The organism is Azospirillum sp. A1-3, assembly GCF_023806445.1.
Taxonomy (GTDB): domain Bacteria; phylum Pseudomonadota; class Alphaproteobacteria; order Azospirillales; family Azospirillaceae; genus Azospirillum.
In genome coordinates this window covers 1,403,411-1,518,221 of the sequence record NZ_JAMSLU010000001.1, presented here as the reverse complement: position 1 = coordinate 1,518,221, position 114,811 = coordinate 1,403,411, and the positions used below count along the sequence as shown (strand labels likewise).

Sequence of the window (114,811 nt, the reverse complement as noted above, 5' to 3'; positions counted from 1 at the left end):
CGCCCTGCGCGAAAGCGAACTGCGCTACCGCCAGCTGGTGGAACTGGCGCCCTACGGCATCGTCATCTGGGATCGCGCCGCCATCCGCTTCGCCAATGGCGCCGCCGCCGCGATCCTGGGCATGGCAGCCGAGGCGCTGGAAGGCCAGCCGCTCGCCGGCTTCCTGGAGGATGGCGACGCGCTGGCGGCGATGCTCTCCGGTGCCGCCGACGGTGAGGAACAGCGGCTGGAATGCGACGCCCTGCGCCCCGACGGCGAGCGCCGCCGGCTGGAGGTCGCGGCCAGCCAGGCCGTCTATGCCGGCGGGCCGGCGGTACTGCTGGTGTTGAACGACATCACCGACCGCCGCCGGGTCGAGGGCGAGCTGCAGCGAGCCCAGAAGATGGAGGCGGTGGGCCGGATGGCCGGCGGCATCGCCCATGAGTTCAACAACATGCTGACCGCCATCGGCGGCTTCGCCCGGCTGGCGGAACGCAACCCCGCCGATCCCGACCGCGTGCTGACCTGCGTGCAGGAGATCGCCAAGGCATCCGAGCGGGCGGCGGCGCTGACCGGCCAGCTTCTGGACTTCTCCCACCGCCGCGTCACCGACGAACGCGAGGTGGTGGCCGTCGCGCCGCTGGTGCGCGACCTGCGCGTCTTCCTGAAGCCGCTGCTCAGCGCCGGCATCGACGTGGCGATCCTGGCGGAGGATGAAGGCGCGCATGTGCTGGTCAATCCGGTCACGCTGAATCAGGCGCTGCTGAACCTCGCGCTGAACGGGCGCGACGCCATGCCCCACGGCGGCACCCTGACCATCGCCCTGACGATGGAGGTGCCGGACGATGCCTTCTTCGCCCGCCATCGCAGCCTGAAGCCCGGCCGTTACGTGGTGATCCGCGTGACCGACCAGGGCACCGGCATTCCGGCGGAGATCCGCGACCGCATCTGGGAGCCCTTCTTCACCACCAAGGAGCCGGGGAAGGGCACCGGGCTCGGCCTGTGGATGGTCTACGGCACGGCGCAGCAGTCGGGCGGTGCCGTTGAGCTGGAGGACATGGCAGGGGAGGCGGGGCACGGCGCCACCTTCGCCCTCTACCTGCCGGCCGTCGATACGCCCGCCGAACCGGCCGGGCTCGACCCGCTGCACGTCGCCGAGGGAGAAGGGGCGGTCATCCTGCTAGTCGATGACGAGGACTCGGTCCGCCGCTATCTGCGCCTCGTGCTCGAGGAGGCCGGCTGCACGGTGGTGGAGGCGTCCGACGGCCAGGAGGCGCTGACCCGCTATGACGAGGCCGGCGGCCTGTTCGACGCGGTGGTCAGCGACGTGTCGATGCCGCGGATGAACGGCCTGGAGCTGGCCCGCGCGCTGGAGACCCGCAACCAGCTTCTGCCCATCCTGTTCCTGACCGGCTATGCCTCACGCGAGACGGCGGCCGGGCTGACGGCGCAGGAGGGGCGGCAGATCGTGATGAAGCCGGTGACGCCGGAACGGCTGCTGGCCGCGCTCCGCGATCTTTTGGCCTTGTGAGGGCGGGGATGGAGGCGTCCCGTCACGACTCTTCGGCAAAGGGACCGGCAGCGGAGCCGGCGCCGGACGAGGCGGAGGGGACGGCCCCGGCCGCCTGTCGGGAGCCTGCCGACTTCTACACGCCGGCCGGCCGCGACGGCGTCGGCCGCTTCTGCCGCCGCTTCCTGGACGAGAACGCGCTGACCGCGACGGAACTGCTGCACCACCCGCGCCACCAGACGGCGCTGTCCAACACCGCCACCTTCGTCGCCATCCTGACCCAGGCCGAGCGGGCGATGGACCGGAAAGGCGGGATGACCCCGCTGGTCAACGAGATCGCCCGGCTGTCGCGCGAGCGGCTGAAGGAAAACCCGCCGCCCGACTTCCTGCCCGACGCCTATCCCGGCACGGCGGCGGAACTGCTGTCGGTCGGCGGCTTCCTCGGCCGCTTCCTGCTCGACGCCGCCGTCACCCAGCACATCGCCACCTGCCGCAGCTTCGCCGAGAAGGCAGAATCGCTGCTCGATCTGGCGGAAACCACCGAGCATCCCGACGCGCTGGCGCCGCTGGAGCGGCTGCTGGGCGAAATCCTGTTGAGCGACGCCGGCACCGCGTCCTGCGCGCGCGATGCGCCCTTCGTCACGCTGATCGACCTGATCGTGACGCTGATCGCCGCCGACCGGCCGATGCCGGACGAGGCCCCGCCGGTGTTCCGGCGGCTCGACCTGCTGATGCGCCGGGTGCCGATGTTGGGCTTGCGCGACGCGCTGGCCGCCGCCTTCCGCCGCGAGATGGCCAAGCCCGCCTGCTTCACCATCGCCAGCGCCGGCGACATGTTCGGCATCGAGGCGGTGCAGCGCGAGATCCTGGCGCTGAGCGACCTGTCCGCCCGCCTGCGCGACCGCGAGGGCGCCTATGTCGGCGGCGCCCGCACCGAGGCGGCACTGCAGCGCCGCACCGCCCTGCTGGTCAACGAGGATACGGTCCCAGAGATCACCCGCGGCCGCAACTTCATGCAGAAGCTGCGCATCCTGTTCGTGCTTCAGAAGATGCCGCTGTCGCCCTCCGCGGCCAAGGCGGTGACCGATTACCTGAAGAGCTTCTTCGACAGCCGCGACTTCGCCGGCCGCCTGCTCGACTGCTGGAAGGACCGGAACGAGAAGCTGAAGGGGCTGGCGGAGGTGCAGCGCATGGTGCTGTCCAGCGCCTTCCCGGAGGAGGAGCGGGAGTATCTCGGCAGCCAGCTCGACGACATCCAGAACGCCTTTCTGCGCACCCAGCGCGTGCTGGCCCCGCTGATCCAGGCCAAGGACGATCCGCCGGTGGACAGTGTGCTCGACATCGTCCGGCTGGCGGGGGAGGGGGCGATCTGCAGCGGCAAGAGCCGGCTGGCGGTGGCCCGCGTGCTCTACCGCCACTGCCACCGCCCGCGCTTCGTCCGCCATGTGCTGCTGAACGCGCCGGGGGCGAAGGAACGGGCGGCGCGGGCGAACTGGCTTCGGCAATCGCTGGCGATGGTGGGCGTGCCCTTCATCGACCTCGCCGCGCAGCGCGTTCTGGTGGTGGATGACGAGGCCGGGCCGCGCGCCCTGGTCGCCTCCGTCCTGCAGGACCTCGGCATCGGCCATGTCGACAGCGCCGCCGACGGGCAGGAGGCGCTGGAGCGTTTCCAGACCGATGGTACAACCTACGACCTGATCATCTGCGATTGGATGATGCCGCGTCTGAGCGGTCTCGACCTGCTGAAGCAGGTCCGCGAGTCCCGCAGCGACCTGCCGTTTCTGATGGTCACCGCGTTGGCGACGCTGGAGGCGGTGAAGAAGGCGCTCGCCCATCAGGTCAGCGGCTACATCGCCAAGCCCTTCACGCCCGACCAACTGGAGGAGAAGGTCTTCCTGGTGCTGGCGCAGAAGGGGATCGGCGACTAGGGGACTTCCGTCGCGCCGGGCTGTTGTGGTGTGCGAGACCTGATCGAAGGAGCCATGCCATGGCAGACCAGAAACCCGCCAGCAGCAACGTGCTGTCCAACGAACCCGACCGCGACATCGCCGATCCGCTCGACGCGGCCAAGGCGGTGTCGGATACCGGCAAACCGATCACCCCCGATACCGAATCGGCCAAACATATCGACCGCCCGGCGGAAAAGGGCAAAGCCGGAAAGACTGCCGGAAAGACGAAATGAAGGGGAAGCTCTCTCCCGGGGCGGGAGAGAGACATTGGGCTCAGCGCAACTCCAAGCCGGCCTGTTTGAAAGCACGGGCGAGGGCATCGACGATGGCCGGGTCGACCTCGCCCGTTCCGTAATCGAGATTCATCACGGCGTACCACGGAACGCCGGCCTTGTTCGCCAGCATCCGTGTCGACCAGCCAAGACGCAGGCGTGCCTCTTGGCACTGCGACCCGGTCATGATGCGTCGACTCCACACGTTAGCGTTTGCCTTCCATGGCATTGCCCCGAGCCCGCCGCGAGAGGCCCGAATGGCCGATCCCGCCCGCAACCTGGGGCTATCCCCAATAGTGCAAGAATTTCCCCGGCTTGTCATGTGTCGGGTTGTTGCAGAGCGAAACGCTCTGCTTTGCTGGATTGTCATGGAAGGCAATTTGCCGACATTCGATGAAAACCGCGAGAAGTCCGCAAGCCCATCAATATGACCTTATCGATGATGGGGACTTGTCCGGACCATCGGCTTTTGGATCGAACCGTAAAGTCGACAAGGCATGGATGACGATTTTTTGAAGTGAGTTTTGCAGAGTGCGCTGCCGCTTCCGGTTGCGTCTTTCCGCAAGCCTTCAGCCCCGCGGCCCTCAGCCGATGCTCTTTGACAGCAGGATCAGGTTCCGGTCGCCCTCGCGCCGGTAGCTGGCGTGGTCCATCGTCTTCTGGACCAGGAACACGCCAAGGCCGCCGACGCGGCGGTCGCCGACGTCGCTGGTCAGGTCGGGGGGTGGGGCTTCGGCGAAGGGGTCGAAGGCGTCGGCGTCGTCCTCCACCTCCGCCCTCAGCTCGGTGCCGTCCGCTTCCATCCGCACCAGAATCTCGTGCGGGCCGGCATCGCCATAGCCGTAGGATACGGTGTTGGTGATGAGTTCGTCGAAGCAGAGGTTGAACTTGAAGGCGAGGGCGGGGGGCAGGTCGTTGCGCTCGATGAACTCGTCCACCGCGGCGGCCAGCCGTTCCAATTCGGACAGGTCGTTGCGCAGCACCATCTCCAGGCGGTTCGTCAGGGTATCGTCCATCCGCTCCTCTGCCTCCATTCCGCCCGTTATGCCGCCACGCCGGCCACTGCCCAGCGGCGCAGGGCCGTCAGGGCGATCCGCTCCACCTCGCTCCAGCCGAGCCCGCTCGCCATCTCCGCCAGCGCCACCAGACGGCTGCGGGCGCCGGTGTCGCCGACCGGCGCATTGCCCAGATCGGCGGTCAGCCCGGCGACCAGGCCATACAGCATGGTCGACAGGCTGTGCATCAGCGCCGCGCAATCGGGCGCCGTCAGCCGGGTGGCGAACAGATAGAGTTGGCCGACGCCGCGCAGCCGGGCGGCGAAGCTCTCCGCCGTGCCGGCTCCAGTCGCGACCTCGCCGCGCAGCTCCTCCACCGACAGGCTGGCGAAGCGGCCGGCGGCGGCAATGAACTCCGCCACCGCGTCCTGGGGCAGACCGCCGGTGGCTTGGCCGCCGGTCTCGAACAGGCGCTGCGCCATGACGATCAACTCCTCGATGTTGGCGAGGATGATGGCGACGCCGAAGCGGGCCAGCCCGTCGTTGCCGTCGGTGCAGGCGCGCAGGATCTGTGTCACCTTGCGGATGACCTGCACGGCGAACATCAGCATGGCGCTGCGGCTCTGCGCCAGCTCGGCCTCGGCGCCCAGTTCCTCCAGCGCGTGCTGCAGGATCTCCAGCCGCAGGAAGTCGAGCGACAGCATCTGGATGTCCGGGTTGTCGCCGTCCATCAGCACGCGGTTGAGTTCGCCGGAATAGAGGAAGAAGCGGCCCGACAGGTCGAAGGCGATGCGGGCCGCCGACATCTTCGCCCGATCCGCAGAAGGCGTGCCGGCCAGCGCGCAGGTCATTGCCGCGAACAGCCGGACCATCGGCATCCAGTCGCGCCGCTGGTTGGCCGGCGCGGCGCGCGGCGCCGGGGTGGAGGCGACGATCAATTCCGTTAGCGGCTCGATCCCGGCGCCGAGCAGCACCGTCTGCCAGCGCTGGGCGTCGCCGCCGCCGCCCGCCTGCCAATCGGCCAGCATGTCCAGCAACTCGGTCAGCTTGCGGGCGTCCAGCGGCTGGCCGGGGATGGCGCGCAGGGCCGCTTCCAGGGCGGCCGCCAGCGCATCGCGGTCGCGCAAGGGGGCGACGGTCGGAACCTCGGCATTGAACAGGGTCTGTTCGGCGGTGGGCACAGCCACCCGCATGGTGCCGGCAACCGCCAGCGCGTGGCGCAACGCCTCGGCGAACTCCGCGGCGCTGGCGTAGCGATCGGCCGGCGCCTTGGCCAGCGCCTTCAGGATCACCGTGTCGAAGGGCGGCGGCAGTTCCGGATTGCCGTGCGACGGCGGCGGCGGCTCGACGAACAGGATCTGCTGCATCACGGTGGCGACGGAGCCGGAGAAGGGCCGCCGCTGCGCCAGCAGGTAATAGAGCACCACCCCGGCGGAGAACAGGTCGCTGCGCGGGTCGGCCTTCTCCCCGCGTAGAACCTCCGGCGCCATGTAGGCGGGGGTGCCCAGCAGGTCGCCGGCCTGGGTCAGGTCGGAGGAGGAGATTTGCGCGATGCCGAAATCGGCCAGCTTCGGCGTCAGGTCGTCCTGCACCACGATGTTGGCCGGCTTGATGTCGCGGTGGATGACGTTGCGGGCATGCGCGAAAGCCAGCGCGTCCAGCACCGCCGCCATCAGCGCGCCGCCCTGCTGCACCGACAGCGGCGTGTCGGCCTCCAGATACTGCTTCAGCTCCTTGCCCTGGATCAGCTCCATGGCGAGGTAGGGCGCGTCGCCCTGAGCGGCGTCCAAGGTGCCGTAATCATGGACCCGAACGATGTTGGGGTGGTCCAGCTTCAGCCCGATCTGCGCCTCCCGCCCGAAGCGGGCGAGCACGGCGTTGCGTTCCGCCGCCGCCAGCAACTCGGCACGCAGAAGTTTCAGCGCGACCGGCTGTCCGGACCGCCCGTCGGTGGCGCGATAGACCACGCTCATCGCACCCTGGCCCAGCACCCCCTCGACCCGATAGGGGCCGATGGGGCCGGGAAGCACGCCGCCTACAGCGCCGTCGGGCATCGGAAACTCTCCAGCAGGTTCTTGCCGAAGGGGTTGTTCACGCTGTCGGCCCGCAGGGCGAAGACCGCCTTGCGGGTGCCCACCGTCACCGAGAAGGTGAAGCGGTCGGGCTGCGGCGTGGACTCCAGCTTGCCGTCGGCGAGGAAATGGAACAAGGCCCAGGGACCCTGGCGCGAGATGCCGGCCGGTTCGCCCGGCAGCGGCGGGCCGAAGCCGAGGCGCACGCTGCTGGTGCCCTCCGCCCCCGGCCATTTCATCACTTGCGGGCGCGGCGGACCGTGCTGGTAGATCAGCGTCTGGCCGTCGATGTCCATCGCCACCTGGGTCGCCTTGGCGTCCAGCTCCACCGGCGTGATCTCGAACACCACCTTGGCGGCGGTTGCCCCGGCCGGGAACAGGCTGTCGCGGATGCGCGCCGCCCGCTCGAACTGGTCCAGCACGGCGGGCGGAACGCCCAGATCGACCTGATCCACCTTTTGCCAGGCCCAGGGGCTGACCGTCATGTCGACGAAGGGACGCAGGTTGGTGTTGAAGAACTGGTCGATCATGCCGCCCGGTGCGAACAGCTTGGCGAAATCGGCCGAGGTCACGTCGACCGGGCTGTTCGGCACCATGGGGAAGCGGTTGTCGAGAGCCGCCCGGCAGAAGGGCAGGACGGTGGACTGCCACGCCTTGTTGATCTGCGCCCGCGCGCCGCCGGCGCTGACCGTCGCCGCGCTCTGCGCCACGGTGGCGACCATGCCGCCGACCGGGTCGGGCAGGTCACGGGCGAGAGTGCGCAGCTGCGCCGCCACCGCACCCTTGTCGCCACTGCCGGCCAGTCCGGCCAGCAGCGCGCCGTTCTGGTCGGGCGCGTTGGCGGCCCGCGCGATCTGCTGGTACAGCTCGCCCAGCAGCTTCAGCGAGTCGTCCAGCTTCGGCGGAGCACCGCCTTCGCCCTGCACCAGTTCGCGCAGAGCCTTGAAATGGTCGTTGATCGGTTGGCCCGGCGGCGGACCCTCCGGCTGCAGCGAGAAGCCGGCCAGCCGCGCCAGATAGGCGGCGTTGGTGCCGGTGGAGTCCACCGCCTTCTCCGCCACCTGCGCCTGCTGCGCCACCCCGGCCAGCGGCCCGCCGGCCACCGGCCCCTTGCCGTCTGCCGGCTTGTCATTCGGGCCGGGCGCCAACGTGGTCTGCCGCACCATGGCGGTCAGCCACAGCTTCAACGGCGATTGCGGGCCGGACAGCGTGTTCAGCACGTCGGCGGCCTGATTGAGGCTGCGCAGCGGCACGATCACCACGTCGCCCAGCATCTCGTCCCACTGGCGAGCGTAGCGGTCGAGATAGACGGCGAGGATGCCCTGTTCCAGCCGCTGCGCGCTGGCGACCGCCTGCGGTCCGCTGCTCGGCTGGCCCAGCACCCAATTCTCGGCCACCAGCGCCTTGGCGACCTTGGGCAGCGCCGGCAGCACCGCCTTGTGGAAGCCGTCATAGGTGTAGAGGCCGGGGACACCGTCCGACAGCGGCTTGCCCGACGGGCGGATCAGCACCCGACCGGCCAGCGGCCCGGCATTGTCGACCAGCCGCCAGTCGGCCAGCGCCTGGATCTCCGGACGGTCGCGCAGGATGGCGAAGCCGCGTTCGGCCAGCGGATAGCCGGTCAGGCTCTGCCGCGCCTCCTCGACCAGCGCCTCGTCTGCCGGCATGGCGGGCAACGACGCGGCCAGCATGGCGTCCAGATGGGTGCGCAGGTCGCGCCGAATGCCGTCATAGGCGGGGCCGGGCAGCGACGCCATCCAGTCCAGCGCCATCCATTCCGACACCAGCGCCTTGTCCATCGGCCCCTTGCCGGCCAGCATCAGATAGACCTTCAGCGCCTGGAACAGATATTCGGGCCGGCCGCGCTCGTGGCGCAGCTGCCCTTCGACCCGCAGGAAGACGCGCGGCAGCAGCACGGCGTTCAGCGCCCGGCCATAGACCGTGCCGCTCTGCCGGCCCAGCCGGTCGCCCTGATAGAGGCCGCCGGTCATCTCCAGCGGCGGCGGCTCGGTCCAGCCGGCGGGGATGGCGCGCAAGGTGTTCAGCGGCGGCACGATGGTGATGAAATCGGTGTCGTCCACCTTGGTCAGCGACCGCGGCGCGACTGCGAGCGGCTCCAGCTCCGCCTGCGCCTTGGCGGCGGCGGCATCGACCCCGGCGACCAGCGCGGCGTTGCCGGTGAAGCTGTTGGCCCAGAAGGCGGCGACCGCCAGTCCGGCCAGCAGCATCGCCGCCATCGCCCCGCTGCGCAGCAGGCGCCGCCGCCGCTCCAGCCCGCTGTCGGCGCCGACCAGCCCGGCCTCGGCGAACACCACCTCGCGCAGGGTGCGCGTCAGGAAAAAGCTGCGCCCGCCGCTTGCCGCCGGCAGCACCGGCCGTTCCAGCCCGAAAGACCCCGCCACCATCTCCGACAGCCGGTCCACCGGCGCTCCGTCCTGGGTGCCGCTGGTCAGATAGACGCCGCGCAGCAGTGCCCGCTCCTCGTAGCGGTTGGGCTCGAAGATCACCATAAGCAGGTCGGCGATGGCCGGCTTCAGCGCGGCGATCTGCGCCGGGAACAGGGTGTCGAGCGACCGGCGCTGGATGTCCGATTCGCCATGGACGCGGTCCAGCACGCGGCGGGCGATCCGCCCGGTCAGCGCGTCGAACTCCTCGCCGAAGCGATAGACCGGGGCGTCGTCGCCCTTCCTGCCGTCGTCCAGCGGGAAGGTGACGCCCCAGACCTGTTCGCGCTCCTCGCGGCTGAGGTCGTCGAAGAACTCGGCGAAGCCGGCGATCAGGTCGGCCTTGGTCAGCAGCACATAGACCGGGACGCGCGATCCGACCTGTCCGCGCAGTTCCTTCAGCCGCAGCTTCAGCTGTTCGGCATGGCCCTTGCGCTCCGGCTCGCTCCAGGCGGCAAGCTCGGCGAGGCTGACGGCCAGCAGAATGCCGTTGACCGGCTGGCGCGGACGGTGGCGCTTCAGCAGGGCGATGAAGTTCTTCCACACCTTGCCGTCGATGGCGGGCTGGCTGTCCTGGGTGATGTAGCGGCCGGCGGTGTCGATCAGCACCGCCTCGTCGGTGAACCACCAGTCGCAGTTGCGGGTGCCGCCGACATCACGCAGCGCCGCCCGCCCCATCTCCGCCGCCAGCGGGAAGCGCAGGCCGGAGTTGGCCAGCGCCGTCGTCTTGCCCGCTCCCGGCGCGCCGATCAGCAGATACCAGGGCAGTTGGTAGAGGTAGCGCTGCCCCCATTTGCCGCCGAAGCGCGCTTTGCGCAGCTGGTCCAGCGCCTCGCGCAGCCGGCCGCGCAGCAGGTCGGTCTCCTGGCCGACGGCCTCGGAATCGGGATCGCCCTTGGCGGCCGGCGTCGCCTTGGTCAGCGCCTGCACCATGCGGTCGTTGGCACTGCGGTGGCGGTACAGCGACCATTGCATCGCCAGCGCCCACACCAGCAGGATGCCGAACACCACCGCCAGCCGGATGGTCGCATCCTCCAGCGGGAAGGCGCCGGACACGGCGACCAGCGGCCCGAGGAACCAGACGATGGCGCCCAGGCACAGCGCCGCGACCAGCGTCAGGAACCAGCGGGAGGTCAGGGCGGAGAGGATGGATTTCAGCATCGGTGTTTCGCCATCGGTCAGGGCGCCAGCACGATGTCGACGCGCCGGTTGGCCTGACGGCCCTCCGCCGTCGTGTTGGGGGCGATCGGGTCGGTGTCGCCGCGCCCTTCGGCGCTAAGGCGGCTTCCACCATCCTTTGCGGCGTCGGCGCCCAGAATCTCGGTCATCAGCCGCTGCACCTTGTCGGCCCGCGCCTCCGACAATTCCTGGTTGGACGGGAAGCGCAGCGAACGGATGGCGACGCTGTCGGTGTTGCCGATCACGGCGATCCGGCCCTTTTCGGAGCGCAGCGCCTCGGCAACATGCTTGAACAGCTCGACATAGCGCGGTTCGATGCGGTCGCTGCCCGACGCGAAGACGTTCAGGCGGGTACGGACCAGCACGCGACCATCGGTGCCGCCGCTGACCTCGACCAGCCCTGCCTTGATGTCGGCGGCCAACGCCGCGGCGACGCGGTCGGCGACGGTCCGGCTGGGTGGCGGGGCGGGCAGGGTGGCCGGCGCCTCGATCCGCAAGACCTGCACCGGTTTGTCCGGGATCAGCCCGGCCAAGCGGCGATAGGCGGCATCGGACTGGTCGGCCAGCGCAAAGACGAACCAGGCATAGAGCGCCGCCAGCAGAGCCACGATCATCACCGCGGGAACCCACAGCGGGATGGTGGCCGCCAATGGACGGAAGCCGTCGGCCTGCCCGCGCCAGTGGGGCGACAGGTCGCGCTCCGCCTCGCCGCGCTGCTTGCGGATGACGCGGTACAGCCGGTCGCGCAGCTTCGCCAGATCGCTATAGCCGCGCGGCAGGACGCGGTACTTGCCCTCGAACCCCAGCGAAACGCAGAGGTAGTAAAGTTCAAGCTCCATCAGGTGACGGTCGGGCGCCTCGGCCATCTGGTCGAGCAGGTCGAAGAAGCGCTCGCCGCCCCAGGTCTCCTTCTGGATGGTGGAGACCATGCTCTTGTGCGCCCACAGGCTCTGGTTGCCCCAGGAGGTCGCCAGAACCACGTCGTCCACCGTCGCGCACAGCGCATAACCGGCGCTGCGGATCTGGGCGGCGGGCAGACCGGCGCGCACCGTCGCCGCCTCGAACCGCTGCATCTCGGCGATCACCCGCTCGCGCAGGGACTCCACGTCGCGGTGCTGGGGCAGGTCGCGCAGCCGCACCACGGTCGCCAGGATGGGGGCGGCGGCGGTGACCAGCGGGTTGTCGCTGACCGCGGTCAGCGCCGCCAGCGTCGCGTCGTCGAGCGGCCGGAAACCGGGAGAGAATGGAGCAAGACCGGAGGCCGCAGGGGCCGGAGCCGCCGGAGCGGACGGCTTGGCCGACGCGAAGGCGGGCTGCGAGAAGGCTGCCGGCGAGGGGGAGGGGGCGTAGGATGCGGCGCCCTGGCCGAAGGCGGGCGGCACCAGCCCAGCCGCCGGAGCGGCAGCTGCGGCACCCCCGGCCGGCGCGGACGGGCGCTGGAACGCCATCGGCTGCATCACCGTGGCATCGATGTCGTCCGGTTCGTCGAACGGGTTCTTGTCGGGCGGCGGCCGGACGCTCATGACGGCCCCTTCACGATCAGGTTGTGCTTGGCAACGGGCGGCTGGTCGGTGGAGAGTTTCGGCGCGGGTTCGGCCTTCTCGGCCTTTGGCGCATCGGCCTTAGCCTTGTCGGCATCGGGCTTCGTGTCTTCAGGCTTGTCCGCAGCGGGCTTATCCCCTTCGGTCTCACCGTCGGCGGTGGCCGCATCACCGTCCTCGCCGTCCTGCTTGACCAGCGTGATGGTGCTGCCCTTGGCGGTCAGGACGAAATTGTTCGCCTTGTTCGGTTCCACCGGCTGCAGGGCGCGCCAGCCGGCTTCCTCATAGGCGCGGAAGGCGGCGGCAATGGCCAGCGTCTTGACGTCCGGCTTGGGCTGGATCGTCACGGTCTGTCGGCCGTCGGGCTGCACCGCCAGCTCCTGCCGGTCGAGCAGGGTGGGGCCGAGCGTCGCCTTGTCCTGGTCCATGACCTGGAAGAAATCGGCATTGGCGAAAGCGTCGCTGGGGCCGAGCTGGTAGAGCCGCAGCATCACCGGCGACGGCCGGCCGCTGGGATCGGGGTTCAGCGCCTTCGCCCCCACCACCGTCAGCCGGATGGTGGTCGGCGGCGGCGGCTTCGGGGCGGAGGAGCAGGCGGCCAGCGCCAGCGCTGCGGCCAGGGCGGCAGCGGACCATGTCGTCTTCCGGATCCGCATCCAGCCGGCAATCCTCTGCATCACCACACCTTTCCCCTTATACGTTCGGGTATAGCAGGGCACGAACGGATGGTCATCCCTAACCAAAGGCGCCGGCGTGACAATTCCTCGACCGCCGGCTGGAGAGGTTGAACCGGGACCGCCAGCGGGACAGACTCGGGGCGACGGGACGGTCCACAACGAAGCGGCGAATGGAATAAAGCCGGTTCGCGCGCTGTTCGTGTTGCGGACCCCCGGGGGACAATTGACGAAGGTAACGGCGCCATGTCCACGCTTGCCATGCCCACGCTTTGGACCCGGATGAGAGCCGAACTGGGCGACAGCGACGCGCAGTACCGGCTGGCGGAGATGCTGCGGACGTCCGATGTCGTCGCTTCCGTGCCCTGGTACCGGCGCGCGGCCCGTCAGGGCCATGTCGCGGCGCAGACCATGCTGGCCTTCCTGCTCGCCAACGGCATCGGCGTGCCGCCCGACCCACGCCGGGCGGTTTCCTGGTACCGCCGCGCCGCCGCCAAGGGCGATGTCGGGGCGCAGAACAACCTGGGCTTCATGCATGAACATGGCGCCGGCGTGCCGTGCGACCCGGCCAAGGCGGCGTTGTGGTACCGGCTGGCCGCGCTGCAGCATTCGGCCCCCGCCCAGGTGAACCTCGCCCTTCTCCTGCTCGACGGCCGCGGCGTCGACCGTGACGAGGTCGAGGCGGTGCGCTGGCTGCGCGCCGCCGCCGAGCAGGGCCACCCCGCCGCCCAGTACCGCCTTGGCCTCTGCCTGCGCGAGGGCGTCGGCTTGGAGAGCGATGCCGCCGAAGCCGCGCTCTGGCTGCAGGCGGCCGCCGCGGCCGGCGACCGCGAAGCGCTGGTCGCGTTGGCCGAACTGCGCCAGACCGTCGTCCCGGCCTGGGCCGGTGGCGCGGAGGAGCGCGGCACGGAGGATGAGGACGAGGCGATCGACTGGCGGCATCAGGCGGAACAGCGTCCCATGCAGGACGCCCGTGCCGGAGCGATGCCGCCGGGCTGACGCCCGTCCCGCCCGACCTCAATCATCCGATCACGCCCAGCTTGCGCCAGACCGGCAGGCTGTTGCGCAGGCACCAGTCCATGCTGTCGGCGATCGCCTTGCGGCTGGCGTCATCGGCATTCTCCGGGGCGGCCAGACGGCGCATCGCGTGGCCGACCAGCGCGTCCAGCGTTTCCGGCACGCCTTCGCACAGGCCGTCATAGAGCAGCGCCTCCATCGTGCTGACATGCAGGCCGGCCCCGCCGATCGAAGCGGCGAAGGCGCTGCTCTTGCGCCCCTCGCTGGTGGCGAGTTCGTTGGCGGCGGCGCGGTTGTGGGCCAGCACGCCAGGCAGCGGCGTCACCCGCTCCGGCGGGTTCGGCACCGGGATCGCCTGGTTGGAGCCGGTCAGCATGCCGGCGATCTCCACCGCCGACAGGTTGCCGCCGGCCCGCCGCACCTCCGGCAGCTCCATCAACTCGCCGATGCGGCGCGGCCCGTCGGCCAGCGCGTCGAAGATCGGCTCGTAATGCTTGGCCTCCAGCGTCGCCTCGCCCAGCGGGACCTTGATGGTGGTGTGGGCGTCGGCCCGCGGGATGGTCAGCGCCATCGCCATGTCCATCAGCATCGCGTCGCGCTTGGCCACGCTGATCCGCCGGGCACCGCGCACGAAGACGTCGCGGCGGAAGGGACGGCCGACGCAATAATCCTTGAAGGTCTCGCGCAGGCTGGGCACGCCGATGCTGTCGATCGCCTTGCGCTGATCGGGCGTCAGGGCCAGGTCCGGGTAGTTCTCGAACAGGGTGGCGGAGCCGGCATAGGTCAGCTTCGCCTCGCCCAATTCACGCGCGACATCGACATGGTAGAGCGGCTGCCAGCTGCCGTTCAGATACTCGTGTGCCAGATAGACCGACTGGTCGGTGGCGCTCTGCGTCTTGGTCTCGCCGCGCAGCTTGCCAAACATCGCCTCGTCGCCCAGGATCTTGGCGCCGGCCTTGTAGAGCTGTTCGGCGAAGTCGAGGCCGGCCTTGACCTGCCGGTCGCTGCGCTCGTGGACCAGCCCGGAATATTCGTAGAGCAAGCGCTGCAGCGGCATCATCGGCGCCCAGCCCGGCATGGCGTTGTAGCTGACATAGACCAGCCCGCCCGGCTTCAGCTTCTTCGCCAGGAAGCGCGCGATGGCGCCCCGGTTCATCGGGCTGACCCAGCTGTAGACGCCGTGCAGCGTGACGAAGTCGAACTCCGGCAGCTCCGGTCCCTCGCCGTCGGCCATCTCGGCGAAGCTCGCCTCGTGGAAACTGATGTTGGTCAGGCCGGCCGCCTCGGCGGCGTCGCGGGCGCGGGCGATGTGGGCGGGGTGGAAGTCCACTGCGTGGAACCGCCCCTGCGGGTTGGCCGCCGCGAACAGCGCCACCGTCGTGCCGTGGCCGCAGCCGAGTTCGCAGTAATCGAACCCGTTGGCCGTGGACGGCGGGGCGATGCCGTTGATCAGGCAGCTCAGCGTCAGATGCGCCGGTCCCTGTTCACGGTAGAAGCCCGGCAGATATTCGATGTCCGACACATAGCCGGCGCTCCAGTCGCTCATTGGGTCCTCGTTGGTCTACGGAGTGCGGAGTGTGTGGTGCCCCCTCCCTCCCGCTCTTGCGAGCGGGTCCCTCCCTCCCCGCTTCGCGGGAGAGGGTGGACTTGCCCCTCTCCCGCGAAGCGGGGGAGGGTTGGGGAGGGGGCCCCGCACCTGCACGCCTCACAAATCCTGCATCGGAAACACCGCGTCCTTGCGCTCGACCGGGCTCGGCGCGTGCAGCACCCAGCCGTTCCAGCCCAGCCGCGTCGCGTCGCGGTCGTCCTCCCCGGCGGCCAGCCGGGCGCCCGGCACTTCCGGCGCCTGCAACGTCACCTGAAGCTCGAAATCCAGCTCCGGCCCGACATACATCCGAACCAGATCCTGCAGCTTCCGGAACTCGCGGCCTTCCGGCATGAAGTCGCGGAACTGGTCGTGGTTCAGCGGGCCGATGCGCAGGCGGAACTTGCCCTGGACGTCCCAGGCGCGGTCGCCGGCTAGCGCGTCGATGCCCAGCCGGCAATGCCGGCCCTCGGGTTCGGCCAGCGTCGGCAGACGCGTCTGGCCGTCGGCGGCGATCGGCAGCCAGCCGCCGACGAAACTCTCCACCGTCACCGGCCGGCCGAGGAAATCCGACAGCATCTCCTGCAGATCGACGGCCGAGCGGGTCCCGCGCGACAGCAGTCCGGAATAATGCAGGAGGGTCTCGTCCTCCACCACCAGCCGCTTGGTCAGCGATGGCTGGCCGATGCCGACGAAGCTGGACAGCGTGGTGCTGACCGGATCGGGCTCGCGCGAGCCTTGCCCACGCTCGAAGGACACCGGCAGCCGGTATTTGGCCCAGGCGCGGTAGAACAGCGAAAAGCTGCGGTGATGGAAGACGTCGAAGAAGTCGCGCAGCGACCGGTTCCGCTCGCGCAAGGAGCGGATCATGATCTCGGTGTAGTGCTGCGGCAGCACGCCCAGCGGCCCGACCAGCCCCATGAAGGCGCCGATCACCGTCGGTGGTCGGCCGTCCTGGCCCGGCTCCGCCCCCGCCACCTGATTGCCGGGGAAGGTCAGCGAGGTTTCGGCGCGCAGGCGCACGACCTCCTCGCGCGGGTCATGGTCATGGCCCACGGCGTGGCGGCGGGCGTTGCGCGGGTCGCGCGCATCGCGCCGGGCCTGCCATTCCAGCACCCGCACCGCCTGGAAGAAGTCGAAGCGGTGGGGGGTGCGGAACAGCCGGTCGATCACAGAAGCGGGCGGTTGCCGGCGCGGGCGGGCCATGTGCGGAGCACTCCGGTGCGGCCCTTGACCGTAGCGGTCAGCCGCGTGAAGGAATTGATCGAGCAGTACAGCCCCAGGAAATGGTCGAGGATCATCGCCAGCAGGAACATGCCGCTGCCGCTGAAGCGCTGCGGGTCGAATTCGATGCCGACATCGATGCCGCGGCAGATGGCGTCGCCCCAGGCGACGTCGCCCGGCCGCGACGGAGCCCGCGCGGTGCCGCGCTTGGTCGTCACCTTGACAAGGCCGTCGGCGATGCCGCGCGTCTCGGCCGAATCGCGGAAGTCGTAGAGCCGCAGGATCTCGCGCAGAGCCTCCGTCCCCTCCGCTCCACCGGAGATCGACAGGTGGTTGAGCAGCAGGTGGGAGACGAGGCGCCAGCGATGCCCCTTGCGCTCGGCGATGCGCAGGGTCGGCGTCGGCGGCGTCAGGCAGGCGACACCGGACACCGCCGCCATCCCCTCCATCAGCTTCAGGTGCGGGTGGCCGCCGCCATAGGGCAGTTGCGAGGGCAGGTCGCGGTTCAGGCAGGTCGTCTCGACCGACAGCACGGACTCCGCCGGGCTGGACGGGTCGAAATCGAGATCGACCAACGCCAGATGCACCTCCGTCCCCGGATCGCGCCCGCCGGCCGGGCGGCGGCTGGCGGTGAAATAGGTGCGGCTGACCGCCTCCACCCCGCCATGGCGCAGGCCATAGAAGGGCAGGAAGCGCCGCTGCTTGCCGTCGGGGTCGGTGGCCAGCACGCTGTCGACCGAATAGACCTCCAGCGCGCCGGGACGGCGGGCGTCGGGGACCACCCGGTGCTCGTGCTGGGTCTGGGTCAGGGCAACCGGCTCCGCCCGCTGGCGGAACAGATTGACCACCGGGGTGCAGCCCAGGGCGAAGTTATCCTTCGACACCGCGCGTTCCAGGTCGCCGTCGGTGCTGTTCAGATAGATGAAGATCTCCAGCGTGTTGCCGGCGCGGCGCAACACCTTCGGCGAAATGTTCAGGTCGAAGAACAGGAACTTCTCGGGGAAGGCGAAATATTCGGTCAGCAGCCGGTAGCCGCCGTGGGAGCGGGCGGGGTAGGGCAGCATGCCCTCGTCGTCGCCGAAACCGACCGGGCGGATGGCGTCGGGGCCGAGGATCACCGCGTTCGGGTCGTGCGGATCGTCGGCCAGCGCCACCGAGACGGCGTTGTTGAAGATCAGCTCGTGCAGCGCATAGACCTGCTGCGGCTGGCCGCGCAGGAAGAAGCGCAGGGTTTCCGGACCCAACTCGGTGAAGGTCATCTCCGGCACGCGGCAGCGCAGGGTCAGCCGCAGCGCCGCCACCGCGTCGCCCGCCCGCAGGTTGGGCGGCGCCACCAGCGGTCGGCCGCTCAGCACCGCCTGATCCAGATCGACCGGCCACAGCGTCGCCGGGTAGACGGTGCGGAAGCGGCAGGTCTCGCCCCGCAGCGCCTCGGTCTCCAGCTCCGTCCCCTTCGGCACGGTATGGGCGCCGGTCAGGTCCGCGCTGCTCCGCATCTGCACCACCGCCATCGACGGGATCGGCGCCAGATAATGCGGATAGAGCACGTCCAGCAGCGTGTCGACCAGCTCCGGATATTCATCGTCCAGCTTGCGGCTGATGCGGGCGTTGAGGAAAGCGACGCCTTCCAGCAGCCGGGCGACATGCGGGTCCTCCACCGCGTCGGCGCTGAGCCGCAGCCGGCCGGCGATCTTCGGATGCGCCTCCGAGAACTCCGCCGCCATGCGGCGCAGATAGGTCAGCTCGCGGTTGTAATATGGGAGGAGTTCGTCAGCCACGGGCCTTGCTCGTCACGGTGACCATGTTGGATGTGGGATCAACCACCGAATCGAACACCATCGGCTCGGGCGCCGGATCGGCGTGGATCAGCGCCTCGATCCGGAAGCGCAGCGTGCGGTCGGCCGGGTCGCTGTTTTCGACCATGCTCACCGCCAGATGGGCAAAGCGTGGCTCCCACCGCCGGATCGCCGCCTCGATCTGCGCCACCACCTCGCGCCGGCGGGATTCGGTGCCGACATTCTCGACCAGCAGGTCGTGGCAGCCATAGCCGAGGATCGAGTCCGCCAGCTCCGTCAGGTCGTCCGGCCAGCCGAGCACCCGCCGCCGGGTGTTCAGCAGGTTCTCCAGGTCGCGCCGGATCGCCGCCCGCAGATCCGCCACGGTGTGCGGTCGCGGCGCCATGTGCTCCGGCGTGTCGTCGAGCAGACGGTCCAGGACGGACAGGGTGATGGATTGGTTGCGATCCATGGTGACCTTCGCAGGTGCTTAGGCAGGTGCCCCCACCCCATCCCTCCCCCGCTTCGCGGGAGAGGGGGTAGGAACTTTGCGAGGTGCGACGGCAGTTCCCTCTCCCGCAAAGCTCTCGCACAAAGCTTTGCTTTGTGCTGACGCGACAGGCGGACCATAGGTCCGCTGAGAGCGGGGGAGGGTTAGGGAGGGGGCACGGGCAAGAGCTTCCTCACACCGCCCCGGAGAACTCCAGCGTGCCCAGCTGCATCATCGGCACCGCCTCTTCGCCCACCAGGAAGCAGCGCTGGCCCTGGCCGCGCACCGGCGCGTCCTCCGACCATTCCGTCACCCGGCCGAGCTTCACCGCGGCGTCGGCATCGGCGGGGGCTCCGCCATACAGCGCCGGCAGGTAGACCTCGCCGTCCGGGCCGCCGCGCACCGTCATGTGGGCCGGGCGCCACAGCAGGTCGCGCGGCCGTTCGGGCGCGCGGAACTCGACCAGCTCCACCGTCTCGGTGGCGATCCAGAAATACTTGCCGGTGCTGGTGAAGACCTCGAAGAAGCCGCCGGTCAGGTCGTCCAGGTCGCGGAAATCCTCGAACGGCGTGCCGTCATGGCTGCCGGACACCGGCGGGCGCATCTCCTCTGCCTGGGCCAGCTTCGCCACCGCATCGGCGGTGTCGCCGGCGCGGAGCGCCACCAGCGCCTCCAGATGCAGGCGCAGATGGTCGGCGGGCTGGTCGATGAACTCGGGCACCCGGCCGTCGGCGAACAGCTGGCCCCGCGCCTGTTCGGCGCGCACCAGCTGGCGGAACAGCGCCATGGTTACGGCGACCTGCGGTTCCTGCGTGCCGATGGTGTCGAGCTGCAGGTCGGCGCGCTCCAGATTGCCGGCGAAGCTCAGCAGCTCGGCCAGGAAGACGCGGCGGTCGAGGTCGGTCGGCTTCTTCTTGATCTCGCCGTTCAGCGCGGTGATCGCCTCGTCGAGGCGGCCCGCCTGGAACAGCTGGGCTGCGGTTTCGCTCATGCTCGGTTTCTCCCCTGGATGGCGCGCCTGATGCGGATCAGGCTGCCCCGCCGGTTTGGGCCAGCTCCGTCACCAGCTTGAAGGTCGAGAAGACCTGATCGAGCTGGAAGTGCGGCCGTAGATGGATGACGCATTGATAGTTGCCGGGCTTCCCCGGAATGGCGCGGACCTGGATGCTGCCTTCGCGCAAGGGATAGCGCGCCTTCTGGTCCAGGCTGGCGTCGTCGTTGCCCAGGCAATAGCCGTGCAGCCAGCTCTGCAGGTCGCGCTCGCATTCCTCCGGCGTGACGAAGGCGCCGACGCGGTCACGCACCATCACCTTCAGGAAATGGGCGAAGCGCGCCACGCAGAACATGTAGCGCATCATGGCCGACAGCCGGGCGTTGGCGGTCGCCGTCATGTTGGTGTACTGCCCGACGCGCTGAACCGACTGGTTGCCGTAGAAGACCAGATAGGGCGTGTCCTTGCAGCGGCTGATCGGGATGAAGCCGAGATCGTCCAGGTCCCGTTCCAATTGGTCGGAGATCGAAACCTCGACCGAGAATTTCTGGGCCACCTTCGTGGCGTCGGTGGCAAAGTCCGGCACCACCAGTTCGGTCACCAGCCCGCCGCCGACCACGTCGCGTTGTGCGCCGCGGATATCGGCGAACCAGCCGTGATGCAGGAAGGAGCGGATCAGCACGGTGCCGAAGGCGTAGACCGCGTTGCCCCAGCAATGATCCTCCAGCCGCATGCCGCCTTCGCCGCCGAGGGACTCCTCGCGGTAGCGGAAGCCGTGGCGGGCCTGCGGATCGTCGCCATAGGGCTCGCGCATCAGCACGCGCGGCAACGCCACGCCGATGAAGCGCGAATCCTCGGTCTCCTGGAAGCGGTGCCAGCGCTGGTATTCCGTCTGCCGCAGCACCGATTTCAGGTCCAGCGGCAGGCCAAGCTCGTGGAAGGTCTCCAGCCCGAACAGCTCCGGCGCGGCACCCACGATGGCCGGAGCGAACGCAGCCGCGGCGACCTGGGCCAGCCCCTTCAGGCCGGACACGTCGTCGGTCGGCCGCTCCTTGGTCGGGCGGTGCTGCACCGCATAGTCGCACAGCAGCACGCCGAACGGACGGCCGCCGGGCATGCCGAATTCGTCGCTGTAGACCTTGTTGAACAGCTGGCTCTGGTCGAACTCGATGGCGCGTTCCTGGTCGCGGCACAGTTCGGCCCACGTCAGGTTCAGCAGCCGCAGAACCACCGTCTCGGCGGTCTGCGCCTGCTTCACCAGCGTGCGTACCCCGCGCCACGACGCCTCCAGCGATTGGAAGCGCTTGTGGTGCAGGATGGCGTTGACTTGCTCGGACAGCAGCGCGTCGATGGCCGCGATGTCGCGGTCGAGCGCGGCGCGCAGCATGTCCAGGCTGTCGTAAACGGGAAGGGTAATCCCGAACCACAGGCGAAGGGCGTCGCCCGGCCCTTTCGCCGCCAGAAAGGCGTCGAGCAGACCGGGGTCGTCGCGGCCGATCGCCATGTCGACCGCCCGCAGACGCAACGGCCGTTCAAGGACCGTCGCCTCCGCGTCATCGGCATGAAAGTCGGCCGCTGACTCGCTCATGCCGCTATCAGCCGGCCTGCGGGATGCGGGCGACCATGCGCATGGAGGTGGTCAGTTCCTCCATCTGCAGCCACGGGCGCATCCAGGCGACGGCGTTGTAGGAGCCGGGCTTGCCCGGGATCTCCTTCACCTGCACCTTGGCCTCGGCCAGCGGGTACTTCGCCTTCATCTCCTGGCCCGCGGCTTCGTTGCCGTTGACGTAGTTCAGGATCCAGCGGTTCAGCCACGCCTCGCAGTCGCTCGCCTCCATGAAGGAGCCGATCTTGTCGCGCGCCATGATCTTCAGGTAATGGGCGAAACGCGAGGTCGCCATGATGTAGGGCAGGCGGGCGGAGATCGCGGCGTTCGCGGTCGCCTCCGGCCGGTCGTACTTCTTGGGCTTCTGCGTGGTCTGGGCGCCGAAGAAGACGGCGTAGTCCTGGTTCTTGTAGTGGCAGAGCGGCAGGAAGCCCAGCTTCGACAGCTCGGCCTCGCGACGGTCGGTGATGCCGATCTCGGTCGGGCACTTGGCGTCGCTGTCGCCGTCGTCGGAGGTGAAGGTGTGGAAGGGCAGGTTCTCGACCTTGCCGCCGCCCTCGGCGCCGCGGATGGCCGTGCACCAGCCATACTGCGAGAAGGCGTTGGTCAGGCGCTGGCCCATCGCGTAGGACGCGTTCATCCAGCAATAGTCGTTGTGCGCCATCGGCCGGGCGATGCCGCCCTCGTACGGGGCCTCCTCGTACTCGAACTCCTCGACCGGCTTGGTGTTGGCGCCGTAGGGCATGCGGGCTAGCACGCGCGGCATGGTCAGCGTGACGAAGCGGCTGTCGTCGCTCTCACGGAAGCTGCGCCACTTGGTGTACTCGACGCTGTCGAAGATCTTCTCGAGGTCGCGCGGCTTCGACAGCTCGGTCATGTCCTCGAAACCGAACAGCTTGGGGCTGGCGGCCGAGATGAAGGGCGCGAAGGCGGCCGCCGCGACGTTGGAGACGCCGGTCAGCAGCTCCATGTCGTCGGGGTGGTTGGTGAACTCGTAATCGCCGATCAGGGCGCCGTAGGGTTCGCCGCCGGCGATGCCGAACTCGTTCTCGTAGATCTTCTTGAACAGGTTGCTCTGGTCGAATTCGACCGCCTTCGAGATGTCCTTGTACAGGTCCTTCTTCGGGCAGTTCATGACGCGGATCTTGAGCGTGGAGCCCGTCTCCGAGTTCATGACCAGATAGTTCAGGCCGCGCCACGAGCCTTCCAGCTTCTGGAACTTCTCGTGGTGCATGATGGCGTTGAGCTGCTTGCTGATCTTGGCGTCGATCGCAGCGATCGCCTTGTTGATCGTCTGGCCCAGGTTCTTGTTGAAGGTGACCGTACCGGCCAGCGCTTCCTGGGTCAGGGTGCGCAGCAGCTCCTGCGCACGGTCCGGCTCGGTCTGCTTGGTGGCGGCGATGGCCTGGTCGAGGATCGAGAGGCCGGTACCTTCGGCGACCGCGCCGGCGGCGGCAGCGCCCTGGGTCTGAGCGTCGCTCATAGGATCAGCCCTCCTTCGTCTCGGTGCCGAGCTCGCCGCTCAGCGCCTTCAGCTCGTCGGTGTTCTGCAGCACGCGCTCCAGCAGACCTTCCAGCTCCTCCGAGCGGTCGGCCTTGCTCAGCAGGTCGCGCAGCTGGTTGCGGGTCTCCAGCAGCTTGCGCAGCGGCTCGACCTGCTGGACGACGCGGCCCGGCTCGAAATCCTCCATCGACTTGAAGGCGAGATCGACCGACAGCTGGGTGCCGTCGTCGGCCAGGGTGTTGTCGACCTTCATCTTCAGGCCGGGCGTCATGCGGGCCATGACGTCGTTGAAGTTGTCGCGGTCGATCTGAATGAACTTGCGGTCCTTCAGCGGCTTCAGCGGCTCGGTCGGATCGCCCGAGAAGTCGCCGAGGACGCCCACGACGAAGGGCAGCTCCTTGACGACGGTCGCGCCTTCGGTCTCGACGTCGTAGGTGATGTGGACGCGGGGCTTGCGCACGCGATCCAGCTTCTGGTGGATACTCGCCATGTGATCGGACCTCCCTGCTCACGCCGTAGGATAGGCGATGATCGTCAATACCCGGATTGTTCTGCCGGCGGCGGCGCCTTGGCGCCGGACGCGATGAAGAACTGCCGCCGCGTTTCCTCGTCGGTGATGAGCTCCAGCAGGAGCTCCTGCAACGACATGCGGCCGCGGCGGACCACCTCCTCCAGCGTGTAGGAGATGGGGGAATGGGGTTCCGTCTTGCGGAAGAAATCGGCGACCTGCAAGAGGACCTTGAAGGCCTCCTCGCGCGTTGCAACGGCCCCGCTGGCCTGGACCTTCGCCGTCGCGGCCACGGCACCGCCGCCGGCCGCCACCAGCTCGGTCGATCCCGAGGGGCTGTCGGCCGCCGCCGGCTCGTCGCCGGACAGGGTCGCCAAACGGTCGCGCGCGGCGTAATTCACCGCGTCCAGCGCCGCCGCCAGCACGTTGCGGATGTTGCCGGCGGGCGGCGAGTCGTAGCCGGCCTTGTCGTAGAGGATCTTGCCCAGCGCCTCGAACTCGTCGATGGCGCCCTGGATGTCCTCGACGAGCGTCTTGAATTCCGACGCCGGCGTCTCGCGCACGCTCTGCTCGAACTGTTCCCAGGTGACGGCGCCGTTGTCGATTCGCGCCTGCCGGCGCGCCTCGTCGGTGATCTTCGCCAGCTCCACCGCCTGCTCGTACTGCCAGAGCGAATAGGGGATGTCCCCCATCGTCAGCGGCACCTTGCGGATCGGCTGGATCAGCGTGCCGTCGGCCGATTCGCCATTCAGTCCGGTCAGCGGACCGACGCGGGTGGCGATGCCGTCCTCGTCCGGGGCGGGATACAGCCCGTCCCAGAACCGCTCCACCAGGCCGCGGGCCAACGCGAAGCCATCACGCAGGCCGGCATAGCCCTCCGCCCGCAGCAGCGCCTCGATGAACCAGGCGGTGACCTCCAGGTCCTTGGCCTGGGTGCGCAGGATTCTGGGGCTGACCTCCAGGATGGTGCGCCATTCCGGCAGCAGCCCGCCGGCATCGTCCTCCACATCCATGGAGCGTTCCGCGGCGCGGGCGGCGCTGCGCGCATCCTTTACCGTGTAGTAGTCGGCCGAGGCATTCTCGCGCAGGTCGATTCCGGACTCGGATTCACCTTCGATCGGCTGCAGAAGCTCTTCAATGTCGAAAATTTGCGGTGACGCCATGTTAAGGAGAACACCCTTTCCGCATTCATATGAAAGAAGCAATAGCCGACCGCCGGCGCTCCCGCCAGTTTGGGAGTAAGCGTTCAAGCCGCAAAATTGATAGCGTTACTTACAACGGTTCGACAAGGCTATTCGTCATGGCGGCCCTGGACGAACGAAATATTGCAATTGCGTAACAAATTAGCCGCTGGGCTAGCCCGACAAGCTTGACGAAACGCAATTGCGGATGAATGCTGCCGGTCTGACGTCGGAACGAAGCCCCTCGGGATGCCTTTTGCGATGACTCCTGGCGCCAACCCGTACAACCCGCAAGGCATCGCCATCGGCCTGCCGGCCGACGTGGCCGTGCCCGAGGAGACCGGCATGCCTGTGCTGGTGGAAAAGCGCGACCCCTCCGGCCGGCTGCTGGCGCGGGTCGGCATCGCCGCGGGGGTGCTGGAGGGACCGTGCCTCTTCTTCGCGGAGGATGGCGAGACGGTGGTGTCGCGGATGATGTTCCGCGCCGGCCGCCCGCTTCTGCCGCAATCGCCGGGCGTCCCGTCGCCCTTCCTGTCCGGCTGCCCGGTGGCTGCCGGCGAATCGCCGTTCTGACCGGCCGGAGTCACCAGGATGCCGCCCGCTGCCCGCCTCGGCGACCTGATCAAGCAGGACACGCCGCACTGCCACGCACCGATCCACCCGCCGGCCCCGGTGCCGGCGCCGGCACCCCATCCGGGCCTGCCGCTGGCGATCATCCTGGGCAGTCCGACGGTGCTGATCGGCAAGATGCCGGCGGCGCGGCTGACCGACATCTCCGCCCCCTGCGTGCTGCCCGGCTGCATTCCCGCCGGTCCCGGCATGATTTCGCAAGGGTCGGGCACCGTTCTCATCAACAGCCTGCCGGCTGCCCGGATCAACGACATGACCGCACACACCAGCTGCGTCGCCCCGATCCCCGCACCGGTCGGCAAGGTGCTGCCGCCCGGCTGCCCCACCGTCATCATCGGCGGCTGACCGCATGCGCCTCGGCCATTTCGAGAGTCTGCGCCCGGTCTGCCCGCGCTGCCTCGCCACCCGCGGAGCCGCGGTGCCGTTGGCGCTGGGCATGGTGGAGCAGGCGACGTCGGAGGATGTGCGCTGGGGCACGCTGGTGTGCGGCGACGACGCCTGCGCCATGGAATATCCCATCGTCGACGGCGTTCCGATCCTGGTTCCCGACCTGCGCGGCTGGATGGCGGCCAACGGCCATCTGCTGACCACGCGCACCGACCTGCCAGCGGCGATGGAGGGTGTGCTGGGCGATGGCTTCGGCCCCGACAGCGCCTTCAATGCCACGCGCCAGCACCTGTCCAGCTATGGCTGGGACCATTACGGCGACCTCGACCCCGCGACGCCGCCGGGCGAGGCGGGGTCGGTGGTGCGCTGTCTTGACGCCGGGCTGGAGCGCCTGGGCGCGCTGCCGGCCGGGCCGGTGCTGGATCTCGGCTGCGGCGCCGGACGGACCAGCTTCGAACTGGCGGGCCGGACCGGTGGCCTCGTGGTCGGGCTCGACCTGCACTGGCCGCTGCTGATGCTGGCGCGGCGGGTGATGGAGCGGGGGGAGGCGGTCTTTCCGCTGCGCCGCTCCGGCATCGCCTATGACCGCCGACGGATTGAAGCCCGGTTCGCCGCGGCAGAGCGGGTCGATTTCTGGATCGGCGATGCGCTGTTCCCGCCTTTCGCCCCGCGCGGTTTTGCGCTGGTCGCGGCGATGAACGTGCTTGATTGCGTGGCTTCGCCGCCGGCGCTTCTGCACGCCATCGACGGGGCGGTTGCGGACGGAGGCGGCGCGATTCTGGCGACACCCTTCGACTGGTCAACCCAGGCGACGCCGGTGGAGGCCTGGCTCGGCGGCCATTCCCAGCGCGGCGACGATGCCGGCCGCTGCGAAGCGGTGCTGGCACGGCTTCTGACGCCGGGGGGCCATCCGCAATCGGTCGCGAGGCTGCACGCTCAAGGAGAGCCGGTCGATGTTCCTTGGACAGTGCGTATGCATGACCGCGCATTCATGCAATATATGACGAATTTGACCATGTTACGCGCATGTCCCGAGAAAGATGCTGGAAAGTTTCATTCGGCTTGAGAAGCATTGCTGTGGATTTTTCGAAATAGCTTGGCCAGAGTTCGCGGTACAGCCACAGGACGAACCGGCCGGCCGGTTGAGATGGAGCGGACGCCAAGGGCGCTCTGCCCGCATGGGTTGAAGATACGAAAGCACGAGAAGGGGGTGGAGCCATGGTGGCGGTCGATCTGCAGAGCATGATTTCCCGGCTGAATCCTCTGTGCCGGCGGGCGCTGGAGGCGGCGGCCGGACAGACGCTGTCGCGCACGCATTACAATTGCGAGATCGAGCACTGGCTTCTCCAGCTGATCGGTGCCGCGGACGGCGACATCTCCGCCATCCTGCGCGTCTACGAGATCGACGCCGGCCGGCTGTCGGCCGACCTGACGCGGGTGCTGGACAAGCTGAAGACCGGCAACAGCCGCGCCCCTGCGCTGTCGCCCAACCTCGTCCAGCTGATGCGCGAGGCGTGGGTGCTGGCCTCCCTGCAATATGGCGAGGGGGCGGTGCGCTCCGGCCATCTGCTGACGGCCCTGCTGTCCGACGAATCGCTGTCGGCCCAGGCGCGCGACATGTCCGGCCAGTTCGCGAAGATCACCGCCGAGGCTCTGCGCCGCGACTTGGCCCGCATCGTCGCCGACACGGCGGAGGCGCGGACCAGCGCCCCGGTCGCGGCTGCCGGTGGCGGTGCCGCCGCGGCGTCGGCCGGTGGTGCGCCGAAGGCGGGCGGGGCGACCCCCAACCTCGACCAGTACACCATCGACCTGACCGACCGCGCCAAGAACGGCAAGATCGATCCGGTTCTGGGCCGCGACGCCGAGATCCGCCAGATCATCGACGTGCTGACCCGCCGCCGCCAGAACAACCCGATCCTGACCGGCGAGGCCGGCGTGGGCAAGACGGCGGTGGTGGAGGGCTTCGCGCTGCGCATCGCCGCCGGCGACGTGCCGCCCGACCTGCGCAACGTCCGACTGCTGTCGCTCGACCTCGGCCTGCTGCAGGCCGGCGCCGGCATGAAGGGCGAGTTCGAGAATCGGCTGAAGGGCGTCATCGACGAGGTGAAGGGTTCCAGCCAGCCCATCATCATGTTCATCGACGAGGCGCACACCCTGATCGGCGCCGGCGGGCAGGCCGGCCAGAACGATGCCGCCAACCTGCTGAAGCCCGCCCTGGCGCGCGGCGAGATGCGCACCATCGCTGCCACCACCTGGGCCGAATACAAGAAGTATTTCGAAAAGGACCCGGCGCTGACCCGCCGCTTCCAGGTGGTGAAGGTGGAGGAACCGGCGGAGCCGGTCGCCGTCGACATGATGCGCGGCCTGACCGCCACGCTTGAGAAGCACCACAAGGTCCGCATCGTCACCGAGGGGCTGATCGAATCGGTTCGCCTGTCCAGCCGCTACATCCCGGCGCGCCAGCTGCCCGACAAGGCGGTCAGCCTGCTCGACACCGCCTGCGCCCGCGTGGCGATGAGCCAGACCGCGACGCCGCCGGCCATCGAGGACCGCCGCCGCACCATCCAGCTGACCGAGACCGAGGTCGCGATCCTGGAGCGCGAGGAGGCCATCGGCATCGACCATGCCGAACTGCTCGCCGCGCTGAAGGACAAGATTGCCGCCACCCAGGCCGACCTTGAGGCGCTGGAGACGCGCTGGACCAAGGAACTGGAACTGGTCAAGGCGATCAACGAGACGCGTGACCAGCTGGTCGCCGCGCACGAGCAGGCCAAGGCCCCGGCCGCCGAGGGCGCAGCTCCTGCCGAGCCGCTCGACGCCGAGGCGCTGAACGCCAAGTTGAGCGCGCTGACCGCCGAGCTGACCGCGCTGCAGGGCGAGGATCCGCTGGTCAAGGTCGCGGTGGACGGGCAGGCGGTGGCCGAGGTGGTCGCCAACTGGACCGGCGTGCCGGTCGGCCGCATGGTCTCCAACGAAATCAAGACCATCCTGTCGCTCGCCGACCGCATGAAGGAGCGGATCATCGGTCAGGACCACGCGCTGGACGCCATCGCCCAGGCGATGTGGACCAGCCGGGCCAAGCTGACCGACCCGCGCAAGCCGATCGGCGTCTTCCTGATGGTCGGCACCTCGGGCGTCGGCAAGACCGAGACGGCGCTGACCCTGGCCGACCTGATCTATGGCGGCGAGCAGAACGTCACCACCATCAACATGACCGAGTACAAGGAGGAGCATAAGGTCTCCCTGCTGCTCGGTTCGCCTCCCGGCTATGTCGGCTTCGGCGAGGGTGGCGTCCTGACCGAGGCGGTGCGCCGCCGGCCTTACAGCGTCGTGCTGCTGGACGAGCTGGAGAAGGCACACCCCGGCGTGCAGGACATCTTCTTCCAGGTGTTCGACAAGGGCACGATCAAGGACGGCGAAGGCCGCGACATCGACTTCAAGAACACCGTCATCATCATGACGTCGAATGCCGGCACCGACCTGATCCACAAGCTGTGCGCCGATCCGGAGACCGCGCCGGACGCCGACGGGCTGCTGGAGGCGCTGCATCCGGAACTGCAGAAGAGCTTCAAGCCGGCCTTCCTCGGCCGCTGCACGGTCATCCCCTACTTCCAGTTGTCCGACGAGAATCTGGCGAAGATTGTGGTCCTGCAGTTGAACCGCATCGCCAAGCGGGTGGTGCAGAACTACAAGGCCGCCTTCTCCTACTCCGACGATCTGGTGCAGAGCATCGTCAGCCGCTGCCAGGAGGTGTCGAGCGGTGCCCGCAACATCGAGACCATCCTGAGCCGCACGCTGCTGCCGGAGATCTCGTCCCGCATCCTCGCCCGCATGGGCGACGGCGAACCGATCACCCGCGTCCACGTCTCGGTCGATGGCGAAGACCGCTTCGTCTACGACATCGCCTGACACATCCGGAAGCGGGAGAGCCGGGGCGGGCGCGAGAAAAAACAGGCGGGCGGTGACGCCCGTCACAGCACCCGCCTCAATTCTTTCGTAACCATACTGCACAGATCAAGCTTACCCGTTAAGACCGACCTTCAAGAGAGAGCGAGGAGACCAACATGGCGATCTACATCAAGTACGAAGGCATCGACGGCGAGGCCACGCACGAGACCCACAAGAAGTGGCTGGACGTCGGTTCGCTGCAGTGGGGCGTCGGCCGCGCCATCAGCACCCCGTCGGGCTCGACCGCCAACCGCGAGGCGTCGGAGCCGTCGGTGTCGGAAGTGACCATCACCAAGCTGATGGACAGCTCCTCGCCGAAGTTCTTCGTCGAATCCTGCACCGGCGCCATCGGCAAGAAGGTGCAGATCCACCTCGTCACCACTGGCAGCCCGGGCAACACCTATGCCGAGTACACCCTGACCAACGCCCTGGTCTCGGCCTACTCGATGTCGTCGGGCGGCGACCGTCCGTCGGAGTCGATCTCCATCAGCTTCACCAAGATGGAGTACAAGTTCATCCCGTACGACGACAAGAACAAGGCCGGCACGCCGATCTCGGTCTCCTACGACCTGTCGACGACCAAGAGCGCCTAAAGCTCAGCGCGGGTCTTGCCCCCACCCTAACCCTCCCCCGCTGGGCGGGGGAGGGGATAACTCCCTCCCCTGCGAAGCGGGGGAGGGTAGGGGTGGGGGCAATGCCTTTTCAGATCAATATCTTCCCAACAAATAGGACCAAGCCCGCATGTCGGATGCGCCCACCATCTCGCAGACCGGCCGGCTTCTGTCGTTGACCTCGCCGTTGGGCGCGGACGTGCTGATCCCGGTGGCCGTCGAGGGGGAGGAAGGGCTGTCGCGCCTGTTCCGCTACACCATCACGATGATCTCTCCGCGGATGACGATCGCGCCGGCCGACATCCTGGGAAAGTCGCTGACCCTGTCCATCGCGCGCAAGGGCGGCGATCCCCGCATCGTCAACGGCATCGTCAGCAGCTTTTCCGCCGGGCCGCTGGCCCTGCGCGGCTATCGCCAATACACCGCCGAGATCGTGCCGACCCTGTGGCTGGCCACGCTGCGCTCCGACTGCCAGGTCTTCCAGGAGAAGAGCGTCGTCCAGATCGTCGACGCCATGCTGTCCGACTGCGGCGTGACCGAGGTGAAGAAGCAGGGCCTGTCCGGCACCCACAACGCCCGGCCGGTCTGCGTCCAGTACCGCGAGACCCATTTCGACTTCATCGCCCGCCTGCTGCAGGACGAGGGCATCTATTTCTATTTCCAGCACGAGGCCGGCAAGCACACCCTGGTGCTGAGCGACAGCGCGTCCGGCTACACCGACTGCCTGGACAAGGATGTCATCCACGCCACCTCGGTGCAGGGCAACACGCTGGCCATCGACGGCTGGGCGCATTCGCAATCCTACGTGTCCGGAAAATGGACGCTGAAGGACTATAATTTCGAGACGCCCAGCACCGACCTGACCGCCACCACCACCACGGTGCTCAGCGTTCCCGCCTTCAAGTCGCACGAGATGTTCGGCTATCCCGGCGGCCATATGGTGAAGGCCGACGGCACCACCCTGTCGCGCCTGCGCATGGAGGAGACGGAGACCGGATACGAGCGGGTGGAGGGCAGCGCCACCTACCGCGGCCTGTTCGCCGGCGGCAAGATCTCGATGACCGGCCATGCGGTGACGGCCGAGGTCGGCAAGGGCTATGTCCTCACAGAACTGGCGTTGAGCGCCCAGGACCAGAGCCATCTGGGCAACGGTGGCGTTCCGCCGTCCTTCTCCTGCCGCTTCGCCGCGATCCCCGACGCCACCGTGTTCCGCCCGCCGCCGGTGCCGCGCCCGCGCACCCATGGGCCGGACACCGCGACCGTGGTCGGCCCCAGCGGCGAGGAGATCTATTGCGATAAGTACGGCCGGGTGCGGGTGCAGTTCCATTGGGACCGCAAGGGCACCAACGACGAGAAGAGCTTCGTCTGGCTGCGCGTCGCCCAGACCATGGCCGGCAAGAACTGGGGCACCATCTTCACCCCGCGCGTCGGCATGGAGGTGCTGGTCGATTACATCGGCGGCGATCCCGACCGGCCCCTGATCGTCGGCTGCGTCTACAACGCGGAAAACATGCCGCCCTACACGCTGCCCGACAACAAGACGCAGAGCGGCATCAAGACGCGCTCCAGCAAGGGCGGCGATACGGCCACCTTCAACGAGCTGCGTTTCGAGGACAAGAAGGACGCGGAGGAGATCTACTTCCACGCCCAGAAGGACTTCACCCGGATGGTGGAGAACGACGACACGCTGACCGTCGATCACGACCAGACCATCACCATCAAGAACAACCGCACCGAAACGGTGTCGGAAGGGAACGAGTCGGTCACCATCGCCAAGGGCAACCGCAGCGTCACCGTGTCGGAAGGCAACGACAGCCACGAGGTGTCGACCGGCAACCAGTCCCTGACGGTGGGGGAGGGCAACCGGACCGTCACCGTCAGCAAGGGCAACGACACCCACACGGTCAGCCAGGGCAACCGGACGGTGGAGGTCGGGCAGGGCAACGACAGCCTCACCGTCGGCCAGGGCAACATGGCGATCGACGTGAAGCAGGGCGACTATGCGCTGAAGCTAGGGCTGGGCGATGTGTCGGTGAAGGCCAGCACCGGCAAGATCACCATGGAGGCGACGACCTCCATCGAACTGAAGGTCGGCGGCAACAGCGTCAAGATCGACCAGACTGGCGTCACCGTCAAAGGCCTGATGGTCAAGGTCACCGGCGACAGCCAGGTGCAGATCAAGGGTGCGATGACGCAGCTGAACGGCGACGCGATGGTCCAGGTCAAGGGCGGCGTGGTAACCATCAATTGACGAAACACCGTCCAGAGTGGGGCGGTCTTCACAAGCGGGGTTTGGGACGGTGGACATCGGGTTGTTGCCGAAGTTGCGCTTCGCCCGCGCGGCCGAAGCGGTCGCGGGGCTGGACCTGTCGGCGGAGGCGAAGGCGCTGTTCGCGCCGAACGCCCCGACATCCGCCTACCTGAAGGCGCTGATCGACGCCGAGCTGTATGCGGACGCCATCCGTCTGCTGGGCATGGCGCTGCCGCGGCGCGAGGCGGTGTGGTGGGGCTGTCTGGCCGCTCGTGGCGCGCTTCCTCCTGAACCGGCGCCTGCCGACGGGGCCGCGCTGGAGGCGGCGGAGGCCTGGGTCTTCCGCCCGACGGAGGAGAACCGCCGCGCCTGTTTCGCCCCCGCAGAAGCGATGAATTTCGAGACGGCCTGCGCCAATGCCGCCATGGCCGCCTTCTGGTCCGGCGGCAGCCTCGCTCCGCCCGATGCGGCGGTGGTGGTGCCGCCGGGTGACGGGCTGACCGGCACCGCCGCCGCCGCCGCGGTGCTGCTCGCCGCCGCCGCGGTGCCGAAGGAGATCAAGGCTCGACATCGCGCGTCGCTGGCCCAGGCGCTGGACATCGCCAATGGCGGCAGCGGCAAGGTGGGGGCGTGATCCGATGAAGCTTCGCCTGACCCTGATCCAATGTCCGCCATCGCAGGGCGCCGATATCGCACGAGATCTCGGCACCGGCCGGCTGGTGATCGGCCGCGGCCCCGATTGCGACTGGATACTGAACGACCCGGAACGGACGCTGTCCAAGATCCACTGCATGGTGGAGTTCAAGGGCGGCGTCTACATCGTCATCGACAGCTCGACCAACGGCGTCTTCCTCAACGACGCGCCGGCCCCGATCGGCCGCGGCAATTCCGCCGTGGTGGGGGAGGGCGACCGGCTGCGACTGGGCGGCTTCGTCATGCGCGCCGGCTTCGCCGCGGAAGAGGCGCCGGCCGCCAACGATCCCTTCCTGGCGGTGCTGCGCGGCTCCGACACCCCGACGCAGACGGCGCAGGCGGCGGAGGACGACCCCTTCGCCGTGCCGGCCTTCAACAGCGGCGCGGTGCCGGTGATGCCGATCCCGGAAGACGAGGATCTGTTCGGCGACCTGCCGCGTGCCGACGACCGATGGAGCGACAAGCCGTCCGGCGGTTGGCAGCCGACGGCTGCTGCGGCGCAGCCCGACGCCTACGGCCGCGATGCCGACTGGGCCGGCGCGGCCCAGCGCGATTTCTCGCCGGACAGCCTCGGCACCATCCGCGTGGCACCCGAACCGCCGGCCTTCGACCAGGGAAGCGGCGGCGGAACCGGTGGACCGTCGATCCCGGACGACTGGCTGGACGATCCGGTCGATCTGCCGCCGGCCCAGCCCTCCCCGACGGCAATGCCGGCCTTGCCCTCCGCATCGCCACCGCAGCCCCAAGCGGACAGCCTTCCGCCGGAGGATTGGGCGGACGATCCGCTGGTGCCGCCCGCCTTCGGCGCGCGGCCGGCGCCCTCCGCGCTGCCGGCCGCTGACACCGGCTTTGAATCCGGCTTCGCGTCCGGCCCCGGTTCCGATCCCCTGGCCCGCGCACTGGCCGACGTCGTGCTGTCGCTGGTTCGGCGGCAGGCGGCGCTGGAATCGCTGCTCGGCCTCGATCCGGAGGACACGCTGGCGCAGGGGAATTCGCCCCTGCTCCGTGCGGCGGACGCCGACGATGCGCTGGCCCGGCTGCGTGCCCTGCCGCCCGCCGAGGCGGAGGCGCTGCTGCAGTCGGCCGCGGCCGACGGCGCCGCCCACCAGTCGGCCCTGCTGGCGGCGGTGCGCGAGCTGACCGGCGAGACCGCTGACGGCGGCGCCCGGCTGGCGGCGCTTTACCGTCGGCTCCTGCCCATCCACCGTCACGCGCTCGGCGGCTGACGGCGGAGGACGACCCATGACGACGACCACCAGCCTGCAAGAGGGAAAGCGCCCATGAGTTGGGACGACAAGGTCATCTGGTCCGAAGGCATGTTCCTGCGGGCGCAGCATTTCCAGCAGCAGGACCGCTATGTGGAACGGCTGGTGCGCGGCCGGGTGGCGGGCTTGCGTCCCTTCGCCTGGGGCATCAGCGAACTGACGATCAACCGCGAGCTTCTGGCCGTAGGCAAGTTTGCCGTGCTGCGCTGCAAGGGCATCCTGGAGGATGGGACGCCGATCAACATCCCCGACGACGACGATCCGCCGCCGCCGCTCGACCTGCCGGAAACGCTGGCGAACAGCATCGTCTATCTGGCCCTGCCGGTGCGCCAGCGCGGCGGCGTCGAGTTCGAGGTGGGCGAGAGTGCCGATGCGGCCACCCGCTATGTCGGCGAGGAGACGGAGACCGTCGACGCCATCGCCGGCTCGGCCAGCGTGTCGCGCATCCGCACCGGGCGGCTGCGCCTGCGCTACCGGCTGGAACGGCAGGAGCGGGCCGGCTACCATTGCCTCGGCCTCGCCCGCATCCAGGAGGTGCGGTCGGACCGCCGGGCCACGCTGGACGACCGCTACATCCCGCCGACCCTGAACGTCCAGGCGCTGGCCCCGCTGGCCGGCTACGTCACCGAAATCCAGGGCCTGCTGAACAGCCGGTCGGAGGCGCTGGCCGCCCGCGTCGCCGGGTCCAACGGGCGCGGCGCCGGCGAGATGGCCGATTTCCTGATGCTTCAGGTCGCCAACCGCTCCGAACCGCTGTTCGCCAACATCGCCCGCATGCCCGACATCCATCCGGAACGGCTGCACGGCATGATGCTGTCGCTGGCCGGCGAACTGGCCACCTTCACCGCGGTCAACAAGCGGCCGCCTGGGTTCCCGCCCTATCGGCACGACGACCTGCAGGCTACGATGGAGCCGGTGATGGCGGAGATCCGCCGCTCGCTCAGCGCGGTGCTGGAACAGACCGCCATCCCCATCGACCTGCTGGAACGCAAATACGGCATCCGCGTCGGCACCATCGCCGACCGCTCGCTCATCACCACCGCCACCTTCGTGCTGGCGGTGCGGGCGGACATGCCGGGCGAGGCGCTGCGCCGCAACTTCCCGGCGCTGGTCAAGATCGGTCCGGTCGAACAAATCCGCGAGCTGGTCAATGTCCAGTTGCCCGGCATCCGAGTAAGACCGCTGCCCGTCGCACCCCGGCAACTGCCCTATCATGCCGGGGCCGTGTATTTCGAACTCGAACGCGGTAGCCCGATTTGGAAACAGCTTGCAACATCGGGCGGAATCGCGGTTCATCTAGCGGGTGACTTCCCCCAAGTGGCGATGGAGCTTTGGGCGATCCGTGGCTGATGTATCACCAATTCATCGTGTAGGGTTGCGATGAGGCTCGGCGGCGTGCTGGCCTTGCGCACGGGCGCCGTCATCGCCGCGACGGTGGCGACGGCCGTTCTGCTATCCGTCGCCCTGTCCGGGCTGAAATTCGAGCAGAAGCTGCGCGAGGTCACGACGTCCCGCCTGACGGTGGTGGCGGACGAGATGAGGCGCCGGGTCGAATACGGGCTGACGCTGGGGCTCGATCTGTCCGAACTGGTCGATCTGCAGGCGCAAGCCGAACGCGCCGCCTCCGGCGAGGAGATCCTCGGGGTGGAGGTGGTGGACGATCGTGGCATCGTGCTGTTCGCGTCCGACCGCAACAGCGTCGGCGGTCCCAGCCCGGTCCATTGGAGTGAGGATCCCGGAAGCACGCTGCGCCAGCGCGTCGACGGCGACGTGCTGGTGATCGGCACCGGCGTGCGCAACAGCTTCGGCCAGACGGTGGGCGAGGTGATCCTGCGCTCGTCCCTCACCGGCCTGAAGGCGCGGGTCGCCGCGGTCGAAGGCGGGCTGCGCTTCGGAACCCTGGTCCTGGTGCTGATCGCTGCGCTTGCGACCTTCGCCGCCGTCTTCGTCGTCGTCCGCCAGGGCGGCGGTCGCCGTGGACTGGCCGCCGGCGCGGCACCCCTGGGTGTGGTGCGCGACCGTCTGAACCATGGCATCGCCGACGCCGACCGCGCCATCGAGGACCTGGAGCGGGAGCTGGATGCGATGGCTCCCCTCGGCACTTCATCGGTGAACATGGCATCGCCGATGCCGAAAGGGGCCGTGCCATGACCGGAAAAGGACAATCCAGCGCCGCGAAGGCCGCGCCGGCCCGGCAGCGCGACCCGATCAGTGCGCTGGTGCTGCGGCTGACCATCGTTACGGTGGCGGTCTTGCTCGTGGCGGCGGGGGCGGCGTCCTGGCTGTCGCTGCGCAGCTTCGACCCGCTGTTCCAGCCTGAACTCGCGCGCAAGGCGCAGACAGTCGGCGGCCTGCTGGCGGCGCAGATCGACCGCGGCCTCGGCGTCCGCATTCCGCTGGACCGCATGGCCGGCCTCGACGCCCTGCTGGCGGCCGAGGTCGATCGCCACGACGACATCGCCTACATCGCGGTCACCGATCCTGCCGGACGCATCGTGGCGACGGCGGGCAAGCCGCTCGCCGGGCTGTCGTCCGTGCCGGCCGGCCAGCTGTCCGGCCCCGCCGACGGACGGCTGGTGAGCGGCTTCGTCGATGTCGAGAACCCGCTGGGCGGGACCGGCGCTGCGGCCGGCGCGCTGCATGTCGGCATCGACAGCGCCTTCCTGGCGAAGGCCTCCACCGATCTGGCGCTCGACGTGCTGTCGGTGGTCATCGTCTCCGTCCTGCTGATCTTCGAAGTGCTGCAGCTGGTGGTGAATCTCGCCATGCGGCGGGTGCTGACCCTGCGGCTGCTGGCCGACCGGGCGGAAGAGGGCGATTTCCGCGCCACCCTGCCGGTGATCGCCGAACCTGCCGGAACGCAGGCCGCCGGCGCCAATGACGACCGCGCGCTGGAAGGCGGCGTTCGTGCGGCGCTCGACAGCGTCAACGCCCGCCATGCCGGCCTCGCCGCGCGGGTGGCGGAACTGCGGCACCGGCTGGGCAATGACGATCCGCGGGTCGACCGGGCCGAGGCCGGACTGGCCGCGCTCGCCGGCCGATTCCGCTTCCGCGATCCGCAGTCCGCGACCCCGCCGCCGACACCGCTGAACCTCGTGTTCCTGCGTCTGCCGGTCTTCCTGTTCTGCCTGTCGGAAGAGCTGTCGCGCCCCTTCCTGCCGGCCTATGCCAAATCCTTCGCCGGCGAGGTGCCGTGGCTGACGCCGGACATGGTGGTCAGCCTGCCGATCACGCTGTTCATGCTGATCTGGGCGCTGTCGCAGCCGGGCGGGGCACGCTTTTCCGAACGCTGGGGCCGGGCGCGCTCCTTCACCATCGGGGCGCTGCTGGGCTCCGTCAGCCTGGCGCTGACCGCCTATGCCGGCTCGCTGTTCGAGCTGATGCTGTGGCGCTGCCTGACCGCGCTCGGCTATGGGCTGGTGCTCATCACTGCGCAGGGCATCGTGGTGGACCACACCACACCGCGCAACCGGGCGGCGGGCATGGCGATGTTCATCGGCGCCCTGCTGGCGGCCGGCGTCTGCGGCCCGGTCGGCGGCGGCATCATCGCCGATCAGGCGGGCTTCCGCGCCACCTTCCTGCTGGGCGCGGTCCTGGCGCTGGGCTCCGGCCTGTCGGTCAGCCTGCTGCTCCTGCGTGGCCGCTCGGCGGCGCGTCCGGCCGGCGCGGCCCCGCGTCCGGCGATGGGCAGCGCGCTGCCGCTGTTCCGCGATTTCCGCTTCTCCGCCCTGATGGTGCTGAGCGCGATCCCGACCAAGATCGCCTCCACCGCCTTCCTCTTCTGCCTCGTGCCGCTTCTGCTGACCGCCGACGGCGCCACCAAGGCGGAGATCGGCCGGGTGCAGATGATGTATTTCGTCGCCTTCATCCTGGTGTCGCCGCTGGCCGCCAGCCTGTCCGACCGCTGGCAGGCGCGGCGCGGCTTCATCGCCGCCGGCGGCATCGGCACGCTGGCCAGTTGCCTGCCCATCGTCGCCACCCAGGCGTTGTGGGGGCCGCCGCTGGCCATCGCCCTGTTCGGGCTGTCCCAGGCGCTGGTCGGCGCGCCACAGCTGACGTTGGTCTCGCAGATCGCCCGCGAGGGCGGCCTGCAGGAGACCGCGGCCATCGGCTGGTACCGTCTGATCGAGCGGCTCGGCGGCGCGCTCGGCCCCGTCACCGCGATGGCGGTGGCGGTCGCCACCTCCTACCGGGAGGCGATGCTTGGCATCGGCCTTCTGTGCGGGGCGAGCGCCCTGCTGTTCTGGATTCTCTTCCGCACCGGCCGGCCGGCCACCCCAGCGACCCGGCCGCAGGAGGCTTGACCGCGATGAGCGCGAACTTCTTCGACGAGGACGACCTCCTCCGCATCCGCCGCCGTTCGCTGCTGCGTCTGGCCGCCGCCGGCGGGCTGGCGCTGCCGGGCCTGCCGCTGGCCGGCAACGCGCTGATCGGGTCGGCGCTCGCCGCCACGGTGCCGGACAAGACCTTCCGAATCACCATGGTGCTGGGCCGCGGCGAGAGCGACAACGAATACGGCTTCAAGGACTATCTGGCGCGCCGCGGCCTGAAGGTCGACTACACCATCCGCAACACCGGCGGCGACACCGCCAAGCTGCCGGGCATCATCGAAGAGATAAAGGACACCCGCCCCGATCTGATCTACAGCTGGGGCACGCCGCAGACCCGTGGCCTCATCGGTCCCTTCGACCAGCCCGATCCGCGCAAATACGTCACCGACATCCCGGTCGTCTTCACCTTCGTCGCCGCCCCGGTGGACGCGAAGATCGTGCCCGACCTCGCCCGTTCGGGGCGCAACGTCACCGGCACCATCCACATCGCCCCCATCGCGGTCCAGCTGAACACCATCCAGGCCTATCGCCCGATCAAGCGGCTGGGCGTCGTCTACAACCCGCAGGAGCGCAACTCCGTCCTCACCATCGAGGGGTTGCGGGCGGAGACGGCCCTGCGCGGGCTTGAGCTGATCGAGGAGGCGGTGCCCCTGAACGACCGGGGCGAGCCGATCTCCGCCGCGGTTCCCGACGCCATCGCCCGTGCGGCGCAGCGCGGAGCGGAGATGCTGTATATCGGCCCCGACACCTTCATCGCGTTCCACAACCGCAGCGTCGTGGCGGCGGAGGCGTTGCGCCTGCATCTGCCGACCTTCTCCGTCACCGAACTGATCGTGCGCACCGACAAGGCGATGCTGGCGCTGGCGAGCAGCGCCTACGGCATCGGCCGCTTCACCGCCTTCAAGGCGGCGCAAATCCTGCTGGACGGCGTCAAGCCGGCCGAAATCCCGGTGGAAACGCTGAAGCGCTTCTCCGTCATCATCAACATGGCCACGGTGCGGGCACTGGAATATTACCCGCCCATCGGCCTCCTGAACTTCGCGGAAATCATCGAATCGTGAGTGGCGAATTATGAGCGTCCTGCCCCCCGTCCCCCTGCCGTTCGGCGCGATCCCCCTGCGCGGCGACGCCGCGCGCGCGGTCGCCGCCGTCCGCCTGCGGGCGCTGGCCGCCGACCTGCCGGACGGGCTGACCGTCCGCATGATGGACCTGGACGATTCCAACCTGCTCGCCGACTTCCGCGTCCGCGTGGTGGCGACGCTGGAGGACCCCGACCATTACCGCATGGCGGGCGAGGTCGGGAACTTCGTCACCGACCATCTCGGCGACCGCGGCCTGACCGCCGGCATCTTCCGCAAGGGCGCTCTGGTCGCCTACGGCGCGCTGGGCCTGCCGTCGGCCGCCGATCCCAACCGGGGCCGCGACCTCGACCTGCCGGAAGCGGAGCTGCCCTGGGTCGCGCACATGTCATCGGCGATGGTCGATCCGTCGGAGCGCGGGCGCGGCCTGCATCACCGCCTGATCGACTGGCGGATCGAGGTGGCGGAGGCGCTCGGCCGCCGGCATCTCGTCACAACCGTCAGCACGCGCAATCACCGCAGCTGGGGTCATCTGGCGCGGCACGGCATCTATCCGAAGCGGCTGGTCCGCGTCGGCGGCGATCTGGTGCGGCTGCTGGTCCACCGCGACTTCACCGCCGACCCGATTTTCGACACCGCCAGCGCCGAACTGGTCGCGGTGGAGGAACTGGCCTCCCGCTGGGACGTGTTCGACCGCGGCCATGTCTGGGGCCGCGTCGCGGCGGGCGAGGGTGCGTCGCAACGCTGGTACGCACTGTGCGGCCGGGAACGCGATTCGCGCTGATTGGGCCGCGCTGATCGAGCGCTGATCGGCAGACGGCCGGAGGGAGAAAACCGGGATGGGATCGGGCAGTTTCGGGGCGCGGCTGGCGGCGTTCGTGGCGGTGGCGGTGTTCGTCGCCGGCCTGTCGGCCGTCGTGCTGTGGACGCGCGAACAGGCGCGCCGCCTGGACGAGGCCGTGTCCTCCCAGGTCGGCTTCGTGCTGAGCGAGGCGAAGACGTCGCTTGAAACCCAGCTGAATCTCGGCCTGGCGTTGGGCGACCTGCCGCAGGTCGATGTGCTGCTGGCCCGCGCCCGCGCCGCCCTTCCCGGCATCCAGTCCGTTGCCGTTCTCGACGAGGCCGGCACCATTCTCTTCTCCACCAACGCGGTGGAGGTGGGGGAGGCGCTGCCGCCCCGCCCGGCATCGGCCTCTGACAGCCCCGGCGGCCCCAATCGCCCCGACGGCGACGTCAGCGGCTTCTGGTCGGAGGTGCGCGGGGCCGAGCGGGTCTATGGCGTCGGTCTTGCCACCAGCTTCGACACCGCAGCCGGCAGCGTCCTGGTGCGCATGCCGTCCGGCGCGATGGCCGAGCCGATGCGCCACTATGCCCTGACCCTGTCCATCGGCGCGGTTCTGATCGTGCTGCCGCTGGCCCTGGTCGGCTGGCTGGCCGGGCTGGGGATCGCCGCCGGGCCGCGCCGGTCTCTGGCGGATCTCGCCGCCGCACTGGAAGGATTGGGGGAGGGCGCGACGGCTCTTCCCGCCCCTTCCGCCACCCGTTCCACCGCCCAGGCACTCGGCCTGCCGGCACCCGCCTTCACCGAAGCGGTACGGCGGCGCCTGACCATCCTCGACGAGGCGGAGCGCGAAGTCGCCCGCCTGGACGAACTCGCATGACATCCCGCAGCCATCGCTCCTTCATGCTCGGCATTCCGGCCGTCATCCTGCTGGCGGCGGCGCTGGCGATGGCCGGGGTCGGGCTTCTCGGCACCTGGCTGGCGCAGGACCAGCTGGGCGAGGCCCGCGCCGCCAAGGCCGCCGCGGTGGCGGAGGCGGTTCAGCACGATCTGGAGCGCGCCATCGGCTACGGCATTCCGCTTCCGCGGATCGAGGGGGTTGGCGCCTTTCTCCAGGGCATCGCCGACCGCAACCCGGACATCGGCTTCCTGGCGCTGACCGGCGCCGACGGTGCGCTTCTCCAGTCGGCGGCCACCGGCGGCTCTCTTCCCGACCGCAAGCAGATGGAGACGCTGGCCGCCTCGCTGCGCAGCCTGCCGACGCCCGAGACCCGCGCCGCGACCCTCCAGCCGATCGAGCGCGACGGCTTCCTGATCCTGCGCCTGCCGGTGCGCATCGGCCGCCTGTCCTCGGAAGGCGGCGGCGGTGGGGTGGGGCAGCCGCCCGCCGGCCATGTGCTGGTTGGCGTGCAGCCCGGTCAGGTGCGCGGCCAGATCGCCGGCGAGCTGGCGACCGTGGCGCTGGGCGGTCTGGCGATCCTGCTGCTGCTGGCCGAACTGGCCGGCGTGCTGGCCCGCGCCAGCTTCCGCGCGCCGCTGCGCCGGCTGGCCCGCGCGATGGAGGAGGCCGCGGCCGGCCGTTTCGCCACGCTGCTCGGCCGCCGTCCGCGCGATCAGGTCGGCCGTCTGCTCTTCTCCTTCAACGCCGTGGTCTTTGGCCTTCACGAGCGCCGCCAACGCTTCGCCGCCCATGCAGAAGAGGTTCGCGCCGCCGTCTTCGACCCGGAGGTCGCCGAGGCCGTCGACCGCACCCGCCGCTCCGCACTGGAGGCGCTCGGCTCCGGCCTGGAAGCCGCTCCCCGGCGCGAGGTCGATTCCCGCGCCGACGACATCCATTCCTTCGCCCTGCTGGCGGCGTCCGCCGCAGCGATGTTGGCGATGGGCTCCGGGGCGGGCGCCGAGGCGGGCGCCGGGGACCCGTCCGGCGGTATGCTCGCCGCTCTGCCGGCGGTGGCGCTGGCCGGTCTGGTCGCTGGTTACGCGGTCCCCACCCGGCTGCGCCGGATCGCCGCTCTGCTGACCGCGCTGCTTCTGCTGGCGGCGGCCGTCGTGGCGATTGCCGCACTTTCGACGTCAGCTCTGGCCTCCGGCTTGCTCGGTGCGGGGTCGGGAGGCTTCGCCGCCGGGTTGGCGCTGTCCTATGTACGGCGGCAGACCGGGGACGGTGGTCTTCCATCGATCCTGCGGGCGCTGGCGGTCGGCGTCCTGGCCGCGCTGCTGTGGGCGGTGGCGGTCGATTGGGACGGCGGCTTGCTTGCCGCGTCGGCCCTGCTTCCCGCCGGGTTGGCCCTGCTGCTGGCGCGGCCCATCGTTGTTCCGCGGAGCTGAGAGGCCCCCATGCTGCTCCAGACCCGCATCATCCTGTTCGTGCTCGCCACCGTCACCATCGTGGCCGGCCTGCTTCTCGGTTTCGCCGCCCTGCGCGAGGACGCCGCCGACGAGCGCGCGCGCGAGCTGGAACTGGCACGGCTCGAAACCTCCTGGCAGCTCGCCGTTTCGGGTGCTGTCGGCCGCATCGACCAGGGCCTCGGCCGGCTGGCCGGCGACGCCGAGATCGCCCGTGCGGTCGAGGTGGAGGAGCGCGGCGCGCTCGACCGCCGGGTCGCCGCGCTCGGGATTCTCGCCGCCCCCGCCACCGGCGGCATCACCGACATCAACCTGCTGTCGAAGTCGGGCGACCTGCTCTACAGCAGCGATCCGGCCTTCGATCCGGCGCCTCTGCTCAATCGCGGCGCGCTCGACGCCATCCTGTCCGGGCAGAAGCTGGCGCGCGGCGTCCGTCTGGTCGATGGCGAGCGTCTGGTGGTGGTGGCCGGCGTGCCGATCTATGCCGGAACCGGAGCCGGCGGCGGTGCGGGCAGCGGGGCCGGCGTCACCGGTGCGGCGGTGGCCGGCCTGGACTTCGTCGCTGCGCTCGACGTGCTGCGGCGGACCACCGGCGGGCGCGTCTTCGCCGTCAGCCGCAGCGGTGTGGCGCTGGATGGCGAGACCGATCCGCTGTGGCCGGCGATCAAGCCGCTGGTCCGCCCGGCGGAGCGCAGCATCACCCATGTCGCCGACGGCGGGCGCCGCTACGCGCTGGCCAGCCTGCCGGTGGCCGATCTCGCCGGCGGCCGCGTCGCCACCGTGCTGATCGCCACCGACGTCACCCAGGCGGTGGAGGAGCAGGCGCTGTGGTCAGTCGCTTATGTCGCGGCGGTCGGGCTGGTGCTGCTGGGCGCGCTGGGGTTGCTCTACGGCTTCCTGCGGCGGAACTTCTCCACGCTCGACGGGGCGGTGAAGGCGCTGCAGGACCTCTCGCACGGCCGGTCCATGGGCTATGTCGAGCTGCCGGCCGGCAATGACGAAATCGGCCGCATCGCCGGCGCGGTGGAGGTCTTCCGCGGCGTGATGCGCGAGATCGAACGCAGCGCCGGCCAGCGCGAGCGCCGCCTGCGCCGCCAGCAGCGCTTCATCCGCCGCCAGATGGAGGCGCTGGCCGTCACGCTGGAGGAGGATGCCCGCCAGACCCTGCTGGAGGAGCTTCGCCAGATCGAGGCCGAGACCCACGATGCCCAGTCCTCGCAATCGAAGGGGGTGGGCGACGAGCTTGGCCTGCTGGCGCTGGGCTTCTCCCGTCTGGCGACGCGGGTCAGCACCCAGCAGGTGCAGCTGACCCAGATGGTGCGCGACCTGCGCGAGGCCCTGGAGGACAAGCGCCGCCTCATCAGCCTGCAGCAGGAGCTGGAAATCGCCCGCACCATGCAGCTGACCATCCTGCCCCAGGTCTTCCCCGATCTGGCCGAGCTGGACATCGCGGCGCGCATGATCCCGGCCAAGGAGGTCGGCGGCGATTTCTACGACTTCTTCCCGATTTCCGAGCATAAGGTGGCGCTGGTCATCGCCGACGTGTCGGGCAAGGGCATCCCGGCCGCCTTCTTCATGCTGATCACCCGCACGATGCTGCGCGCCATCGCCGAATCGGGCGTCGGCCCGGCGGAGACGATGCGGCGGGTCAACAACCTGCTGGCGGCGGAGAACGAACAGATGATGTTCGTCACCGTCTTCTATGGCGAGCTGGACCTGCGCACCGGCGTGCTGGCCTATTCCAACGGCGGCCACAACCCGCCGCTGCGCATGACCGCGTCCGGCGCGGTGAAGGAGCTGGAGCGCACCCCCGGCATCGCGCTCGCCGCCATGCCTGACATGCCCTTCGGCGAGAAGAGCGTCATGCTCGACACCGGCGACATGGTCTTCCTGTTCACCGACGGCGTCACCGAGGCCTTCAACGGCGAGGAGGTGATGTACGGTGACCCCCGCCTTGCCGCCGCGGTCGCCGGCCAGTCCAGCGCGTCCGCCCGCGATGGGCTGGACGGGGTGCTGACCGATGTGGCCCGCTTCACCGCCGGCGCGCCGCAGTCCGACGACATCACCTGTCTCGTCCTGCGCTGGCGCGGGGCGGCGGACGCTCCGGTGTCCGCCCTGGCGGCGCTGTCCGATCCGGTTGCCTGACGGCGGCGTTCGGGAGGAATCGTCCGCCGCACCGCGAATGCGTCGTCGGGCGTCCACCGACATGGTATAAGCACCAACGTGGTAAGACGAGGCGAGGGCAGGGTATGAACATCACCGAACAGTCGGTCAACGGCGTCACCGTTCTGCGGGCGGAGGGGCGGATCGACAGCGGCAATGCCGGCGAATTCGAATCGGCTCTGCTGTCGGCCATCGGCGCCGAAGGCACGCGGCTTGTTGTCGATATGGCCCAGCTTTCCTACATCAGTTCTGCCGGGCTTCGTTGCCTGCTGGTCGCCGCCAAGGCGGCACGGACGAAGCGCGGCTCGATCGCCCTTTCAGCCATGGCGCCGCACATCCGCGAGGTGTTCGACGTCAGCGGCTTCTCGTCCCTGTTCGAGATCCACGCCGACGCGGCTGCGGCGGTTGCGGCTCTCGGCGGGTGAGGGGATAAGGGGCGGGCTTCCGCCGGTCGTTGCCGGCTTTTCGATAAGGCGGTTCCCAAAAGGAACCGGGTGTATGATGGGAAGTGCCATTCGGCCCAACATCCTGGTCGTGGAGGATTCTCCGGCCGTCCGCCTATCCGTCGCCGGCTATCTGGAAGGGCGCGGTTTCGAGGTGACCGAGGCGGAGAACGGACGCGCGGCCATCCGCGCGCTCGACCGTCGCAGCTTCGACCTGATCGTCACCGATGTGCTGATGCCGGAGGTCGACGGGATCGAACTCATCAAGGCTGCCCGCAGTGCTCAGCCCGACGTGAAGATCCTGGCCATGTCCGGCGGTGCGCCCAACATGCCGGCCGGCTATCTGCTGAAGATGACGCGCATGTTCAATGCGGACGAGATCATCTACAAGCCCTTCCTCAATGAAGAGTTGGGGGCCGCGGTTGCCCGTCTGCTCGACCAGCCGCTGAGAAATTAAGCAGATCGACACGTCTGCCCAATAATGGGGCGCAAAAGAAAACGGCTTCGGTGCATGAAGCGCCGAAGCCGCAAGTGATGCGTGGAACCAACCGCTCTGCACCACGCAAGCGCCGTGCCAGAACTCTCGGGATCGCCGGGGGCCGGCCGCTGAAAATCCGGAACGCCGTTTGACCGCTCCTGTTGTTCGGGGAAGGACGGGCGCGCCCACGCCTTTCGTGGCGCGACGCCCGCACTCCAAGAATCCGGAAAAGAGGGAGCCGACCACGATGGCGCAGTACGAGAATCGGTGGCGGGGCGAAGGCCGCGACTGGCGTGACGACGACCGGGAGCCGAACCGGCATCGCGACTGGGGCGAGGGACCGCAGCGCACCGGCGTCTATGGCCAGGACGACGACCGCCGTCACGAAAGCATGTATCGCACGCAGGCCCACCGCCACCAGGACGACCAGGGCCACAGCTACCGCGACGCCGGCTATGGCGGGCGCGTCGGCAACGAATCCGGCGGCTACGGCCGCGAGTCATATTCCGACAGCGACGACCGCCGCGGCGATACCTCCCGCGAGATGGAGCGGGTCTATGACCGCAGCTTCGGCGGTGGACGTGACATGAGCCGCGGCGGCTACGGCGCCGGCTATGGCGGGCGGTCCGGGTCAAGCGGTTATGGCGGCTATGCCGGCGCCGGCAATGCTGGGACCGAGGGCAATTACACCAACCGCGACGTCGGCAACGCCGATTACCGCGACCGCGATTACGGCGTGCGCCCCTATGGCGAGGGCGACCGTGGCGTGCGTGGCCGCGGCTCGCTCGGCTATGGCGGCCGGGAGTATGGCGAACGTGACCGCGATTACGGCTCACGCGGCTATGGTTCCCAGAGCAGCGGCTATGGCGGCGGCTACGAAGCCGGCCGCGACCGTGGCGATTGGGAGCGTGGCGACTGGAGCCGGCGCGATTTCGGCGGCAGTTCCTCCACCAGCTATGGCGGCGGCCAAGGCGGCGGCTACGAGCGTGACGACCGCAACCGTTCCTGGGGCGAGGACCGCGGCAGCATGTTCCGTGGCGGGCAAAGCCGTAGCGACTATGGCGGCGGCTACGCCGACGACCGGTACGAGCGCCGGGGCGACGACCGTGGCCGGAACCGTGATCGCGGCTTCTGGGAACAGGCCGGCGACGAAATCGCCTCCTGGTTCGGTGACGACGATGCCGAGCGGCGCCGCCGCGAGGACGAACGCCGTGCTTCCCAGCATCGCGGCCGTGGCCCTCGCGGCTACAGCCGTTCCGACGAGCGCGTGCGCGAGGATGTCAGCGACCGCCTGACCGACGACGCCTATGTCGACGCCTCCGACATCGAGGTGACGGTCAGCGGTGGTGAGGTGACGCTGACCGGCATGGTGCCCGACCGCCACACCAAGCGCCGGGCCGAGGATGTGGCCGAATCGGTGTCCGGCGTGTCGCACGTGCAGAACAACCTGCGCGTCCGCAGCCAAACCGGAAACCAGAGCGCCACCGGCTGGGGCAGTTCCACCGGCGCCGGCGCCTCCGCCATGGCGACCGCGGGCGGCGGCACCACCTCCACGTCGATGTCCGGGACCACCGGCGGCCATCAGGGCTCCGACACCACCAGGGCCGGCACCGCCGGCGGGCTCGGCGTGGGCACCGGCGCCAACACCGGCTCGGCCTCGCCGACCAGCACGGGGACCGGCGCCGGCACCAGTGGCGGTCCGGCCGGAGCCTCGGCGGGCACCGGGTCGATGGCCGGTTCGACCACCGGCGTGACCGGCTCCACCGGCACCGGCCGTTCCCCCGCCACCCGGAGCTGACCGGAAGGCATCGCCTTCCTATACAAGGGCGCGAAGCCCGGCCTCCCAGGCATCTCCGCCTGGGCGGGTCGGGCTTCGCGCCTTTTTCGCGAGGGAACTGCACCTGCCGTCGTCACGCCGTCATTCCCTTGCCGGGCAAGGGTTTTCCGCAGATGACGCGGAATTCATTTTTCTTGGAGACTGGTTCCTTGACACTCTAAGGATCTCGACTATCGTCAGTTTTGAAACCCGTGAGTTCCATTCATGCCTCTTGATGCGGAAGAGATACCTGACTGGCGCGCTCGGCGGCGCGAGGTGATCCTCAACGCCGCGGCGGAGCTGTTTGCCGGCCGCGATTACGCCTCCGTCCAGGTGGAGGAGGTGGCGAAGCGGGCTGGCGTGGGCAAGGCCACGCTCTACCGCTACTTCCCCTCCAAGGAAGAGCTGTATCTGGAATCGCTCGAACGGGCGCTGGGCGGGCTGGAGCACAAGCTGAACGCCGAACTGGCGCCGCAGCAGGTTCCCGCCTCCGTCCGCCTGTCGGCGATGGTCTCCGCCCTGGTCGGCACGCTGAGCGAGCAGTTGCAGACGTTGAAGCTGTTGGGCGGCGACCAGTCCGATCTGGCCGACCGCAGCCGCCGCATCCTGCGACGCCGCAGCCAGCGCAGCGCGACGGCCCTGCAGCAGGTCCTGGCGGAGGGCATGCAGTCGGGCGAATTCCGCAAGATCGACCTGGAAATCGTGCCTCTGCTGATCATCGGCATGGTCCGTGGCGGGATCATGCAGGTGGGCGACCGCCCGCGCGAGGCGCTGGAGCGCTCCGTCATCGATCTTCTGATGTCCGGCATCACCAACCTGCCCCCCTTCATATAAGCGCTGCCGGACCCCGGCTCCGGCGTCTGGAGTCCTCGCCTATGAGACGGTTTTTCCTGGTCCTGCTTGTTGCCGCACTGATCGGCGGCGGCGGGTACTATTGGTATGCCTCCCACACTGGCGGGGCGGGCAGCGGGACCACGGCGGGTGGGGCGGCGAACGGGGCGAAGACCCAGGCTCAGGCATCCGCCCGCACCGTGCCGGTGGTGACCCAGAAGGTGGCGGTGCAGGCGGTGCCGGAGCAGATCGTCACCATCGGCAGCGTCCAGCCCATCGCCGCCATCGCCATCAAGGCCCGCGTCGACAGCGTCGTGGAAACCGTTGCCTTTACCGAGGGGCAGGAGGTGAAGGCCGGCGACACGCTGTTCACGCTCGACAGCCGCTCGCTCGACGCCCAGCTGCGTCAGGCGCAGGCCAATCTGGAACGCGACCGCGCCAATCTGGACAAGGCCAAGGGCGACGTGAAGCGCTATGGGGAGCTGGTGCGCACCAGCGCCATTTCCCGCACCACCTATGACGCCGCCGTCGCCACCGCCGATGCGCTGGAGGGGACGGTGAAGGCCGACCTCGCGGCGATCGAGGCGGCGAAGGTGTCGCTCAGCTTCACCCGCATCACCGCGCCGATGGACGGCCGCACCGGCACCATCACCGCCAAGGTCGGCACCATGGTGCGCGCCGCCGACTCCAATCCGCTGGTCACCCTGACCCAGCTTCGTCCGATCAACGTCGCCTTCAACGTTCCGGAAAAGCACCTCCCGGCGATCCGCACCGCGATGGCCGCCGGCTCGCTTGCCGTGACTGCCAGCATCGCCGGCAGTCATGGCGAGACGGCGCAGGGCAAGCTGTCCTTCGTCGACAGCCAGGTCGACCAGCAGACAGGCACCATCCTGGTGAAGGGCGAGTTTCCGAACGCCGATACCCGGCTGTGGCCGGGCCAGTTCGTCGACACCGTCCTGACCCTGCGGGTCGAGCAGAACGCGCTGACCATCCCCGATCTGGCGGTGCAGACCGGTCAGAAGGGCCGCTTCGTCTATGTCGTCAAGCCCGACGAGACGGTGGAGGTTCGCCCGGTCACCGTCGAGCGCAGCCACGGCGGCCTCAGCGTCGTCGCCTCCGGCCTGCAGGCCGGGGAGCGGGTGGTGGTCGACGGCCAGTCTCGCCTGTTCCCCGGCGCCAAGATCAGCGAACGGGCCGGCAAGCCGGCCGCCCCCCCGCCCGGCGAGACGGTGGAAGGCGGCCGGCGGCAGGGCTCCGCCGTTGAGGAGACCGCCGGCACCCGGACGCAGACCACCGGGGGTGCGACGTGAACCTCTCCGAACTCTGCATCCGCCGTCCGGTGATGACCATTCTCCTGACGGCGGCGCTGGTGCTGAGCGGTCTGGCGGCCTACCGCCAGTTGCCCACCGCGGCGCTGCCGCGGGTGGATTTCCCGGTCATCAGCGTCAGCGCCAGCCTGCCCGGTGCCTCGCCGGAGACGATGGCGGCGTCGATCGCCAGCCCGCTGGAGCGCGAGTTCTCCACCATCGCCGGCATCGACACCATCACGTCGAACAGCACGCTCGGCAACACCAGCATCACCATCCAATTCGTGCTGGAACGCGACATCGACGCGGCGGCGGCCGACGTGCAGGCGGCCCTCGCCCGCACCCAGCGCCGGCTGCCGGCGGAGATGACGACGCCGCCCAGCTACCGCAAGGTCAACCCGGCCGACCAGCCCATCCTGTTCCTGTCGCTGAACTCGCCGACCCTGCCGCTGGCACGCCTGAACGACATCGCCGAGACGCTGATCCAGCCAAAGGTCGCGACCCTGCCGGGCGTGGCCCAGGTGCAGATCTACGGCTCGCAGAAATACGCCGTTCGGATTCAGGTCAACCCCAACGCGCTGGCTTTGCGCGGCATCGGTATCGACGAACTGCAGAAGGCGCTGGCCGCCGCCAACGCCAACACCCCCGTCGGCACCCTGACCGGCCAGCAGCAGCAGCTGGTGATCGCCGCCAACCCGCAGCTTCCCGACGCCGACGCCTTCCGCCAGCTGATCGTCGCCTATCGCAACAACGCCCCCGTGCGGCTGGGCGACGTGGCGAAGGTGCTGGACAGCGTGGAGAACGACCGCACCGCCAGCTGGCTGAACGGCACCCGCAGCATCATGCTGGCGGTCCAGCGCCAGCCCGACGCCAACACGGTCGACGTGGTGGACCGTGTGCGCGAGTTGGTGCCGGTCTTCCAGACCCAGCTTCCGGCCGCCGCCGCCATCCAGGTGGTCAACGATCGCTCGCAGTCGATCCGTCAGGCTGTGGAGGACGTGCAGTTCACCCTCGGCCTGACCATCGTGCTGGTCGTTCTGGTGATCTTCCTGTTCCTGCGCCGGCTGTCGGCGACGTTGATCCCGGCGCTGGCCGTGCCGATCTCGCTGATCGCGACGGCGGGCGGCATGCATCTGCTGGGATTTTCCGTCGACAACATCTCGCTGATGGCGCTGACCCTGGCGGTCGGCCTCGTGGTGGACGACGCCATCGTGATGATGGAGAACATCGTTCGCTATGTCGAAGAGGGGATGAAGCCGTTCGAGGCCGCGATCAAGGGCTCGCGCGAGATCGGCTTCACCATCCTGTCGATCACCCTGTCGCTGGTGGCGGTCTTCATCCCGATCCTGCTGATGGGCGGCGTCGTCGGGCGCCTGTTCCACGAATTCGCCCTGGTCGTCACCATGTCGATCGCCGCGTCGGCCTTCGTGTCGCTGACGCTGACGCCGATGATGTGCTCGCGCTTCCTCACCCACGCCCATGACCAGAAGGAAGGGTGGTTCGGCCGCACGCTGGAGGCGGGCTTCTCCGCCCTGCTGAACGGCTATGGGCGGACCCTGCGCTGGACCCTGCGCCACCGGCCGCTGATGGGGCTGGTGATGATCGGCACCATCATCGGCACCGTCCTGCTCTATCAGGCGATCCCCAAGGGCTTCTTCCCGACCGAGGACATCGGCCAGATCTTCGTGACGACGGAGGCGCGGGCCGACATCGCCTTCCCGTCGATGGCGGAACGGCAGCAGCAGGTCGCCGCCATCGTCAAGGCCAACCCGGCGGTGGTCGACGTCATCTCCTCCGTCGGGACCGGCGGCAACACCGGCAACCAGGGCCGCATGTTCATCACCTTGAAGCCGCGCGACGAGCGTCCGTCGGCGACCGAGGTGATCCAGCAGCTTCGCCGTCAGGTCGCCGGCATCCCCGGCATGGCGGTTTACATGCAGCCGGTGCAGAACCTGCGCATCGGCGGCCGCGCGTCCAAGAGCCTCTATCAGTACACCATCCAGGGCCTGGACCTGGACGAACTGTACCAATGGTCCGGCCGCCTGGAGCAGGCGCTGCGCGGTATCCCCATCCTGCAGGACGTCACCAGCGACCTTCAGCTCAACAACCCCCAGGCCTACGTCCACATCGACCGCGAGAAGGCGGCGACGCTGGGCATCGGCGTCGATCAGGTGCGCTCGACCCTCTACAGCGCCTTCGGCCAGCGGCAGGTCTCGACCATCTACACCCCCAGCAACGACTATCAGGTGTTGATCGAACTGGAGCCGAAATACCAGGGCGACGACAGTTCGCTGTCACGCATCTATGTCCGGTCCACCACCAGCGGCAAGCTGGTGCCGCTCGACGCCTTCGCGCGGGTGGAGCGCACGGCCGGCCCGCTGGCGGTGGCCCACCAGGGGCAGCTTCCCGCCGTCACCCTGTCCTTCAACCTGGCGCCCGGCGCCTCACTGGGGCAGGCGGTCGACCTGATCCGTGGGGCGGAGCGCGAGATGGGGCTGCCCGCCACCATCACCACCGGCTTCGCCGGCACCGCGCAGGTATTCCAGGACGCCCAGTCGGGGCAGGCCCTGCTGCTGGCGGCGGCGGTGCTGGTGATCTACATCGTGCTGGGCGTGCTGTACGAGAGCTTCATCCACCCGCTGACCATCCTGTCCGGCCTGCCCTCGGCGGCCATCGGGGCGCTGGCGACGCTGATTATGTTCGACACCGAACTCAGCGTCATCGCCATCATCGGCATCCTGATGCTGATCGGCATCGTGAAGAAGAACGCGATCATGATGATCGACTTCGCGGTGGAGGCCCGGCGCAATGGCATGGCGGCGCGCGACGCCATCGAGCAGGCCTGCCTGCTGCGCTTCCGCCCGATCATGATGACCACCATGGCGGCGATCATGGGCACCCTGCCCATCGCCATCGCCCATGGCGCCGCCGCCGAACTGCGCCAGCCGCTCGGTCTCGCCGTGGTCGGCGGGTTGTGCGTGTCGCAGGTGCTGACGCTCTACATCACGCCGTCGCTCTACCTCTACATGGAAGATTTCGGCCACTTCGTCGGCAACCTGTTCCGCAGCCGAAAGGCGGACGTGCCCCACGGCCCGATGCCGGCCAGCGGCGACGATTGAGGGGCGTTATGCCCCCTCCCTAACCCTCCCCCACCTTCGGTGGGAGAGGGGACTGCCGCCGCTTTGCAAACAACTCCCTCTACCGCCGAAGGCGGGGGAGGGAAGGGGCCTATGCGCAGCATGGGAAGGGAGGGGGCAACAGGTTGAAGGGCGGGGGTACCCGTCCGGAACCTTACACCGCGATCTGCGTGACCATCGGCGTGTTCACCCCGGCATCGGCGCGGCGGTAGGCGTCGATGGCTTCCGACCAGGGTTCGATGGTCAGGCCGCTGCCCATGGCTTCCTGATGGATGCTTTGCGCGACATAGCCGGCGTTCGGCAGGGCGTTCAGCGGCACAGGCCCGCCATTGACCGGGCCGGAGTCTTCCGTCGCACCGCCGATGGTGAAGCCACCGGCCGAGCCGGCCGATGATTTCGCCCGCGTCGCCGTCGATTCGGCATCGGCGCGCCCGCTGCCCTGCAGGGCGTCGCCGGTCGCCTCGGTGCCGTCCTTGCCGCGCTTGCGTTCCTCTTCGCCTGGGATACGGCGGATTGGTTGCACCGCCGCGGCGTCGCTCGCCAGCATCTGACGCAGCTTCGCGAGGCCCGCGTTGGGCGACGCGCCGGTCGGTGCGGGAAGGGCGGCCAGTCCGGACAAGGGGCGGTTACCTCAAAACAGCCAGTGGAACACGGGGGAAGCGCAGCAGCGCTCAAGCAGTATCGCTCATCCGGCGATCTTGCACAAACCACCTGCGATTCGAAACAGGGTAGTGAGGGAAAGGTTCCGAAATACTTAAAATGCCCCACAAATGTCTCCGTATTGCGACTCCATGGCGCAGAGGAGAACTCGGCAGGAGGGAATGGGGCTGTTACAGTAGCCCGTTCGATAGCGGACCAGCGAAACGACGGATGGCACCCAGACCTTGCCGGCCCAGATTCCCGACCTTCCCCAGAGTCCTGAATATCTGGCGCCCCGTCCTCTTCCGGGTGACGGACCTGGGCCGGAACCCGCAACCGGCGACGATCTCGCCGTGTTGGCTTTGGAGCAGATGGACCAGGGCGTGATGCTGGTCGATGCCGACCTGACGGTGCGCGTGATCAACGGCCGGCTTTACGAGATGTTCGAGGTGCCGCGCGGCTACATGCCCGGCGCCGACTACGCCCGCATCGTCCATTATCTCGCCCACCGCGGCGAATACGGTCCCGGCGACCCCGAGGCCATCGCCTCCCACAATCTGGATCGTGCGCGCCGCGCCGACCCGCCCCTGTACGAGCACCGCCGCCCCAATGGCCGGGTGCTGGAGGTGCGGACCCGCCCCACCTCCGGCGGCGGATTCCTCCGCACCTATTCCGACGTGACCGAGCGGCGACGCGCGGAGGACGAGCTTGCCACCCAGCGCCATCTGCTGCGCCTGACCCTGGAGAATATGGGGCAGGGCATCGTTCTGCTCGACCGCGACCTGCATTACATCGCCTGGAACAGCAATGCGCTGGACATACTGGGCGTGTCGGAGGAGGTGATGCGCGCCAATCCGGCGCTGCCCGACGTGGTGCGGCACCAGATCGCCAACGGCATCGTTGGACTGCCGTCCGGCGCCCCCGATTTCGGCGACGACCTCGACGCCAAGACCGTCTATCTGATGGACCGCATCGGTCGGCCGGAGCGGGAGTTCATCTATGCCCGGCCCCAGGGCGACGGTCGGTTCATCGAGGTGCGGGTGGTGCCGCTGCCGGACGGCGGGCAGGTGCGGACCTTCACCGACATCACCGACCGCCTGATCGCCGACGAGGCGCTGCGCCAGAGCCGCGAGATCCTGACGGGGGTGATCGATGCCATCCCGGCCTTGATCGACGTGAAGGACCGCGACGGCACGGTGCGCCTGACCAATCGTTACTACCGCGAGACCTACGGCCCCGCCGCCGCTCCGCCGCCCGGCCCCTCCACCGACCGTGCCACCGCTCTCGACCGGCTGGTGGTTGACAGCGGCCAGGGCGTTCCCTTTCACGAGGACCGCGCCCCCGACGGCGACGGTGCGATGCGCGACTGGCTGACCACCAAGATGCCGCTGACCGACGATGACGGCGAGGTCACCCACATCGTCACCGTGGCCCTGGACATCACCGCGAGAAAGCGGGCGGAGGCCGAACTTCGCGACGCCCAGGCCAGCCTGATCCAGGCGGAGAAGCTGTCGTCGCTGGCCCAACTGGTCGCCGGCGTTGCGCATGAGGTGAACACCCCCATCGGCGTCACCCTGACCGCCATCTCCCATCTGGCGGAGGAGGTCGGCCGCATCCGCACCTTGTTCGAGGAAAACCGCATCCGCCGCAGCGATTTCCGGGATTTCCTGGAAGTCGCCTGGGAATCGACGCGGATGATCCTGTCGAACGTGGAGCGCGCCACCGGCCTGATCCAGAGTTTCAAGCAGGTCGCCTCCGACCAAGCCAGCGGCGAGCGCCGTGCCTTCGACCTCGCCGCCTATGTCGACGAAGTGCTGCTGAGCCTGCGCCCCCGCCTGCGCCGCACCCGCGTGACGGTGGAACTGGACATTCCCGCCGGCCTGATCGTCGACGGCTATCCCGGTTCCTTTGCGCAAGTGCTGTCGAACCTGATCATCAACGCCCTGGTCCACGCCTTTGACGAGGGCGAGCCCGGCCGCATCCTGCTGTCCGCCCGCGAGCAGCCGACCGGCTGGATCGAGATGCATTACGCCGACGACGGCAAGGGCATCCCCGCCGACATCCGCTCCCGCATCTTCGACCCCTTCTTCACGACCAAGCGCGGCCTGGGCGCCAGCGGCCTGGGCCTGAGCATCTGCGCCAACATCATGACCGGTACCATGCGCGGCAGCATCGCGCTGGAAGATGGCGAGGGGAAAGGCACGCGCTTCGTGCTGCGGTTTCCGGTGGGGTAGGTGCCACCGTGCTCAGGGTGAATCGATCCAGGGAATCGACGAGGGTTGGCCATTCCCTTGCGAATTCGCAATGCCACCCACTCACCATCTCATTAGTCTGCTCTCATATTCTCAGCCAAAGCCGCGCATCGCGGCACCGGAATGGAGCACATGCCATGGCGACCCACACCGACCTGAACGCCCCGATCTATGAGCACTTCAATCCGGGCATCTTCCTGCTCGGACTGCTGGCTGCGGCGTTGATGCTGCTGATCCTGCCAATCGGCTTCATCTTCCACCCGAGCATCATCCTCTATGCGGCCCTTCTCGGCACCGCGCTGTTCTTCGTCGCCATTTGGAAGATGACCGCCGGCTCCAAACGGACCTGATCCACGCGGACTGGACGGGGTCAAACTCCAAGGAAGCGAGAGGTACTCAGCGCGTGAAGATTTCTTCCCGGTCGGTGTAGCGGGTCGGGCGGTTGTGAGTTGCGGAACCCGGCCGGATGCGGCGGCCGGTGCAATTGGTGATTGCCAGACGCGCACTACCTCCGGTCCTGTGATCGTCGGACATTGGCCATGCTTCAGCAACCCACAAGGAAGGCATGGTCATGGGAGGGGTATCTGCAAGAGAAATTCGTTTCCCCACGTCCGGACGGAATCTGACGGGAGGAAGCGGCCGCGACGTGCTGTTCGGCGGTGCAGGTGACGACACAATCACCGGCAACGGTGGAAACGACTACATGGAGGGCGGAGCGGGCCGTGACCGCTTCGTCCTCAGTCCCGGCGACGGTTGGGACTGCATCGGTGATTTCCGGGCCGGACGCGGCGGCGACGTGCTGGACCTCGGCAACTGGAAGGTGACCGGCGGCCTTTCCAAGCTCCTTGCCTCGTCCCACCAGGACAGCGACGGCCTCGTCATCGAGTTCAGCGCGACTGATTCGGTCAAGCTGATGGGCGTGACCGCCGGCATGCTGACCGCTGACAATGTGCTGTTTGCCGCCGCCGGCGGGCGGCAGATCGCGGGCGGTGCCGCGCGCGACCTGCTGTTCGGCGGTGCGGGTGACGACACCATCACCGGCAATGGCGGCAACGACTATATGGAAGGCGGCGCTGGCCGTGATCGCTTCGTCCTCAATCCCGGCGACGGTTGGGACTGCATTGGTGATTTCCAGGCCGGACGCGGCGGCGACGTGCTGGACCTGCGCGGCCGGCAGGGCATTGGCCGCTTTGAGAAGCTGCTGGCCGGATCGCATCAGGATGCCGACGGGCTGGTGCTGACCTTCGGGCCGACCGACAGCGTCAAGCTGATGGGCGTTACCCGCAACATGCTGACCGCCGACAACGTCCTGCTCGGCAACGACGGACCGGCGCGCGCGACCGCGGTGTTCGTAGCCACCGATGCGCAGCATGGCAGTGAGCTTTGGGGAAGCGACGGCACCGACGCTTCCCTGCTGCGCGACATTGCCTCCGGCACCGCCGACTCTGGCATCATTGGGCCGGTGAGCGCCGGCGGGCGGGCCTTCTTCACCGCCGATGACGGAGTCCATGGCCGTGAACTGTGGGTCAGCGACGGGACGGCGGCCGGCACCCGCATGGTGTCCGACATCGTGCCGGGCAGTGGCGGATCCAACCCGCTGGCGCTGACCGCCTTCGGCGACCGCCTGCTGTTCCAGGCCAATGATGGCGTGCACGGCACCGAACTCTGGGTGAGCGACGGTACGGCGGCCGGAACCCGTCTGCTGAAGGACATCGACGCTGGCGCCGCATCCTCCAACCCCGTCTCCTTCACCCAAGTCGGCGACGACGTCTATCTCTCCGCCCGCGATGCGGAGCATGATGCCGCCCTGTGGAAGACCGACGGGACGACGGCCGGCACGATGATGGTCAAGGACTTCCTGCCCGGGAACCAGGACCCGCCGGTGATGGCGATCATCCAACCGTCGCACCTGACCGCGGCGGAGGATCGACTGTACCTGACCGCCTGGGACGGCACTGGCGGCTTCACTCAGTTGTGGGTGACGGACGGGACCGAGGCGGGAACGACCAAGCTGCGCGACGACCTGACCGATCTGCCGCAATTCGGCATCGACCTCCACATGGGCGCCGTCGGCACGCAGCTTTACTTCAACAACACCGTCGATCTCTGGACCAGCGACGGCACGGTGGAAGGGACCCGGCGGGTCCGGCAGAATTTCCCCGACACCTACGCCGCGCCCCAGGGTTTCGCTGCCGCCGGCGACACGCTGTACTACGTCAATTACGACCGCCATTCCGGCTACGAGCTGATGGCGACCGACGACAGCGGCGCGAGCGGGACCTTCCTCGGCGACCTCAACCCCGGGACGGCCAGCAGCAGGCCCCATGATTTGACGGCCATCGGCGATACGATGTACTTCGCCGCGGATGACGGCACCACCACCACCCTGTGGCAGAGCGGCGGCCACAGCTGGGATACCCGCAAGGTCGTCGATGCTGGTGGCAACGACAGCTGGTCCTCCGTCATCAACCTCAGTGCGGTGGGCGGCGACCTCTATTTCAGCGCCAAGGACCAGTCCCAGGCTGACGCCATGTTCCGCCTCGACACCGGCAGCGGCGAAGTAACCCGGCTCGCCGGCTCCTACGGGCTGCCCCTGGGCGGGTCGGCCGTGGTGGCGGTGTAGAAGTCTCCTGAGCCGTACCGAAAAAGAAGGCGCCCTCCCCAGCATCACCGGGGAGGGCGCCTTTGCTTCAAATCACCTCACTGAACCACCTGAACCGCCTCACTCCGCCGCCAGCGGCTGCGGGGCGGCGACCGGAGCGCGGAAGTCGGCCAGCAGCTTGGCTTCCTTCGCCTTCGCCGCAGCCACGTTGCGGGCCTTCACCGGGCCGTAGCCGCGCATCTCCATCGGCAGCGACGCGATCTCCACCGCCAGAGCCAGCTTCTCGCGGGTCAGGCCGTTCAGCAACTCGCCCACCACCGCCTCGTAATCGGCGATCAGCTGGCGTTCCTGGCGGCGCTCGGCGGTGCGGCCGAACGGGTCCAGCCGGGTGCCGCGCAGGCGCTTGCCCTTGGCCAGCAGGCGCAGGGCGTGCAGCATCCATGGGCCGAAGGTCTTCTTCTTCGGCTCGCCGCCGTCCTCGGCGGTCTCGCCCATCACCGGCGGGGCCATGTGGAAGGTCAGCTTCCAGTCGCCTTCGAACATGCGCTGCACATTCTCGACGAAGCCGCTGTCGGTGTAGAGGCGGGCCACCTCATACTCGTCCTTGTAGGCCATCAGCTTGAAGTGGGCGCGGACGACCGCCTCGGTCAGCGCGGTGGAGCCGGGGACCTTCTGCTGCTCCGTCCGGCGGGTCCAGTCGACCAGCGCATGGAAGCGGGCGGCATAGGCGGCGTCCTGGTAATCGACCAGGAAGCGGTGGCGGCGCTCGATCACCTCCTCCAGGCTGCCGGACTGGCGGCGCTGGTCGAGCAGCAGCGATTGCGTGGCCTGCACCACCTCCTGTGGCTTGGCGGCGGCCTCGACCGACGCCAGATCGACGGCGGCGCGGCGGCCCCACTGGAAGGCGTCGAGGTTCAGCTTCACCGACACGCCGTTCAGTTCGATCGCCTTCAGGATCGATTCCTCGGTCAGCGGGATCAGCCCCTTCTGCCACGCATAGCCCATCAGGAACGGGTTGGCGTAGATGCTGTCGCCCAGCAGCGCGGTGGCCAGCTTCGTCGCGTCGAAGGCATCGACATTGGCGTCGCCGCCGCAGGCCTTGCGGATGTCGCCGACCAGATCGCGCACCGGGATCACCATGTCCGGCTTCTTGATGAAGTCGGCGGTGATGCTGTCATGGGTGTTGATGACGGCGCGGGTGCGGCCGGCGGTCATCTTCGACAGGCCGTCGCCGGCCGCCGCGACGATCAGGTCGCAGCCCAGCACCGCGTCGGCCCCGCCGGCGGCGATGCGGACGGAGTGGATGTCCTCCGGCGTGTTGGCGATGCGGATGTGGCTGGTCACCGCGCCGCCCTTCTGCGCCAGCCCGGTCATGTCGAGCACGCCGACGCCCTTGCCCTCGATATGGGCGGCCATGCCCAGCAGCGCGCCGATGGTGACGACGCCGGTGCCGCCGACGCCGGTGACATACAGGCTCCAGGTCTTGTCGAAGGCCGGGATGGCGGGGGCGGGCAGGGCGGTGGCGTCGGCCGACTTCGCGGCAGCCGGCTTCGGCTTGCGCAAAGACCCGCCTTCCACCGTCACGAAGCTGGGGCAGAAGCCCTTGGTGCAGGAATAGTCCTTGTTGCAACTGGACTGGTCGATCTGGCGTTTGCGGCCGAACTCGGTCTCCTGCGGGATCACCGACACGCAGGACGACTTGGCGGAGCAGTCGCCGCAGCCTTCGCAGACCAGTTCGTTGATGACGACGCGCTTGGCCGGGTCGACCATCTTGCCGCGCTTGCGGCGGCGGCGCTTCTCGGTGGCGCAGGTCTGGTCATAGATCAGGACGCTGACACCGGGGACCTCGCGCATCTCCTTCTGCACACGGTCGAGGTCGTCGCGGTGCTCGACATTGGCGTACTGCGGCAGGCCGCTGTTGATGCCGTACTTCTCCGGCTCGTCGGAGACAACTGTGATGCGCTGGACGCCTTCTGCCCGCAGGACGTTGGCGATCGACTGCACGGTCAGCGTGCCGTCGAAGGGCTGGCCGCCGGTCATGGCGACCGCGTCGTTGAACAGGATCTTGTAGGTGATGTTCACCTTGGCGGCGATGGCCTGACGGATCGCCAGGATGCCGGAGTGGAAATAGGTGCCGTCGCCGAGGTTGGCGAAGATGTGCTTTTCCTCGGTGAAAGCGGCTTGACCGACCCACGGCACGCCTTCGCCGCCCATCTGGGTGAAGGTGTCGGTCGAGCGGTCGAGCCACGTCGCCATGTAATGGCAGCCGATGCCGCCCAGCGCGCGGCTGCCCTCCGGCACGACGGTGGAGGTGTTGTGCGGGCAGCCGGAGCAGAACGTCGGCTTGCGCACCACGCGGGCGACATGGGCCTTCTGCTTCTCCTGCGCGTCGAGGAAGGCGATGCGGCGGACGAGATTCTCGTTGTCGATGAAGCGCTGCAGGCGGCGGCCGATCACCACGGCGATCTGGGCCGGAGTCAGCTCGCCGGCGCTGGGCAGGATCCACTCGCCCTGTTCGTCGAACTTGCCGACCACCTTCGGGCGGACGTCGGGGTTCCAGTTGTAGAGCTGTTCCTTCAGCTGGTTCTCGATGACCGCGCGCTTCTCCTCGACCACGACGATCTCTTCCAAACCCTCGGCGAAGTGGCGGACGCCATCACGCTCCAGCGGCCAGGGCATGCCGACCTTGTAGACGGTGATGCCCCAATCGGCCGCCATCTCCTCGGTGATGCCCAGCTCGTCGAAGGCTTGGCGGACATCGAGATAGCTCTTGCCGGTGGTGACAATGCCGAAGCGCGGACGCGGGCTTTCCATCACCACCCGGTCCAGCTTGTTGGCACGCGCGAACGCCAGGGCGGCGTACAGCTTGTGCTTCATCAGCCGGTGTTCCTGCTCCAGCGGCGGGTCGGGCCAGCGGATGTTCAGCCCGCCCGGCGGAAGCGCGAAGTCGGTGGGGATGACGGGGGACACGCGGTGCGGGTCGATGTAGACCGACGCCGAGGTATCCACCGTCTCCGCGATCGTCTTCATCGCGATCCAGCAGCCGGAATAGCGGCTCATCTGCCAGCCGATCAGGCCGTAATCCAGGATCTCCTGCACCCCCGACGGGTTCAGCACCGGGATCATGGCGTGCATATAGGCGTGTTCGGACTGGTGCGGGAAGGTGGAGGATTTGCAGTTGTGGTCGTCGCCGGTCAGCACCAGCACGCCGCCGTTCTTCGAGGTGCCGGCCGCGTTGGCATGCTTGAACACGTCGCCGGAGCGGTCGACGCCGGGGCCCTTGCCGTACCACATGGCGAAGACGCCATCATACTTGGCGCCCTTGAACATGCCGACCTGCTGGCTGCCCCAGACGGCGGTGGCGCCCAGCTCCTCGTTCACGCCGGGTTGGAACTGGATGTGGTTCTTTTCCAGGAACTTGCGGGCGTTCCACAGATTCTGGTCGAAGCCGCCCAGCGGCGACCCGCGATAGCCGGAAATGAAGCAGCCGGTGTTCAGCCCGGCGGCGAGGTCGCGCTGGCGCTGCATCATCGGCAGGCGCACCAGCGCCTGGGTGCCGGTGAGATACACGCGCCCCTCTTCGAGCGCGTACTTGTCTTCGAGCGAGACAGTTGCGAGCGCCATTCTTCATTTCCTCCCATCGGTCGGCAGCCTGGCAAACTCCGGTGCGGAGTGCTGGGACGCCGATTTGTTCGCTGGGCAAAAAGGTAATGAAGGCTGTCTTATATCGCAACGCCTGCGGCCGGCCGGATCGCAAAAAGCAAGGATCGGCCGGCAACCGGCGGTCTTCCGTAACGGAGCGTATGGAATGCCCTGCCTTGCGGAAATTCCCGCTCCGCTTCCTTCTCGCCCGGAGCCTGTCCAAGCGATATGGGGATGGACTCAGCGGCCGGTGAGGGGGGATTTGCCCGGAGGGGTCGGGCTGCCGCCCTCGGGCCAGTTGCCGAAGTCGGAGTGGTCGCGCGCGGCCAAGGTGCGGACGCTGGCGCGCAGCGTGCGGATCAGGCACAGCGCCACCGCCATCGACTGGGTGCTGCCGTCCGACCCCACCAGCCAGCGCAAGGCTGCGGCATGGGCCTGCAGGGCGTCGATATAGCCCTCGACATCCGGCTCCACCCAGGTGACGCAGGTGGACAGCGACGCGACGATGGAGGACGCGGCGGAATCGCCGGCGGTGGCGATCTGCAGATCGGACAGCGAATGGCGCAGCCGGCTGCCGATCGGGTCCGGCCGGTCGATGGCCGCCTCCAACTTGTCGAGCGCCAGCAGCAGCCGCACCCGCTTCGGATCGTCGCTGCGCATGGTGGCGGCGCTGCGGTCCGGCGGCGTCACCGACGCAGGGACGGCTGACGGCGGCATGGGAGGCGGCAATTGTGCTGCGCCGCTGATGACCGGGCGCGGCGCCGTCGGCCGGGGGGAGGGCAGGCCGGCGGGGGAGATGCCGCCCTGGTCGGCCGGGCGTGCGGAGTCCGGGCGGCTTTCGCTGCGGGTCGCGGTTCCATCGCTGGCCCCCCCGGTGGCCGTACGCGGCGTGCCGTCGCGACGGTTCAGCACCGCGTCGATGCGCCGGGCCAGCGTGGCGGCCGGCACCGGCTTAGCCAGCACGCTGTCGGCGCCGGCATCCCAGGCGCTGCGCACGGTGGCGAGATCGGCGTTGGCGGTCAGCACGATGATCGGCATGTTGGGCCGCAGGCTGCCCGGCGATTGGCGAATCCACTGGATCAGCTGCGCGCCGCCCACCGGTTCCATCACCCAGTCGGTCACCATCAGGTCGAACACCTCGCGCCGCAGCGCGTCCTTGGCCTCCTGCCCGTTGGCGACCGCGGTGATCTGGCCGACACCCCAAAGCCCCAGCATGTCCTTCAACGCCCGCTGCAGCAGCGGATTGTCGTCGACAATCAGGATCTTGACGGGGGAGGCGGGTCGCTTCGTCATGGAGTGGTTCCGATGATGCGGCTGTGACAGTCCCCATATCCGCCTCGCCCCGCTCCTTTTCATGGGAAGGGGACGGGTAAGCGACCAATGAGACGCCCGATGCACCGTTGGGTGGGCCGGGTTATCCCCTCCGCCGTTCGAAAGGGTAACCGGCCTGCGACACCACCCCTTTCGATGCGCAGCCATGGACGCGGCGCATATCAGAAGACCCTGATGGTGGTGGACGCGCCGCCCTCGCACTCCTATGATTCCCACCATTCTCCTATGGGAAAGGGCGATGTGATGGACGGCGGATGCGGTGGCGGATCCTGTGGCGGCGGTTCCTGCGGCGGTGGGTCTTCCCGTCCGTCCAGCGGACCGGACGATCTGAAGCACACGATGCGGATGGCGATGGTGGTGAACGGGCTGCTCGGCGCCTTGCTGCTCACCGCTGCCAACGCGACGCAGGCGGTGTCGCTGTGGGCGGCGGCGCTGCTGGTGCTGAACCACGCCGCCAGCCATGCGGTGACCCTGGTCGGCACGGGGCGGCGGCCCGACCTGTGCGCCCGGCTGTCGATGCTGCAAGGTGTGGCGCTGGCGGTTGCCGCCGTGGCTCTGGTGGTGACTGCCGGGCGCAGCATCGCCGGCATGACCATTCCCGACGTGCCGCTCGCCAGCCTTGCCCTGCTGCTGGCCATCGGCGTGACGGTGGCGACCGCGACCCTGCTGTTCGCCAACCGGCGCGGCACGCTGACCCTGCGGGCGATCTGGCTCTGCTCGCGCAGGGACGTGCTGCCGCTTGCCGCCGGGCTGGTTGGTCTGGCGGCGAGCTGGCTTCTGCTCGACGGCGCGCCGGATGCGCTGGCTGGCGCCGGGGTGGCGGCGGTTCTGCTGGCGGGCGCCTGGGGGCTGCTGCGCGGCGGAATGGTGGGTGAGGAGAGCAGATACTCATAGCGGACGCCCCCGCTCTAGATCGGCATGGAGCTTACGGCTACGAACCCGAGCGTACCGACTGGTTCCGTCGTGGCAACAAATGCGCTGTTTGACTGCCTGTGGCACGAAAAGCCGGCAACCAGCCTCATGGCCATGCGTGAGGCTCGCCTGCATTGGCCGATACCAGCGTGGTCTCGGATCGTCGGGCCGGATCCGGATGCGCGGATGACGAGGCTGCGTTCGCTACATCATTGTTAACCCTCTCGCCCGCTTCTCCCCCTTCCGTTGCGGTGCGGCGTTTTCCTATTACCAGATAGAGAAAATGCCTCAGCGGTTTACGCGTAAATTTGCCTGTGCTATTGGGAAAATCTTCCGGCGCAGTGTTGTGGCCGTGGACTTCATGAAAGCGGTGGGGATCAAACAATGGCAGGTAATCTCGGCCCGACACTGGATGCGTACGCGGTCTTCGCCGGCGGCGGCGTAAAAGGGGCAGCGTTCGCCGGCTGCCTTGTCGAGGCTGAGGAATGCCGAATCAATTTCGTTGGATACGGTGGCACATCAGCTGGAAGTCTCGTGGCTTTGCTTGCTGCGGTTGGATATTCACCCGCTGAAATCAAGCATATTATGATCGAGGAGGTTGATTACCAGAGAATTCTAGGTGATTCTGGATGGGATCTTCTTACCAAGGGGAAAGATTTACGTGAAGAGCTGATGGGGCACTTTCGAGATCCAGGAATTGGTCTTTTTGGTATCGGTTGGGATTTGTGGAGGAAAAATCCAAAATTTGAGCCGGCCCGGAAAATATTGGACGATCTCGGTCTTTGCGATGGTCAGTATCTCCGCACCTTGGTCAAGGATTTCGTGGTGCGTCGTGGCGGACGCTACGCCGATCTCAAGATGGAAAGCGATATCACTTTCCAACATTTGCGGGATTGTGGCGCCAAGCCCTTGAAGGTTGTGGCTTCGGACCTGCGCAGTCGCAAGGCCGCGGTGTTTTCAGCCATCGAAACCCACTATGGCCAGTCGGTAGCGAAGGCCATCGGTGCGTCGACTTGCTACCCCTTCGTGTTCAAGCCGGTCACAGACGGCGACAATCGGTTGGTTGACGGCGGACTTTCCAGCAACCTGCCGGTTTTCCTTTTCGATGAGGAGCGTCGCAGAGATCTTCGACCTATGATTGCGTTCGATTTGATCGAGCAACCCAGGGAGCATGAGGGTCCTTATCGCTTCGGGGACTTTCTTGGAGATTTGATCGCCACGGCGCTGAGCGCCGGTGATTCTCTGCTGCGCGCTTCAACGTCCGACATCATCCATGTGCCGATACCGGTTCCCGCCGGCATTGACACGCTGAAATTCGATCTGAGTAAGGCCGAAAAAGAGCAGCTCTTCTTTTCGGGCAATCACCATGCCGCGAAACGCCTGCGCAAGCACTTCGAGCAAGCCCGCGAAGCCACCACCGACGCTGCTTCCATCCAAGCGGCGCTTGTGGAACCTCTTTTGGTCGAGGCGGTTCTCAAAGCGACCATCGACGAAGTCGAGCGTTTCACCAAGGGCCTGGGAGGGGAGGCATGCCGGCACGTTCGGGCATATGTCATGCTTCCGGCAGACCAAGAGCAGCAGATGGTTGTGTACAACTGGAACATGCGGGACGTTTCCGGAGCGGACTCTGATATTTCATGGAAAATCCCATTGAGCAAAGGGCCTTCGGGGTTCGTGCGTGAACAGAACCAATCTCGTGTCTTTCTGCCTCAGGAGGTGCGGCGCAAACCTGAGTCGTTCGGTCTGACCGAGGCAGAGGCGGCAGCAATTCCAAAGGGGGTGGAAAACGCACCGCAAACGGCACTCTGCGTGCCGATCCACAGGTATGTGCGGGGAGTTCGTTCTGCAGGAGATAACTCTTCGGTTGTGGGCACACTCACTATTGACACGCGGAGCACGCTGGAAAAATGTCGATGGATGGACGATAATGGTGACGTAGACCGAGAGCTTATCGCCCTCGTGAGGGTCTGGTGCGACGTGATCGCCAAGCTGCTGGCTTAGGAGAGAAGGCAATGATGAGCGGGTTCAAAACGTTGCACAGTCAGACCGTCAAAGTCGGCGATGGCGACTTTGTGGTGAAGGAAACCTACGAGCCTAAGTATCAGTATTTTCGCAGCTACAGCGAGTTCGTAAAGCCGCGTGCGGACACAGCGGTTACTGCAATGATTACCGAGACGAAGAACTCCTCCGGTAGCTGATAATTGGTGATGTAGCTCGCTCGCCCCGCCTCGCCCAGCGTCAGCATGGTGCTTCGCACCGTGCTGACGTGGTAGACAGACCGGGGATTCGCCTGAAGGCGGCGGAGCGTAGGCTGGGGGCTGTCGGCGCCACCTCAGCCCCTTTCTCACGACGCCCCTTTCTCATGACCGCTGCCGCAACCGCTCCAGCAGCCCCTTGGTGGCGAACCCGTCCGGAATTTCCCCGATGGACGCCTGGAACCGCCGCACCGCGTTGCGCGTGTTCGCCCCGACGATCCCGTCCGCTGCGCCTGGCTCCATGCCCAGCGCCGCCAGACGCTGCTGCAGGTCGATGCGCTCGTCGCGGCTCAGCGCCTGTTCTTCGCGCGGCCAGCTGCCGCGGACACCGGGCTTGCCGGTCATGCGGTCGGCCAGCAGGGCGACGGCCAGCGAATAGCTGGTCGACGGGTTGTAGCGCATGATCGCGCGGAAATTGTCGCGCACCAGGAAGGCCGGCCCGCGATGCCCGGCCAGCACCAGGATCGCCGCGGACCCGTCGCCGTCAAGCTCGCTGCCGTCCAGCGGACGCACGCCCAGCCGGCGCCATTCCGACAGCGGCTTGGTGATGCTCAGTTCGGCCTGATCGTAGGCGAAGCCGTCGGGCAGCCGCACCTCCTGCCCCCACGGTTCGCCGGGACGCCAACCGTTGGCGAGCACGAACTTGGCGGTGGAGGCCAGGACGTCGGGCATGCTGCCCCAGATGTCGCGATGTCCGTCGCCGTCCTCGTCCACCGCGTTGCGCAGGAAGACGGTCGGCATGAACTGGGTCTGGCCCATGGCCCCGGCCCAGGAGCCGCTCATCCGTTCCGGCGGGATGTCGCCGGACTCGAGGATGCGCAGGGCGGCCAGCAGTTCCGAGCGGAAATAGGCGGCGCGGCGGCCCTCGAAGGCCAGCGTCGTCAGCGCGTCAATGACCGAGAAGTTGCCGGTGGACTTGCCGAAATCGGATTCCACCCCCCAGAAGGCGACCAGGACCTCTCCCGGTACGCCGGTGCGGCGGGTGATGCGGGAAAGCAACGCCGCATGCTCCTGCAGCTTCTGCCGGCCGTCCTGGACGCGCTTTTCATTCACGGCGCTGTCCAAATACTGCCACACTTGCCGGGTGAACTCGGGCTGGGCCGAGTCCAGCTCCACCACACGGTCGGACAGCTTCACCCGCTGGAAGGCGCGGTCGAAGGTCTGCGGGCGGATGCCCTGGCTCAGCGCCTCGGTACGCAACGCCGCCAGCCATTCGGCGAAGGAGACGGACTGCTGCGCTGCCGCCGCCGGGGCTGGAATGGCGGCAGCCGTCGGGGTGCCGGAGACAACCGGGGCGGTGGCGCCGGTGCTCTGGCAGCCGGCCATCAGCAGGGTGGCGAGAAGGAGGCGGGCGGGATGACGGAACGGGACTCGCATGCGCTCGACCGTGATCGGAGGGGGAACCGGGGCGTGACCCTAAGGCTCCCGGCCGCAAGGCTCAACCGACAAATGGATGCTTCCGGGGTGGAACCCCCGATTGCGGGGGCGACACGCTTGCAGGGCCGGCGGACCGGTCCATATCAAAATCCAGCGCATCGCTTTCGCAATTCCCGTCCGGCGGGTCTCCGACTTTCGGTGCCGATCCCGGAAAGACCGGTTCCCGACAAGGATGACGGGACGGGAGCGAAATCCGGAACACCGCCTTCCTCTATTGCGTTGATCTGGAGGCACATCGATCCGGAACGCGCAACGATCGGGTGCCGCTTCGACGAAGAGGCCGCCTTCTGTCACGGAATGCCAAGGGTGCCGTCGCCATGAAAATCGTGATCTTCGGCTTGACCAACGGGTATCGCCATGATGGCGGGCACAGATCGCGCTGGCGTGCGCTGATCCAGGCGCTGGCGATCCGCGGCCATCGCGTCGTCGCGGTCGAACGCAGCGGCCCCGATGCGCCGACGCCCTGGACGATCCCCGGCGGCGACGTGCTGTCCTACGGCGCCTGGGACGAGGTCGTCGTGGAGGCGGCGGCGCAGGCCGACGATGCCGGGGTGGCGCTGGTGGTGGCACAGGGGCCGGACGCCCGCCTTGCCGCCGACCTCGTCCGCCAGTCCAAGGCACCGCGCCGTGTGCTCTACGATCCCGAAGCGGCGGTCAGCCTGACCGCGCTGGAGGCCGGGGAGAGCGTGGCCCATCTGCCGGCCGACGGGCTGGGCGGCTTCGACATGGTGCTCGCCTCCTGCGGCGGGCCGGCGCTGGACCGCTACCGCGCCAAGGCAGGGGCGGAGTCGGTGCTCCCGCTCTATCCCTGGATCGTGCCGGAGGTGGACAAGCCCGGCGACTTCAAGCGGGAGTATCTGGGCGACCTCTGCTGCATCGTCGGCGGGCCGGACGGCATCCGCGAGGGGCTGGACAACTTCTTCGTCAACCCCGCCCAACGGCTGACCCGCCGTCGCTTCGTGCTGGTCGGCGCCGATCTGCCGGACGGCGTGCCGCGCGCCTCCAACATCCTGACCTTCCCCGATCTCGACCCGGCGCAGCATGCCGACGTGCTGGCTTCGGCCAGTCTCGCGCTGACGCTGGCCCGCGACGACGAGCGCAAGATCGGCTGGTGCCCGTCCGACCGGCTGTTCCTCGCCGCCGCCTGCGGCTCCGCCATCGTCGCCGACCAGTGGGAGGGGCTGGACAGTTTCTTCGAGCCCGGGCGCGAAATCCTGGTGGCCGCCCAGACCGACGACGTCACCACCGCGATGATGCTGCCGCGCAACCACCTGACCGACCTCGGCCGCCGGGCGCGCAAGCGGGTGCTGGCCGAACACAGCGCCGAACGCCGCGTGCAGGAACTGCGCGGCATTCTCGACCTGAAGGGCGGCGGCGACGACTGAGGGCGTCATGCTCAACGGGAGTGCACAAGAGCGGGGAGCGGGCTATGGTCCGCTCCCCGTTTCGTTTGCGCTAAATCAGGGAGCCTGCCGCCGATGCCGACCGTCACCATCCGCCCCGCCGTCGAGGAGGATTGCGCCACCATCCTGCGTTTCGTCCGCGAACTGGCGGAGTTCGAGCGCGAATCCGATGCGGTCAAGGCGACCGAGGAGGATTTCCGCCGCGACGGCTGGGGGCCGCAGCCGGTGTTCGAGGCGCTGATCGCCGAGTTGGACGGCGCGCCGGTCGGTTTCGTCCTGACCTTCCGCAACTTCTCCACCTGGGAGGGGCGGCCCGGCCTGTATGTGGAAGACCTCTACGTCACGCCTGACGCGCGGCGCTACGGCGTCGGCCGCAAGCTGCTGGCCGCGGTCGCGCAACGCGCGGTGGAGCGCGGCTACCGTCGTGTCGATCTGAGTGTCCTGGATTGGAACCCGGCGCGCGGATTCTACGACCGGATCGGGTTCAGCCAGATGAAGGAATGGCTTCCCTACCGCCTGACCGGCGAAGCGCTGGCCAATCTCGCGGCCGAGGGGCTCGCGGCCGAGGGTTTGGCCGGGGAGAAGTAAGGCGTGGGATCAGGCGGCGCGGTTCAACGCGGACGCGCCGATGATCTCGGCATAGTCGGCGCGTTCGTTGCGCAGGTTGGCAAGAAGATCGACCAGACTGTCGCGAACGAAAGCGTCGTCCTGCTCGACGATGGTGTCTTGGGTCAGTCGAATGAACTGATCGAGAAGCTCGATGTGGGCTGCGGAGGACGCGTTGATCTTCTTGGTGTTGACGGCGCCGATCATGTAAATCTCCCTTGGCCTGAGCGTTCCCGATGACCCAATAAGGCCACCGGGCCAGTTAAAGACTTCCTAACGGGACTATGCGGCAGGTGGTATCTTCGGGGGTACTTCCGATCTATGGTCCTATCGCCTGCGACCACTCCGAAGAGTTACCCCGAACGTTCAAAGCCACGCTCGATACCCTGCTACAATAGGTCGCTGTTGGATGTCCCGGCGGGTGCCTTGCACTATGACAACACGCACCGCTATGTCAGGTTGCTCAGCGCGCCTGAGGGAATTGGAGGGAGGGACTACCAAAGGGTGTGGTCCCGTCAACCCCGTTTGAGATCATGACCTCCCTGGAAATGCCGGCCGCTGGACTTATCAGGCGGCGCGGCGGGCGGTCATGCGGTCGCGTGCGTCGGCGCGTTCCAGCGCGCGGGCGACCAGATCGTCGAAAATCCCGCCGATGGGCGCATCCAGAACCGCAGCCCGCCCGGCCGGCATCGGGCCTTCCATCAGGACAGAGCCTTCCTCCCCCGGGCCGAGAACGCGCCAGCCGCGGCTCTTCATCTCCGAAACGCGCGTCCGGGCAATGAAGGCGCGGATATGGTCGTGTGCCAGATCGTCCATTCTGTTCCCCCTGTCGCTGTCGCCCAATGCTGTCGCCAAAATCCGTCGATGACCGCCGGACTTGCGGCGGTTCAACCGGTCACTCGGAAAAGGGTACGGAAGAACTGCGAACGCAACAAGAACAAATTCGGGGGTGAAGTGAGGATTCCTGCCGAGTCGCCCAAGCTCCCGCTTGGTGCGGCCCAAGATGCCCCGTCAGACCGCCCCTTGCCGTCCGCGCCTTCACCGCAAAGATCAGGCGGGGCGGGAGCATTTGCAACCCGCCCCATCCGTGACCAAAAGCGGCGATCAGGAAAGGTCCGACCATGAGCGGTGTCCGCACCGAAACCGACAGCTTCGGCCCCATAGACGTTCCGGCCGACCGTTATTGGGGCGCCCAGACCCAGCGCTCGCTCCAGAATTTCCGCATCGGCGGAGAGCGCATGCCGCTGCCGCTGGTGCGCGCGCTGGGCATCCAGAAGCGTGCCGCCGCCGCCGCCAACCTGAAGCTGGGCGTGCTCGACCCGACGCTCGGCGCCGCGATCATGGAGGCGGCGGACGAGGTGATCGACGGCCTGCTGGCCGACCATTTCCCGCTGGTGGTCTGGCAGACCGGCTCCGGCACCCAGTCGAACATGAACGCCAACGAGGTGATCGCCAACCGCGCCATCGAGAAGCTGGGCGGCGCGATGGGGTCGAAGACGCCGATCCATCCCAACGACCACGTCAACATGGGGCAGTCGTCCAACGACAGCTTCCCCACCGCCATGCACATCGCCGCCGCCGACGAGATCGTGCGCAGCCTGATCCCGGCGCTGGAGCATCTGCGCACGGCGCTGGACGCCAAGGCCGATGCCTTCCAGGAGATCGTAAAGATCGGCCGCACCCATCTGCAGGACGCCACGCCCCTGACGCTGGGACAGGAGTTCTCCGGCTATGCCGCGCAGGTCTCCTATGGCATCGCGCGGGTGAAGGGCGCGCTGCCGCAGCTCTACCGGCTGGCCCAGGGCGGCACGGCGGTCGGCACCGGCCTGAACGCCAAGCCTGGCTTCGCCGAGGCCTTCGCGGAGGAGGTGGCGGCCTTCACCGGCCTTCCCTTCGTCACGGCGGAGAACAAGTTCGAGGCGCTGGCGACCCATGATTCTCTGGTCGACGTGCACGGCCATCTGAACACGCTGGCGGTGTCGCTGATGAAGATCGCCAACGACATCCGACTTCTGGGCTCCGGCCCGCGCTCGGGCATCGGCGAGCTGTCGCTGCCGGAGAACGAGCCGGGCTCCTCCATCATGCCCGGCAAGGTCAACCCGACCCAGTCGGAGGCGATGACGATGGTCTGTGCCCAGGTGATGGGCAACCACACCACCGTGACCGTCGCCGGCGCCACCGGCCATTTCGAACTGAACGTGTTCAAGCCGGTGATCGCCTTCAACGTTTTGCAGTCGATCCGTCTGCTGGCCGACGCCGCGAACAGCTTCACCGACAATTGCGTGGTGGGAATCGAGGCCAACCGCGACCGCATCGCCAAACTGGTGTCGGACAGCCTGATGCTGGTGACGGCGCTGAATCCCCACATCGGCTATGACAATGCGGCGAAGATCGCCAAGAAAGCCCACAAGGAAGGGACAAGCCTAAAGGAGGCCGGACGCGAACTCGGACTCCTGACGGATGAGCAATTCGATCAATGGGTTCGCCCCGAACGGATGGTTGGTCCCGGTTAAGCTTGGGGTTAGGGTGGGGGTGTCGTCGTTCCCGGCCGTTCCGGCCTTCCTCTGACCACCCCCATCCCCCACTTGCGATGCGTGCGTGACCATGAAGAAGCGTTCGGTCCTGATCGCCGGCCACCCCACCAGCGTCTCCCTCGAGGAGGAGTTCTGGGACGCCCTGAAATCGGTTGCTCAGTCCCGCGGCCTGTCGGTGAACGCCCTGATCGAGGAAATCGACCAGACCCGCACCGGCAATCTCTCCAGCGCCATCCGCGTCCATGTCCTGAAGGCGGTACAGGGGCGCGGGGCGGGGGAGGCGTAAAAGGTAAGAGAAGAGTTCGCGGACAGCCGCAATGGACAGCCGTCCGCCGCCGGCGTACACGCTTGCTGGCCGTCCGCCTCCCGACGAGACCCTGCCGCCATGCCCGCCGCCATGCCTTCCGACGTCACCACGCTCGACATCATCGCCTTCGTCTGGTTCGTCGGCTCCTGGGTCGGCTTCACCGTCACCCAGGACCATCTGCTGACCGGCCGCAACGTGCTGAACCAGCATCTGCGGATCGTGCGGCGCCACTGGATCGAACGGATGCTGGAGCGCGACAACCGCATCATCGATTCGCAGCTGTTCGGCCACACCATGCACAGCTGCACCTTCTTCGCCTCCACCAACATGCTGGTGCTGGCCGGCCTGATCGGGTCCTTCGGCGCGGCGGAACGGGCGCAGCAGTTCATCTCCGACCTGTCCTTCGCCGTCCAGACCTCGCCCCAGCTGTTCGAGATCAAGATGCTGCTGATGGTGGTGATCTTCACCTTCGGCTTCTTCAAGTTCACCTGGGCGCTGCGCCAGTACAATTACTGCTGCGCCCTGATCGGCTCCGCCCCAATGCCGCCGGTGCCGCCGGACGACCGCAAGGAAATCGCCCGGACCATCAGCGAGGCGCTGACCCTGGCGATCACCGCGCTGAATGGCGGGATCCGCGCCTATTACTTTGCGCTGGCGGCGCTGGTCTGGGTCATCGGACCGATTCCCCTGATCGCCGCCTCCAGTGGCGTCGTTCTGGTTCTTACCCGCCGTCAGGCATTTTCCGCCACCGAGAAGGTCATCCGCGTGCAGACCCAATGGTTGGAGAGAAACGATTCAACCAAGATGAAATAACATCTAAAAAACCACCATTTTTCCCGTGCGTGCGACCAAATATCCTCTACCTGATGGAGAGTTGCGGCGCCTAATGTCGACGCACCGAAAGACGGCGCGACGACTTTCCCGCGCGACGCACAGGATATGAGGGCGACGATGGACGCCGATACCGCACTGAGCATCATGGATACCCTGGATCAGGCCGAAGCGCTTCTGCGCCGCATGCACCTGCGCGACGGCTGTGCGGGCGCCAATGCGCTGGCCCATAACCGGCAACTGCTGGACGCCGCCCGCCACCGGCTGGAGCAGGTCCACAGCATCGAGGGGATGGGCGCCTTTGCCGGTGCGACGGCGCTTGCCTGATCCGGCTGGCCCGGCTCACCCCTTCAGCAGCACCTTGCCGCCGCTGCGCACCTTCGACCAGTCCTTGGCGAAATAAGCGAAGTCCCGCGACGGCCGGCTGAACAGGAAGCCCTGGGCCAGCGACACCCCCAGCCCGGTCAGCAGATCGGCGTGCACCGCCTCCTCCACCTGCTCGCCGATTAGGTCCAGTCCCAACTGGCGGCAGACGTCGACCATCGACCGCAGCATCGCCATGTCGCGCGGACTGTTGACAGCGCCGCGGACGAACTTGCCGTCGATCTTGGCGTAATCGGCCTGGATGCCGTACAGCGACTGGAAGCTGGTCGATCCGGCGCCGACATCGTCCAGGCAGATACGGAACCCGGTCTCGCGCAGCTTCTGCAGCACCTCGTTCAGCTTGGCGATGTCGGTGACGATGACCGTTTCCGTCACCTCGATCAGCAGCTTCGCGGCCAGATCGCCATAGGGGGCGACGACCGACTGGAACTGCTTGAGGAAGATCGGGCTCATCAGCGTCTTGGCCGACAGGTTGATCGCCACGTCCGGCAGCTTGGGCTCCTTGCGGAACTCCTGCAACGTGTCCAGCACCGTGCGGGTCAGCAGCAGGTCGAAATCGTAGATCAGCCCGACATCCTCGGCGAAGGTGATGAAGTCGGCCGGTGAACTCATCCCGTCGACACGGGTCAGCGCCTCCAGATGGTGGACGGCGCCGGTGCCGATGTCGACGATCGGCTGGTAGACGACGATGAAGTCGCGGTTGTCGATGGTCGCGCGCAACTGGCCGATCCGTTCCACCGCGCCGGCCATCAACCGGTTGGCGCCGTCCTCCAGGCTGGAGATGGTGAACTCCCCGCCTTGCGCCGAGGCGAAGGCCTGCACCGTATAGACCAGCGCGCGCGCCGCATCCGCCGCGTCCAGCCGGTCGTCGGCCATGTCCAGCGTCCAGGACCGGATGCCGCCGGGCAGGGCGCCGCCCGCCGCCTCGATGATCTGGGCGATGTGGCCCTGCACCTCGCTCCCGTCGATGTCGGCGGCATGGACGATGCCGTACCGGTCGCCGGTCAACTGGCCAGCGCTGTCGCCGTCGGCGGAGATGCCGCGCAGATAGGCGTCGATGCCCTCGCGCACCTCCGCCGCGGCCCCTTCCGGCATCGTCTCCACCATCGCCTGCAGCCCCTCGACCAGCAGCAGGGTCAGCCCCTGGTCGAGCCCCTTCTCGCGGGCGGCGAGGATCCGCTCCTCCAGGATGCCCGCGAATCCGGTCTGGTCCAGCAACTCGCCCTGCGCCGCAGCGGCTGCGCCGGCGCCTTGGCGTTGCGGTGCGGTCAACAGCACGGTCAGGAACAGCGACCCCGGACAGGAATCGAGCCGGCAACCGCCCAGCAGGGCCGGGAACTGCTGCCCGTCGAAGGCCTGGAACAGCACGCGCGACGGCTTGATCCGCGCCTTCTCCCGGATGCGGTCGAACAGGACATGGACGTATTTGCGGTCGCCGGGCGCCACCACTTCCATCAGGTTGGTGCCGACCAGCCCGCCGACCTCGCCCTTGGTCAGGCGGCAGCGCGCCCCGGCGGAAAACAGGATGTTGCCCTGCGCGTCCGTTTCGATCAGCAGGTCGGCGGCGGCGAAGGCGAAGCCGACGAAGCGGTCGCGATCGCGGCTTGACGCCGGACGGCGCGGCGCCGCCGAACCGGCAGCCGGCGTCATCACCGGCCCGACGACCGGAGTCATCACCGGGGGGGAGCGTCCTGCACTGTCCTGCGCCAAGGGCATCGTCATGAGGTTGCAAATTGCATCAAAGTTTAGAGAGTTTGAGGATGAATGTGACCGAGAGTAACCAATATCGCCATAGGTTAGAAGAGAGTCTGTTGCCGACCACCGTCGGCTTAACAGAACGCGACAATTTGTGACATCTATGCCGTAAATGCTAACGATCCGTCGGCGCCTTGCCTTCTGCCTGTCTTCTCGGAAATTATCGTTACCGAAAACTTGACGCGGTCGTTCCGGGACCGCAACGACGGTCGTTGGAAGCGCTGGATGAGAATCGGCAGCCCCCGCAAGCGGGTTGTCGAGCGGCTGCCAAAACTCCCGCGCCCGGTGTGCCGTATCAGGTGACGTCCACGGTCGCCGGCTGGACCGTGAGTTTGCGCCGGCCGAGAAGCAATGCGTTGAAGCTCGCCTGACCGGGCATCTCGATGAAACGGTAAGTCAGGGCGGATACCGCAACCACCGTCGCCAGATACGACAGCGCAAGCCCATCCATCACCCAGGTGCCGCCGAAGAAGATCAGCCGCGTCTCTTCACCACCGACCGCCGTCTCGGCGAACATCCGCTGGCCCAGCAGCTTCTGCATCACGGCCGCCGTCTTCTGGTACAGGGCGATGACCAGCGCATGCACCATGTAGATGGAGTAGGAACGGGCGCCCAGCCACTGAAACGGCACCTTGGCCAGCAGGTGCGAGAGGACTCCCCCCTCGAAGGCGAACACCCAGACCACCAGGCCGAACAGCAGCGGCGAGGCGAAGGACAGGGCATTGCCGCGCGCCGCCGCCACGAACACGATCACCGCAGCCAGGCAGGCCGCCTCGACCAGTCCCGCCATCGGCAGCTTCGCCAGTCCGGCGCCGCGGGCGGCCATGAACAGCCGATAGACGATGTGTCCGGCGAAGAAGCCGTAGAGGCAGCGGAAATAGCCGAGGTCGAAACTGGTGTCGATGAAATGGTCCGACCATCCCATGATGACGAAGGCACCGGCGGCCGACAGCGCCACGGCCGCCGCCGTCACCAGCCACGTGCGGCGGGCCAGCAGGCAGACCAGGGCAAAGGTGATGTAGGCGAAGACCTCCGCGCTGATCGACCAGCTCGGCATGTTCCAGGTCAGCTCGCTCTCGACGCCCAGTGAATGGACCAGGAAGAGGTTGCTGAGGATGGACGACGGCGCGAAGCGGCCGGTGAAGGCCGTTGCCTCGCCGTGGATCGCCAGTGCCTTGACGATCTCCAGCGGAATGAAAGCGACCAGCGTGGCCGCATGCAGGGGCCAGACACGGCCCATCCGCCGGACCAGAAAAATCCCGGTATCTGGCGCCGAGTTCAGGCGCCCGAGATAGGCGTGGGTGATGACGAAGCCGCTGAGAACGAAGAAAAAGTCGACAAACAGATAGCTGCCGCGAACAAATGAATTGAGGTAGAAATTTCCAAAAGCGCTGAAATGGAATAAAGCCACGAATAACGCGCATAAGCCGCGCCAACCGTCCAGCACTGGGAAACGCATTGGGTTTCTCCTAATCGGGGTGTCAATTCAGTTAGGTCATGTCGATCGCCGATCCTAATGTTGCGGCGGAATATTCCTTCTATAGACAAGGAGTAAGCAGTTAATTACCGCCGGGAGAAAGTAAATGCTGGCGGCGCAACCAAATAGCCGGAAAAGCGGTTTATTTCGAATGACTGCCGACAGCTACCCCGGTTTGATTCACTGTAGCGGCCCTGCAATTGGTGGGGAGTGCGGATTTGCCAAACTGTCCGGTGGCCATAGTGCCGATGGCACAGTTCGCAACACGGATTCGCCTCTCTGCCACCGGCAGGGTGCCGCCGGGGCAGTACGTCTCCTGCGCCCAGCGGTTGAGCTTTCTCACGATTGTGCCTGGCCGTTCCGCCCGGCATCCTTCATCCATCTCGTCGCGGCCGAAGAACCGGATGATGCCCATCCACCGGCGCAGCGCGTGCAGTGGCTGCAGCTCGGCCGTGGCGAGAACGAATTCCGCCCTGACATGAATCCCAGCATGAAAAAGGCCCCGCGACCGGTCCGGTCGGCGGGGCCTTCTAGTCCTTATGGCGATCCGAAGCGTCAGCGGCGCGCGAACAGCCGGTTGATATGGCCCATCTTGCGGCCGGGCCGGGCCTCCGCCTTGCCGTACAGGTGCAGCCGGACGCCGGGTTCGGCCAGCAGGTCGGGCCAGCGCAGCACGTCGTCGCCGATCAGGTTGGTCATCTCGGCATCGGCCAGCCGCTCCACCGAGCCCAGCGGCAGGCCGCAGACCGCGCGCACCAGCTGTTCGAACTGGCTGGTGGCGCAGGCGTCCATGGTCCAGTGGCCGGAATTGTGCGGGCGCGGCGCCATCTCGTTGACCAGCACGGCCCCGTCGGCGGTGACGAACATCTCCACCGCCAGCACGCCGACCAGATCCAAAGCCTCGGCGATGCGGCGCGCGATGCGGTCGGCCTCCGCCGCGGTCTTATCCGACACCTTGTCCGCCGCTGCGGGGGCGATGGTGACGTCGAGGATGCCGTCCTTGTGGCGGTTCTCCACCGCCGGATAGGCGACCATCGCGCCGTCGGCACCACGGGTGACGATCACCGACACCTCGCAGGCGAAGGTGACGAAGCCCTCGACGATGCCCTCCACCCCCGGCTTGCCGCCGCCGATGGCCGCCCAAGCCGCCGCCGGATCACTGCCGCTGTCCAGCCGCGCCTGCCCCTTGCCGTCATAGCCGAGCCGCGTCGATTTCAGAACGCAGCGCGGTCCGATCTCCGCCACAGCGTTGGCGACCTCCTCCGCGCTGTTGGCCGCGCGCCAGGGTGCCGTCGCGATGCCGAGCCTGTTGACGAAGCTCTTTTCTGCGATGCGGTCCTGCGCCACCGACAGAACATTCGGGCCGGGGTTCAGGTTGGTGAAGCGGCGCAGATGCTCGGCCGTGGCGACCGGCACATTCTCCCACTCCAGGGTCACCACATCGACCGAGCGGGCGAAGCGCTCCAGCGCCTCCAGATCGTCCCAATCCGCCACCGTCGCCGCGGCGCTGACCTGCGCCGCCGGGCTGTCGGCCGCGTCGGGGGCGTAGACATGGGTCTTGTAGCCCAGCCGCGCGGCGGCAAGCGCCGTCATCCGGCCGAGCTGTCCGGCACCCAGCATGCCGATGGTGGAACCTGGGGCGAGGCGGGGCAGGAGAGTGCCGGTTGGCTTGCCGGTCATGGCGGTCAGGCTTTCTGTCTGTCAGGCGGGGTCGTCTACGGGGGCCTCGGCCACCGCGGCGGTCTGGCGGGCGCGCCAGCCGTCCAGCGCCTCGGCCACCGCCGGGTCCATCAGCGCGATAACCGAGCCGGCCAGCAGGGCGGCGTTGATGGCGCCGGCCTTGCCGATGGCCAGCGTGCCGACCGGGACGCCGCCCGGCATCTGCACGATCGACAGCAGGCTGTCCATGCCCTTCAGCGCGTGGCTTTCGACCGGAACGCCGAAGACCGGCAGCGGCGTCATCGACGCGGCCATGCCCGGCAGGTGGGCGGCGCCGCCGGCCCCGGCGATCACCACCTTCAGCCCGCGCGCCTTGGCGGTGGTGGCGTATTCCACCAGCCGGTGCGGGGTGCGGTGGGCGGAAACGATGCGGACCTCGTGCGGGACGCCCAGCGCCGCCAGCGTGTCGGCGGCATGCTTCATCGTAGTCCAATCGGACTGGCTGCCCATGATGATGCCGACCAGCGGCTGGGCGCCGGCAGCCGAAGGGGTGCTGTTCGGGGAGTGGTCGGCGGTCACGGCCTGGCGCTTTCCTCAAGGTCCGGAAAGCGGCGCATTATAGGAAGAGTCGGGCGCCTGTCCAGAGGCACCGCCGCTCCGCCTCCTCCGGCCACGACGAATCCGGGCCTGCGGCTGCGACATTCCGGCCCTTCCGATGGAACATGGTTCCACCTATGGTGCCGTCATATATGGACTGGATAGACCCTGCTCATTCCCGGAACCGGACCCATCGCATGACCGACGCCGCTCCCAACGAAGACTCCAACGACGACCGACGCAAAGAGCACCGCGACATCCGCGCCGCGATGGCGGAGGAACGGATGGCCACCGTCGGCATCAACGAGGCGTCGATCGAGACGCTGGTACGGACCTTCTACGGCAAGATCATGAAGGACGAGGAGCTTGGTCCGATCTTCGGCCGCGCCATCACCGATTGGGAACCGCATCTGCGAAAGATGATGAATTTCTGGTCGTCCATCGCCCTGCTGACCCAGCGCTACGACGGCCGCCCGATGCCGGTCCACATCTCGCTTGGGCTGGAGCCGCCGCATTTCGAGCGCTGGCTCGGCCTGTTCCGCGAGACCGCCCACGAGGTCCTGCCCGCCGAAGGTGCCAACTTCCTGATCGGCAAGGCCGAGAACATCGCCCGCAGCTTCCAGATGGGCATCCAGTTCTTCACCGTGCCCAAGAAGGACTGAGAGGATCTGGTCTCCCTCTCCCCGGCGGGAGAGGGGGCTGTCAGGTGATCACGCAATGATGTCCGGCAGCAGCCGGCTCTCCAGGACCATGATCTGGTCCTTCAGCATCAGCTTGCGCTTTTTCAGCCGCTGCATCTGCAACTGGTCATAGGGCGCGCGTTCGACCAGCCGGGCGATGACGTCGTCCAGGTCGCGGTGCTCGCTGCGCAAGCTCGCCAGCTTTTCCTTCAAAATCTCTTGCTCGTTCATCGCGCCCGTTAGGAATGGCCGTTGCCCCGGGTGGATCGGGGGTGCTCTTGCGGGTAACCCGTTGGCTGGGCGGGCCGGACTATACCAGAAATCCAGCGGCACGGCACCGCCAAACCGCCGGTTCGGTCCTTTGGCCATCCGGGATATCACCGCGGCGAGGGGATCGGCCCGATGCCTCCTTTGCGGATACCGGCAATGATTGCGGGAAACGCCCTTTCCGGTAACATGGTGGTCCATTTCAATGAACAGGCGAACGGGACGGGAAACCCTCAATGACTGCCCCAAATAAAGCCGGCAAGCGTATCGGCATCCTGACCAGCGGCGGCGATTGCGCCGGGTTGAACGCGGTCATCCGTGCGGTGGTTCACCGCGCCACCGGCTATGGCTGGCAGGTGCTGGGGATCAAGGAAGGCACCCAGGGCCTGCTCCAGCGCCCGGTGCAGTACCAGACGCTCGACCTCGGCTGCGTCGACGGCCACATGATGCGCCAGGGCGGCACCATCCTGGGCACGACCAACCGCGGCGACCCCTTCGCCTACCCGATGCCCGACGGCACGCTGAAGGACCGTTCCGACGAGATCATCGGCGGCTACCGCGAACTCGGCCTGGACGCGCTGATCGGCATCGGCGGTGACGGCAGCTTCGCCATCCTGCACAAGCTGGCGCAGAAGGGCGGCTTCCCGATGGTGGGCGTGCCCAAGACCATCGACAACGACCTGGGCAAGACCGAGGTGTCGGTCGGCTACGACACCGCCGTCGCCGTGGCGGTGGAGGCGCTGGACCGCCTGCAGCCCACTGCCGCCAGCCACCACCGCGTGATGGTTCTGGAGGTGATGGGCCGCGACGCCGGCCACATCGCGCTGGCGGCCGGCATCGCCGGCGGGGCCGACGTGATCCTGATCCCGGAAATCCCCTATTCGATCGAAAGCATCGCCGCCAAAATCCAGAACGTCCGCGACTCCGGTCGCAACTTCGCCCTTGTCGTGGTGTCGGAGGCGGTGAAGACCCTGGAAGGAACCGGCGTCAAGAAGATCCTCCAGGGCGGCGAGAAGCGCTATGGCGGCATCGGCGACTATATCGGCGAGAAGATCGCCGACGCCACCGGCGCCGAAACCCGCGTCACTGTGCTGGGCCATGTCCAGCGCGGCAGCATGCCCAGCCCGCGCGACCGCCTGATCGCCTCGGCCTTCGGCGTTCATGCCGTCGACCTGATCGCGGAGGGCAAGTTCAATCGCATGGTCGCCTGGGCCAACCGCGGCGTCATCGACGTGCCGATCACCGAAGCGATCGAGCATTACTCCTGCGTCGAGCTGGACGGCGCGCTGGTGAAGACCGCCCGCGGCCTGAACATCAGCTTCGGCGACTGACCCGTGCGATGACAGGCGCGATGTCGGCGAACCCGTTCTGGGACTTCTCCCTGGCCGTCTACGGACGGTCGGGGGTGCCCGCCTGCTGCCTCGCCCTTCAGGACCGGCGCGGGGTGGACGTCAATGTTCTGCTGTTCGCCGCCTGGGCCGGGCTGGAGTGCGGCGTCCGCCTGTCCGCCGCGGATCTTGCCCGCGTCGACGGCGCGGTGTCCGGCTGGCGCGAGGAGATGGTACGCCCGTTGCGCGCCCTGCGCCGCCGCGCCAAGGCGGAGGATGACGCCCTCTACCGCCGCATGAAGGCCGCCGAACTGGAGGCCGAGCGCGTCCAGCAGGACCGCCTGTTCGCCTCCGGCGGGTTCCTGCCGCAGCCGGGCGGCAGCGTGGCACTGGCCGCCGCCAACATGGCGCTGCTGGTGCCGGGCGGCGATCCGGCGTTGGAGGAACTGGTGGGGGTGTTGGGATAACGGATTCAGGGTGGGGGTCTAACTCCGCAAAAAGCGAAGCCCCCTACCTGTTCAGAATCAACTCGTCCGGATTGCGCACCGTGTTCGACACCAGCACCGGCTTGCCCGCATAGAATGCGCTGCAACGCTTGCCGCTGACCAGCCGGGTCAGCGCCGCTTCCCACTCGCGCCCCTTGGGGCCGATGATGCGCAGCTTCAACTGGTCGACCAGCGGGACGACCTTGAAGGACTCGATCTCGATCGGCTCGGCGCTGGTGGTGGTGAAGACATCCTGCTTCAGCGTCAAGGTCTTGCCGTTGATTTCCAGCGTCACGTCCTGTGCCCACGGGCAGCCGTTCGACTTGGCGCCTTCGTTGGCCTGGGCGGCGCCGATACCGAACCCCAGCATCAGGGCGGCGGCGAGAGTGACCCGGCGGCGGCCGGATTGGCCCCGGCGGAGGCCGAATTGGCAGAGTGCCCGGATTGGGCGGGAGGTCATGATCCGCTCCTCAGGAATGCGGCGCGGACAATAGCGATGCGTCAGCCTCATGACAATCCAGGGAAAATCCCGATTCTGTGACCGTTTGCGACGATTTCCGACGGTGCCCGGCTGGACCGCGGAGGGGGCGCCGGGGCATGATCTGGACCCAGGCTGCACGCCCGCCAACCCGCAAGAGTCCCGATGATTACTTTGTCGCAGGCCCTGCTGATCGCGCTGGACCACCATCAGGCGGGCCGGGCGGCGGAGGCGGAGGATATTTATCGCCGAATCCTCAACGCCGATCCGGAACATGCCGACGCCATGGAACTGCTGGGCGTGCTCGCCGCCCAGACCGGCCGGTTCGGTGCGGCCGGCCGCATCCTGCGCCTTGCGGTGGCGTTGCGTCCCGACGGGGCCGGCGGCCTGTCCAACCTCGCCGGGGTGGAGCAGTCGGCCGGCACCCTTGATGGTGCGGTGCGGCTCTATTGCCGGGCGCTGCGCCTGCTGCCCGACCTTGCCGACGCCCATGCCAGCCGTGCCGGTGCCCTGCGCCGGTTGGGGCAGGCGGAGGCTGCACTCCTCGCCACCGACAAGGCGCTCGCTCTGGCGCCCGGTCATGCCGACGCGCTGGCGAACCGGGCAGCCGCCCTGCTGTCGTCCGGCGATCCCGCGTCGGCCGAGCGCTGCGCCCGTCGTTCGCTCCGCCTGAACGCCCGCTCCGCCGTCGCGCACGCGACCCTGGCCGCCGCGCTGGCCGCTCAACGCCGCTGGGCGGAGGCGGAGACCGCCGCCGGCGATTCGCTGGCGCTCGACCGGAATGCCGGCGAGGCGTGGGAGGTGCTGGGCGCCGTCCTGGCCAAGCTCGGCCGCTTCCCGGAGTCGCTGGAGGCATTCGCGGCGGCCGAACGGCTGCGGCCCGGCCCCTCGCCAAATTCGTCGCTGTATGCGGCGCGCGGCACCGCCCTGATCGCCATGGCCCGCCCAACGGAGGCGGCTGCCGACTTCGACCGTGCTCTGGCCGACCGGCCGCAGGATGCCGGCCTGCATTGGAATCTCGGCTTCGCTTGTCTGATGGCCGGCGATTACGCGCGCGGCTGGCCGGAGTTCGACTGGCGCCGCCATGACGACCGTGCCGAACCGCCTTGGCGTCCCTTCGCCCAGCCGACATGGCGTGGCGAGCCGCTGAACGGCCGGACCATCCTGCTCTATGCCGAGCAGGGGTTGGGCGACACGCTGCAGTTCCTGCGCTATGTCCCGCTGGTGGCGGCCCACGGCGGCCGGGTGGTGCTGGAGGTGCAGCGCCCCCTGCTGCCGCTGATACAGGGCGTGGAGGGCGCGGCGCAGGTCATCGCCCGCGGCGACCCGTTGCCGCCCTTCGACGTCGAATGCCCGCTGATGAGCCTGCCGCGTGCCTTCGCCACCGTCGTGGACGGCGTGCCGGCCGACATTCCCTACCTGCGCCCCGATCCCGTGCGGGTCGCCCGCTGGCGCGACCGGCTGGGCGCGCATGGCGCGCTACGTGTCGGGCTGGTCTGGGCCGGCAACCCGCGCTTTCCCGGCGACGGGGAGCGCTCACCCAAGCTGGCCGGCCTGCGCGGGCTGCTCGACGTGCCGGGCTGCCGCTTCTACGGCTTGCAGATGGGTCCGGGCCGCGCCGACCTTGCCGACGCCGTCCTGCCGGACAGCTTCACCGACCTGGGGCCGGAGATCGCCGACTTCGCCGACACCGCGGCGATCATGGCGAACCTGGACATTGTGGTGTCGTCCTGCACCGGGCCGGCGCATCTGGCCGGGGCACTCGGCGTGCCGCTCTGGCTGGCGCTGCCCTTCTCGCCCGATTGGCGCTGGCTGACCGGCCGCGACGACAGCCCCTGGTATCCGACCGCCCGCCTGTTCCGGCAGCCGGCGCCCGGCGACTGGTCGTCGGTCGCCGGACGCATGGCCGCGGAACTGGCGGTGTCGGCTCAGCGCTTCAGCCCGTTGCCATAGCGCGAGCAGTCGTAATCGTCGGTCCCGGCCTCGGCATGGCCGCCGTTGGAGGTGTTGTAGCGCGGGTCGTCGCAGCGGCCGTTGCGGGCATAGGACGAATCGGAACCTCCCGACCCGAACAGCCCGCCGCCGCTCCCGCCGAACAGGCCGCCGCCGCTACCGCTGCTGCTCGTCTGGTTACAGGCGGCGAGCGCAAGCGGCACGGCGGCGATAACAAGGACTCGAAGTGCGGTCTTCATGGCATTCCCTTCCCGGTTGGTGATAGCGAAGAAAAAGCGTTCCTTCGCCTTCAACAGGGCAGGGCGCCGGTAAATTCCCGCGCCGGCGTTTCGGCCGATGCTTACTCGAACGGCTGGAACAGGCGGGTGGTGGGATTGATCGCCCACATCTCGCCGGTCTGGATGTCGAACCACCAGCCATGGATGTTCAGCGTGCCGGCTTCCACCCCTTCGCGCACGAAGGGGAAGGTCATCAAATTGTCGACCGACGCGCGGACCGCAGCCCGTTCGATCACCGCCGGGGTGCTCTGCAGCTTTTCCGCATCGGCCCGCGCCTGTTCGGAGCCTTCCGGCCCGACATAGGGGTCGAGCGCCGAACCGGCGATGGACACCCAGGGGGAAATGAAATCGTCCCCCGACTTCTGCCCCGCGCGCAGCCGGATCAGGCCCTGAATGCCGCCGCACTGGGCATGGCCCAGCACGATGATCTCCGACACCTTCAGCGACTTGACCGCATATTCGATTGCGGCCGAGGTACCGTGATAGGCGCCGTCCGGCTGATAGGGCGGGACGAGGTTGGCGACGTTGCGCACGACGAACAGCTCGCCCGGCTCCGCCGTGGTCAGCAGGGCGGGATCGACACGGCTGTCGGAACAGCCGATCACCAGCACCTCCGGGTGCTGCCCTTCGGTCACCAGTTGCCGCATGCTGTCGGGACGCCGCTCGTAATAGCGGGCGCGGAAGGACTTGATGCCGGCCAGTAGCTGGCGGATGGGCTCGCTCGGTTTGCTGCTGAAGGGCATGGTCGGCCTGTTCCCGTTGCTGCCGGCCGGCGGCTGTGCCGGCTCCGCATCATGAATCATTGACAGCGGTATAGCGGCATTGCGCCCGCGCACCAAGCCGCCTGTTGGGCGGTACCGCAACAAGCGATCCGCGGCGGCGGCCGGTCAGGCCTCCTCCGGCCGTTCGCCCCACCGCCGCAGGTTGCCGGCGTCCAGCCCGAACAGGTCCAGCACCCGGCCCACCGAATGGTCGACCAGATCGTCGATGCTCTGCGGCTTGGCGTAGAAGGCCGGCACCGGCGGTGCGATCACCGCACCCATTTCCGCCAGCGCGGTCATGGTGCGCAGATGGCCCAGATGCAGCGGCGTCTCCCGCACCATCAGCACCAGCCGCCGCCGCTCCTTCAGCGCCACGTCGGCCGCCCGCGTCAGCAGGGTGGAGGTGACGCCGCTGGCGATCTCGCTCATCGTGCGGACGGAGCAGGGGGCGACCACCATGCCCAGCGTGCGGAAACTGCCGCTGGACACCGCCGCGCCGATATCGGCGGCGGCATAGCTGACATCGGCCAGCGCCCGCAGTTCCGCAACCTTCATGGCAGTTTCATGCGCCAGCGTGACCTCGGCGGAGCGGCTGACGACCAGATGCGATTCGACGCCGATCCGCCGCAGCGTCTGCAGCATGCGGATGCCATAGATCACCCCCGACGCGCCGCTGATGCCGACGACGAGCCGGGGCGGAGAGGTGGTGGGATCGGTCATTGGGTTTTCCGTGCCCTCTCCCAACATGCGACCTATCCCCTCTCCCCCCCGGGGAGAGGGTTAGGGTGAGGGGGATGCGCGGCGTACCGTACCCGAGAATCCAACCTGTGCCTCCCCCTCACCCAGCCCTCTCCCTGGGGGGGGAGAGAGGGTTGCCAGGCCGGGAGAGGGATACCCACCCTCAGTGCGCGTCTTCCTGTTCGGAATAGCGGTCGTCGTCGCGGTTCTCGCCGTAGAAGTCCTCGGCGGCTTCCTCCGGCGGGCGGGGCACGCCGCCGCGGCGGATGGCCAGCGCCAGCGCCTCTTCCAGTTCGCGCTGCGAGCAGAGGCCCAGCATCACCGGGCCGCGCGGCTTGATGTTGGCGACGTTCCAGTGGGTGCGGTCGCGCACCGCGGCGATGGTCGGCTTGGTGGTGCCGATCAGGCGGCAGATCTGGGCGTCCGACAGCTCCGGATGGTGCTTCAGCAGCCAGGCGATGGCGTCGGGCTTGTCGCCGCGCTTGGTGATCGGGGTATAGCGCGGGCCCTTGGACCGGGAGGCGACCTGCGGCAGGTCGGCAACCAGAAGCTTCAGGCGCAGGTCCTGGTTCTTCTCGCAGCGCTCGATTTCCTGCTTGGTCAGCTGGCCGTTGGCGATGGGGTCCAGCCCCACCATGCCGACCGCGACCTCGCCGTCGGCGATGGCCTGGACTTCCAGCGAATGCATGCCGCAGAAGGCGGCGATCTGCTCGAAGGACAAGGACGTGTTCTCGACCAGCCAGACGGCTGTCGCTTTCGGCATCAAGGGCAGTGCCATCATCCCTCCTGACAAACTCTTCACCGGTCGCACCCGCTGGCGGGTGGTGCGGCCGGTCGTTCGAACTGGTTGTGCGGCGCGGGGGCGGCTTCGCGGCCCCAGGGTGACCCCCGTGGCGGCCGCCCCATTCTCGTCACCACGATATAGGGCGAATACCGGTCCGCGTAAGCATGCTTGCGCAGGCGCACCGGGAAATCCCGGCCGCCCGCTCGCCTCTGCTAACCTGTCTTGCCTGCTTATGGCAAGCCCGACGGCGCCCTGTCGGCGAAGAAAAGCGCAAAATCAGGCCGCCTCCGGCCCCACCGTCAGCACGATCTTGCCGATATGCGCGCTGCTTTCCATCAGCCGGTGCGCCTCGTCGGCCTGTTCCAGTGGGAAGGTGGCGTGGATCTGCGGCTTGATGCCGCCGGACTCCAGCAGCGGCCAGACATGCTCGCGCAATGCCGCGGCGATGCGGCCCTTCTCCGCCACCGGCCGGGCGCGCAGCGTCGATCCGGTCAGGGTCAGCCGCTTGGTCATCACCGGCGCCATGTTCAGCGACACCTTCGCCCCCTGCAGGAAGGCGATGGAGACGTGGCGGCCGTCCACCGCCATGATGTCGATGTCGCGGGCGATGTAATCGCCGCCGACCATGTCCAGCACCACATCGACGCCGCGCCCGCCGGTCGCCTCGCGGATCACCGCGACGAAATCCTCGGACTTGTAGTTGATGGCCCGGTCGGCGCCGAGTTCCTCGCAGGCGCGGCATTTGTCGTTGCTGCCCGCGGTGGTGAACACGGTGGCGCCGAAGGCCTTGGCCAGCTGGATCGCCGTGGTGCCGATGCCGCTCGACCCGCCATGGATCAGCAGAGTCTCGCCGCGCTTCAGGGCGCCGCGCTCGAACACATTGGTCCAGACGGTGAAGAAGGTCTCCGGCACAGCCGCCGCCTCGACCATCGACAGCGGGGAGGGGATCGGCAGGGCCTGCACCGCCGGCACCACGCAATATTCGGCATAGCCGCCGCCGGCCACCAGCGCGCAGACCTTGTCGCCGCTGGCCCAGTCCTCCACCCCCTCGCCGATGGCGATCACCGTGCCGGACAACTCCAGCCCCGGCAGGTCGGACGCGCCCGGCGGCGGGTCGTAGCGGCCCTGGCGCTGCAGCGTGTCGGGACGGTTCACCCCGGCGGCGGCGACCTCCACCAGAATTTCGCCGGGACCGGGCACCGGCGCCGGGCGGCGGGTCGGGCGTAGCACTTCCGGCCCTCCGGGCTGGGTGATCTCGACGCAGCGCATGCTGTCGGGCAGGCTCAAGCCCATGGCGGTCGTCCCTTCCATTTTTGTCTGTCCGTTCCGGCGCCTGACGGCACCGGCACGTTGGCATTGTCCGGTGCGAAAGGTAGATTTGCCGGACCGGCCTGACAAGGCGAACCACGCGGCGGGGGAGGGACCCACAGCATGGCCATCGACGACCGTTTCGAGGATCTGGAACCGCGCAAGGCCAAGCCGGCGCCCAAGGACCTGACCGTGATGGGCGTGGCCGAGATCGAGGCCTACATCGCCACGCTGGAGGCGGAAATCGACCGCGCCCGCGCCGCCATCGCCGCCAAGCAGGCACAGAAATCGGCGGCCGAGGCGTTCTTCAGGAAGGGATGAAAAAAGCCCTCTCCCACCGGGGAGAGGGCTTTTCACGCTGCCTGTCACTTATCGCCCGATGCCGACCAGATCGCGGTAGCAGTGCCACGACGCATGCCCGATCACCGGCAGGGCGATCGCCAGCCCGAGGAAGCCGGTGACCATCCCGGCGCTCATGAACAGGGCGATCAGGAAGGCCCAGGCGATCATCGGCTTGATGTTGGCGCGCACCACGGCGATGCTGGTCGCCATGGCGGTGAAAACGTCGGTCTCGCGGTCCAGCAGCATCGGCACCGACACCACGGCGATGGAGAACACCGCCGTGGCGATGATCCCACCGAACACCGTCCCGGTCAGCAGGAACGGAATGGTCTCCGCCGAGAAGAAGATGCGGTCGACCAACTGGTCCAGCGCCGGCGGCTCGCCCGAGAAGAACAGGGCGAAGATCAGGAAGGCGACGCGGATCCAGGCCAGCATCGCCAGCATCAGGACCAGACCGACGCCTGCGATCTGCACCCCGTTGCGGCGATAGGCGGCGCCCACCTTGCCGAAGGTCGGCCGTTCCCCCAGCTCCAGTAGGCGGCTGGTCTCGTACAGCCCCACCGCAAACAGCGGGCCGACGAGCATGAAGCCCGCCGCCATCGGCAGCAGGAGATATTCCATGTCCAACATCGCCAGTCCGACCACCAGGACCAGGCTGGAAATCACCGCCAGTGCGCCATAGGCGAAGCTGATGCCCGGTGCCGCCATCATGTCCCGCCAGGCCGAGGCCAGCCAGACCCAGGGACGGTCCATCTCGACCGTCCGGATCGGCGGCAGCCAGTCGGGGGTGTGGGTGGGCGTGTGCGTCTGAGGCGTTTGAACCGGTCCGCGAAACGAGGTCATGTCGACCATGATGACGGCCCTCCCCTTGAACCAAGGCACGCGCCCGCCGGCGCTCATGGGGGCACTTTCACACAGTCCCGCTGATAGTCGCAACAAGGAACTATTGGTGTACCCAATAGTAACAAATCAATAGAGGTTATCCCGACCCCGAAGCTTGGTCTTTGCGGTACCTTGGTCTTGGAACTTTAGTTCTCACCGTCCAGCTTATGCCCGTCCAACGTCTGAGTTCGCCGCTCGGCCTCCTTGCGGTCGCGTTCCTTCTCCGCCTTGGTGCGGCCGAATCGGGCCCGATTCGCGTCGGCTTCCTTGGCGCGCTCGGCCTTGTCGCGGGTCTTGCGGAAACGGTTGAAGTTGACCACGTCGCCCATGGCACGGTCTCCGGTGGCTGATTTCAATGGTTCGGGCGCCGCGCGGCCGGTCGGGGCGCTCGGCGGACGGGAATTTCCGCGGAAAAAATTTGGGCGGACCCCGACTTGGCCGTGGGATTGCCCAAATTGCTTGTTTCTTCTGCGGGCGCTAGCTTACCGAAGGACGGCGCGCACCGGAAGCGGACGGTGCGGCGGGTGGGGGAACGAGTCTTTGTATCGACGTGGCAAAGGGGCGCGGCCGACGACAAGGCCGGTCGCAGGGAAGGCGGAAACCCGGTGAAGAAGATCCTGATCGCTGCACTGGCCGGACTGGCGGTTCTGGCCGGCCTGCTGTTGGCGGCGCCTAGCCTTATCGACTGGAACGCCTACAAGGGCGCCATCGCCGAGCGGGTCTCGCAGGCGACCGGCCGGCAGGTGGAGTTGCATGGCGACGTCGGCTTCACGCTGCTGCCGTCACCGGCCCTGACCGTGCGCGACGCCCGGCTCGCCAATGCCGCTGGCGCCGCCGAACCCGACATGGTGCGCCTGAAGAAGCTGGACGCCCGTGTGGCGCTCGGTCCCCTGCTGGGCGGCCGCATCCAGGTTGAGAGCATCGCGCTGGTCGAGCCCATCTTCGTGGTGGAGGTTCTGAAGGACGGCCGCATCAACTGGGACCTGTCCACCGCCGGCCCCCGCACCGGTGACGGTCTGGGGGCCGCCGAGGGGCTGGTCTCCGCCGTCAGCTTCGATCAGGTGATGATCGACAACGGCACCATCATCTACCGCGACGACCGCAACGGCCGGACCGAGACGGTCGACAAGCTGAACGCCCGCATCGCCGCCGGCAGCCTGAACGGCCCCTTCCAACTCCAGGGCGATTTCCGCCTGCGTGGCCTGTCCCTGCATGGCGAGGCCACCGCCGGCCGCTTCACCGAGGGGGCGGCGGTGCCGGTGCGCGCCACCCTGTCGATGCCGCACACCGACGCCACCCTGCGCTTCGCCGGCATCCTGACCGGCGGCGGCGCCGGCGGCGGGTCCAAGGTGCAGGGCGACCTGCGCGCCGAGGGCAGCGACTTCGCCAAGCTGGTCGACGCTCCCGCCGCCGGCTGGGCTCCCGGGGCGCTGAGCCAGTCCTTCAACCTGCGCGCGACGGTGGAAGCGGGGACCAGCCTCGCCACCTTCTCCGGCCTTGAAGCGCAGCTGGGCGACACGCGGGCCACCGGCAACGCCACGCTCCGCGCCGGCGACCCGGCCAAGCGCGAGATTCCGCGCACCGAACTGACCCTCGCCGTCAATCGGCTGGACCTCGATGCCTGGCTGGCCCAGGGCGGGCGCAATGGCACGTCGGCCAGCGGCGGCAACGGCCGGGGCACGCCCGCTCCCGTCGCCGGCGCCGCATCGGGCGACAAGGCATCACTTCCGTCCTTCGCGCTGCCGACCGGCGTGGAGGCGAAGCTGGACGTCGCCATCGACGCCATCGGCTACAACCACGGCGTGGTGCGCCAGGGGCGGATCGAGGCCAGCCTGTCCGCCGGGCGGCTCAACATCGACCGGGTCAGCGCGCTGTTGCCCGGCGGTTCCGATTTCGTAGCGGCAGGCGAAGTGACCACGCCGGGCGGGCAGCCGACGCTCGACCTGCGGATGGAGGCGAATGCCGATAACCTGCGCGCCCTGCTGGAATGGGCGAAGCTGGCTCCGCGCGGCGTCCCGGCCGACCGGCTGCGTCGCGCCTCGCTGTCGGCCCGGCTGCAGGGCCATGCCGACCGCTTCGAGCTGTCGGGCCTGGATTTTCGCTTCGACAGCAGCCGGCTCAGCGGCGCCGTCGCCTATGTCGACCGCGGCCGGCCGGCCTTCGGCGCGCGGCTGGAGCTCGACCGCCTGAACCTGGACGGCTATCTGCCGGCCGATCCCACTCCAACGCAGCCCGCATCCCAGCCCCAGCCGGCTCTGCGCGCCGCCGCATCCGACAATGGCCAGACCCCGCAGCGGCTTCTCGGCCTTGCCGACGCCAACCTCGATCTGCGGGTCGGCCAGCTGACGGTTGGCGGCCTGCCGGTCCAGGGGATCCACCTCGACGCCACGGTCGCGTCCGGCGCGCTGACGGTGCGCGAGGCCAAGGTGGACGACATCGCCGGTCTGCAGGCGCGGATCGACGGTCAGGTCGCCAGCCTGATCCCGCTGCGCGGCGTCAACCTCGCCCTGGCGGCGCAGGCCCAGTCGCTCGGCGGCCTGCCCAGCGCCGTGTCCTGGCCGCCCGGCCTGCCGGTTCCGGAACGTCTGGGCGCGGTCAGCGTCAAGGCCCGGCTGGCTGGCGATGGCGAGCGGCTGGCGGTGGAGGCCTCGGCCGGCATGCTCGGCGGCACGGTCGACGCCGGCGGCGCCGTGCTCGGCCTCGACCGCAAGCCCGAGGCAGACCTGAAGCTGCGCGTCACCCATCCGGAGATGGGCCGCCTCGCCGCCCTGTTCACCGACAGCGGTCTTGCCCGCGCCTATGGCCCGCTGGACCTCTATGGCGAACTGTCGGGCAATGCGGCATCCCCCGCCTTGAAGAACCTCCAGGGGCTGGTCGCCGGCATCCCCGTGCGCGGCAAGCTGAACCTCGACCGCAAGTCGGAGCGCACCGCCTTCCAGGCCGACATCCAGACCGGCGATCTCGATCTCGACCGGCTGCGCAATGCGCCGCTGGTCGGCGATGGCGCCGGCCGCACCGCGACCACAGCGGCGGATCCCGCCGCCGACCTGCCGCCCGCCGATCCACTGGCCGATCTCGGCTGGATGCGGTCGCTGGACGGGCGTCTCGGCCTGACCTCCACCTCGCTGACGGTGGCGGGGCAGCGCATCGTCCAGCCGGCGCTGCGTGCGACCCTGGACAACGGCGTCGCGACCCTGGAGCAGCTGGACGGCGAATGGCAGGGTGGGCAGATCGGCCTCAGCGGCCGGCTCGCCGCCGTGCCGGGGCAGGCGCCGAAGCTCGACGCCGACCTCACCGTCATCAAGGCCGACATGGGCAGCGCGCTGTCCGGCTTCGCCGGGCTTGGCCTCAGCGGCGGCACCGTCGATCTCGACGTGACGATGTCGGGCAGCGGCCGAGGCGACGCGCTGCTGAGCAGCCTGACCGGCCGGGGACGGGCGGTGGCGTCGGGCGGCGTGCTGCGCGGCGTCGATCTCGCCGCATTGCGCAGCCGCCTCGCCGGGGCGGAGCGCACGCAGGAGGTGCTGGGCGCCGTCGCCGGCGCGCTGCAGGGTGGTGAGACCAAGCTGGACCGGCTGGACGCCCGCTTCGCTATCGACAAGGGGGTGATCCGCACCGAGGACGCCCGCCTGACCACCGCGCCGGCCGACGGCACGCTGACCGGCACGGTCTCCCTTCCCGACGAACGGGTGGATCTGGCGTTGGCGCTGGCGGTGAAGGCGGACGGCGATTTGCCGCCGCTGACGCTGCGCATGGCAGGTCCCTGGTCCGCGCCGACGCAGACGCTGGACCTGAAGGCCCTGCGTGACCACTTCAACGCAGCCCCGCCCGCCAAATAAGGCCCGGCCCAAATGACGTCCTGTCCCCATGGCAATGGGCGTTCCAAGGGCGTTGAAGTCGCGGCGTGTGGCGTCCATAATGAACGAACGGTAACCGGAAGTCAGAGCGATGCAGGTGGACAACAGGATTTTGGACGACCTCGCCCGTGTGGCAGGTGGCGCGCTCGGCGCCTTCTCGTCCTTGCGCGAAGAGGCCGAAGGCCAACTGCGGGCCCAGCTCGAACGGGTTCTGTCACGGATGGACGTCGTCAGCCGTGAGGAGTACGAGGCTGTCCGCGCCATGGCCGCCAAGGCCCGCGAGGAGCAGGAAGCGATGGCCGAGCGGCTTGCCGCGCTGGAGGCCACCGTCGCATCGCTGAGCGCCGCGAAGGCACCGCTGCCGGTCGTGGTCGAGCCCGCCGGCGTCCCCGCCGTGGCCGAATCCGAACCGGCTAAGCCTGCCGCGGCAGGCGGTGGCAAGCCCGACACCAAGGCCTCCCCGGCACCCTGAGCGGCAGCGCCGCCGCACACACCGGACGTCCCTCCCGTCGTCACGCGCCGTCATCCCGCGGTGCGTCCTGCGGCCGGGACGGTCCGCGGCAGCGCTTCGCCCAGCCTCGGCCCAGCCCGCCTTTTCATCATATTCGGGGTATTGCCCCGGACCGCGCGCCATCGTCGGCGCGTCGCTGCGGTTCGGGTGAACGGTACCGCCCATAGCGCCTTCACAGGAGGACGCGCACATGTCGGCAGTCGCCGTAGAGACCACTACTTCCGCCCACAATCCACTCGACGTGGTCGAGGAGATCGTCACCGCCAACGAATGGCCCTTCGACCGCGCCACCGAGGACGAGCTGGTCGTCGAGATCGGTGGGCGCTGGTGCGATTACCGGCTTTATTTCGTCTGGCAGCCGGACGTCAGCGCGATGCAGTTCTCCTGCCAGTTCGACATGAAGGTCCAGGCCGCCCGCCGCACCGCCGTCGCCGAACTGCTGGCCGAGGTCAACGGCCGCATGTGGCTCGGCCATTTCGACGTTTGCTCGGAGGAGCACACGCCGATGTTCCGCCAGACCATGCTGCTGCGCGGTTCGCGCGGCGCCGCGGTGGAACAGCTGGAGGATCTGGTGGAGATCGCCCTGTCGGAGTGCGAACGCTTCTATCCGGCTTTCCAGTTCGTGATCTGGGGTGGGAAATCGGCGTCGGAGGCGGTGTCCGCCGCCATTCTCGACACCATGGGCGAAGCGTAAAAAACAAGAAGTCTCAAGCGAGGGGAAGGTCTAGGTCATGACGGCGGAATCGGGTGCGTCGCTGCTGCTGGTCGGTTGCGGGAAGATGGGCGGGGCGATGCTGGACGGTTGGCTGGCCGCCGGGATCGCGTCGCGCGTCGTGGTGGTCGACCGCGCCGGTCTGCCGCAGTCGGTGGCGGGCGATTCGCGCGTCACCCTGGCATCCGGTGCCGACGCCCTGCCGCCCGGCTTCGTTCCCGACGTGATCGTCCTGGCGGTGAAGCCGCAGGTGATGGAGGAGGCGCTGCCGTCCTACCGCGCCCTGGTCCGCCCCGGTACCGTCTTCCTGTCGATCGCCGCCGGCAAGACCATCGCTTATTTCGAGCGGCTGCTGGGGGAGGGGGCGGTCGTCGTCCGCTCCATGCCCAACACGCCGGCCGCCATCGGCCGCGGCATGACCGTCGCCGTTCCGAACGCCCGCGTCAGCGCCGCCCAGCGTGATCTGTCCGACCGCCTGTTGCGCGCCGTCGGCGACGTCGCCTGGGTGGAGGACGAGGGGCTGCTGGATCCCGTCACCGCCGTGTCCGGCAGCGGTCCGGCCTATGTCTTCTTCCTGGTCGAGGCGATGGCCAAGGCTGGCGAGGCCGCCGGTCTGCCCGCCGATCTGGCGATGCGGCTGGCCCGCGCCACCGTGTCCGGCGCCGGCGCCCTGCTCGACGCCTCGCCGCAAGAGGCCGCCGACCTGCGCAAGGCGGTGACCAGCCCGAACGGCACCACCCAGGCCGCCCTTGAGGTGCTGATGGCGCCGGAAGGCATGCAGCCGGTGATGACCGCCGCCATCGCTGCCGCCGCCCGGCGGTCGCGCGAACTGGCTGGTTGAGGAGGCGCCGCCGTGACGACCCTCAGCCCCTCCGCCGCCCGTGTCCAGGCACTGCTGGACAGCATCGGCCTCAACCATCATGTGGTCGAACATGAAGGCAGCACCCGCACCTCGGAAGACGCCGCCAACTCCGTAGGCTGCGAGGTCGCGCAGATCGCCAAGTCTCTGATTTTTCGTACCAAGGAGACCGGGCGCCCGGTCCTGGTCGTCGCCAGCGGCGCCAACCGGGTGGACGAGAAGGCGGTCGGGCGGCTGATCGGCGAGAAGATTGAGCGCGCTGACCCTGAATTCGTCCGCGAGTCGACCGGCTTCGCCATCGGCGGCGTTCCGCCCATCGGCCATGCCGTCCCGCCTCTGGTGCTGATCGACGACGACCTGCTGCGGCTGGAGACCATCTGGGCCGCCGCCGGCACCCCCAACGCCGTCTTCCGCCTGACCCCCGCCGATCTGGTCAGCATGACCGGCGGCCGGGTGGAGACCGTGCGCAAGGCATAACTGAAGGGGTGGACGGGTGACGTTCGCCCGTCCGCACACCATTTTATCAGGCGATCCTTGTCGCCTGGAGGTGGTGCCATGTCCGACATGTCGTCCGACAAGCCTGAAGACAACAGCTTTCGCTCAGACCCCGCCCGGGATTATGCGGACCCCGACGCCCTCGACCGTGCCGTGGCATCGGCGGCGATGGGGCTGGCGGCCGAGAAAGGCTGGCGCCACGTCGGCCTGCTGGAGGTCGCGCACACCGCCGGCATCCCGCTGTCGCGCTTCCATCACCGCTTTCGCGGGCGTGCCGACCTGCTGGCGGCGGTATCGCGGGTCGCCGATGAGACCGTCCTTGCCGGGGATATCGCCGCCGATCCGACCGAATCGGCGCGCGACCGGCTGTTCGACGTGATGATGCGCCGCTTCGACGCTCTGCGCCCCTTCCGCGACGGCCTGCGTTCCGTCGTGCGCGACCTGCCGGCCGATCCGGCGACCGCGCTGGCCTTCTCCTGCGCCTTCGGCCGATCCATGGCCTGGATGCTGCGCGCCGCCGGGATCGACCCGGACCAGCGCGGCGGCGCGGCGCTGGTCGCCGGTCTCGGCACCGTCCATGCGCGGGTGATGCGGGTGTTCCTGAACGACGACACCGCCGACCTGTCGCGCACCATGGCCGCGCTCGACAACGCGCTGCGCGGGGCGGAGCGCTGGGGCGCGACTTTCTGCCGCTGGACCCGGTCGCGCGGGCCGCTGGGCCGGTCGTCGGGAACAGAGTCCATGTCGTCAGGCATTTAGCGACGGGCGGGCGTTCCGCGGCGGGGGCTTCCTCCCGCCAAGGTTATGCTGCGGCGCAAAAAACCGGATTGACTAACTTTTCGGCACTCTGCATAGTCGGCCTCTGTAATGTTGCGACGCAACATGTCCGTATTCAGATGCGGGCAGCAAACACCGATACCGGGATGAGAAACATGGCCAAGATCAGCGGTAACCCCTTCCTCGAATTCGATCCGTCCAAGCTGATGGGCGACCTGAAGGTGCCGGGCGTGGACGTCGAGTCCATCATCGCCAGCCAGCGCCGCAACATCGAGGCGGTGACCGCTGCCAACCAACTGGCCTTCGAAGGCTTCCAGGCCATCGTCCGTCGTCAGGCCGAGGTGCTGCGCACTGTCGCCGAGGACGTGAACCGCGCCGTCGGTGAACTGACCGCCGCCGGCACCCCGGAAGAGAAGGCCGCCAAGCAGGCCGATCTGGTCAAGGCCGCCTTCGAGAAGTCGCTGTCGAACATCCGCGAGCTGAGCGAGATGATCGCCAAGTCGAATACCGAGGCCGCCGAGATCCTGACCAAGCGCGTGTCGGACAGCCTGGACGAGGTCAAGGCCGCCATCGCCAAGGCGAAGTCCTGATCCTCTCCGGTCCGCCGGAAATCAGCGAGGAGGGGTCGCCATCGGCGGCCCCTTTTTCGTTTGTGCCGGATGGTCCGGACCTGTCTTCCCGGTTCCGGTCCCGATCCTGGCGCGTTACCCTGGCGCCGATCGCAAGAACCGCATCGGACCCGTCATGACCATCTCCTACGACGATTTCACCAAGGTCGACATCCGTGTCGGCACCATCCGCGCCGTCGATGCCTTTCCGGAGGCGCGCAAGCCGGCCTACAAGCTGACCATCGATTTCGGCGGTGAGATCGGCACCAAGCGCAGCTCTGCCCAGATCACCAGCCACTACGCCGCCGACGCGCTGGTCGGCCGTCAAATTCTGGCGGTGGTGAATTTCCCGCCCAAGCGAATCGGCCCTTTTACCAGCGAGGTGCTGTGCCTGGGCCTGCCCGACGCCGAGGGCGCGGTGGTGCTGGTCGGCCCGGATCACGCGGTCCCGGACGGAGCACGGCTGTTCTGATTTCGACCGTCTTCCTGTGGCAGTATGAAAGATTCGATCATACCATGCCTACGGAAAAATCACCCCGAGGTTGAATTCATAAAGATCTCGTAAGGCGACAAGTTGCCGCAGGAGTCGTATGTATTTTAAATGAATGCACCCTAAACCACGATGGCATAGTGCGGCGCGACAGCGATCTCGCATCTGCAACATGTTTTCCTGGTGGATGGCACTCATGGACGCCCTGCGCGCCTTCGTCGGCCGGCTTTCGATCTCCACGAAAGTCACCCTGTTGAACCTCTTCGGCATGCTGATCCTCAGCACGGCGATCCTGTTCGCGATCGGTCAGGTGATCGTCCGTGACCTGGAGCGGCAGGCGATCGAGATGCAGCGGCTCAGCATGGACATCGCCTGGTCCTCGCTGCAGGAACGCGGCGGCCAGTTCTCCGTCGCCGACGGCAAGCTGCTGCTGGACGGTGTCGTGATGAACGACAACAACCTCGTGGTCGACAAGATCAAGCGCATCACCGGGGGTACGGCCACCCTGTTCCTGGGCGACCGCCGCATCGCCACCAACGTTGCCAAGCCCGACGGCAGCCGCGCCGTCGGCACCACGCTGGCGCAGGGCCCGGCCTATGACTCGGTGCTGCGCCAGGGCGTTCCCTTCCGCGGCATGGTCGATATCCTGGGCGAGCCCTATTACGCCGCCTATGACCCGATAAAGGACGCCGCCGGCAAGCCGGTCGGCATCCTTTATGTCGGCATCAAGAAGGCGGAGGTGTTCAAGACCTTCGACGACAGCATGCGCTTTGCCACCATGCTGGTGGTGATCTGCGCCCTGGTTCTGGCGGTGCCGGGCTATCTGGTGTCGCGTTGGCTGCTGCGTCCGCTGGGCCAACTCAACCAGGTGATGACCGCGCTGTCCTCCGGTGACCTGACCGCCAGCGTCGCCGGCGCCAGCCGCCTGGATGAGATCGGCGCGATGTCGCGCTCCGTCCTCGTCTTCCGCGACGGCATGGCCGAGGCGGAACGTCTGCGCGCCGAGCAGGAGCATCAGCGCATCCAGGGCGAGGCGCAGAAGCGCAAGGCGCTGCAGTCGATGGCCGACACGGTGGAGCAGGAAAGCCGTAGCGCCGTCGAGCGGGTCGCCGCCCGTACGCAGGAGATGGACCGCAACGCCGACGCCATGGCGAAATCGGCCGGGCTGGTCGGGTCCAACGCGCAGAACGTCGCCGCTGCGGCGGCCCAGGCGCTCAGCAACGCCCAGGCGGTGGCCTCGGCTGCCGAGCAGCTCTCGGCTTCCATCGAGGAGATCGGCAATCAGGTCGGCCATGCCGCCGGGGTCACCCGCGCCGCCGTCGCCGCCAGCAACCGGACCGAAAGCACCATCGAATCGCTGTCCTCGGCGGTCAGCCGCATCGGCGATGTGGCGGAACTGATCCAGGGCATCGCCGCCCAGACCAACCTGCTTGCCCTGAACGCCACCATCGAGGCGGCGCGGGCCGGGGAGGCGGGTAAGGGATTCGCCGTCGTCGCCGGCGAGGTGAAGAACCTCGCCAACCAGACTTCGCGCTCGACCGAGGAGATCTCGCGCCTGATCGGCGAAATTCAGTCGGTCACCGCCCGTAGCGTGGAGGAGGTGCGCGACATCAGCCGCACCATCGGCGAGATCGACGCCATCTCCGGCACGGTGGCCGCCGCGGTCGAGCAGCAGGCTTCGGCGACCCAGGAGATCTCGCGCAATGTCGGTCAGACCGCCGGTGCCGCCACCGACGTCTCGACCCGCATCGACGAGGTATCGCGCGAGGCCAAGGTGACGGAGGAGCGCGCCGACATGCTGCGCGCCGGGGCGTCGGAAGTGACCCACAGCATCGACGAGCTGATGCATGTGCTGGTCCGCGCCGTACGCACGGCGACCGACGACGTGGATCGCCGCAGCGTGCCGCGCTATCGCGTCGAGGCACCCTGCATCGTGGAGGGGGCGGAGGGGCGCCTGACGGTGCGGCTGCTGGACATTTCCCGCCATGGCGCGGCGCTTGGCGAGGCCGACTCCGTCGGCGCACGCGGCACCCTGCTGTTCGACAGCCTGGGCTTGGCGCTGCCCTTCGACGCCTTCAATCGGGAGGAGGGGGTGGTGCGCGTCCGCTTCCGGCTGGCCGAGATCGACCGTCAGGTCTTTGACGCCCGCTTCGACCGTTTCGAAGAGGCGATGGCCGGCCGCCGCTTGGCTGGCTGATCCCGGTTCGCCGGATCAGGTCTGGCTGGGCGGCACTGCTGGACCGCGCGAATCCTGCGCGGTCCTGGCCTGTCGTTCAAACCCCGGCCCGGCGGGCGGCAGCGGCATGAACGTGCGGCGGGGTCATGCCGGTCCGCGCCTGTTCCAGGGCACCCTGCTGCCGGGCGGCGAAGACGCCGGCCTCCGTCCGGTTGCGGAAATGCAGCTTGGACAGAACGCTGCGCACCATCGACTTGATGACCGCTTCCGACAGGTCCAGCGCGTTGGCGATGGTCCGGTTGTTCATGCCCTCGCCCAGCAGGCGTAGCGTCTCGAACTCCGGATCGGACAGGCGCGGCAGCAGCGTCAGCCGGATCTCGTCGACGCCGAGGCGTGACAGGAACTGCTTGGGCATCAGGCAGTGGCCTTCCAGCCCCAGGTCCAGCAGCTCGTTGATGCGGTCAACGTTCAGATCCTCGAACACCCACGCGTCGGCGAAGGCCAGGATATGGGCGGCGTCCAGCAGCTCACGCGACGATAGCACGACGACGATCCGCGAGCGGCGGGACAGCCGCAGATAGACCATCGGTTCGTTCTCGCGCAGCGCGGTGAACTGCTGCAGCCCGATCAGGATCGCATCCGGCGTCAGCGCGCTCTGCGTCAGCTCCCCGATATCGTGCAGAACCGTGACCCGGTGGCGACCGCCACGGTCCAGTTGCTGGACCACGTTCTCGGTCAGCGCGTTGTTGTCGAGGATCAGGCAGACATGCATGGGAGTCACCGCGTTGCGGGTCTGGTGAGATGCTTTCTCATGGGCGTACTCATGGTGTGTGTGCATGGGTCAGCTCTGTCTGGAGGAGGCATCCACGGCCGGCCCGGCTCAGGGCATTGCCGCCTGCGTCTAAGGGTTGAAGAGGAACCGGCCGGTTGGCCCAGGCACGTCATCATAAAACTCACGTCATCCGGAAAATTATTGTGGACATCGAAGTATTGCGGCGCGGACTGCAAACTCCCCCTTCGTCGGGATCGGGAAAGTCCTGTTCGCACCGCGTGATTTAGAAATGAACCGGGCTCCGCGTAAATCAGGCGATGGATGATCAGCCAAGATCGCTTATCGTCTCCTTGTTGGTCGCCTCAGGTTTCGAAACGGTAACACCTATGGAATGATGTGTGCTGAGCGGGTCACAGGGGAATGCGCGTTGGTACAGGCATCCATCAGGGATATCCTTTCGGTTTGGTCGCTGGTTTTTCTTACTCTTCTGCGCGTTCGAATCGGGATAAACCAAATCCTTGCCACACGAACGCCGCAAAGATGGCAAGGTTCCAGAAAAATTCCCGTCACTAATGGAGACAACAGGTCTCTTTTCGAATGATCCCGATCGGGCCAAGTGAATCCGATGCGCTCGCGCGATAACTCTGTTCGCACACGCAGAAGAAACTATGACTTTCGGCGGAAGCAATTCTTGGTCGTGCCATGACCAAAGGTGCCTCGAAGGGGCATGCCGGCTTCGAATGACCTATGGCCCTTGTCGGGATACAGGGTCCCGACCGATCGTGGTATCAGATACCCAACACAGCGAAGAACAAGCCCACAACGGCAGACGGTCTTCCGGCCGATGTCCGAAGAGGGCGCACAGACCAATCGACCACCAAGCCATGTATTCGGCGCGAATGTGGTGATCCGGGTGCCGCGGGGGCGTGCCGGACAACAGACAACAGCCCTGACGGGCGGTCGTTCGCAAGCGGACGGCACCGGCAAGGGTCGGCGAGCGAGGATGACGGGGACCATGAAGATTCTGATCGGGGACGACCATCTGCTGTTTCGCGAAGGTCTGCGGCGTCTGCTGGAGCAACTTCAGGGCGAGGCCAGCTTCGTCGAGGCCGGGACCTTCGACGAGGTGCTGGACCAGTGCCGGGCCGGCAGCACCTTCGACATCATCCTGATGGACCTGCATATGCCGAACTGGCCGGGCTTCGACGGCCTGCGCGAGATCCAGGCGCTGCAGCCGGGCGTGCCGGTGGTGGTGATCTCCGCTTCGGAGGCTCTGGGCGATATCCGCGGCGCGCTCGATCATGGCGCGACCGGCTACATCCCGAAGTCGAGCAGCGTGAAGGTGATGATGGGCGCCCTGAACCTGGTGTTCTCGGGCGGCATCTACCTGCCGCCGGGCGCGCTCACCGCCAGCATGGAGGCCGCGCCGCGCCGCCGCACGGTGGACATGTCCGACCGCAGCGCCGGTTACGGCCTGACCCAGCGCCAGCGCGAAGTGCTGGAATGCCTGCGTCTCGGCAAGTCGAACAAGCAGATCGCCTATGAACTGGGCCTGTCGGAAGGCACGGTGAAGATCCACGTCACCGCCATCTTCAAGTCGCTGGGCGTCAAGAACCGCACCCAGGCGGTCATCGCCGCCGCAGCCATGTCGGCGTAAGTTCAGACAGCATCGACCTCAGACAGCATCGACCTCAGACTGCATCGACCGATCCGGGGCACGTACGGGTCGCGGAACTGGGCCGCCGGGGGAACCCCTCCGCGGCCCGTTTTCTTTTGGCGGCAACGGCCGGACTCCCGTCCACGGCAGTGAGCCTCTTGACCCGGCGGGTTGCCCGATGCTATCCGCCCCTCTTGATCTTGTGGAATCATCCGTCCGGTCCACCGGCATGAGGAGGTTCCGCCTGACCCGCGCCGCCATCCGGGCCGTGCGCGACGCCGCCACCGCAGGGACGCAACCGCAGCGCCATGAGCGATATTTTCCGCGAAGTCGACGAGGATCTGCGCCGGGACCGCGCGGAGCACCTGTTCAAGAAGTATGGCGGCGCCATGATCGCCGCGGCCGTTCTGGTCGTCGCCGGCACCGGCGGCTACAGCTACTGGCGCCATTGGCAGGCGCAGCAGAAGCAGGAGCAGACCGCCGCGCTGGTCACCGCCATTTCGCAGAGTGCCCAGGGACCGGAGAAGGGGGTGGAGGCACTGTCGGCCTTCGCCGGCTCCGCCAAGCCCGACCTCGCCGCCATCGCCCAGTTCAACGCCGCGGCGCTGCTGATCCGCCAGAACAAGCCGGACGAGGCTGCGACCATCTATGACGGCATCGCCGCCAACGGCTCCGTGCCCGCCGAATACCGCGACCTCGCCACCCTGCTGGCGGTGACGCAGCGTGCGGAAAAGGGCGACCCGGCCCAGCTGACGGCGAAGCTGCAGCCGCTGGCCGCCGACACCAGCCCCTGGCGCTTCACGGCGCGCGAACTGACCGCGATGCTGGCCGCCCGCGCCGGTGACACGGAAAAGGCGCGCACGCTCTACAAGCAACTGGCGGATGACCAGCAAGCGCCGTCGGGCGTGCGTGGCCGTGCCGCCGATCTCGCCTCCCTCTACGGCAAGGGCTGATCCAGGGCCATGAAGAACAACAAGATGAAGGCCGGCTCCATCCGCCGCGCGGCGCTGCTGTCCGCATCGCTGCTGTCCGTCTTCCTCGCCGGCTGCGACACCGTGGACAGCTGGTTCGGCAAGACGCCGGATCCGCCCCTGCCGGGCAAGCGCGTCGCCGTGCTCCAGCGCGAGCGCAAGGTGGAGCCGGACGCCCAGCTCGCCGCCGTCGCCGTCACCGTGCCGCCGCCGGTCGCCAACGCGGCCTGGGCGCAGCCGGGCGGCACGCCGGACCATGTGCTGGGCAACCTCGCCCTGTCGGCCAACCCGTCCGACGCCTGGCGCGCCGACATCGGCTCGGGCTCCAGCAGCTCGCGCGCGCTGCTCGGCACGCCGGTGATCGCCGACGGCCGCATCTTCGCGATGGACGCCGACTCGCATGTCTCCGCGCTGAACGAGCGCAGCGGCCAGTCGCTGTGGCGGGTCGACACCCGGCCGGAGAACGAGCGGGGCGGGGCCACCGGCGGCGGCGTCGCCTATGCCGACGGCCGCGTCTATGCCGCCACCGGCTTCGCCGAGGTGCTGTCGCTCGACGCCGCCACCGGCAAGATCCTGTGGCGCAAGCGCATCGCCGGCCCGGTCCGCGGCGCGCCGACGGTGGCCGGCGGTCGTGTGCTGGTCATCACGCTCGACAACCAGACCATCGCACTCTCCACCGACGACGGTGCGGTGCAGTGGTCGCAGCAGGGCATCCTGGAGACCGCCGGCCTGCTCGGCGCCGCCAGCCCTGCCGCCACCGGCACGCTGGTCGTCTCCCCCTATTCGTCGGGCGAGCTGTTCGGCCTGCGTCCGGAAAACGGCCGCGTGTCGTGGCAGGACAGCCTCGCCGCCATCCGCCGCACCGGCCAGCTGAGCAATCTGGCCGACATCCGCGGCCTGCCGGTGGTCGATCGCGGCAACGTCTACGCCATCGGCCATTCCGGCCGCATGGTCGCCATCGATGAGCGAATCGGCGCTCGCATCTGGGAAACGGAGATCGGCGGCGTCCAGACCCCCTGGCTGGCCGGCGACTACCTGTTCACCGTCACCAACGACCAGGAGGTCGTCGCGGTGGCGCGCCAGAACGGCAAGGTCCGTTGGGTGGCGCCGCTCGCCCGCTTCAAGGATCCGGAGGACAAGTCGGGTCCGATCGTCTGGTCCGGCCCGGTGATGGCGGGCAGCCGCCTGTGGGTCACCGGCTCAAACGGCCAGCTGCTCGGCCTGTCGCCGTCGGACGGCCGGGTGGAGGTGACCCGTTCGCTCCCCACCGGTTCCTACTTGCCGCCGGTCGTTGCCAACAACACTCTATATGTGCTGTGCGACAACGGAACGCTGGTCGCGTTCCGCTGATCGCGGATTTCCTCCGTCTGTTGTGAAAGGCCTTTGGCCCCATGTCGTTCACCGTGGTCCTCGTCGGTCGGCCGAATGTCGGCAAATCGACTCTCTTCAACCGTCTGGCCGGCAAGAAGCTGGCCCTGGTGGACGATACGCCGGGCGTCACCCGTGACTGGCGCTCGGCCCCGGCCCATGTCGGCGGCCTGTCCTTCACGGTGGTCGATACCGCCGGCCTGGAGGACGTGACCGACGACAGCCTGGAGGCGCGCATGCGCCGCCAGACCGAGCAGGCGCTGGAGCGCGCCGACGTGGCGCTGTTCATCATCGACGCCCGCGCCGGCATCACGCCGCTGGACCGCCATTTCGCCAACCTGCTGCGCCGGAGCAAAACCCCGGTCCTGCTGGTCGCCAACAAGACCGAAGGCAAGGCCAGCCAGCCGGGCATGTTCGAATCCTACGAGCTGGGCCTGGGCGATCCGATCCCGTTGTCCGCCGAGCATGGCGAGGGCATGGCCGATCTGGTCGAGGCGCTGCTGCCCTACGCCCCGCCGGAAGACACCGGCGAGGTCGAGGAGAAGGACGACGGCTACGATCCCTCCATCCCGGTCGGCGACCAGCCGGAGCCGGAGGAGGACCGCAGCAAGCCGATCCAGATCGCCATCGTCGGCCGCCCGAACGTCGGCAAATCGACCCTGCTGAACAGCCTGTTGGGCGAGGAGCGCGTGCTGACCGGCCCGGAGGCCGGCATGACCCGCGACGCCATCTCCGTCGATTGGGAATGGCGCGACCGCCGTTTCAAGCTGGTCGACACCGCCGGCATGCGCCGCCGCGCCCGTGTGGACGAGAAGGTGGAGAAGCTGGCGGTCGCCGACAGTCTGCGCGTTATCCGCATGGCGAATGTCGTGGTGCTGGTGGTCGATGCCGCCGCCATTCTCGACAAGCAGGACCTGACCATCGCGCGCCTGGTGATCTCGGAGGGCCGCGCCCTGGTGATCGCCGTCAACAAGTGGGACACGGTCGATGACCGCGCCATGGCCCTGCGTCAGGTCGAGGACAAGCTGCAGGCCTCGCTCGGCTACATCAAGGGCGTGAAGGTCGTCACCATCTCGGCGCTGAAGGGCCACAAGCTCGACACGCTGCTGGACGGCGTGCTGGAGACCTACACCGTCTGGAACCGCCGCATTCCGACGGCGCAGCTGAACCGCTGGATCGAAGGCGTTCTGGAGCATCATCCGCCGCCCCTGGTCGAGGGTCGCCGGGTCAAGATCCGCTATGTCACCCAGGTGAAGACCCGTCCGCCGACCTTCGCGCTGTTCGTGAACAAGCCGCTGGATTTGCCGGAAAGCTACCAGCGCTACCTGACCACCCACCTGCGCGACAGCTTCGACATGCCCGGCGTCCCGGTACGCCTGCTGCTGCGCAAGGGCAAGAATCCGTACGCCGAGGATTGATCCAGCGATCTTCTCCCTCACCCAGACTATACGCTGGGCGAGGGAGGAAACGGCGTGGGTCGAACTCCGCCAAAGGACCGGCCCAGCTCAATAATGGGGCGGCGGACGGTCGTCCTGCGGGGAGGCGATGGCGTATTCCGCCGCCTCCACCCGGTCGCGCATGCGCCTCAGCTGGGCGGTCAGGCGGTCGATGGTCTGGCCTTGGGCGAAGATGACCTCGGACATCTCCTCCGCCATGCGCTCGTGATGGGCGAGGCGGCTTTCCAGATCGGCGAGGCGTTGTTCGAGAGCGGGATCCATTAGGCACCGGTCAAGGAATGGGAAAACGGGGAACGGGCCGCAAGATGGACCATTCCCCGGTCTGGGTCGAGGTGCCTTTCCGCTCACACCATCGCGGTGGTGCCGGCCAGCCAGCCGGACAGGCCGGTCAGCACCAGCACCGTCAGGCTGGCCAGCCGCAGGGTCAGCGGCGCCATCGCCAGCCCGCCCATCAGCTTGTCATTCCGCAGCAGCAACAGCATCGGGATCAGGATGAAGGGCAAGGTCAGCGCCAGCACCACCTGACTCAGCACCAGCAACCCATCCACCGCGCCGTCGCCCGCACTGCCCAGAACCGCCAGCGCCGGGATCAGCGAGGCGCCGCGGGTGATCAGCGCGCGGGTGATCGGGCGCAGGCGCAGGTTCAGGAAGCCTTCGGTCACCATCTGCCCGGCCATCGTGCCGGTGGTGGTGGAGCTTTGGCCGGCGGCCAGCAGGGCGATGGCGAAGACCAGCGCGGCGCCGCCGCCGATGCTGCTGCCCAGCAGGGCGTGCGCGTCCTCGATGCCGGGGGCGCTGCCGGTTCCCACGCCCTCGAAGGCGACGGCAGCCACCGCCAGGATGGAGCCGTTGACCAGACCGGCCAGGGCCAGCGCGGTCGACAGGTCGATGGTCAGCCAGCGGGCGGCCTGCCGGCGCTCCTCCTTCGTCTTCACCTCGGCCAGCCGCGCCCGCACCAGACCGGAGTGCAGGAACAGATTGTGCGGCATGACGGTGGCGCCGATGATGCCCAGCGACAGGTACAGCATCTCCGGATCGCGGGCCAACTCGACGCTCGGCATCAGGCCGGCCAGCAGGGCGGCGGGGTCGGGGTGGGCGATCACCAGTTCCCAGGCGAAGCAGACCACCAACACGCTCATCAGTGCGCCGACGACCAGTTCGGGGGTGCGGCCACGGGCACCGGGCAGGGCCAGGATGCCGAAGGTCAGCACGGCGGAAATCACCACACCGGCCATGATCGGGATGCCGAACAGCAGCTTCAGCGCGATGGCGCTGCCCAGCAGCTCGGCCAGATCGGTGGCGATCATTGCCAGTTCCGACACCGCCCACACCACCATCGCCACAGGGCGCGGGAAACGCTGGCGGATCAGCCGGGCCAGATCGGTGCCGGTCGCCAGCGTCAGCCGGACGATCAGCCCTTGCAGGAAGATACCGGCCAGACTGGCGATCAGCACGGCCGACAGCAGCGCGAAGCCGAAGCTGGAGCCCGCCGCGATGTCCGTCGCCCAGTTGCCGGGGTCCATATACCCGACCGCCACCACGAAGCCGGGGCCGAGCATCGTCCAGAAGCGGCGCCCGCCCGCCGGGGAGGCGGTGCGGACGGTATCGGCGATTGTGGGGGATGCGGTCTTCACGCCGGTTGCTCCTGAACATTCCGATGGCGGCCAGACGCTTGGCTGCCAATGCAACATGGCAGGGTATTTCGATAGCGTACAGTCGATGATTTCTAACATCGAGATAGGCGTTACCTATCGATGTGGATGCTCTGCCAAGGCAGGTCCAGTTCAGAACAGCGCTGCGGTCACTTCGTTCGCAGTGCAGCAGTGCCATGCGGACGAATTTCGCCGGGAACCATCCGGGATGTTCAGCGTCGGCGCGGGCCGAACCGCTTGCGCGGAGCGCCGCGGAAGCCGGCGGCGGGCGGCGGCTCGCGGCGGCGGGTGCGGGACGCCAGCGCTTCGGACAGGCGTTGGCCGATCGCGTCGCGGGCGCTACGCACGCGGTCGCGGTCGGGCAGGGCATCGGGGAACTTGCGCGAGGCCCAGAAATAGAGATCGCAGGCGCGTGATGCCGCTTCCAGCACCTCGGCGGCCAGCCCGTCGAACCGCGCCGGGATCAGCCGGGCGAGCGGCAGCACTTCCCCCGCCTCCACCGCATCAAGGATGGCGGCGAAGACCTTGGTGTCCTCCGGCTCCTCCAGATCGGCGGGGGCAAGCAGCAGGTCGAGCTTGGCAGCCAGAGCCAGCCGCCGCGCGTCCAGCATCGGCGCAGCGCGGCGGAGTGCCGACAGGTCGGCCAGCCGGAAGGGGGAGCCGGCGGTGGCGGCGCTGCCGAAACACTCCACCAGCAGCCGGGTCTCGGCGCTGTCGATGTGGCTGGCGAGGCGGGCCAGCATGGTGCGGTTCGGTCGGACGGGCAGGGGGGCGTCGGCATGCAGGCGGCGGTCGGGCGCCTCCAGCAGGCGCTTCAGGGTGGCGGGGGTGCTGCGGGCGATGACGCCGAAATGTCCTTCCTCGAACTGGCCGAAGCGGCCGGCGCGGCCGGCGATCTGCTTCACCTCCGTCGCGGTCAGCGGGCGGACGCTGCTGCCGTCGAACTTCTCCAGCGCGGTGAACAGGACGCGGCGGCAGGGCAGGTTCAGCCCCATGCCGATGGCGTCGGTTGCCACCACCACGTCGGCCTCGCCGGACAGGAAGCGCGCCGCCTCGCGCCGCCGCACCGCCGGGGCCAGCGCGCCATAGATGGCGGCGACCGACAGGCCTTGCGCCAGCAGCGTGTCGCGGACGCTGTGGACCTCGCGGCGGGAGAAGGCGATCAGGGCGTCGCCGCGCTCCACCTCCGCCCAATCGAGCCGGCGGTCGAGCATCGACAGCGGGGTCTTGCGGTCGAGTTCCACCACCTCCAGCGCTTCGCCGAGATGGGCGGCGGCGCGCTCCACCAGCGGGCGGACTTCTGGTGCGCCGAGGATAAAGACGGTCTCGGCCGGCACGCCCATCAGCGCGGCGGTCCAGGCCCAGCCGCGTGCCGGGTCGGCCAGCATCTGGATTTCGTCGATCACCGCGACCTCGACCGGGCGGTCCGGGTCCATCACCTCGATGGTGGACGCGGTGTGGCGGGCGCCGGGGGTGCGGATTTCCTCCTCCCCGGTGATGAGCGTGGTGGGGGTGCCTTCGGCGTTCAGCCGCTCCATCACCTCCAGCGCCAGCAGGCGCAGCGGCGCCAGATAGACGCCGTCGCGCGCTTCGCAGAGCGCGCTGATGGCGCGGTGGGTCTTGCCGGAGTTGGTCGGGCCGATCACCAGCACCAACTTGCGGTTCATGCCGCGCGCCACCGGGAACAGCCGTTCGAAGCGGGAGAAGTCGAAATGGCGGTCGACATAGAGCCGGCCGCGCGCCTCCGCCCGGTCGCGGCGCCACTGGTCGTACTCGCGGTCCCAGCGGTCGAGCAACTCGTCGGCATCCGTCCGGTTGCGGGCGGCCTTGCTCAGGCGGTCGGCGAGGCTGGCGAAGCCCCAGTCGGGATTGTCGCCAGCCCGCTCCGCCAGATCGCGCAGCCGGGCGGCGACGCGGGACAGCGCATCGTCCAGGGCGGTGCGCAGGGCTGGGTCATGGTCGAGCCGGGCTGACAGTTCGGTGTCGGACAGGTCCGACAGGTCCAGCGCGTCGAACGTGCGGGAGACTTGCAGACGGATGGCCGGAGCCATGCCGGGCCAGGGCAGTTCGTCGCTGCGGACGGCGCGGACGCGGGTGCGGTCCTCGCAGGACAGCAAGGCGGTGTGGCTGCCGGCGAGCGCGCGGCGGCCCTGGGCCAGCAGTGCGTCGCGGCGGTGGGCGCGGTCGATGCGGCCGGTGATTTCCAGCAGGATGGCCTCGCGCCGCTCCGCCGGGACCAGAAGGTCGCGCTTGCCCTTGGGTAGCGGCAGGCCAAGCGGCACCAGCCCGCGCGCCTCGGCGTCATGCATCCGCAACACGCCGGCGGCCCCCAGCGTCGTCACCTCCGGATGGGCGACGGCGAGGTCGTGGACCAGATGCGGGTCGGCGGCAGGCGTGTTGGTATCGTCTGTCATGAAGCCTGTCCGGAGGCGATGTGGTGCAGCACGATGCCGCTGGTGGTCGCCACGTTGAGGGAATCGAAACCGCCGGCCATAGGGATGCGGACGCTGCGGGCGCGGGCAAGCAAGGCAGGTGGCAGGCCCGGCCCCTCCGACCCGAACAGCAGGGCGGCGCGGCTGGGTGGGGTTAGCGCAGCCAGCGTCTCGGCACCGGCGGGGCTGAGCGCCACCGCCTCGAACCCGAAGCGGTCGAGCAGGGCGAGCGGGTCTTCGCCGGCGGCAAGCTTTGCAGTCGGCACCAGCAGGGTTGCGCCCACCGACACGCGGATCGCCTTGCGGTAGAGCGGATCGCAGCAGCCGGGATCGAGGATCACCGCATCGGCACCGAAGGCGGCGGCGTTGCGGAAGATGCCGCCCATGTTGTCGTGGTTGCCGATGCCGAACAGCATGACGATCCGGGCGACCGGGCCGCAGGCTCCCAGCAGGTCGGCCGCGTTGGGCACGTCGATCTTCTCGCCGACTGCCAGGATGCCGCGGTGCAGCGGAAAGCCGGCGATGCGGTCGAGCACCGCTTGTGTGGCAGTGTAGACGGGGGTGTCCGCAGGCAGCGCGGCCAGCATCGGCTCCAGCGCCGCCACCCGCTTGTCGGCGATCAGCAGCGAGCGGGCGCGATAGCGGGTGGACTGGACGAGGCTCCGCACCACCACCGCCCCCTCCGCGATGAACAGCCCGTCACGGCCGACGAGGTCACGCTCCCGCACGTCGCGGTATGGCTCGATGCGCGGGTCCTCGGGGTCGGTGATCGGAATGATGGTGGGCAAGGGAACGCTCGGTCTCTGGGGTGTGCGCCTAGTTAGTGCATGTGGGGGCGGGTTTCCAATGCCATGGCGTCCGCGTGCAGATCTTCCTCCATGGGCATACCCCCTTGCCGATACTCAGGACCCTGCTCATGTTGCGGTGCAGCAAGAAAATGGGGATGCGCCGGACATGACCATGATCCGAAGGCTGTGGAACCGCATGCGTGGCAGGACGAAGCCCGCGCCGCGCGCTCTGCCGGCGGAACCGCTGGAGCTGTCGGGGCCGGGGCCGATGCTGGCCCTGCCGCGGCCCAAACCGACGCTGGCGCTGGCGTTGCAGGGCGGTGGCGCGCATGGCGCCTTCACCTGGGGCGTGCTCGACCGGCTGCTGGAGGAGGATATCCGGCTGGTCGGCGTCAGCGGCGCCAGCGCCGGGGCGATGAACGCGACGATGCTCGTGCAGGGCTGGGCGAGGGGCGGTCGCGACGGCGCCCGGGCCGAACTGGCGAATTTCTGGGAGCGGGTGAGCGCCGCCGGCCGGCTGGGGCCGATCCGGCCGAGCGTAACCGACCGGCTGCTCGGCCGCTGGAACGTCGATCACGCGCCGGGGACCCATCTGGTGGACTGGGCGCGGCGCTGGGTTACCCCCTATCAGACCCAGGCGGCCGATTTTCACCCGCTGCGCGGATTGCTGGCGGAGATGGTGGAGCCGGACCTGATCCGGCGGAGCGGGCTGCGGCTGTTCGTCAGCGCCACCAATGTGCGCAGCGGCGCCTTGCGGCTGTTCGACGAGACGGAGGTTCAGGTCGACCATCTGTTGGCCTCCGCCTGCCTGCCGCACCTGTTCCGCGCGGTGCGGATCGACGGGCAGGAGTATTGGGACGGTGGCTATCTCGCCAACCCGCCGCTGTCCCCGCTGGCGGAGACCTGTCCCGGCGCCGACCTGATGGTGGTGGCGATCAACCCCTTCACCTGCGCCACCACGCCGGAGGACCCGGCCGGCATCGCCGCCCGGCTGAACCAGATCACCTTCAATGCCGCCCTGTTGCAGGAGATGCGCTGCCTGTCGGCCCGTCCCGACGCCCCGCGCCTGCATCTGATCGGCGCCGACGAGCATTTGCAGGATTTGGGGCTCTATTCGAAGCTGATGACCGACTGGAGCTTCCTGAACTGGCTGCGCGACGCTGGGCGCGAGGCGGCCGGTCGCTGGGTGGAGGAGAACCTGCAAGCCGTCGGCGTGGAAGGCACCGTCCAGTCGCCGGCGCTGGCCTGACGCTCACTCCGCCGGGTGCTGCCCCGTCGGTTGCTGTTGGGCGTCCGGATCGGTATGGGCGAACCAGCGCTTCATCCGGCGCGACAGCCCGTCCAGATAGGTCAGCGCCACAGGCACCACCAGCAGCGTCAGGATGGTGGAGGACAAGAGGCCGCCGATCACCGCATGAGCCATCGGTGCCCGCTGCTGCGCGCCCTCGCCGATGCCGAGCGCCAGCGGGGTCATGCCGAAGATCATCGCCGCGGTGGTCATCACGATGGGGCGCAGGCGGATGATGCCGGCCTCCACCAGTGCATCGTGCAGGCTGGCGCCGCGTTTGCGCGCCTGGTTGGCGAAATCGACCAGCAGGATGGCGTTCTTGGTCACCAGACCCATCAGCATGATGAAGCCGATGGCGCTGAAGATGTTCAGCGTCGATCCCGCCACCAGCAGGCCCAGGAACACGCCGACCAGCGACAAGGGCAGCGAGGCCATGATGGCCAGCGGTTGCAGGAAGCTGCCGAACTGCGAGGCGAGGATCAGGTAGATCAGGATGACGGCGAGCGCCAGCGCCTGCGCCGCGTAACCGCTGGTCTCGGCGATGTCCTTGGTGGAGCCGCCGAAGACGATGCGGTAGCCGGGCGGCAGTTCAATCTTCGCCAGGGCCGCCTGCAACTCGCGTCCGGCATCGCCGGCGGCGCGGCCCTGGACGTTGGCCTGGACATTCACCTCGCGCTGCAGGTCGCGCCGGTTGATCTGCGACGCGCCGAGCGTCGTCGTCACATCCGCCACCTGGGACAGCGGGATCATGCGCGGCGTGCCGTTGGCGTCCATCCCGCCGGATAGATAAATGCGGTCGAGGTCGGCGCGGCCGGCGCGGGCAGCCTCCGGCAGGCGGACCAGCACGTCGTAACTCTCGCCGTCCGGCGCCTTCCAACTCGATACCGTGTCGCCGGCGAACAGCGGGCGTAGCGTGTCGGCGACTTTTTTGGTGCCGATGCCGAGATCGCTGGCGAGGTCGCGCTCCAGCCGGACGGCGAGCGTCGGCTTGGCCGCCTTCAGGGTGCTGTCGACATCCACGAAGCCGGGGATGGCGCGCATGGCGCCGATGACCTTCTGCGACAGCCGGTCCAGCTCTGCAATGTCGCGGCCCTGCACCGACACCTGGATCTGCTTCTGCACGCCGCCGACGCCGGGGATGGCGATGCCCATGGTGACGCCGGGGATCGCCGACAGCCGTTGGCGCAGCAGCGGGGCAAGGTCGTTCGGCGAGCGCTTGCGCTGATCGATGGGGACGTAGCGTAGATAGATGCTGCCGCGGTTGTGGCCGATCGACACGCCGGTGTTGACGGTGCTGTAGGTGTAGGCGATTTCCGGGAACTCGCGGATCGCCGCCTCGACCTGCTTGGTCTTGGCGGTGGTCGCGGCGAGCGAGGAGCCGACGGGGGTTTCCACCTCGACGATCTGCTCGCCCAGGTCGGCGGCGGGAACGAACTCCACGCCGATGCGCGGGACCAGCAGGAAGCTGCCGAAGAAGATCGCCAACGCCGCGATCATCACCACCCAGCGCCGGCGCAGGCCCCAGCGCAGCAGCCGGCCATAGCCGTGCGAGACGGCGGTGAAGCCGCGCTCGAACGCTGCCGCGAAGCGGCCGAAAATGGAGCGGCCGTGTTTGCCGTGCGCCGCCGGGTCGTACCACACGCTCGACAGCATGGGATCGAGCGTGAAGGAGACGAACAGCGAGATCAGCACCGCCGCCGAGACGGTGATGCCGAATTGCAGGAAGAAGCGGCCGATGATGCCGCCCATGAAGGCGACCGGCAGGAACACCGCGACGATGGTGAGCGTGGTCGCCAGCACCGCCAGCCCGATCTCCGCCGTGCCGTCGAGCGCCGCCTGCCGGTGGCCCTGGCCGCGGGCGAGGTGGCGCATGATGTTCTCGCGTACCACGATGGCGTCGTCGATCAGGATGCCGATGGCGAGCGACAGCGCCATCAGCGTCATCATGTTCAGCGTGAAGCCCATCGCCGCCAGCATGCCGAAGGTGCCGAGCACGGCGACCGGCAGGGTCAGGGCGGTGATGACCGTGCTGCGCCAGGA

97 protein-coding genes (2 of these 97 cut by a window edge) are annotated in these 114,811 nt (G+C 68.3%); 57 read left to right on the top strand and 40 right to left on the bottom strand.

Annotated elements, in window-relative coordinates; all coding sequences use genetic code 11:
• The 3 genes in view from M5E06_RS07155 to M5E06_RS07145 are tightly spaced (at most 59 nt apart) and all read left to right on the top strand, a layout consistent with a single transcriptional unit that may run on beyond the window.
• On the top strand, positions 1-1,510 hold the 3' portion of the coding sequence (locus M5E06_RS07155) for a response regulator (RefSeq protein WP_252137662.1). 1,025 nt of this gene lie to the left of the window's left edge; 1,510 of the gene's 2,535 nt are visible here — the last part of the coding sequence; its start codon lies off the left edge, out of view; the stop codon is at positions 1,508-1,510.
• 8 nt (positions 1,511-1,518) lie between these two features.
• Positions 1,519-3,417: a response regulator gene (locus M5E06_RS07150; protein WP_252137661.1), complete on the top strand. Its 1,899-nt coding sequence runs from the start codon at positions 1,519-1,521 to the stop codon at positions 3,415-3,417.
• Between the two features lie 59 nt (positions 3,418-3,476).
• Entirely contained in the window at positions 3,477-3,671 is a 195-nt protein-coding gene (locus tag M5E06_RS07145; protein ID WP_109073039.1) for a hypothetical protein, read from the top strand.
• 40 nt (positions 3,672-3,711) lie between these two features.
• Here M5E06_RS07145 and M5E06_RS07140 read toward each other — a convergent pair whose 3' ends face one another.
• From M5E06_RS07140 to tssJ, 6 genes are all read right to left on the bottom strand, one after another.
• Positions 3,712-3,897: a hypothetical protein gene (locus M5E06_RS07140; RefSeq protein ID WP_136704195.1), complete on the bottom strand. Its 186-nt coding sequence runs from the start codon at positions 3,895-3,897 to the stop codon at positions 3,712-3,714.
• A 397-nt stretch (positions 3,898-4,294) separates the two neighbouring features.
• On the bottom strand, positions 4,295-4,726 hold the full coding sequence (locus M5E06_RS07135; protein WP_252137660.1) for an ATP-binding protein: 432 nt from the start codon (positions 4,724-4,726) through the stop codon (positions 4,295-4,297).
• Between the two features lie 26 nt (positions 4,727-4,752).
• Positions 4,753-6,759 carry a serine/threonine-protein kinase gene (locus tag M5E06_RS07130; RefSeq protein ID WP_252137659.1) on the bottom strand — a complete coding sequence of 669 codons (2,007 nt, stop codon included), beginning with the start codon at positions 6,757-6,759 and terminating at the stop codon, positions 4,753-4,755.
• On the bottom strand, positions 6,741-10,382 hold the full coding sequence (tssM, locus tag M5E06_RS07125) for a type VI secretion system membrane subunit TssM (RefSeq protein ID WP_252137658.1): 3,642 nt from the start codon (positions 10,380-10,382) through the stop codon (positions 6,741-6,743). Before tssM ends, M5E06_RS07130 begins: the two co-directional genes overlap by 19 nt.
• A gap of 17 nt (positions 10,383-10,399) precedes the next feature.
• Positions 10,400-11,923: a type IVB secretion system protein IcmH/DotU gene (icmH, locus tag M5E06_RS07120; protein WP_252137657.1), complete on the bottom strand. Its 1,524-nt coding sequence runs from the start codon at positions 11,921-11,923 to the stop codon at positions 10,400-10,402.
• Positions 11,920-12,597: a type VI secretion system lipoprotein TssJ gene (tssJ, locus tag M5E06_RS07115; protein ID WP_252137656.1), complete on the bottom strand. Its 678-nt coding sequence runs from the start codon at positions 12,595-12,597 to the stop codon at positions 11,920-11,922. Before tssJ ends, icmH begins: the two co-directional genes overlap by 4 nt.
• A gap of 264 nt (positions 12,598-12,861) precedes the next feature.
• Between tssJ and M5E06_RS07110 the strand changes: the two genes are divergently transcribed.
• On the top strand, positions 12,862-13,614 hold the full coding sequence (locus M5E06_RS07110) for a tetratricopeptide repeat protein (protein WP_252137655.1): 753 nt from the start codon (positions 12,862-12,864) through the stop codon (positions 13,612-13,614).
• A 22-nt stretch (positions 13,615-13,636) separates the two neighbouring features.
• Here M5E06_RS07110 and M5E06_RS07105 read toward each other — a convergent pair whose 3' ends face one another.
• The 9 genes from M5E06_RS07105 to tssA all read right to left on the bottom strand — a co-directional run bounded on the left by M5E06_RS07105 (position 13,637) and on the right by tssA (position 24,478).
• Entirely contained in the window at positions 13,637-15,178 is a 1,542-nt protein-coding gene (locus M5E06_RS07105) for a class I SAM-dependent methyltransferase (RefSeq protein WP_252137654.1), read from the bottom strand.
• Between the two features lie 159 nt (positions 15,179-15,337).
• A complete protein-coding gene (gene tssG / locus M5E06_RS07100; RefSeq protein WP_252137653.1) occupies positions 15,338-16,423 on the bottom strand; it encodes a type VI secretion system baseplate subunit TssG in 1,086 nt (361 codons plus the stop codon).
• Entirely contained in the window at positions 16,387-18,219 is a 1,833-nt protein-coding gene (gene tssF, locus M5E06_RS07095; RefSeq protein WP_252137652.1) for a type VI secretion system baseplate subunit TssF, read from the bottom strand. Before tssF ends, tssG begins: the two co-directional genes overlap by 37 nt.
• Positions 18,212-18,688 carry a type VI secretion system baseplate subunit TssE gene (gene tssE / locus M5E06_RS07090; protein ID WP_109149921.1) on the bottom strand — a complete coding sequence of 159 codons (477 nt, stop codon included), beginning with the start codon at positions 18,686-18,688 and terminating at the stop codon, positions 18,212-18,214. Before tssE ends, tssF begins: the two co-directional genes overlap by 8 nt.
• Before the next feature lie 211 nt (positions 18,689-18,899).
• Positions 18,900-19,697, bottom strand: coding sequence for a type VI secretion system accessory protein TagJ (locus M5E06_RS07085; protein ID WP_252137651.1), 798 nt, complete (start codon positions 19,695-19,697; stop codon positions 18,900-18,902).
• Positions 19,698-19,734: 37 nt separating this feature from the next.
• On the bottom strand, positions 19,735-21,285 hold the full coding sequence (gene tssC / locus M5E06_RS07080) for a type VI secretion system contractile sheath large subunit (RefSeq protein WP_252137650.1): 1,551 nt from the start codon (positions 21,283-21,285) through the stop codon (positions 19,735-19,737).
• 7 nt (positions 21,286-21,292) lie between these two features.
• Positions 21,293-22,786 carry a type VI secretion system contractile sheath large subunit gene (gene tssC, locus M5E06_RS07075; protein ID WP_085089691.1) on the bottom strand — a complete coding sequence of 498 codons (1,494 nt, stop codon included), beginning with the start codon at positions 22,784-22,786 and terminating at the stop codon, positions 21,293-21,295.
• Between the two features lie 4 nt (positions 22,787-22,790).
• On the bottom strand, positions 22,791-23,297 hold the full coding sequence (gene tssB / locus M5E06_RS07070) for a type VI secretion system contractile sheath small subunit (RefSeq protein WP_085089690.1): 507 nt from the start codon (positions 23,295-23,297) through the stop codon (positions 22,791-22,793).
• Between the two features lie 44 nt (positions 23,298-23,341).
• The gene (gene tssA / locus M5E06_RS07065; RefSeq protein ID WP_252137649.1) at positions 23,342-24,478 is read right to left on the bottom strand and encodes a type VI secretion system protein TssA; all 1,137 of its coding nucleotides are present in this window, start codon (positions 24,476-24,478) and stop codon (positions 23,342-23,344) included.
• Positions 24,479-24,757: 279 nt separating this feature from the next.
• On the opposite strand from tssA, the gene M5E06_RS07060 reads away from it, so the two are divergent.
• The 22 genes from M5E06_RS07060 to M5E06_RS06950 all read left to right on the top strand — a co-directional run bounded on the left by M5E06_RS07060 (position 24,758) and on the right by M5E06_RS06950 (position 52,975).
• Positions 24,758-25,069 (top strand): hypothetical protein, encoded by a 312-nt coding sequence (locus M5E06_RS07060; RefSeq protein ID WP_109073051.1) that lies wholly within the window; start codon positions 24,758-24,760, stop codon positions 25,067-25,069.
• A gap of 18 nt (positions 25,070-25,087) precedes the next feature.
• Positions 25,088-25,471: a PAAR domain-containing protein gene (locus M5E06_RS07055; protein ID WP_085089687.1), complete on the top strand. Its 384-nt coding sequence runs from the start codon at positions 25,088-25,090 to the stop codon at positions 25,469-25,471.
• Between the two features lie 4 nt (positions 25,472-25,475).
• Positions 25,476-26,579 (top strand): class I SAM-dependent methyltransferase, encoded by a 1,104-nt coding sequence (locus tag M5E06_RS07050; protein ID WP_252137648.1) that lies wholly within the window; start codon positions 25,476-25,478, stop codon positions 26,577-26,579.
• Between the two features lie 152 nt (positions 26,580-26,731).
• The gene (gene tssH, locus M5E06_RS07045; protein ID WP_252137647.1) at positions 26,732-29,422 is read left to right on the top strand and encodes a type VI secretion system ATPase TssH; all 2,691 of its coding nucleotides are present in this window, start codon (positions 26,732-26,734) and stop codon (positions 29,420-29,422) included.
• Positions 29,423-29,577: 155 nt separating this feature from the next.
• Positions 29,578-30,054, top strand: a complete 477-nt coding sequence (locus tag M5E06_RS07040; RefSeq protein WP_085089684.1) for an Hcp family type VI secretion system effector — start codon at positions 29,578-29,580, stop codon at positions 30,052-30,054.
• A 148-nt stretch (positions 30,055-30,202) separates the two neighbouring features.
• Complete coding sequence (locus M5E06_RS07035; RefSeq protein WP_252137646.1) at positions 30,203-32,323, top strand: type VI secretion system Vgr family protein; 2,121 nt, start codon at positions 30,203-30,205, stop codon at positions 32,321-32,323.
• A gap of 64 nt (positions 32,324-32,387) precedes the next feature.
• The gene (locus tag M5E06_RS07030) at positions 32,388-32,957 is read left to right on the top strand and encodes a DUF6931 family protein (protein WP_247870529.1); all 570 of its coding nucleotides are present in this window, start codon (positions 32,388-32,390) and stop codon (positions 32,955-32,957) included.
• A gap of 4 nt (positions 32,958-32,961) precedes the next feature.
• Positions 32,962-34,242 (top strand): FHA domain-containing protein, encoded by a 1,281-nt coding sequence (locus M5E06_RS35485; protein ID WP_286208631.1) that lies wholly within the window; start codon positions 32,962-32,964, stop codon positions 34,240-34,242.
• Positions 34,243-34,296: 54 nt separating this feature from the next.
• Positions 34,297-35,631: a type VI secretion system baseplate subunit TssK gene (gene tssK, locus M5E06_RS07020; RefSeq protein WP_252137645.1), complete on the top strand. Its 1,335-nt coding sequence runs from the start codon at positions 34,297-34,299 to the stop codon at positions 35,629-35,631.
• Positions 35,632-35,661: 30 nt separating this feature from the next.
• The gene (locus M5E06_RS07015) at positions 35,662-36,432 is read left to right on the top strand and encodes a hypothetical protein (RefSeq protein ID WP_252137644.1); all 771 of its coding nucleotides are present in this window, start codon (positions 35,662-35,664) and stop codon (positions 36,430-36,432) included.
• Complete coding sequence (locus M5E06_RS07010; RefSeq protein WP_252137643.1) at positions 36,429-38,585, top strand: MFS transporter; 2,157 nt, start codon at positions 36,429-36,431, stop codon at positions 38,583-38,585. Before M5E06_RS07015 ends, M5E06_RS07010 begins: the two co-directional genes overlap by 4 nt.
• Before the next feature lie 5 nt (positions 38,586-38,590).
• Positions 38,591-39,673: an ABC transporter substrate-binding protein gene (locus M5E06_RS07005; protein ID WP_252137642.1), complete on the top strand. Its 1,083-nt coding sequence runs from the start codon at positions 38,591-38,593 to the stop codon at positions 39,671-39,673.
• Between the two features lie 10 nt (positions 39,674-39,683).
• Complete coding sequence (locus M5E06_RS07000; RefSeq protein ID WP_252137641.1) at positions 39,684-40,475, top strand: GNAT family N-acetyltransferase; 792 nt, start codon at positions 39,684-39,686, stop codon at positions 40,473-40,475.
• A gap of 55 nt (positions 40,476-40,530) precedes the next feature.
• Positions 40,531-41,352 carry a hypothetical protein gene (locus tag M5E06_RS06995; RefSeq protein ID WP_252137640.1) on the top strand — a complete coding sequence of 274 codons (822 nt, stop codon included), beginning with the start codon at positions 40,531-40,533 and terminating at the stop codon, positions 41,350-41,352.
• Complete coding sequence (locus M5E06_RS06990; RefSeq protein ID WP_252137639.1) at positions 41,349-42,800, top strand: HAMP domain-containing sensor histidine kinase; 1,452 nt, start codon at positions 41,349-41,351, stop codon at positions 42,798-42,800. The genes M5E06_RS06995 and M5E06_RS06990 overlap by 4 nt, the downstream gene beginning before the upstream one ends.
• A gap of 9 nt (positions 42,801-42,809) precedes the next feature.
• Positions 42,810-44,963 (top strand): PP2C family protein-serine/threonine phosphatase, encoded by a 2,154-nt coding sequence (locus M5E06_RS06985; RefSeq protein WP_252137638.1) that lies wholly within the window; start codon positions 42,810-42,812, stop codon positions 44,961-44,963.
• A gap of 104 nt (positions 44,964-45,067) precedes the next feature.
• Complete coding sequence (locus tag M5E06_RS06980) at positions 45,068-45,406, top strand: STAS domain-containing protein (RefSeq protein ID WP_085089672.1); 339 nt, start codon at positions 45,068-45,070, stop codon at positions 45,404-45,406.
• A 73-nt stretch (positions 45,407-45,479) separates the two neighbouring features.
• Positions 45,480-45,881, top strand: coding sequence for a response regulator (locus tag M5E06_RS06975; RefSeq protein WP_252137637.1), 402 nt, complete (start codon positions 45,480-45,482; stop codon positions 45,879-45,881).
• 268 nt (positions 45,882-46,149) lie between these two features.
• Entirely contained in the window at positions 46,150-47,700 is a 1,551-nt protein-coding gene (locus M5E06_RS35480; RefSeq protein WP_286208630.1) for a BON domain-containing protein, read from the top strand.
• Positions 47,701-47,943: 243 nt separating this feature from the next.
• Positions 47,944-48,552 carry a TetR/AcrR family transcriptional regulator gene (locus M5E06_RS06960; RefSeq protein WP_109073069.1) on the top strand — a complete coding sequence of 203 codons (609 nt, stop codon included), beginning with the start codon at positions 47,944-47,946 and terminating at the stop codon, positions 48,550-48,552.
• A gap of 41 nt (positions 48,553-48,593) precedes the next feature.
• Positions 48,594-49,859, top strand: coding sequence for an efflux RND transporter periplasmic adaptor subunit (locus M5E06_RS06955; protein WP_252137636.1), 1,266 nt, complete (start codon positions 48,594-48,596; stop codon positions 49,857-49,859).
• A complete protein-coding gene (locus tag M5E06_RS06950) occupies positions 49,856-52,975 on the top strand; it encodes an efflux RND transporter permease subunit (RefSeq protein ID WP_252137635.1) in 3,120 nt (1,039 codons plus the stop codon). The genes M5E06_RS06955 and M5E06_RS06950 overlap by 4 nt, the downstream gene beginning before the upstream one ends.
• 172 nt (positions 52,976-53,147) lie before the next feature.
• On the opposite strand, the gene M5E06_RS06945 is transcribed toward M5E06_RS06950, so the two are convergent.
• Complete coding sequence (locus M5E06_RS06945; RefSeq protein ID WP_252137634.1) at positions 53,148-53,612, bottom strand: hypothetical protein; 465 nt, start codon at positions 53,610-53,612, stop codon at positions 53,148-53,150.
• A 391-nt stretch (positions 53,613-54,003) separates the two neighbouring features.
• Here M5E06_RS06945 and M5E06_RS06940 point away from each other — a divergent pair, with 391 nt between their 5' ends.
• The 3 genes from M5E06_RS06940 (at position 54,004) to M5E06_RS06930 (ending at position 58,507) form a co-directional block, all read left to right on the top strand.
• Positions 54,004-55,866: a PAS-domain containing protein gene (locus tag M5E06_RS06940; protein WP_252137633.1), complete on the top strand. Its 1,863-nt coding sequence runs from the start codon at positions 54,004-54,006 to the stop codon at positions 55,864-55,866.
• 155 nt (positions 55,867-56,021) lie between these two features.
• The gene (locus tag M5E06_RS06935; RefSeq protein WP_085089665.1) at positions 56,022-56,234 is read left to right on the top strand and encodes a hypothetical protein; all 213 of its coding nucleotides are present in this window, start codon (positions 56,022-56,024) and stop codon (positions 56,232-56,234) included.
• Between the two features lie 215 nt (positions 56,235-56,449).
• Complete coding sequence (locus M5E06_RS06930; RefSeq protein WP_353654314.1) at positions 56,450-58,507, top strand: ELWxxDGT repeat protein; 2,058 nt, start codon at positions 56,450-56,452, stop codon at positions 58,505-58,507.
• 99 nt (positions 58,508-58,606) lie between these two features.
• Here the strand turns inward: M5E06_RS06930 and M5E06_RS06925 are convergent, their stop codons facing one another.
• Together M5E06_RS06925 and M5E06_RS06920 are read right to left on the bottom strand one after the other, a co-directional pair.
• A complete protein-coding gene (locus tag M5E06_RS06925) occupies positions 58,607-62,110 on the bottom strand; it encodes an indolepyruvate ferredoxin oxidoreductase family protein (protein WP_252137631.1) in 3,504 nt (1,167 codons plus the stop codon).
• A 258-nt stretch (positions 62,111-62,368) separates the two neighbouring features.
• Positions 62,369-63,421: a response regulator gene (locus M5E06_RS06920; protein WP_252137630.1), complete on the bottom strand. Its 1,053-nt coding sequence runs from the start codon at positions 63,419-63,421 to the stop codon at positions 62,369-62,371.
• A 282-nt stretch (positions 63,422-63,703) separates the two neighbouring features.
• Here M5E06_RS06920 and M5E06_RS06915 point away from each other — a divergent pair, with 282 nt between their 5' ends.
• The 3 genes from M5E06_RS06915 to M5E06_RS06905 all read left to right on the top strand — a co-directional run bounded on the left by M5E06_RS06915 (position 63,704) and on the right by M5E06_RS06905 (position 66,570).
• Complete coding sequence (locus M5E06_RS06915; protein WP_252137629.1) at positions 63,704-64,354, top strand: hypothetical protein; 651 nt, start codon at positions 63,704-63,706, stop codon at positions 64,352-64,354.
• Between the two features lie 402 nt (positions 64,355-64,756).
• Positions 64,757-66,373: a patatin-like phospholipase family protein gene (locus M5E06_RS06910; RefSeq protein WP_252137628.1), complete on the top strand. Its 1,617-nt coding sequence runs from the start codon at positions 64,757-64,759 to the stop codon at positions 66,371-66,373.
• A gap of 11 nt (positions 66,374-66,384) precedes the next feature.
• Positions 66,385-66,570, top strand: coding sequence for a hypothetical protein (locus M5E06_RS06905; protein WP_252137627.1), 186 nt, complete (start codon positions 66,385-66,387; stop codon positions 66,568-66,570).
• A 162-nt stretch (positions 66,571-66,732) separates the two neighbouring features.
• On the opposite strand, the gene M5E06_RS06900 is transcribed toward M5E06_RS06905, so the two are convergent.
• The gene (locus tag M5E06_RS06900) at positions 66,733-68,004 is read right to left on the bottom strand and encodes a lytic murein transglycosylase (protein WP_252137626.1); all 1,272 of its coding nucleotides are present in this window, start codon (positions 68,002-68,004) and stop codon (positions 66,733-66,735) included.
• 377 nt (positions 68,005-68,381) lie between these two features.
• On the opposite strand from M5E06_RS06900, the gene M5E06_RS06895 reads away from it, so the two are divergent.
• Together M5E06_RS06895 and M5E06_RS06890 are read left to right on the top strand one after the other, a co-directional pair.
• Positions 68,382-69,449 carry a CgeB family protein gene (locus M5E06_RS06895; RefSeq protein WP_252137625.1) on the top strand — a complete coding sequence of 356 codons (1,068 nt, stop codon included), beginning with the start codon at positions 68,382-68,384 and terminating at the stop codon, positions 69,447-69,449.
• A gap of 93 nt (positions 69,450-69,542) precedes the next feature.
• Positions 69,543-70,055: a GNAT family N-acetyltransferase gene (locus M5E06_RS06890; protein WP_252137624.1), complete on the top strand. Its 513-nt coding sequence runs from the start codon at positions 69,543-69,545 to the stop codon at positions 70,053-70,055.
• 9 nt (positions 70,056-70,064) lie between these two features.
• On the opposite strand, the gene M5E06_RS06885 is transcribed toward M5E06_RS06890, so the two are convergent.
• Together M5E06_RS06885 and M5E06_RS06880 are read right to left on the bottom strand one after the other, a co-directional pair.
• The gene (locus tag M5E06_RS06885; RefSeq protein WP_109149949.1) at positions 70,065-70,280 is read right to left on the bottom strand and encodes a hypothetical protein; all 216 of its coding nucleotides are present in this window, start codon (positions 70,278-70,280) and stop codon (positions 70,065-70,067) included.
• A gap of 360 nt (positions 70,281-70,640) precedes the next feature.
• Entirely contained in the window at positions 70,641-70,889 is a 249-nt protein-coding gene (locus M5E06_RS06880) for a hypothetical protein (protein WP_109149950.1), read from the bottom strand.
• Positions 70,890-71,194: 305 nt separating this feature from the next.
• Between M5E06_RS06880 and fumC the strand changes: the two genes are divergently transcribed.
• From fumC to M5E06_RS06860, 4 genes are all read left to right on the top strand, one after another.
• Entirely contained in the window at positions 71,195-72,586 is a 1,392-nt protein-coding gene (gene fumC, locus M5E06_RS06875) for a class II fumarate hydratase (protein WP_252137623.1), read from the top strand.
• A gap of 91 nt (positions 72,587-72,677) precedes the next feature.
• Complete coding sequence (locus tag M5E06_RS06870) at positions 72,678-72,893, top strand: ribbon-helix-helix domain-containing protein (RefSeq protein WP_252137622.1); 216 nt, start codon at positions 72,678-72,680, stop codon at positions 72,891-72,893.
• A gap of 99 nt (positions 72,894-72,992) precedes the next feature.
• Entirely contained in the window at positions 72,993-73,727 is a 735-nt protein-coding gene (locus tag M5E06_RS06865) for a DUF599 domain-containing protein (protein WP_252137621.1), read from the top strand.
• A gap of 138 nt (positions 73,728-73,865) precedes the next feature.
• Positions 73,866-74,072 (top strand): hypothetical protein, encoded by a 207-nt coding sequence (locus M5E06_RS06860; RefSeq protein WP_109073086.1) that lies wholly within the window; start codon positions 73,866-73,868, stop codon positions 74,070-74,072.
• Positions 74,073-74,087: 15 nt separating this feature from the next.
• Here the strand turns inward: M5E06_RS06860 and M5E06_RS06855 are convergent, their stop codons facing one another.
• From M5E06_RS06855 to purE, 4 genes are all read right to left on the bottom strand, one after another.
• Positions 74,088-75,803: an EAL domain-containing protein gene (locus M5E06_RS06855; RefSeq protein ID WP_252138522.1), complete on the bottom strand. Its 1,716-nt coding sequence runs from the start codon at positions 75,801-75,803 to the stop codon at positions 74,088-74,090.
• A gap of 376 nt (positions 75,804-76,179) precedes the next feature.
• Positions 76,180-77,343 carry an acyltransferase family protein gene (locus tag M5E06_RS06850; RefSeq protein ID WP_286208628.1) on the bottom strand — a complete coding sequence of 388 codons (1,164 nt, stop codon included), beginning with the start codon at positions 77,341-77,343 and terminating at the stop codon, positions 76,180-76,182.
• A 573-nt stretch (positions 77,344-77,916) separates the two neighbouring features.
• Positions 77,917-79,041 carry a 5-(carboxyamino)imidazole ribonucleotide synthase gene (locus M5E06_RS06845; RefSeq protein ID WP_252137619.1) on the bottom strand — a complete coding sequence of 375 codons (1,125 nt, stop codon included), beginning with the start codon at positions 79,039-79,041 and terminating at the stop codon, positions 77,917-77,919.
• A 21-nt stretch (positions 79,042-79,062) separates the two neighbouring features.
• Entirely contained in the window at positions 79,063-79,599 is a 537-nt protein-coding gene (gene purE, locus M5E06_RS06840) for a 5-(carboxyamino)imidazole ribonucleotide mutase (protein WP_109073090.1), read from the bottom strand.
• 215 nt (positions 79,600-79,814) lie between these two features.
• On the opposite strand from purE, the gene M5E06_RS06835 reads away from it, so the two are divergent.
• Positions 79,815-80,279, top strand: a complete 465-nt coding sequence (locus M5E06_RS06835; RefSeq protein WP_247870532.1) for a group III truncated hemoglobin — start codon at positions 79,815-79,817, stop codon at positions 80,277-80,279.
• Positions 80,280-80,327: 48 nt separating this feature from the next.
• Here the strand turns inward: M5E06_RS06835 and M5E06_RS06830 are convergent, their stop codons facing one another.
• Positions 80,328-80,528, bottom strand: coding sequence for a YdcH family protein (locus tag M5E06_RS06830; protein ID WP_085089646.1), 201 nt, complete (start codon positions 80,526-80,528; stop codon positions 80,328-80,330).
• A gap of 272 nt (positions 80,529-80,800) precedes the next feature.
• Here M5E06_RS06830 and M5E06_RS06825 point away from each other — a divergent pair, with 272 nt between their 5' ends.
• Both M5E06_RS06825 and M5E06_RS06820 read left to right on the top strand, forming a co-directional pair.
• The gene (locus M5E06_RS06825) at positions 80,801-81,895 is read left to right on the top strand and encodes an ATP-dependent 6-phosphofructokinase (RefSeq protein WP_252137618.1); all 1,095 of its coding nucleotides are present in this window, start codon (positions 80,801-80,803) and stop codon (positions 81,893-81,895) included.
• A gap of 20 nt (positions 81,896-81,915) precedes the next feature.
• Complete coding sequence (locus M5E06_RS06820) at positions 81,916-82,359, top strand: TIGR02444 family protein (RefSeq protein ID WP_252137617.1); 444 nt, start codon at positions 81,916-81,918, stop codon at positions 82,357-82,359.
• Positions 82,360-82,402: 43 nt separating this feature from the next.
• On the opposite strand, the gene M5E06_RS06815 is transcribed toward M5E06_RS06820, so the two are convergent.
• Entirely contained in the window at positions 82,403-82,837 is a 435-nt protein-coding gene (locus tag M5E06_RS06815) for a hypothetical protein (protein WP_252137616.1), read from the bottom strand.
• Positions 82,838-83,020: 183 nt separating this feature from the next.
• On the opposite strand from M5E06_RS06815, the gene M5E06_RS06810 reads away from it, so the two are divergent.
• Entirely contained in the window at positions 83,021-84,808 is a 1,788-nt protein-coding gene (locus M5E06_RS06810; RefSeq protein WP_252137615.1) for a tetratricopeptide repeat protein, read from the top strand.
• On the opposite strand, the gene M5E06_RS06805 is transcribed toward M5E06_RS06810, so the two are convergent.
• The 5 genes from M5E06_RS06805 to M5E06_RS06785 all read right to left on the bottom strand — a co-directional run bounded on the left by M5E06_RS06805 (position 84,784) and on the right by M5E06_RS06785 (position 88,662).
• Positions 84,784-85,047, bottom strand: coding sequence for a hypothetical protein (locus tag M5E06_RS06805; RefSeq protein WP_146203655.1), 264 nt, complete (start codon positions 85,045-85,047; stop codon positions 84,784-84,786). The two genes, M5E06_RS06810 and M5E06_RS06805, sit on opposite strands and share 25 nt — an antisense overlap.
• Before the next feature lie 101 nt (positions 85,048-85,148).
• Positions 85,149-85,829, bottom strand: coding sequence for a carbonic anhydrase (locus tag M5E06_RS06800; protein ID WP_109149962.1), 681 nt, complete (start codon positions 85,827-85,829; stop codon positions 85,149-85,151).
• A gap of 144 nt (positions 85,830-85,973) precedes the next feature.
• Positions 85,974-86,567, bottom strand: a complete 594-nt coding sequence (locus tag M5E06_RS06795; protein WP_109149963.1) for a UbiX family flavin prenyltransferase — start codon at positions 86,565-86,567, stop codon at positions 85,974-85,976.
• Between the two features lie 181 nt (positions 86,568-86,748).
• The gene (locus M5E06_RS06790; RefSeq protein ID WP_109073098.1) at positions 86,749-87,363 is read right to left on the bottom strand and encodes a DUF1013 domain-containing protein; all 615 of its coding nucleotides are present in this window, start codon (positions 87,361-87,363) and stop codon (positions 86,749-86,751) included.
• Between the two features lie 282 nt (positions 87,364-87,645).
• Complete coding sequence (locus M5E06_RS06785; RefSeq protein WP_252138521.1) at positions 87,646-88,662, bottom strand: NAD(P)H-quinone oxidoreductase; 1,017 nt, start codon at positions 88,660-88,662, stop codon at positions 87,646-87,648.
• A 138-nt stretch (positions 88,663-88,800) separates the two neighbouring features.
• Between M5E06_RS06785 and M5E06_RS06780 the strand changes: the two genes are divergently transcribed.
• Entirely contained in the window at positions 88,801-88,998 is a 198-nt protein-coding gene (locus tag M5E06_RS06780; RefSeq protein ID WP_109073099.1) for a DUF1192 family protein, read from the top strand.
• A 48-nt stretch (positions 88,999-89,046) separates the two neighbouring features.
• Here the strand turns inward: M5E06_RS06780 and M5E06_RS06775 are convergent, their stop codons facing one another.
• Both M5E06_RS06775 and M5E06_RS06770 read right to left on the bottom strand, forming a co-directional pair.
• Positions 89,047-89,871 carry a DUF2189 domain-containing protein gene (locus M5E06_RS06775; RefSeq protein ID WP_252137614.1) on the bottom strand — a complete coding sequence of 275 codons (825 nt, stop codon included), beginning with the start codon at positions 89,869-89,871 and terminating at the stop codon, positions 89,047-89,049.
• 176 nt (positions 89,872-90,047) lie between these two features.
• Positions 90,048-90,230: a DUF4169 family protein gene (locus M5E06_RS06770; RefSeq protein ID WP_252137613.1), complete on the bottom strand. Its 183-nt coding sequence runs from the start codon at positions 90,228-90,230 to the stop codon at positions 90,048-90,050.
• A gap of 276 nt (positions 90,231-90,506) precedes the next feature.
• Between M5E06_RS06770 and M5E06_RS06765 the strand changes: the two genes are divergently transcribed.
• The 9 genes from M5E06_RS06765 (at position 90,507) to M5E06_RS06725 (ending at position 100,407) form a co-directional block, all read left to right on the top strand.
• Positions 90,507-93,740, top strand: coding sequence for an AsmA family protein (locus tag M5E06_RS06765; protein WP_252137612.1), 3,234 nt, complete (start codon positions 90,507-90,509; stop codon positions 93,738-93,740).
• Between the two features lie 109 nt (positions 93,741-93,849).
• Positions 93,850-94,230: an accessory factor UbiK family protein gene (locus M5E06_RS06760; RefSeq protein ID WP_252137611.1), complete on the top strand. Its 381-nt coding sequence runs from the start codon at positions 93,850-93,852 to the stop codon at positions 94,228-94,230.
• A 229-nt stretch (positions 94,231-94,459) separates the two neighbouring features.
• On the top strand, positions 94,460-94,963 hold the full coding sequence (locus tag M5E06_RS06755; RefSeq protein WP_085089634.1) for a type III secretion system chaperone family protein: 504 nt from the start codon (positions 94,460-94,462) through the stop codon (positions 94,961-94,963).
• Positions 94,964-95,000: 37 nt separating this feature from the next.
• On the top strand, positions 95,001-95,822 hold the full coding sequence (gene proC / locus M5E06_RS06750) for a pyrroline-5-carboxylate reductase (protein ID WP_252137610.1): 822 nt from the start codon (positions 95,001-95,003) through the stop codon (positions 95,820-95,822).
• A gap of 12 nt (positions 95,823-95,834) precedes the next feature.
• The gene (locus tag M5E06_RS06745) at positions 95,835-96,317 is read left to right on the top strand and encodes a YbaK/EbsC family protein (RefSeq protein WP_252137609.1); all 483 of its coding nucleotides are present in this window, start codon (positions 95,835-95,837) and stop codon (positions 96,315-96,317) included.
• A 78-nt stretch (positions 96,318-96,395) separates the two neighbouring features.
• Positions 96,396-97,094, top strand: a complete 699-nt coding sequence (locus M5E06_RS06740; RefSeq protein WP_252137608.1) for a TetR family transcriptional regulator — start codon at positions 96,396-96,398, stop codon at positions 97,092-97,094.
• 173 nt (positions 97,095-97,267) lie between these two features.
• The gene (locus M5E06_RS06735; protein ID WP_109149970.1) at positions 97,268-97,702 is read left to right on the top strand and encodes a phasin family protein; all 435 of its coding nucleotides are present in this window, start codon (positions 97,268-97,270) and stop codon (positions 97,700-97,702) included.
• A gap of 154 nt (positions 97,703-97,856) precedes the next feature.
• Positions 97,857-98,192 carry a tRNA-binding protein gene (locus M5E06_RS06730; RefSeq protein WP_252137607.1) on the top strand — a complete coding sequence of 112 codons (336 nt, stop codon included), beginning with the start codon at positions 97,857-97,859 and terminating at the stop codon, positions 98,190-98,192.
• 214 nt (positions 98,193-98,406) lie between these two features.
• On the top strand, positions 98,407-100,407 hold the full coding sequence (locus M5E06_RS06725; protein WP_252137606.1) for a methyl-accepting chemotaxis protein: 2,001 nt from the start codon (positions 98,407-98,409) through the stop codon (positions 100,405-100,407).
• Positions 100,408-100,483: 76 nt separating this feature from the next.
• On the opposite strand, the gene M5E06_RS06720 is transcribed toward M5E06_RS06725, so the two are convergent.
• A complete protein-coding gene (locus M5E06_RS06720) occupies positions 100,484-101,224 on the bottom strand; it encodes a response regulator transcription factor (protein WP_247870533.1) in 741 nt (246 codons plus the stop codon).
• 949 nt (positions 101,225-102,173) lie between these two features.
• On the opposite strand from M5E06_RS06720, the gene M5E06_RS06715 reads away from it, so the two are divergent.
• The 4 genes from M5E06_RS06715 (at position 102,174) to der (ending at position 106,572) form a co-directional block, all read left to right on the top strand.
• On the top strand, positions 102,174-102,815 hold the full coding sequence (locus M5E06_RS06715; RefSeq protein WP_085089627.1) for a response regulator transcription factor: 642 nt from the start codon (positions 102,174-102,176) through the stop codon (positions 102,813-102,815).
• 308 nt (positions 102,816-103,123) lie between these two features.
• Positions 103,124-103,768, top strand: a complete 645-nt coding sequence (locus M5E06_RS06710) for a tetratricopeptide repeat protein (RefSeq protein ID WP_109149972.1) — start codon at positions 103,124-103,126, stop codon at positions 103,766-103,768.
• A gap of 9 nt (positions 103,769-103,777) precedes the next feature.
• Positions 103,778-105,136, top strand: a complete 1,359-nt coding sequence (locus M5E06_RS06705; protein ID WP_109073111.1) for an outer membrane protein assembly factor BamB family protein — start codon at positions 103,778-103,780, stop codon at positions 105,134-105,136.
• Positions 105,137-105,177: 41 nt separating this feature from the next.
• Positions 105,178-106,572 carry a ribosome biogenesis GTPase Der gene (gene der / locus M5E06_RS06700; protein WP_109073112.1) on the top strand — a complete coding sequence of 465 codons (1,395 nt, stop codon included), beginning with the start codon at positions 105,178-105,180 and terminating at the stop codon, positions 106,570-106,572.
• 87 nt (positions 106,573-106,659) lie between these two features.
• Here der and M5E06_RS06695 read toward each other — a convergent pair whose 3' ends face one another.
• From M5E06_RS06695 to M5E06_RS06680, 4 genes are all read right to left on the bottom strand, one after another.
• The gene (locus tag M5E06_RS06695; protein ID WP_109149974.1) at positions 106,660-106,872 is read right to left on the bottom strand and encodes a SlyX family protein; all 213 of its coding nucleotides are present in this window, start codon (positions 106,870-106,872) and stop codon (positions 106,660-106,662) included.
• Positions 106,873-106,955: 83 nt separating this feature from the next.
• Positions 106,956-108,245: an Nramp family divalent metal transporter gene (locus tag M5E06_RS06690; protein WP_252137605.1), complete on the bottom strand. Its 1,290-nt coding sequence runs from the start codon at positions 108,243-108,245 to the stop codon at positions 106,956-106,958.
• A gap of 230 nt (positions 108,246-108,475) precedes the next feature.
• Complete coding sequence (locus tag M5E06_RS06685; RefSeq protein ID WP_252137604.1) at positions 108,476-110,677, bottom strand: helicase-related protein; 2,202 nt, start codon at positions 110,675-110,677, stop codon at positions 108,476-108,478.
• Positions 110,674-111,483 carry a TrmH family RNA methyltransferase gene (locus M5E06_RS06680; protein WP_252137603.1) on the bottom strand — a complete coding sequence of 270 codons (810 nt, stop codon included), beginning with the start codon at positions 111,481-111,483 and terminating at the stop codon, positions 110,674-110,676. The genes M5E06_RS06685 and M5E06_RS06680 overlap by 4 nt, the downstream gene beginning before the upstream one ends.
• Before the next feature lie 166 nt (positions 111,484-111,649).
• On the opposite strand from M5E06_RS06680, the gene M5E06_RS06675 reads away from it, so the two are divergent.
• Positions 111,650-112,732: a patatin-like phospholipase family protein gene (locus M5E06_RS06675; RefSeq protein WP_252137602.1), complete on the top strand. Its 1,083-nt coding sequence runs from the start codon at positions 111,650-111,652 to the stop codon at positions 112,730-112,732.
• A gap of 3 nt (positions 112,733-112,735) precedes the next feature.
• Here M5E06_RS06675 and M5E06_RS06670 read toward each other — a convergent pair whose 3' ends face one another.
• Positions 112,736-114,811 carry the 3' portion of an efflux RND transporter permease subunit gene (locus M5E06_RS06670; RefSeq protein WP_252137601.1) on the bottom strand. The gene runs 1,065 nt beyond the window's last position, so the window shows 2,076 of its 3,141 coding nt (coding positions 1,066-3,141); its start codon lies off the right edge, out of view — the gene reads right to left on this strand; its stop codon occupies positions 112,736-112,738.

Excerpts from the sequence above, each read along its gene's own strand:
- M5E06_RS07055 (WP_085089687.1), top strand. The coding sequence starts at position 25,088 with ATGCCGCCCGCTGCCCGCCTCGGCGACCTGATCAAGCAGGACACGCCG.
- M5E06_RS06705 (WP_109073111.1), top strand. The coding sequence starts at position 103,778 with ATGAAGAACAACAAGATGAAGGCCGGCTCCATCCGCCGCGCGGCGCTG.
- M5E06_RS06825 (WP_252137618.1), top strand. The coding sequence starts at position 80,801 with ATGACTGCCCCAAATAAAGCCGGCAAGCGTATCGGCATCCTGACCAGC.
- M5E06_RS06975 (WP_252137637.1), top strand. The coding sequence starts at position 45,480 with ATGATGGGAAGTGCCATTCGGCCCAACATCCTGGTCGTGGAGGATTCT.
- M5E06_RS06990 (WP_252137639.1), top strand. The coding sequence starts at position 41,349 with ATGACATCCCGCAGCCATCGCTCCTTCATGCTCGGCATTCCGGCCGTC.
- tssB (WP_085089690.1), bottom strand. The coding sequence starts at position 23,297 with ATGGCGAGTATCCACCAGAAGCTGGATCGCGTGCGCAAGCCCCGCGTC.
- M5E06_RS06820 (WP_252137617.1), top strand. The coding sequence starts at position 81,916 with ATGTCGGCGAACCCGTTCTGGGACTTCTCCCTGGCCGTCTACGGACGG.
- M5E06_RS06985 (WP_252137638.1), top strand. The coding sequence starts at position 42,810 with ATGCTGCTCCAGACCCGCATCATCCTGTTCGTGCTCGCCACCGTCACC.
- tssA (WP_252137649.1), bottom strand. The coding sequence starts at position 24,478 with ATGGCGTCACCGCAAATTTTCGACATTGAAGAGCTTCTGCAGCCGATC.
- M5E06_RS06815 (WP_252137616.1), bottom strand. The coding sequence starts at position 82,837 with ATGACCTCCCGCCCAATCCGGGCACTCTGCCAATTCGGCCTCCGCCGG.
- M5E06_RS06805 (WP_146203655.1), bottom strand. The coding sequence starts at position 85,047 with ATGAAGACCGCACTTCGAGTCCTTGTTATCGCCGCCGTGCCGCTTGCG.
- M5E06_RS06930 (WP_353654314.1), top strand. The coding sequence starts at position 56,450 with ATGGTCATGGGAGGGGTATCTGCAAGAGAAATTCGTTTCCCCACGTCC.
- M5E06_RS07005 (WP_252137642.1), top strand. The coding sequence starts at position 38,591 with ATGAGCGCGAACTTCTTCGACGAGGACGACCTCCTCCGCATCCGCCGC.
- M5E06_RS35485 (WP_286208631.1), top strand. The coding sequence starts at position 32,962 with ATGAAGCTTCGCCTGACCCTGATCCAATGTCCGCCATCGCAGGGCGCC.
- M5E06_RS06860 (WP_109073086.1), top strand. The coding sequence starts at position 73,866 with ATGGACGCCGATACCGCACTGAGCATCATGGATACCCTGGATCAGGCC.
- M5E06_RS07135 (WP_252137660.1), bottom strand. The coding sequence starts at position 4,726 with ATGGACGATACCCTGACGAACCGCCTGGAGATGGTGCTGCGCAACGAC.
- icmH (WP_252137657.1), bottom strand. The coding sequence starts at position 11,923 with ATGAGCGTCCGGCCGCCGCCCGACAAGAACCCGTTCGACGAACCGGAC.
- M5E06_RS06880 (WP_109149950.1), bottom strand. The coding sequence starts at position 70,889 with ATGGACGATCTGGCACACGACCATATCCGCGCCTTCATTGCCCGGACG.
- M5E06_RS06785 (WP_252138521.1), bottom strand. The coding sequence starts at position 88,662 with ATGGGCTTGAGCCTGCCCGACAGCATGCGCTGCGTCGAGATCACCCAG.
- M5E06_RS06900 (WP_252137626.1), bottom strand. The coding sequence starts at position 68,004 with ATGCGAGTCCCGTTCCGTCATCCCGCCCGCCTCCTTCTCGCCACCCTG.
- M5E06_RS07010 (WP_252137643.1), top strand. The coding sequence starts at position 36,429 with ATGACCGGAAAAGGACAATCCAGCGCCGCGAAGGCCGCGCCGGCCCGG.
- M5E06_RS06835 (WP_247870532.1), top strand. The coding sequence starts at position 79,815 with ATGACCGACGCCGCTCCCAACGAAGACTCCAACGACGACCGACGCAAA.
- M5E06_RS06685 (WP_252137604.1), bottom strand. The coding sequence starts at position 110,677 with ATGACAGACGATACCAACACGCCTGCCGCCGACCCGCATCTGGTCCAC.
- M5E06_RS06695 (WP_109149974.1), bottom strand. The coding sequence starts at position 106,872 with ATGGATCCCGCTCTCGAACAACGCCTCGCCGATCTGGAAAGCCGCCTC.
- M5E06_RS06885 (WP_109149949.1), bottom strand. The coding sequence starts at position 70,280 with ATGATCGGCGCCGTCAACACCAAGAAGATCAACGCGTCCTCCGCAGCC.
- M5E06_RS06850 (WP_286208628.1), bottom strand. The coding sequence starts at position 77,343 with ATGCGTTTCCCAGTGCTGGACGGTTGGCGCGGCTTATGCGCGTTATTC.
- M5E06_RS06725 (WP_252137606.1), top strand. The coding sequence starts at position 98,407 with ATGGACGCCCTGCGCGCCTTCGTCGGCCGGCTTTCGATCTCCACGAAA.
- M5E06_RS07140 (WP_136704195.1), bottom strand. The coding sequence starts at position 3,897 with ATGACCGGGTCGCAGTGCCAAGAGGCACGCCTGCGTCTTGGCTGGTCG.
- tssC (WP_085089691.1), bottom strand. The coding sequence starts at position 22,786 with ATGAGCGACGCTCAGACCCAGGGCGCTGCCGCCGCCGGCGCGGTCGCC.
- der (WP_109073112.1), top strand. The coding sequence starts at position 105,178 with ATGTCGTTCACCGTGGTCCTCGTCGGTCGGCCGAATGTCGGCAAATCG.
- M5E06_RS06710 (WP_109149972.1), top strand. The coding sequence starts at position 103,124 with ATGAGCGATATTTTCCGCGAAGTCGACGAGGATCTGCGCCGGGACCGC.
- M5E06_RS07060 (WP_109073051.1), top strand. The coding sequence starts at position 24,758 with ATGACTCCTGGCGCCAACCCGTACAACCCGCAAGGCATCGCCATCGGC.
- M5E06_RS07035 (WP_252137646.1), top strand. The coding sequence starts at position 30,203 with ATGTCGGATGCGCCCACCATCTCGCAGACCGGCCGGCTTCTGTCGTTG.
- M5E06_RS06940 (WP_252137633.1), top strand. The coding sequence starts at position 54,004 with ATGGACCAGGGCGTGATGCTGGTCGATGCCGACCTGACGGTGCGCGTG.
- M5E06_RS06995 (WP_252137640.1), top strand. The coding sequence starts at position 40,531 with ATGGGATCGGGCAGTTTCGGGGCGCGGCTGGCGGCGTTCGTGGCGGTG.
- M5E06_RS06775 (WP_252137614.1), bottom strand. The coding sequence starts at position 89,871 with ATGGTCGACATGACCTCGTTTCGCGGACCGGTTCAAACGCCTCAGACG.
- tssH (WP_252137647.1), top strand. The coding sequence starts at position 26,732 with ATGGTGGCGGTCGATCTGCAGAGCATGATTTCCCGGCTGAATCCTCTG.
- M5E06_RS06865 (WP_252137621.1), top strand. The coding sequence starts at position 72,993 with ATGCCCGCCGCCATGCCTTCCGACGTCACCACGCTCGACATCATCGCC.
- M5E06_RS07000 (WP_252137641.1), top strand. The coding sequence starts at position 39,684 with ATGAGCGTCCTGCCCCCCGTCCCCCTGCCGTTCGGCGCGATCCCCCTG.
- M5E06_RS06955 (WP_252137636.1), top strand. The coding sequence starts at position 48,594 with ATGAGACGGTTTTTCCTGGTCCTGCTTGTTGCCGCACTGATCGGCGGC.
- M5E06_RS07110 (WP_252137655.1), top strand. The coding sequence starts at position 12,862 with ATGTCCACGCTTGCCATGCCCACGCTTTGGACCCGGATGAGAGCCGAA.
- M5E06_RS06960 (WP_109073069.1), top strand. The coding sequence starts at position 47,944 with ATGCCTCTTGATGCGGAAGAGATACCTGACTGGCGCGCTCGGCGGCGC.
- M5E06_RS06845 (WP_252137619.1), bottom strand. The coding sequence starts at position 79,041 with ATGACCGGCAAGCCAACCGGCACTCTCCTGCCCCGCCTCGCCCCAGGT.
- tssG (WP_252137653.1), bottom strand. The coding sequence starts at position 16,423 with ATGGCCCGCCCGCGCCGGCAACCGCCCGCTTCTGTGATCGACCGGCTG.
- M5E06_RS06915 (WP_252137629.1), top strand. The coding sequence starts at position 63,704 with ATGGACGGCGGATGCGGTGGCGGATCCTGTGGCGGCGGTTCCTGCGGC.
- M5E06_RS06755 (WP_085089634.1), top strand. The coding sequence starts at position 94,460 with ATGTCGGCAGTCGCCGTAGAGACCACTACTTCCGCCCACAATCCACTC.
- M5E06_RS07130 (WP_252137659.1), bottom strand. The coding sequence starts at position 6,759 with ATGCCCGACGGCGCTGTAGGCGGCGTGCTTCCCGGCCCCATCGGCCCC.
- M5E06_RS07145 (WP_109073039.1), top strand. The coding sequence starts at position 3,477 with ATGGCAGACCAGAAACCCGCCAGCAGCAACGTGCTGTCCAACGAACCC.
- M5E06_RS06730 (WP_252137607.1), top strand. The coding sequence starts at position 97,857 with ATGACCATCTCCTACGACGATTTCACCAAGGTCGACATCCGTGTCGGC.
- M5E06_RS06790 (WP_109073098.1), bottom strand. The coding sequence starts at position 87,363 with ATGGCACTGCCCTTGATGCCGAAAGCGACAGCCGTCTGGCTGGTCGAG.
- M5E06_RS06890 (WP_252137624.1), top strand. The coding sequence starts at position 69,543 with ATGCCGACCGTCACCATCCGCCCCGCCGTCGAGGAGGATTGCGCCACC.
- M5E06_RS06855 (WP_252138522.1), bottom strand. The coding sequence starts at position 75,803 with ATGACTCCGGTCGTCGGGCCGGTGATGACGCCGGCTGCCGGTTCGGCG.
- M5E06_RS07015 (WP_252137644.1), top strand. The coding sequence starts at position 35,662 with ATGAGGCTCGGCGGCGTGCTGGCCTTGCGCACGGGCGCCGTCATCGCC.
- M5E06_RS06780 (WP_109073099.1), top strand. The coding sequence starts at position 88,801 with ATGGCCATCGACGACCGTTTCGAGGATCTGGAACCGCGCAAGGCCAAG.
- M5E06_RS07085 (WP_252137651.1), bottom strand. The coding sequence starts at position 19,697 with ATGAGCGAAACCGCAGCCCAGCTGTTCCAGGCGGGCCGCCTCGACGAG.
- proC (WP_252137610.1), top strand. The coding sequence starts at position 95,001 with ATGACGGCGGAATCGGGTGCGTCGCTGCTGCTGGTCGGTTGCGGGAAG.
- M5E06_RS06935 (WP_085089665.1), top strand. The coding sequence starts at position 56,022 with ATGGCGACCCACACCGACCTGAACGCCCCGATCTATGAGCACTTCAAT.
- M5E06_RS06735 (WP_109149970.1), top strand. The coding sequence starts at position 97,268 with ATGGCCAAGATCAGCGGTAACCCCTTCCTCGAATTCGATCCGTCCAAG.
- tssM (WP_252137658.1), bottom strand. The coding sequence starts at position 10,382 with ATGCTGAAATCCATCCTCTCCGCCCTGACCTCCCGCTGGTTCCTGACG.
- tssK (WP_252137645.1), top strand. The coding sequence starts at position 34,297 with ATGAGTTGGGACGACAAGGTCATCTGGTCCGAAGGCATGTTCCTGCGG.
- M5E06_RS06675 (WP_252137602.1), top strand. The coding sequence starts at position 111,650 with ATGACCATGATCCGAAGGCTGTGGAACCGCATGCGTGGCAGGACGAAG.
- M5E06_RS06870 (WP_252137622.1), top strand. The coding sequence starts at position 72,678 with ATGAAGAAGCGTTCGGTCCTGATCGCCGGCCACCCCACCAGCGTCTCC.
- tssJ (WP_252137656.1), bottom strand. The coding sequence starts at position 12,597 with ATGCGGATCCGGAAGACGACATGGTCCGCTGCCGCCCTGGCCGCAGCG.
- M5E06_RS06810 (WP_252137615.1), top strand. The coding sequence starts at position 83,021 with ATGATTACTTTGTCGCAGGCCCTGCTGATCGCGCTGGACCACCATCAG.
- M5E06_RS06720 (WP_247870533.1), bottom strand. The coding sequence starts at position 101,224 with ATGCACACACACCATGAGTACGCCCATGAGAAAGCATCTCACCAGACC.
- M5E06_RS06905 (WP_252137627.1), top strand. The coding sequence starts at position 66,385 with ATGATGAGCGGGTTCAAAACGTTGCACAGTCAGACCGTCAAAGTCGGC.
- M5E06_RS06795 (WP_109149963.1), bottom strand. The coding sequence starts at position 86,567 with ATGACCGATCCCACCACCTCTCCGCCCCGGCTCGTCGTCGGCATCAGC.
- M5E06_RS06925 (WP_252137631.1), bottom strand. The coding sequence starts at position 62,110 with ATGGCGCTCGCAACTGTCTCGCTCGAAGACAAGTACGCGCTCGAAGAG.
- M5E06_RS07150 (WP_252137661.1), top strand. The coding sequence starts at position 1,519 with ATGGAGGCGTCCCGTCACGACTCTTCGGCAAAGGGACCGGCAGCGGAG.
- M5E06_RS06910 (WP_252137628.1), top strand. The coding sequence starts at position 64,757 with ATGGCAGGTAATCTCGGCCCGACACTGGATGCGTACGCGGTCTTCGCC.
- M5E06_RS06800 (WP_109149962.1), bottom strand. The coding sequence starts at position 85,829 with ATGCCCTTCAGCAGCAAACCGAGCGAGCCCATCCGCCAGCTACTGGCC.
- M5E06_RS06980 (WP_085089672.1), top strand. The coding sequence starts at position 45,068 with ATGAACATCACCGAACAGTCGGTCAACGGCGTCACCGTTCTGCGGGCG.
- M5E06_RS06770 (WP_252137613.1), bottom strand. The coding sequence starts at position 90,230 with ATGGGCGACGTGGTCAACTTCAACCGTTTCCGCAAGACCCGCGACAAG.
- M5E06_RS07105 (WP_252137654.1), bottom strand. The coding sequence starts at position 15,178 with ATGAGCGACTGGAGCGCCGGCTATGTGTCGGACATCGAATATCTGCCG.
- M5E06_RS06715 (WP_085089627.1), top strand. The coding sequence starts at position 102,174 with ATGAAGATTCTGATCGGGGACGACCATCTGCTGTTTCGCGAAGGTCTG.
- M5E06_RS06920 (WP_252137630.1), bottom strand. The coding sequence starts at position 63,421 with ATGACGAAGCGACCCGCCTCCCCCGTCAAGATCCTGATTGTCGACGAC.
- M5E06_RS35480 (WP_286208630.1), top strand. The coding sequence starts at position 46,150 with ATGGCGCAGTACGAGAATCGGTGGCGGGGCGAAGGCCGCGACTGGCGT.
- fumC (WP_252137623.1), top strand. The coding sequence starts at position 71,195 with ATGAGCGGTGTCCGCACCGAAACCGACAGCTTCGGCCCCATAGACGTT.
- M5E06_RS07050 (WP_252137648.1), top strand. The coding sequence starts at position 25,476 with ATGCGCCTCGGCCATTTCGAGAGTCTGCGCCCGGTCTGCCCGCGCTGC.
- tssE (WP_109149921.1), bottom strand. The coding sequence starts at position 18,688 with ATGGATCGCAACCAATCCATCACCCTGTCCGTCCTGGACCGTCTGCTC.
- M5E06_RS06760 (WP_252137611.1), top strand. The coding sequence starts at position 93,850 with ATGCAGGTGGACAACAGGATTTTGGACGACCTCGCCCGTGTGGCAGGT.
- M5E06_RS06895 (WP_252137625.1), top strand. The coding sequence starts at position 68,382 with ATGAAAATCGTGATCTTCGGCTTGACCAACGGGTATCGCCATGATGGC.
- tssC (WP_252137650.1), bottom strand. The coding sequence starts at position 21,285 with ATGAGCGAGTCAGCGGCCGACTTTCATGCCGATGACGCGGAGGCGACG.
- M5E06_RS06830 (WP_085089646.1), bottom strand. The coding sequence starts at position 80,528 with ATGAACGAGCAAGAGATTTTGAAGGAAAAGCTGGCGAGCTTGCGCAGC.
- M5E06_RS06740 (WP_252137608.1), top strand. The coding sequence starts at position 96,396 with ATGTCCGACATGTCGTCCGACAAGCCTGAAGACAACAGCTTTCGCTCA.
- M5E06_RS07040 (WP_085089684.1), top strand. The coding sequence starts at position 29,578 with ATGGCGATCTACATCAAGTACGAAGGCATCGACGGCGAGGCCACGCAC.